Genomic DNA, 113,028 nt, shown 5'->3' on the forward strand with positions numbered 1-113,028 from the left:
CCACCCCCTCCGCTTCGACCTTGGGTCTCAGCACCTCCCCCGCCTTGGCGGTGGAGCCAGATGAAAGCTAACCCTAAAACAAGAGGTCAGGCGAAGGCGTTACGGAAAAAATTGACTGAAGCAGAATGGACATTATGGCATAAGCTAAAAGCCAAACAATTTTTCGGACTGCATTTTCGAAAGCAACATCCAATTGGACCATATATTACTGATTTCGCTTGCGTAAAAATAAAAGTGATAATCGAAGTGGATGGTGACAGTCATTATTTTGAAGTTGGCGTGAAAAAAGACGAAATTAGAACTGAATATTTAAATAATTTGGGATGGACGGTTTACCGTTATTCCAATGATGAAATTTACCATGAGGTCGATTCCGTGTTGGACGACCTTTATATAAAACTTGAGCCGCATCTTGCGGCCTCCACCGCCAAGGCGGGGGAGGTGAGCGCGTAGCGCTCGGAGGGGGTGGCGACATCCTCATGGAGACAATAAATATGACAAATTTAGTAACAACGAAAATTGAAAACGGCGTTGCCATAATCACGATGGATGACGGCAAAGCCAATGTGCTGTCGACTGCGATGATTGGCGAGCTTAACGATGCTTTGGACGCCGCTGAAGACGCAGGCGCGATTGTCGTTTTGACCGGACGCGACGGCATGATGAGCGGCGGCTTTAACCTCAAAGAAATGCAGGCCGGGCCGAAGCAGGCCATGACGCTGACCTCTTTAGGGTCAAAACTGGCCCGCCGGATTTTAGCCTTTCCCCGCCCCGTCATTTATGCGGCGAGCGGGCACAGTATTGCCATGGGCGCGTTTCTGGCGCTGGCCTGTGATTATCGTATGATCAAGGCCGGCAGCTTTAAAGTCGGTCTGAATGAGACCATGATCGGCATGACCATGCATAATTTTGGTATCGAGCTGGCCCGCTACCGCCTGCCGCTGCATTACTTTAACCGCTGCGTCATCAATGCCGAAATCTTTGATCCCAAAGGCGCCATTCATGCCGGCTTTTTTGACCGCGTTGTTCCCGAAGAGCAGTGGGCTATGGCCGGCCCGATGGCTGCGCAAATGTTTGCGCAGCTCAATAAAGACGCGTTTAGCAATACCAAAATCCGCTCGCGTAAAGCCGTTTTTGAAATTCTGGATCAAGCGATTGAAGACGATCTTGATCCGGCCAAAATCCACGCTGTTTAACTCGGGATTGCCTCATTCATAAATTTGTAAAAGCCAATAAAAAAGGCCGTGATTTTGCGGTCGGTGATATTCATGGCTGTTATAAGCTTTTGAAAAAAGAGCTGCGCAATGTTGGATTTAATCCGAAAAAAGACCGCCTGTTTTCTGTCGGGGATATTATTGACCGCGGGCCGGATAGTGTGAAGTGTTTGAAACTGCTGGACGAGACATGGTTTCATATGGTGCGCGGCAATCACGAACAAATGTTGATCGAGGCTTACCGCATGGGGCCGGAACATAGCTTTTGGAAAAGCTATGGGAAATGGACGAAAAAACTCTCTAAATCCGAGCTGGCCGATTGGGTCAAGCGACTCGAGGATTTGCCGATTGCCATAACACTCGCCGTGAAAAATGGCGCGGTCGGGATATGTCATGCCGAAACGCATGGCCGCAACTGGCGTAAATCGCGCGATAAGTTTGAAAGCATCAACGTCATGTTATGGGGACGGCGTATATTACGAAACAAGCCGGACTTTAGGGTTAAAGGCGTCGACTTTACGCTTCATGGACATACACCGCTGCGCCAGCCTCAATGGGTTAAAAATCGATATTTTATGGATACAGGCGCCTGCATATCAAACACTCTAACAATTGTGAAAATCAAAGATCTCCAAAAAGAGTATAAACAAAGGTGTAAAACGCCGTGATCCGTAAATCATACGCCCTATCTGACGGCGAAATATCAGCTTTGCATTTTGGCCCAGAAGGCCCGGCGCAGATGATCTTTTGTCACGCGAACGGATTTAACGCCCAGACTTACCGCGCTATATTAGATCCTCTGGGCGTGCCCGTTATTGCGCTGGACCTGCGCGGTCACGGACAGTCTATTTTGCCGCTGCCGGATTTTAAAGCTCTGTCGGGGTTTCATATTTTCGGTGATGATATTGCGCAGTTTATCCGTCTTTACGTGACGTCGCCAGTGGTTGTCGCGGGGCATAGTATGGGCGCCGTTTCGGCTATATTAGCCGCCCGGAAACAAGGCGGCATGTATGCCGGATATGCCGGTTTTGATCCTGTAACCCTTCCGGATGCGCCCCGTCTGTTATCGCGCTTTGAATGGTTTAGGCAATTGACCATGCGGCGCTTTGCTTTGGCGCGTAAAGCCGGGTCGCGAAGGCGGGAATTTGACAGTCACGCCGCCATATTTGACCGGTATCAAGGCCGGGGCGCTTTTAAGAGTTTTTCAGATCAGAGCCTGCATGACTATTTGAATGGGGGGCTGACGGCGCTTCCGGCCGGGCGCGTAGAGCTGTCGTGTGATCCGTTATGGGAGCAAGCCATATATGCGGCGCAAAGCCATAATATCTACAAGGCTGCTACGGCCTTACCTGCCAATAGCCGTCTGATTTACGCAGAGAAATTTGGGCCCTCAACGAAAAGCACGCGCGCCAAAATGCAGCGTAACCTTAGAGGAGGAACATGTGAATTTTATCATGGAAAAGGCCATTTCTTCCCGATTGAAGAGCCGGACTTTGCCATTGAAATTCTCAAAGACGTGCTGGCAAAAGCGAAGCTGTCTTAACCCGGCATAGTCTCGCGGACTTGCGCGCGCAGAAGATCAATCGGGGCCATGCCCTTATCCGTTTTGAAATGCCAGTAAGTCCAGCCGTTACAGGCCGTAGCCTGCTGTACATAGGCGCCGACCTGATGGATGGAGCCGCGTGTATCTGATGTAGCCAAACTGCCATCGGCGCGCACATTTGCAACGTGGCGACCATTCGGGGAGAAGAGTTTGTCGCCGGGTTGTAACAGGCCGCGCTCGATAATTGTGCCGAACGGGACGCGCGGCGCGCTGCGCTTTGAAGGGGTAACTTCAAGGCTCTCTGCATTTGAGGCCGTTATGCGGTCGATGCGGCGCTTGGCGTGAGCGATATAGCTGTCTTCACGCTCAATACCGATCCATTTGCGGCCCAGTTTTTTGGCGACGGCGCCGGTCGTGCCTGTGCCGAAAAACGGATCAAGAACGATATCGCCCGGATTTGTGGAGGATAGCAGCACGCGGTGCAGCAGGCTCTCCGGCTTTTGGGTCGGATGCGCTTTTGCGCCGTCCTCGCCTTTGAGGCGCTCGTGACCTGTACAAATTGGCAGCGTCCAGTCGGAGCGCATCTGCACGCCTTCATTGAGCATTTTCATCGCGTCATAATTAAATGTGCCGCGTGATTTCTCATTCTTAGTTGCCCAGATGAGAGTCTCATGGGCATTGGTAAACCGTGTGCCGCGAAAATTGGGCATAGGGTTCGTCTTGCGCCAGATAATATCATTTTGGATCCAGAAGCCCTGGTCCTGCAGGATACCGCCAACGCGGAATATATTGTGATAGCTACCCATGACCCAGATCGCGCCATTGGGTTTTAAGATGCGGCGCGCCTCGGTCATCCATTCATGGGTGAAGAGGTCATAAGCGTCCATCGTGTCGAAACGGTCCCAGGCATCGGTGACGCCCGCGACCTTACTGTTATCGGGCCGCGACAGGTCTCCGCCCAACTGGAGATTATAGGGCGGATCGGCAAAAACTAAATCTACGCACTCATCGGGCAGACGGCTCATTTCCTGGATGCAGTCGCCTTGAATAATTCTATTTGTGCTGATGACGCTCATGATTCGCTCTTTGCTGTGTAGAGGTCATGAGTGCAGCGATATGGTTATCAAGGTGTAAAGAATTGAAAGTCTTCGTCTTTTTAGAGCTTTGCGTTAAGGTTTTGTCAATTGTGGTTAATATCCACACCCCATTTTTTAAGACCTGTTAACGCGCGCAGCCGCGCAAGGCGCAAATGACAAGCGGTGTAAAGGCGAGGGGCCCAGATCTGCCACGGCTGCGCGGTGAGCGGCGGTCGGATAGCCTTTATGCTGGGATAAATTAAAACCGGCAAAACGTTTATCCGCCGACACCATCAAACGGTCGCGTGTAACTTTGGCGACGATGGAGGCCGCTGCGACGGACAGCGATAGCGAATCGCCTTTGACCAAGGTCTGAACGTGGCAAGGTAAATCCGGCGCGCGGTTGCCGTCGACCAGCGCGCTATCGGGCGTGACCGGCAGGGCGAGAAGGGCCCTCTGCATGGCCATCATGGTTGCGCCGAGGATGTTAATGCGGTCAATTTCTTCAGGTTCTGCAAATCCGACACCGATTAATGCTGTCTTTTGTAATGCGTTCAGCAAGTGTTCACGCGCAGTGCGCGATAAAGACTTGCTATCGTTGAGTCCGTCCGGCCAGCCTTGGCGCGGGAGGATGACAGCCGCAGCGACAACAGGCCCTGCAAGGGGCCCGCGTCCGGCTTCGTCAATTCCCGCGACAAGACCCGGTAGACGGCATTCATAAGTCAAGTCGGGCATAGACGTCCTTCAAGGCCTGTTCATCTTGATGATGGCATTAATTTATGGACTGATTCCTGCTAAAATGCAGAAATTAGCCTTTTTGACACATTAGGCTTCTGCTAAGGCAGGCCGCAAATTTAAAGTGTAGGAGAACACGATGATTAAATCACGTTTCGCAATTTTGGCCGCGGGCGCATTTATGACAGCTGCACTCGCAGCGTCTGCATCAGCAGTTGAAACCCCCGCAGAATGTACGGCGCAGGGTGGCGATCTGATCGAAGTTAATGACGGCAAAGTCTGCTTTGTTCCGCTTATTGCTGAAGAATTCCAGAATGACGAAGACTATGCCGAGCTTAAAGGCGTTTATGACTGTAAGGGCGGCACAGTCCGCAAGACCAGCATTGGCGATTTTTGCATGATTTATGTCGAGCGTACGCCGAAGCCGGACGCTGTCGAGACACTTGCATCTGAAATGGACGCAGATGGCGAAGCCGTCGACGACGCTATTCGCAATGAAGCTTCCGAAGAGGCCGGCGACCAAGGCTAGCCTCATCGCTGACGAAAAGTTTAAGCCTGCCTTGGATGCCAAGGCGGGTTTTTTCTTGCCCCTATCATTAACCGCGTTAGGCATAGATTATGATCTTTGCCGTCATTCCCTCGCTTGACCCGCCAAAACGCTTTGCCCCGCTTCTGGACAATCTGCGCGCCGCAAATATCGAAATTGTGGTGAGTGACGGGGGCTCTGACGTCGCAGCTTTGCGCATAGCAATTGATCACGGCGCGCGGATTGTCTGCGGGCATAAAGGGCGCGGCCATCAACTGGCGCGCGGCGCGGCCTATAGCGGCGCGGGGGCGCAGGATTGGCTGCTCTTTGTTCATGCGGACAGCGAGTTACCGGAGAATGTCTCGGCGCTGCTTGAGCGTCATATGGCCCGCCATCCTCAGCGCGCAGGCTATTTTCAATTCCGCCTTGATGACACGGGGCTATGGCCGCGCTTTACCGAGTTTTGGGTGGGGATGCGGTGTATGTGGCTTAACCTGCCCTATGGCGATCAGGGCCTGTTTATTCGCAAGGATTTATATGACTCTGTCGGCGGATATAACCGACAACCCCTGTTTGAGGATGTCGATATGATCCGACGGCTTGGCGGGTATCGCATAAAGACACTTGGCGGGCATCTTACGACCGATGCGGGAAAATATCGCCGCGACGGATATCGCAGGCGGACATTTTCTAATCTGGGCCTGATTATCGCCTATTTAAAAGGCGAGAGCGCGCAAGACATCGCGAAACGGTATTCATGACGCCGCGCCTTGTTGTCTTTACCAAAGCCCCGGTTCTGGGCGGCGCGAAAACGCGTCTGGCTGCGGGCATTGGGAAAGTCCACGCAAACCGGCTTTACCGCGCCATGATCCGCGCCGTCATTCGCCGGACGCGCGACCCCAGATGGGAGACACAGCTTTGGGTCGCGCCCGATGCGGCGGCCAGCGCAAAATTCGGCGGGGTGTGGCCTGATGATCTACGCCGTATACTGCAGGGCAGCGGCAGTCTGTCGCCGCGTCTGACCCGCGCCATGGCCGCCAAAGGCCCGGTGATTGTCATCGGAACAGACGCGCCTCAAATCCGCGCGCGCGATATAGCCCAAGCGCTGAGATTGCTGCGCCATAATGACCTGGTCTTCGGCCCCTGTGACGATGGCGGCTTTTGGCTCATTGCAGCGAACGGCCCTGTCGATAGCGCACTATTTGAAAATATTGCATGGTCAACGGACACCGCGCTCGCCGATGTGCAGCGCAATTGTGTCGGCCGCGTGGCTTACCTTCGCACGCTCATTGATGTCGATGATATAGAGGCGTTGAGACAGGTGCGGCAGAGCTAGCCCTCACTCCACTCGCACGCAGTCATGCCGGATCATGGATGACCATCCTGTTTTCGTTTGCGCGTCGGCGGCCCACATCATGCCGGTCTGGGTCGGCCAAAAGCCAAAACGGGCGAGGCCGGACGGCATGTGCGCGCTAAACCCCATCGCGCCGTCATGCATATCGGACACATCAGCCAGCGTCCCGATAGAGGTTCCGCCATCGCTGGTAAATGACCAAAACGTTGGAATCTTGTCGCGGTTTAGGCCGTAATGCGCGATTTCCTGATAGGTTTTTTTGCCCTCGCCAATGTCCCAATTGGCCTCCAGACGGATAAATTTCCCGTCCAAAATGGGGCTATAGTGCCGCTCGCATACAACTTTGCCCATCGGTGTATCGGAAACGGTGGCGACCCAAGTTCCGATAAGCGGAGCCATGAATCCCATTTTACCCCGTCCGGCTTTCCACGCTGGCATTGTTTCCTCCCTATTTAACTCCAAGCATATCTTTTAGAATTTTAGTCTGTTTGTCAAAAGCGACGCTGCCGGGGGCGATCAGCTCGACATGGCCTTCATCAGCAATGATGTGAATATAGGCTGCGTCGCCTGCCTCAGTTGCTTTCGCTGTAAATTGCTGTCCCAGCACAGGTGGGGCGATGGTGTCGCGCGCGCCATTAACGCTATGAATGATGACGCCCATCGGGAGCAGACGGTCGCTGGATGTTTCGGCCAGAACGTCGGCGCGTGTCCGGTTGGGTAATCCGGTCAGCGAGTCTTTTATCGACGTCAGACAGCCGGGTAAGGTGAGCGGTTCTGACGCATCTAAATCCGCCAGTCCGCCGGAATTGACCACCCCGATCAAATCAATCTGCGGCTTGGTATACAGCGCGCTGCCTTCGGGCAGGTTTTCACGCCCCGCCAGCCATGTGATTAAATGCCCGCCGGCGCTGTGACCCAACCCGGCAATGCGGTTTAGATCCAGATTATATTTCTGCGCATAGTCAGGAAGCAGATCCGCAGCGCGTGAGACATCTATGAAGGTTCCGGGATATCCGCCGCCTTCTTCGTCAACGCCGCGATATTCGATGTTCCACACGGCCATGCCGTTTTCCCGTAAATGTTCGGCAGCGTAATTCATCAATGTGCGATCGGCGATAGACTTTTGCCAGCATCCGCCATGCACCATGATGACAACAGGATGAGGGCCTTTGCTTTGCGGAATCCAGACATCCACGATATCCGTCTCTGCATCGCCAAATGTAACGCTGGTCGTGGGAGCAGGTTTGGTACGCGACGTCAGATCGCCCCAGCTCATCACGGGTTTGGCTATGGCGATAGGGACCTCGACCTTAACAGGAGTCGTGGCCGTGGGTTCTGGCGTTTTGGCCTGACAGGCGGACAGCAAAAGCACGGCGAGAGGCAGGGTTTTCAATAATGTCATATGGCGGTTCCTTTGCCCAGACTCTACTGGCAATTGACTAGGCTGTCATGCAAAACAATCGGATGAATATCACTACCCGAGAACAGGCCATTGCCGCCGATAAGACCGACCCGTTAGCCCCCGCGCGGGATAATTTTATCCTGCCGGACGGCGTCACCTATATGGTCGGGCACTCGCTTGGACCGCCGACCAAAGCCGCGCTCGAAGCTGTCGATAAATGCGCGCGCCAGTCTTGGGCAAACGGCCTTGTCGGATCATGGAACAGCGCAGGCTGGTTTGATCTGGCGGCCAATCTGGGTGACCGTCTGTCGGTTATGATTGGGGCCGCGCCCGGCGAAGTCATGGTGACCGATACGGTCTCGATTAATCTGTTTAAACTTGCCGCCAGCGCATTGCCCTTGACCCAAGGCGCGCGCCAAATTTGTGTTGATGCCGACGAGTTTCCAACCGATCAATATATCGCGCAAAGCTTTGCGGATATGGCCGCAATTCAGTGTAACCGTGTTGAAGACGGCGGGGATAAAGCCGCCATCGCAAAGGGCGGCGTCTATATCAAAAGCGCAGTCAATTACCGGTCCGGCGCGCGGGTTGATATGGCCGGCTATGAGGCGCTTGCGCGTAAATCCGGCGCGCTGATCATCTGGGATCTGAGCCACGCTACGGGCGTTATGGCGTTTAATATGCACGGCGTCGGGGCCAAGCTTGCGACGGGATGCACGTATAAATATCTGAATGGCGGGCCGGGCGCGCCGTCATTTATTTATGCGGCACAGGATTTAATTCCAAACTTAAATACGCCGCTTCCGGGCTGGATGGGTCATGCCAAGCCTTTTGATTTTAATCCGCATTATACTCCGCAAGACAGCGCCGCGCGATTTGCCTCCGGCACGCCGCCCATCCTATCGCTTTGCGCTTTGGACGGCGCATTGGAAAGTTTTGATGGCGTCGATATGGCGGCGCTTGACGCAAAATCCGGCGCGCTGGGCGGTCTGTGTATTGCCCGCGCCGACGCGCTGGGCCTGACGGTTAGCTCTCCACGCGAGGCTGCACAACGCGGCGGGCATGTCAGCCTTCAAATCGATAATGGATATCCCATCACCCGCGCGCTTCATGCCCGCGGTTATCACACGGATTTCCGCACCCCCGACACGATACGCTTTGGCTTCTCGCCACTTTATATTCGCTACGCCGATGTCTGGGACGTGATGGATGCGCTCGGTGATTTACTTGCAAGTGGAGAGTGGGACAGACCAGAGTTTCATGCCCGCAGTAAGGTGACTTAACTCTCCATCCGTGCCTTCAAACTGAGCATATCGCGCCACATATCAGCCTTTAACTCGGGACGGCGGAGCAGGAAGGCGGGATGGTAGACGGGCAGGGCGGGTATGGTTTGACCGTCGCCCAGATCAATATCCTGCCATTGACCGCGCAGTTTCATAATGCCTTTTTGGCCGGTCATGGCCTCCAGAGACACGCCGCCGACAAGCACGATAAATTTCGGCGCGGCCAGCTGCACATGGCGGGTAATGAAAGGGCGGAACAGGGCGATTTCTTCGCTACTCGGTTTACGGCTCCCGAGCGGGCGGTAATTAATCACATTGGTGATATAAATATCATTTTCGCCTAGCCCGATAGACGCGAAAATCTTGTCGAGCAATTGCCCTGATTGGCCGACAAAAGGTTTGCCCGCGCGGTCTTCCTCTGCGCCCGGCGCTTCGCCGATGACCATGATATCGGCTTTGGCATTGCCGCGGCAAAACACCGATTGCGTTGCATTGGCCGATAAATCACCGGCGCCAAAATTGGTGATCGCTTCGCGTAGCGCGTGCAGCGTCGGCGCGCTTTGCGCGATGGCCTGCGTGTCCATATTTGCGGGCGGGCTCGCTATAGATGTTTTGGAGGGCTTTTGCGCCGCGGGCAATTGCGCCGCTTCGCGCCGCAATTTAGGTTTGGCCGGCATCATGATGTCCGGCGTGTCGACTCCGGCGTCGTCCCACCATTTGAGCGCGCTCTCAAACGCAGCTGATATATCCGTGCGCGGCGTCAATTTTTTCCAATACGCATGATAGACGAGACGTTATTTTCGATATGCTCGATAATGGCGTCGCCGATATCTTTGCCCGTGGCTTTCTCTATGCCTTCGAGGCCCGGTGAGCTGTTGACCTCCAAAACTTTGGGGCCGGTATCAGAACGTAGAATATCGACGCCTGCGACATTTAATTTTAAAACCCGCGCGGCTTTTATCGCGGTGCGGCGCTCGTCTTTTGTGACGCGTATTTTCTTGGCCGAGCCCCCCTGATGCAGGTTGGAGCGAAATTCGCCGGGCTGCGCCGTGCGCTGTATCGCGCCGACAACTTTATTGCCGATGACGAAAAGCCGGATATCGGTGCCGCTGGCCTCTTTGACAAATTCCTGAACCAGAAAATGCGCGTTTAAACCACGAAAGGCGTCTATGAGGGATTCGGCTGCTTTTTTCGTCTCGGCCAGAACCACGCCCTTGCCCTGTGTGGATTCCAGAAGTTTGACAACAACGGGCGATCCGCCGACCAAATTGACGATGCCTTTGGTATCGCGTGATGTCATGGCAAATGCAGTGTTAGGCATGCCGATATTATGCATGGCAAGCACTTGGTGCGCGAGGAGTTTATCGCGGCTGCCGCCGATGGCGGCGGCGCCGTTCAGGCAATACACGCCCATGGTCTCAAACTGGCGTACAATGGCCATGCCGTAAAACGTCATGCGCGTGCCAATGCGCGGAATAATGGCGTCATAACGCGGCAGGGGTTTTCCCTCAAAATGTACTTCGGGTTTATGGGTATTAATCGCCATGTAACAGCGTGAGGTCTCGATACATTCAACCACATGGCCGCGCGCTTCTGCGGCCCGGATCATAGACTGATTGGAGTAATTATTCGGCTCTTGAGTTAAAATCCCAATGCGCAGCGGGCGACGCTTCATATTCAGGGTTTTGCGGCGGCCTTTGCGGTAAATATCAAAGTTTAAAACCGGATTGATGAAAGACTGCGACGGCACAACCATCATATCGGGCATAATAGCGGAGCGCCCGATGAGCATGCGGTAGCCCATTGTTTCGCGGTTCGTTAGCGTAAACTGCGTCTCAGCAATATGATTTCCGATCTTCAGATTAGTCGAGATCAGATAGCGTGACTCGGCCACCCCGTTAGAGCTCACCACTGTGCGGCGGCCCAGCACTTTGGCGCTGCAGATAATCTCAACGCTGGGATCGTCGGGATCAGGATGCACGACAAAGCGTACTTGCGGGTTTTTCTCTCCGCCAAAGGGCTCAATCGCAACCGCGTGCAGCGCCGAGGTCTGCGCCCCTGTATCGACTTTGGCCTTAATCGCAGGCAGGCCCAGATCGGGCAGAGCGGCCCATTCTTCCCAGCCCAAAGCGAATGTGGCGGCGGAGGTCTTTTGTATTTCGTCAGTCATATGCGTGCCTAGCGTAATCGGCTTATCGTGCCGAGTCTAAATCCTGCCTAAACTGTGGATGTATAAGAGGATGGGGGCTGGCAGTTTTATATCAATTTATAATCACTATCGAAGGTGAAGCGCCAAACCCTCATACCATCATCCCGTCGGAGGGCGGGACCCAGTCAGCGATTTAAGGGCTTGGATAAATTGAATTTTGGAGAACAGCACGTTCTTTAATCCAGACTCTATTCTCTCATAACGAAACTTTGTTATTCTAGGCCCCGCCCTCCGGCGGGGTGATGTGTGAGAAAGTATTTAGAAAAGAGTTTATAAAATTACTTCGGCACTAATACTGCTAGCCTTTATCGGCTCGGTAGAAGGTGGCGATTAACCTAAACTCCAAACTCCAAACTCCAAACCCTATTCCGGTTTGCGGGGTTTGCGTTTGAAACTGCCTGTATCACTGCCTTTGGGTTTAAACGACGCATTTGACGGCGGGCGTTTGGATTTTGATTTGGGCTTATCGCCGCCTTCATATTTAGGCTTGGGCTTTTTCGGCGTCGATGGACGCTGATCGTCTGCGGCGGGATCAAACTCGCGCTTGGCTTTTTTATCCTTGCGTTTGCCTTCATATTTGCCCTGATCAGCGAATTTATCTTTTTTATGCGGGCTGCGCGGTTTTTTATCTTTGGATTTTTTCGGATAGGCCGATTTATCACGCGGCTTAAATTCAGGACGGCTGTCCTCTGCGGAGAAATCAGGTTTGCCGTCAAGGCGGGTAGCCGTGATGGCTTTCTCAAGCTTACCTGTGTCGCCAATGGCGGCGGAGAAACGCTGCTCGCCGCTTTGCGCGATTTGAAAGAAGGTCACGCCTTGGCTGATTTTAATCGCGCCGATTTCGGTTTTCTTCAAATCACCTGATGTGCAGAGCATCGGCAATATCCAGCGCGGCTCTGCCTTTTGCTTGCGGCCGACATTGATCTGGTACCAAATGCCATTATCAAAATCACTACGCGAGCGCGGCTCGCGCTTTTCGCGGCTTTTGCCTTTGCCGCCATCGCGGCCGCGCGATTTATAATCGGGCGTATCGACATCCATCAGCTCTTCGGGTGCACTGCGGGCAGAGCGGTATTGGCGGGCAAATGCACTGGCGATTTGTTCAGGGCTGAATTTTTGCAACAGACGGCCCGCCGTCTCGGCGTCTTGTGCGTTAATCTCTTCGGACAGGATCGGATCGTTCATCAAACGCTCGTCATCCATTTTTGTAACGTCTTCGGCGGAGGGGGGATTGCCCCATTCCGCTTTCAGTTTAGCGCCTTCAAGCAGGCGGTTGGCGCTGCGGAATTTGTTTTTCGGCACGATCATGATGGATGTGCCTTTGCGGCCCGCGCGGCCCGTCCGGCCACTGCGGTGAAGCAGGATTTCAGAATTTTTGGGGAGAGCTGCGTGAATCACCAGCTCAAGATCAGGTAGATCAAGTCCGCGCGCGGCGACATCCGTCGCGATGCAGACCTTAGCGCGTCCGTCGCGCATGGCTTGAAGCGCGCTGCTGCGGTCTTTTTGGGACAGCTCACCCGACAAGGCGACAACTTTAAAACCACGATTGTTAAAGCGCGAGACCATGCGGTTCACCGCCACGCGTGTATCACCAAAGACGATCGCGTTTTTAGCGTCGTAATAGCGCAGAATATTGATGATGGCGTTTTCGGTATCGGACGGCGCGACGGTGAGCGCGCGGTAGGTAATGTCTAAATGCTGTTTGGACTCGGCGGCCGTGTTAAGGCGCACAGCGTCGCGTTGATATTTCTTGGCCATGCCCAGAATGGATTTGGGAACGGTCGCGGAGAACATCAGGGTGCGGCGCTCATCGGGCGCGGCGTTGAGGATCAAATCCAGCTCTTCGCGAAAGCCCATTTTCAGCATTTCGTCGGCTTCGTCCAAGACGATGGCCTGAATGCCGTCAAGATTAAGAGAGCCGCGCTTGATATGATCGCATAAACGGCCGGGCGTGCCGACAACAATGTGGGCGCCTCTAGAGAGGGCGCGCCGCTCATCACGCATATCCATACCGCCGACGCAGCTGGCCGTTTTTGCACCCGCCGGGGCGTAGAGCCAGTCGAGCTCACGTTTGACCTGCAAGGCCAGCTCGCGCGTCGGAGCGATAATCAGCGCGAGCGGAGAGTCTTCATGCGAAAACCTGTCCGCGTCACCCAGCAGAGTATCGGCCATAGCCAAACCAAAAGCGACAGTTTTGCCGGAGCCTGTCTGCGCGCTGACCAGCATATCGCGGCCCGTTAGCTCATCAGCGATGACCGCCGTTTGCACAGGCGTTAAGGTCTCATAGCCTTTGGTGTCGAGGGCGGTTTGAAGCGCGGGATGCACGGCAGAGGAAGCGGTCATTATAATCTTTCGCGGAGAACGGAGCGTTCCGGCAGGAGGCTGGCGCGACTTTTCGCGCAAATATATGTCGCGGACTGCGCCGCGCGCCTCTCCTATGGCGTATAGGGGGAGAAAACTAGCCCTGTTGACAGCATAGACCTTGCAAATGCGACGTTAAAACATTGGAATTTATAAGCGATTAGGGCAAAAGAGATAAAAAATTCGGAGACTCACATGAGCGAAGCCCAAACACATGTCCGCGAGAGCATGGAATATGATGTCGTCATTGTCGGCGCAGGTCCGGCCGGACTGTCCGCCGCAATACGGTTAAAACAGCTCGGCGGCGAGAATATCAATGTCGTTGTTTTAGAAAAAGGCTCCGAAGTCGGCGCGCATATCCTCTCCGGCGCCGTGCTGGATCCGTCCGGCCTGACCCGCCTTATGCCGGACTGGAAAGAAAAAGGCGCGCCGGTTAAGACGCAAGTGAAAACCGACAAGCTGCATATTCTCGGCCCCGCAGGCGCTATGCCGCTCCCGGGCTTTATCATGCCGCCGCTCATGCATAATCACGGCAATTACATTGTCTCTATGGCCAATGTCTGCCGCTGGATGGCGGAGCAGGCTGAACAATTGGGCGTTGAGGTCTTCCCCGGCATGTCCTGTTCGGGCCTTGTTTATAATGATAATGGCAGCGTCAAAGGCGTGATCGCCGGCGAATTTGGCATCTCCAAAGACGGCAGCAAGGGCGAGGGCTATGAGCCGGGCATGGAACTACACGGCAAATATGTGTTTTTGGCTGAAGGCGCGCGTGGTTCGCTGTCACAAATTGCGCGCAAGCAATTTGATCTGGAAGCAGAGTGTGGACCGGGCAAATTCGGCCTTGGCATGAAAGAAATTTGGGAGATCAAACCCGAAAACCACCGCGAAGGCGAAGTGCTGCACACGGTCGGTTGGCCGCTGGGCTTTAAACAGGGCGGCGGGTCATTCTTATATCATGCGGAAAACAATCAGGTCTTTCTCGGCTATATTGTCGATCTGGATTATAAAAACCCGCATTTGTATCCTTATGCAGAGTTTCAGCGCTGGAAGCAGCATCCGTCTATCAAGAGCCTTCTTGAGGGCGGCAAGCGTATTGCTTATGGCGGCCGCGTCGTGACCAAAGGCGGCATCCAGTCTTTGCCGAAAACTATATTTCCCGGCGGGGCGTTACTGGGCTGCAGCGCAGGAATGGTTAACCTGCCGCGCATTAAAGGCAATCATAACGCCATGCATAGCGGGATTGAGGCGGCTCAGGCTGCTTATAAGGCGATTACACAGGGCCGCGCATCGGATGAGTTGGCTGACTATGACGCCGCCATTCGTAATGGTGAAGTCGGTCAAGATCTGAAACCCGTTCGCAATGTTGCGCCGCTTAATTCGCGCTTCGGGCCGCTCCTTGGCGGTATGATGCTGGGCGGACCGGATATGTGGCTGGCCACAATATTTAAGGTCAACCTTATTGGCGCTCTTGTGAATTTATTTAAGGGCAAATTGTCGACAACGTTGGAGCACGAAAAAGACGACGCCGGATCGACGCAGCTCGCGTCGAAACACAAGGTTATCGATTATCCCAAACCTGACGGCATTTTGACATTTGACCGTCTGACCAATGTCAGCTTCACCAATACCAATCACAGCGAAGACCAACCCTGTCACTTGAAATTGATTGATCCCAGCATTCCGATTGATGTGAACCTGCCCAAATATGACGAACCGGCGCAGCGTTATTGTCCGGCCGGAGTCTATGAGGTTTTGCGTGATGATGACGGTTCCAATCCGCGCTTTAATATCAATGCGCAAAATTGCATTCACTGTAAAACCTGTGATTTGAAAGATCCGAGCCGCAATATTGTCTGGACTGTGCCTGAAGGTGGCGGCGGACCGAATTATCCCAATATGTAATCCTGCAGTATTTTAATATAAAAGGCTGTGTTACGGCCTTGGTCTATGGCGGCTGCGCCGTCACTATAAAGGGTATGACTTTGACATCTTCCATGATCCGCGCGGCCTGCATGGCCCTCTTCGGCGTTGCCGTTATATCCAGTGCCTGCGCGGCCTCTCCGCAGGAATTGCGCTTTACTGAAAGCCCGCCCGAAGCCAAGCTTTTCGGTGATTATCTGTCAGGCAAATATGCCGATAATATCGAAGATGCGCAGGCCCGCTCTAAATTCTTTTCTGCCGCCTTTGCCCGCGATCCTAAAAATGCACAGCTGGGGTCGGAGGCTATCCGCTCTGCGGTACTGGCCGGTGATATGACGCTGGCGCGCACATTGTCCATTGAGATGACATCTTTGGACGCGACAGAACCGATGGCGCGAATTGTTTTGTCCGCATATAATATGCGCCGCGGCAAATATGATACGGCTTCTGAGCGTCTGGCTCAGCAGCCCGAAGACCCCGCGCTCGGCGTGTTGATGGCGATGATGGAGGCGTGGGCGCAATATGGCCAGGGCAATTCAACCCGCGCGCTTGAAATCTTTAACGAGATTGAAGTGGGGGGATATTTTGATGTGATCGCGGCCCTGCAAAAAGCGATTATCTATGGCGAGACCGGCCAGACAGAGCAAGCGGAGCGCGCGTTTAAAACCGTATCCGGTACTGGGGTCAGCCCGATATTGCGTATTATGTCTGAGGCCAGATACAAATCACAAAACGGCGATATGCAGGGCGCAACCGCGGTGCTTGAAGATTTTTCCGGACGCCGCGGCGGCGTTGAATCCGGCCCGATCTATTCGGCTCTGACCCGCTTGAACTCCGGTAAGCCTTTGACTAAAAAATTCTCAGCAGCCGACCATGCGGGCCGCTCTTTAATTGATCCGGCAGGCGCTTATTTCAGCGAAGGCGGCGCGCATAATTTGGCCGAGTTTTACCTGCGCATCGCGCTGATCATGAGCCCGGATGAGGATTTCGGTAAAATCTGGCTGGGCAATGTCTTAGAACGTGAAGAGCGCGTGACCGAGGCCGAGGCCCTCTATCAGCAGATTAAAGACTCTTCAGATTTTTCTGTCACGGCACGTCTGGCGCGCGCGACCTTGTTGTTTCGTGACAAGCAGGATGACCGCGCCGTTGGCCTTCTGAAGAAACTGGTTGATGATCATCCGATCTTTCTAGTGCGCGAAGCCTTGGGACGGGGATATTTGATAAAAGAGGATTATGCCTCCGCTTTGACGCAATATACGGCGCTCGTGGCCGAAATGAATGAGGCCGAGTTGACGGCTAATCCCGAGCCGCTTTATTTCAAAGCGATTTGTCTGCAGGAACTGGGACGCTGGGATGAGGCTGTTGCGGATCTGCGCCGCATATTGGCGTTAAAACCTGATTATGCCGACGCCCTGAATTTTCTGGGATATAGCTGGGTTGAGCGCGGCGAAAACCTTGACGAAGCTTTTGGTATGATCCGCACCGCCGTTAAACTCGAGCCTGAAAGCGGCGCGATTATCGATAGTCTGGGATGGGCGCATTACAAGCTGGGTCAATATGATGAGGCGATGATCCATCTCGAGGACGCAACCGCAAAAGACCCGACCAGTGCGACAATCACTGATCATTTGGGTGACGTTTATTGGAAGCTGGGCCGCAAACGCGAAGCCGGATATCAATGGCGCCGCGCTCTGGATCTAGACCCAACGGAAAAAGAAATAGCCCGCATAAATGTCAAGCTTAAGAGCGGTCTGGATGCTGCGGCAGGCATGCCTTAGGCTGAGGGCCGCAGTGGAGGCAAGGGCATGAACGGGGCAGCCATGGCGGATCGCGCAATAGAACTGGCGCGGGCCAAAATTAACCTGACTTTACATGTCGGGGCAGCGCGCGCGGACGGCTACCATCCTCTGAGTTCAATTGTGATATTTGCCGATGCGGCCGATATTTTAACGGCCATGCCAGCAGATGAGTTTAGCCTGACAGTTTCCGGTCCGTTCTTTGAGGGTTTGTCATCCGGCGATGACAATCTCGTATTGCGCGCGGCCCGTCACGCGCATCGCCAGCTTGGCGGGCCAATGCTGGCGTTTCATCTTGAAAAAAAACTTCCGCTCTCGTCCGGCATAGGCGGGGGCAGCGCAGACGGCGCGGCGGCCATACGGCACGTCGCCCGCTTTGCCGAAAAGCCCGTATCCGACATAAAAGACGTGGTAAAACTCGGCGCGGATATTCCCGTCTGTCTGCGCTCGCGCACAGCGCTTATGCGCGGAATTGGTGAGTTGATAGAGCCAATGACGGGCCGGGGGCGCGTGTTTGGCGTTTTGGTGAACTGCGGTATTGCTGTTCCAACAGGCGCCATATTTGACGCTTTTGATGCTGGCCCTGCCGGAGATTTGGGTCAAGACGAACACAAAAATATAATTCAGACAGCGATGTCCGGTCGCAATGATTTACAGCCTGCAGCATGTAAGCTTACGCCTGAAATTAGCCATGTTTTAGCGGAGCTATCGACGCAAGAGGGCGTGCGCCATTCGCGCATGTCCGGCAGCGGCGCGACCTGTTACGCGATAACTGACGGCCTAAGCGCCGCCCGCACTATAGCCGTCCGGTTACGGGCCAAATACCCCCCATGGTGGATATGGTATGGCGGCTTCGGAGATCCGACATGAGCCAGATGTTTACCCATATTACCCTGATCGGTTTTTTTACTGCTCTGGCCGTGACCGGATTTATGATCGCGCTCAAGATCTCCGACCACCCTAATGCGCGCAGCTCGCACGCTGTGGTCACGCCAACCGGCGGCGGGATGGGCATTGTCATCGGCGCGGTTGCGGTAATGGCGGCCCTTACGCTATTCTATCCGCGCTTTGATATCGCGCCGGAGGTCAAAGCCCTGTTCGGGCTGGGCATATTTCTCGCAGGACTGGGTCTGCTCGACGATGTGTTCGGCGTACCGACACGTATTAAGTTCATCTTTATAGGCCTTCTTAGCATCGCTGTACCGCTGATAACAGGATTGCCCTTGGCGCTGCCGCTGGGGGACACTGTATGGCCATTTCCCGATGCCTTAGCTCATTTTGGCGCTGCGCTCTGGGTCTTTGTCGTCATCAATGTCGTCAACTTTATGGACGGCTCTAACGGCCTGATGGGCCTGACCGCTCTGGTCATTAGCGCGGCGCTTGTGATGATCGGATTGCTCGCGGGCGTCAGCACCGCCGCCATATTTGGATTGCTTTTGTTCGGGCCGCTTATGGGGTTTCTGGTTTATAATTTACGGCGTAAGGCCCGCATTTTTAGCGGGGATACAGGCTCGCTTTTCGTCGGCTATATGATTGCGGTCGCCAGTCTGTCTCTGCCCGCCCATCCGCATGGAGAGCGGCTTCTCTATGTCGGGCCGATTTTGCTGTTGCCGTTTCTGGCTGACAGCCTGCTGACGATGGCGGTTCGCGCAAGACGCGGGGAGCGTCTGATGGCGCCGCACCGCCGCCATATCTATCAGCGCGCTATCTTATCGGGCAGGGGGCACGTCGCCGTCGCGCTTATATATACAGGATTAGCCGTTATTTGCGCCTTCGGGGTGATATTTGGCGGGATCACCGAAATGCTTGGCTCGGGCGCTTATTTCCTAGGCTTTGTCAGTTTGGCGCTCACCATTTATGCGGTGGCGCATCAGCGTTTGAAAATTAGAGACTAGCTGACGCGCGCGACAACAAAACCGGCTATATCTTTCAGCGCGGTTTTCCATTCATTATCCGGGAAAATAGCCAACGATTTTTTCGCATTTTCAACGCGGCGGCGGGCTTCGTCCAGCGTGCTTTTTAGTGTTCCCGTTGTCCGCAGAAGCGAAACGGCGGTTTCCAGATCGACATCGGTCTGATCGTGATCGGCCATGACGCGCCGCCAGAAGGCGCGGTCATCTTCACTGCCGCAGGCATAGGCGCGGATAACAGGCAGGGTTAACTTACCTTCGCGGAAATCATCACCCACGGACTTGCCCAGAGCGCTTTCCATGCCGCCATAATCCAGAGCGTCATCAACCAGTTGGAAGGCCAGGCCCAGTTCCTGCCCATAGCGGCGTAAGGCCTGACGGTAGGCCAGCGGGCAATTGGCAATAACGGGGGAAACTTCTGCGGCGGCAGAAAACAGCGCTGCGGTTTTCGCGCCGATAACGTCCATATAAACGGATTCGGTCATCTCAATATTGCGAAGAGAGGCAAGCTGCTGCACCTCGCCTTCGGCTATGACGGAGGACGCATTTGATAAAATGCCCAAAGCCTCAAGGGATTGCGTCTCCACCATCAGATTAAACGCGCGGGCAAAGAGGAAATCGCCCACTAAAATGGTGGCAGAATTTCCCCAGACGCGGTTAGCGGTTTTGCGGCCGCGGCGCAGGGCGCTCTCATCTACGACATCATCATGGAGCAAGGTCGCGCTGTGGATGAACTCTACGGCGGCGGCCAATTTATGATGGGATTCGCCTTGGTAATCACATAAATGCGCACTCGCGATTGTAAGAAGCGGGCGCAAGCGCTTGCCGCCCGCGCCAACAAGATGGGTCGCTAGATCAGGGATCATCCCGACAGGACTTTGCATGCGCTCGACGATGATGGCGTCGACATGCTTCATATCTTCAGCGGCGAGGGCCAGCAGGCGGTCAATCGGACTGCTATGACTGTGGATCAATGTCGGTTTGGAATATGTGCTCAAAATAAAACCCTCAGTGCCTATCCATTTAGGCTAGACTGTAATTTAGGCATAAGGGCGGGCAGTGACAAGCGTCAGAAGCGCGCATCTGTGACTGCGTAATTCTCAGGGAAGGGGATAGGCGGAGAGCGGATCGCCTTTTGAGGCTAGGGGGCCGGAAGCCTGACCGGCCCGGTGCACAGTAATTGCGCTGCCATCGCGGGCATTGAGGACAAGACCGGCTTGGCGGGTGACTTCAAAATTCTCACCGGGCACGAGAATTTTGCGCGCCACGACTCCGCCGTCAGCGCTCAGGATTTCAATCCAGCTTGTGCGTGTGGCTTCAAGTGTAATTATCCCGGGGTCCAGCGTGATTTTAGCAGCCGGCTGCGGCGTTGCCATCAAGTTGGCAGTGTAATTCATATCCATCGCCGGGGACTGCGCGGTTGTGGATGTCCCATACCAGACGGCCAGAGTGGCAAATGTCGTGGTAATCAAAGCGGCGGCAAAGCTGCCGCGTGGAAGACGTATTTCGCGGCGCTGTACAAAATGCGGTGATGTACGCATTCCAAGATCGCGCGGAATTTCACTTTCGGTTTTATAACGGCTAACGGCCTCGACGCAGTCCAGCCCGAGATAGGTCGCGTAGCTGCGCACAAAACCAACCGCATACCCCGCGCCGGGAAGCACGTCTTTATCCAGCTGCTCAATCGCGGTGAGGTAGGCGAGCCCGATCCGTAAATCTTTGGAGGCCGACGCCAGCGAGACGCCCATAGCTTTGCGGCGGTCGCGAAGATCGCGCCCGATATGGCTGTCCCAGCCTAATGTCTCGCAAGTATCGGTCAAATATGTCCCCAGAAGGATAAAAATGTCCAGCCCCCGCTGATCTTATCCACAATCTCTTTTTACATAAGTTAATTGTATTTAAAAGCTAAACAACTGAATAAACTCATAACATGATGTATTAACATGAAGATTCGCGTGTCTGATGAAAATGTCACACGCAAAATTGTTTATATGATGTAAGATAGGGCATGATGTATAAACGCGTTTTCACATTACGAATATGGCCCATTATCGGCTTTTTAATCTCCGGCGCTATGTTAGCCGGGGCTTATGGCTTTCAATATATTGGCGGTCTGGAGCCCTGTATTATGTGCCATTGGCAACGCCATGCCCATAGAGCGGTACTGGGTGTTGCGGGCCTGACCGTGCTTATCAGCCTGTTTGTGGCGAGCCGGGTTTGGCTACGCGGACTGAACGCCCTTATTGGCGTGGCTTTTCTCATCTCCACCGCTTACGGCTTTGCCCATGTCGGGGTAGAATTTAGTTGGTGGGACGGTCCTGCGGCCTGTGCTGTGTCCGACAAAATGGATTTGGGCGGGAAAAGTTTGCTCGACGCGCTGGATGATCCACTGGAAATTGTGCAGTGCTCGGACGTCACATGGTCTATGCTTGGCCTGTCTATGGCAGGATGGAATGCCTTGATTAGCGCGGTCGCCGCCTTCATATCATTTAGTGTGGCGATCAAAGGAAAATATTATGAGCAAAGCCGCTAAACGGCCTCCGCGCCCCGGCGTGAGCGCCGCGCGCATAGGCGAAATGCTGCGCGTTGACCATGCCGGTGAATATGGCGCGGTTGCAATCTATAAAGGCCAGCAGGCCGTGTTCGGGCTCAGCAAGAAAACCCGCGCTATCGCCGCGCAGCTCTCCCACATGGAAGCCGAAGAGCAGGCGCATCTGGACGCCTTTGACGATCTGTTAGTGGCGCGCGGCGTGCGCCCTACCGCCATGACCCCGATCTGGAATGTGGCTGGCTACGGCCTTGGTGTCGTCACGGCCTTAATGGGCGAAAAAGCCGCCCATGCCTGCACGGAAGCGGTCGAAAATGTCATTGAGCAGCATTATGGCGCGCAGGTCGAGGAGCTCAAAGACAGCGAGCCCGAACTGTCGGCGACCTTTGCGCAGTTTCGCGAAGACGAGCTGGCCCACCGCGATCTGGCCGTTCAAGGCGGCGCGAAGGAGGCGGCGGGCTATCCGGTCTTATCAGCTGTAATCACGGCGGGGTGCAGAGCAGCGATTAAAATCACCGAAAAAATTTAACGGCCAAGCTCTAACCCGCCTTTAACCTCGCTATGTTAATTGCGCCGAATGTTAAGCGATAAAGCACCTCTACCGGCAACGGCGCAATATGGATTCATCCCCGGGCTGGACGGTCTGCGCGCGATATCCGTTCTCATCGTTATCATTGCCCATATGGGGTTTAAGCATATTGTGCCGGGGGGCTTTGGCGTTACGGTCTTCTTCTTTATTTCCGGCTTTCTCATTACGCGGCTTTTGATTGCAGAGCACGAGGCCAAGGCGCGTATAAAGCTCAAAGATTTTTATATCCGGCGATTTGTCCGGCTTTACCCTGCGCTGCTGTTTATGGTGTTTGCCACAACGGCGACTTATTTGCTGATCGGGTGGGGCGGGCCAAAGCTGCTCGAATTTCTCGCAGCTGTGTTTTACGGTACGAATATTTACCAGGTGAACGTGCGTATTGGCGGTGAACTGCCGTTTATGCCGTGGACGCATTTATGGTCGCTGGCGGTTGAGGAGCATTTTTACCTCATGTTTCCGCTGCTCTTAGTGCTGCTGCGCGGCAATTGGGTGCGCGTCTGGTGGGCGCTTATCTGCGTCATCGGCGGTGCGCTTCTGTGGCGCACAGTGCTCTATTATCTAACCGATTTTAATCCGGTGGATTATAGCTATATGATGACTGATACGCGGCTTGACAGCATTGCCTGGGGCTGTCTGCTTTCCGTATCATTACATTTACTCGGCAGTGCTGAGCGCTTGAGACGCCTCATTGGCGCCGTGCCAATTGTGCTGTCTCTGGGCGTCATCCTGTCCAGTTTTGTGATCCGCGATGACGCATTTCGTTATACATTGCGCTTCACTCTGCAGGGCGCCGCTTTGTTGGTGCTCTTCCTGAATCTATATTTTTACCGCCCCGTGCGCTTTGCTTTTCCGATTTTGGAATACCGCCCGCTCGCGTGGACGGGCATGGTCAGCTACGCGCTCTATCTGTGGCATGTGCCGCTGATTGACGCCGCGATACGTCTGGGCGGCGATAATTGGACCAGCCGTATTGTGGCGGTTGCGGCCAGTTTCGCTATGGCGGCAATATCATTTTATTATGTCGAAAAACCGTTTATGGTTCTGCGCAAACGATTTGGCGCGCATATTGTCAAACGCGGCGGAACCGCCACGCTTAATACCGACGCCCCCATTAAGGCCGCTCCGGAGCGGTAAGTCAGCTGTCTTCGCCGCTGCTATACCAATTGATATTGCGGGTCAGATACATCGTCCCGGCAATGGCCAAAAAGCTGGTCACCGCGCCGATCAATAGCGCCAGATCCTCAATTTGCATCAGTACGAAAAGCAGGCTGTAAATTCCGGCAAATATCGCGCCCGCACGCAGGGCGTATTTCCCCGCCCCGAACACCGCACCGGCATAAGCCGACGTCACGCCAACAACGGCCGCTGCGGCAATGAGGAAGGCGGCGGCAAACCCGACATGTTCAGCAAAGGCGAGCAGCAGCAGGTAGAATATACATTGCGCCAGTCCGATAAGCACATATTGCGCGGGATGAACCCGTTGCCCCAACAGGACTTCAAACAGGAAATAGCCCAAAAAGACCAAGCCGATAAACATAATCGCGTATTTCAGCGCGCGGTTGACCTTTTGATAAGGCGTGACCAGCTGCACAAGACTGACTTCCATCGTGCTTTGTGTCAGGCGCTCCAGTCCAATGGAATGGGCCGGCCCCGCGCCGGGAATGCCGCGCGCGAGCAGCGGCACGCTCCATTGCGCGCTAAATCCATCATCTGTGATTGTGCGGTCGACGGGCGGAAACTGCCCTTTGAAACTCGGATGCGGCCAATCGGCGGCAATTAGGCTTTTTGTCGATTGCGCAAAGGGCACGATGGCGATCCGGCCCGCGCCTTTGATCGGCAGCGTTGCGGCAACATTTAAAGTCTCACCGTCAAAATTCCGGCCAATAGGAACCTCCATAAATTGTAGGCCGGACACTTCCGATACGCCGCGAAACTTTTGAGTGTAAGCCGGCTCTATATCGGCGCGGGCCGCGCGCATATTTGACAGCGCCCCGCCCAGTGCCGGCGCAAATTTCAATTTCTCTGAGTCCGGCATTGTAAGAAAGACATCATCGCGCAGCCCTCTCACATCACTTATGCCCAACAGAATCCGGCTGTCTTCCCAATGCATGGTCACATTGCCCGGCAAGACTTCGGGCCGCGTAAATGTGGCCCTGAAATTGGCTTCTGCCTGAAAAGTTGTCACGCGATAGAGCGAGAGCTTTTTTTCCTCGGTCTTGAGCGCCGGAATGTCGACCTCTCCGCTATCCGCGAAGATAACATATTCTCCGGTAGACACGCGGCGTTTTCCGTCTTCATCCGGCGCGCCCGTTTCGCTATAGGGCACAACCCATATCGGCCCGAGCAGGGTCTGCTCCCCGCCATAATTTTGGCTGACTTCACGCGTGACCTCATTAGCACGGTCGCTGCGTTCAAACGCAATGAGTGAGATAAACAGGGCGGGGATGCCCATTAGTAAAACCAGCGCGCAGACGACCAGTAATTTTAGGCCGACAGAGCGGCCCCCGCTTGTTGTAATTTTTGACATAGCATTTTTCATAATATTGACCCCGGCATTGAATGATGCGTCTTGCCTAAACCTCAATTATGACAGCTTGCGGGCCCTATAAAGGCCATGCGGCGACCTTTTTAGGGCTATGGCGTGCAAGGCTGCGCCGCGACTCCTGCGGTTGATGATCGCGCGATAGAGCGAAATTTCGCAAAGAGCGGCGGTGTTGGCTCTTCGAATTGCTGCATGAATAATATGGCGTAGCTATTCGCGTCCGGATCAATCACGAAATGGGTGCGCGCGGCGCCGCCCCAGCTATATTGACCATCGGCAAAGCCTTTGGCGGCTTCCAATTGCGGCGTTGAGCCGGTGACAACCGTTCCGCCAAAGCCTTGGCGGATTGCCCCGTCCTCAAACCATGGCATTAAGAATTTCGTTCCTGGCGCGGTTTGATCGCTCATCATCATATCAACCGTTTGCGGTTTCAAAACTGTAACGCCGTCAAGGCTGCCGCCGTTTAAGAGCATTTCAGCAAATTTGGAATAATCATCCAGAGTAGAGACGAGTCCACCGCCGCCGCCTTCCCACGCCGCGCCGTCAATGAACGGGCTGGTCTGGCTGCCTTCATACAAAACAAGGCCGTTCTCAGTCACGGCATATGTACTGGCAAAACGCGCTTTATTAGCTTGGCCTACTGCAAATCCGGTATCGGTCATGCCCAGCGGCGTAAACAAACGGCTTTGCATGACTTCGCTCAGCGGTTTGTCGTCCACCATCTCTGCGACGCGGCCGGCCACGTCCAAATTGAGGCCATAATACCAAATTGTCCCGGGCTGTCCCATAAGCGGCAATTGCGGCAACATATCCATTTTTTCAGCATTGGTTTGATCAGGGTTTAGAATACCGGAATCGGCATATAATTTGTCCAGCGGACTGACTGCGCCGAAAAGGCCATACCCCAAACCCGATGTGTGGGTCAGCAAATGCGCGATCGTGATGTCTGTGTCCTGGGGTTTAAAAATAGGCGCGCCGTTTTCGTCCTGCCCTGAATAAACCTGCATCAGACCAATTTGCGGAATCCATTTTTTGACGGGGTCATCCAGACTGATTTTGCCTTCTTCGACCATTTGCATAATGATCGCGGCGGTTACAGGCTTGGTCATGGAATAAATACGCACGACGGTGTCGCCGGACATATCCGTATCGCGTTCAACATCACTTTTGCCGAACGCCTTTTTATACACGACCTGTCCGTCATCATAGACGAGCGCTGATAGGCCGTTTGCGCGGCCTGTGGCGATGGTTGAGGTCATCGCCTCATCCATTGCGGCGCAGTTAAACGGCTGTGTGTTGACCGCTTCGGCGATATCAATCGCGGCCGGTTCTGCCTGCGCCGTTTGCGTTGGCGCCTCACTGCATCCGGCTAAAATTGCAACGCAAACACCGGTCAGTAAAAGGGCTCTCACTATACATATCCTCCGAAGACGCGGCGCAGTATCTCGCTGGTGCGTTCTAACGGGTTAGCGCGGATTGCCGCTTCCTGCTTTCCGATATAATAAAACAGGCCGTCCAGGCCGCCCTCGACGCCTTTACGGGTCAGGTCGGATTTCGCGTCCGCAGCCAGTTGCGGCGCAAACGGCACTTGGGGAATTTGCGCGGTCAGATCATCGACCAGGCGGTAGGCTCCCGTTCCGGACAGCGCATTATCAATAATCGGGGTAAACAAATCTGTCAGGCGGGGCAGGGTTTTATCGGCAAGATATTGCGTGGCTGCATTATCCGCGCCGCGCACAATATTAATCGCGTCGGTAATCGACAGACCCATAATCACATCGACAAACATATCGCGGGCCAGCGGCGCGGCGGCTTCCGCGCCTCTGTTGAGCTGTGTCTCGATCTCGTCCAGCAGTCCGGACAGGCCGAATTGACCTAGGGTTTGCTGAATGTCCTGAAGGCTATTGGGCAGGGGGATACGGATCTGGCCATCATTGAGATAGCCGCCCGTGCGGCCGACGGTTTGAACTGCCGTGGTAATACCTTTTTCCAGCGCGGCGCGTATGCCGCCCGCCGCTTCGGCTTGCGATATACCCAATCCGCCGCCACCTGTGCCGCGAATTATGCCGTCTATCACCCCCGGATCAATGGTTTCGCAGGCGCTCAGCGGCAATGCGGCCAGGCTGGCGAGAAGAAGGCGGCGGTCAAAAGTTACGGTCATAACGGGCTCCTGTGTTAGGGGCCCACCTTAATCATTAATAAGGAGCATGCAAAGCGCCGTATTTACGATCTGTAAAACCGCAAACTGAGTCCCAAGCCTATTTGATTGTGACGCTGCCCAGCCAGCCTTTGCGCTTGTCGACCTTGGCGGGTTTTCCGTAAACGGTGACCTCGCCGACGCCGTTAACCCGGGCTTTGACCGACTCCGATGTATAAGCGCTCACGGAACCCGCGCCGTTCACTGATAAATCGCCCGTTTTGCACTCTAGATCCCGTAAATCCAGCTCTCCGACCCCGTTGACGGAGGCTGTAATGTCGTCACATGTGCCGGAGATTTCCACGCTCGCCACGCCGGCAATATCCATATCGACGTCGCCCAGTGTCAGGTTTTCGCCCTTAACCTCGGCTACGCCAATTACGTCGAGCGAAGTCAATTGCGGCATTGTGATTAGCGTTTCAATACCATGGTTTTCAGCATTTTTACGCGGCCATTTCTTGTCTTTACGGCCCAGAATAAGAGTATCGCCTTTAACGTTGACTTCCATTCTCTCCACTTCATCGGCTTCGCCGGATGTGGTCACGACAAACGTGTCGCCTTGGGTCAGCGTAATTTTATACACGCCTGTGACATCGATTTTTGAAAACCCGGACAAATCGTGGCTTTGGGTGATCTTCTCTTCGCTGTCATGGGCGGCGGCTGTAGATGCAAAGCCAAGGGCCAGAGCGATAGCGGCGGCGTTAAGATAATATTGTGTCATGATGACTCTTTCTCTCTCACAAAAATTATTGTTTATCGATAAAGACGATATCGAGAAAAGTCAATATAAATTATCGATAAACGATAATTTTCAGGTGGTTTATGGGATTCGGGTTTAAAACCAAACGCCGCTAACCGTCTTCGTCTTCAGCGTCATCGTTGGTTAGTCTGTCACTTTCAAAGACGATCCAATCATCAATACGGGTCTCTAAAATATTGAGCGGAACCGCCCCGTCAACCAGAACAGCGTCGTGGAAACGGCGGATATCAAAATCCGCGCCCAGAGCTGTTTCGGCGCGCTTGCGCAGCTCTAAAATTTTAAGTTCGCCCATTTTGTAGGCCAGCGCTTGTCCCGGCCATGCAATATAGCGGTCCGTCTCTGTCTTGATATTGTGCTCGGCCAGCGCGCTGTTTTCGCGCAGGCAGCTTTCCGCTTTGTCGCGGGTCCAGTCCATATAATGCATGCCTGTATCCATAACCAGGCGGCAGGCCCGCCACATTTCATAGGTCAGGCGGCCAAATTGCTCATAAGGCGTGCGGTAAATGCCCATCTCAACGCCCAGTTTTTCGGCGTAAAGGCCCCAGCCTTCACCGAAAGCATGGGGATACAGGTTCTGACGAAATTCAGGAACGTCTTCCTGCTCTGCGGCCAGAGAAATCTGGTGGTGATGGCCGGGCACGCCTTCGTGGAGGGTGAGGGCGGGCAGGTTATATAGAGGACGTTGGGGGAGGTCATAAGTGTTGACCACGTAATTACCCGCTTTGCCCTGCTTGGCATTACCGCCAAAATACCGGCCCGTTGTATAATTCTGTTCAAGCTCTGCGGGCACAGCAATCACGCCGTAGGACAGCCGCGGTAGCGTCCCGAAGAACTCCGGCATTTTGCCGTCAATGCGCTTGGCAATATAAGAGGCTTCCTTAAGCAGATCTTCGCGAGAGGTCGCGTAGAATTGGGGATCCGTGCGCAGGAACACCAAAAATTCGGCAAATGTCCCGTCAAATCCCGTCTCACTTATAATCGCATTCATCTCGCTGCGGATGCGTTTGACTTCGGCCTGGCCGATTTTATGAACCTGCTCAGGTTTCATATCCAAAGTCGTATAATATTTAACCAGACGCGCGTAATTGGCGCGTCCACCCGGCGTCGACGACAAGCCGATTTTTGGACGCGCGGCGGGGACATATTCGGTCTCCATAAAGGCCAGCAGTTTTTTATAACTCGGCAGAACGGAGCGGCGGATAACGGCCAGTCCGTCCGATTTTATCTTGGAGCGCTGCGATTCAGGCAAGCGCGAATTCACGGTCATAAACGGCGCGGCCAGCGGATGGTTTTCAGCTGTTATGTGTGTGATATTGTGCACGCCTTTAACGACGCCGGGCATAATGGCGGCGGGCGCGGTATAGCCGCCGGCCATGCCGCGGCGCATATTGCTGATATGCTGGTCAAAATAGCGCGGCACGTCGCGCAGACGCGCTATATAATCACGGTAGTCAGCCTCGGTATCAAACCGGGTATTACGTACAGAATAGGTCAGACCGTTATAAAAGCCGCTATCATTGTTAAACGGAATGCGTGAGCCATCAATTGGAGCCAACAGAGCTTTCTGGGAGAGCGTCCAACCGACCAGCGCGTAATTGAGTTTTTCGTCATCAGGCAAATCGCTCAAAGAAATTGATTCCCAACGCGCGCGAAAGGCTTCGTCCTGCTGCGATATTTTGCGCTTTGCCTCGGGGCTGACATCGGGCAGGCGGCGGCGCGCGGCCTTATCGCCCTCCAGACCTGCGGCGACCGGGTCGGCCGCCATGTCGGCGGCGTGCATGTCTTCGATCAAATTCTCCAACAGCGCGCTGGATTTATCCTCTTGCGCGGCGACCGGCAGGGTGAAGAGACAAAGCGAAAAGGCGAGGATAAAAAATCGAGACATGGAAACCCTATGAAAATGTGTTAACGTAATCCTAACGGCGTCTTTGCCCCGCGCCAAGGGTCAAGCGGGGCATTGCTGATAATTCCACAGCCCAAATAGGTCATTTATTTATGAAAACTTTTAGCCTCATCGCTTTCGCCGCAATTTTAGCAGCGTGTTCGGCAAAACCGGCGCCCCAAGACGCCTTTATGGACAAAATTCAAACCTATTGCGGAAAAGCCTATGCAGGTAAATTAGTGTCCACCGATACACAGGACGCCGATATGGCCGGCGCGAATATGGTCATGCATGTTCGCGAGTGCAGCGACACTGAGGTAAAGATCAGTTTTAACGTTGATGATAACCGCTCGCGGACATGGGTGATGACAGACACAGGCGAGGGCCTACGCCTGAAACACGATCACCGCCATGAAGACGGCAGCGAAGACGCGGTCACCCAATATGGCGGCGATACCGATCATCCGGGTACAGATCTTCGGCAGAATTTTCCGGTCGATCAATATTCTATCGACATGTTCAATGAAAACGGGCTTGAGGTATCGACAACGAATGTCTGGGCGTTTTATTTTGACGATGACCAAGAGACCCTGACCTATGAAATGACGCGCCCCTATAAGGTCGAGCCGAAGACGCGCCTGTTTCAGGTTCAGTTCGATATGTCCGAGGAGATCGCGACGCCCGATGCAAGCTGGGGACATGAGTAACCTTAATTGAAAGAAACCTCACCCCCTCCGCCTTCAGCCTAAAGGCTTCCTGCACCTCCCCCTCTAAAGAGGTGGCGGCCGATGTGCGACGATTTTTAGTATGAATGCCGTGTTTTACGGTCAAGGCGACCTCCACCGCCTCGGCGGGGGAGGTGGTTTTCGAACGCGAGTGAGAAAATCGGAGGGGGTGGGTCATTAAAAATACCCATAAAAAAAGCCCCGCCGGAGCGGAGCTTTCACAATAAATCTAAAAGACGTTTATTTTGGCGCGATGACCATGGTCATCATGCGGCCTTCGGTCTTGGGCTGAAATTCGACTTTCATAATCTCGTCAAAGTCTTCTTTGACGCGGTTTAGCAGATCGACACCTCTGTCCATATGGGCCATTTCGCGACCGCGGAAGCGGATGGTGACTTTGACCTTATCGCCGCGCTCCAAGAATTTGCGGATCGCGCGGCCTTTTACATCATAATCATGCGTATCGATATTCGGACGCATTTTGATTTCTTTGACCTCTTGGGTCTTTTGGCGCTTCTTAGAGGCCGCTTTTTTCTTCTGATTTTCAAAGCGGACTTTGCCGTAATCCAGAATTTTGACGACAGGAAGCTTGGGGTCAGGCGCCACTTCAACCAAATCAAGCCCGGCAGCGCGGGCTGCGTTAAGGGCATCGACAATTGAAACTTCGCCTTTTTTTTCTCCGTCCTCTGTAATCAGAAGGACGCGGGACGCCTCAATATCGGAATTGATCCGCGGTCCCTTGCGGGAGGGCGGGGCGGCAAGTGGTCTTCTAGCTATATGTAAATCTCCAAAGTGGCTTCTGACAAATGTGTTTGTATCATAGAGGGCTATATGACGCTAATCGCTTAAAATACAAGCCGCAAAGCCCGTAATGACGCGTTTTAACGCGGTTTTGACAGCAGAGTGTCGTAAAGCTGCAACACCGCGTCCTGCATTGCGGTATCTGAGAAGTTTTCCATAATATGCGCGCGTGAGGTTTTAGGCGAAAACGCCCTGGACGCCCCGTCAGTTAAAGCGGTCGCGAGCGCGGCCACATCGGACGGCGTCACCCGCGCGCCGGTCACGCCGTCAATCACGGTTTCGCGCGCCCCGCCATGGTCGCTGGCGATGACCCATTTTCCCATAGCCTGCGCTTCAGCCGCGACGCGGCCAAAGGCTTCCGGGTCGGTCGAGCAGGACAAAACGTAATCGGCGCAACTGTAAGCCACCGGCATGTCAGCGCTGTGCCCGGGAATGCGCAGGCGGTCTGTAACGCCCAGATCGTACGCTATATCCCACAGCTGCCCTACATAATCGTCGCGGCCTTGCGCGTCGCCAAGACAGACCAGAACGCTGGTTTTATCATCTGTTTGCGCCAAAGCCGCGATTGCGATTTTCTGTCCCTTCCAGCCTGTCAGCCGTCCGGGCAGGAGATAGAGAGGCGCAGAGGGCGGCACGTTCCATATCGCCCGCTGCGCGGCGATTTCTTGCGCCGAAATATGCGCCGGATCAAAGCGGGCCATATCCACGCCGCGCGCAATAACGGTGATCTTGGCCTTATCCGTGCCGTGCTCGGCGATAATGTGATCAGCGGTAAACTGAGAATTAGCGATGATGGCATCGCTGCGCGTCATAGAGGCATTATACCAGCGTTTCAGTGCTGATGTGGCATTGTAAATACCGTGATATGTCGTGACGTATTTCGCGTCTCTGGTCTTAACGGCCATCGCGCAGGACAGAGCCGGAGCGCGGCTGCGCACATGGACTATATCAATGTCAAGAGCGTCGATTAGCTGGCCGAGGCGGCTAGCATTTTGCCATATCGTGAACGGGTTTTTACTATCCACCGGCAAAAGGTGCAATATCCCGCCCGCTTCGGCCAGTTCGGCTTCCAGCCGACCGCCCGCGCTGGCGACATGGGCCTCATGCCCGGCCGCAGTGAGGGCCTGCGCAATCTCAATCGTCGTGCGCTCGACGCCGCCGGCAGACAATTGCGGAACAACTTGAAGGACTTTCATGGCTGCGCCATACAATGTGTATGTCCATTACGCTAGAAGGAGATTCTATGAGCGCTTTAAAATATTTGTACAGCGCAGATGGGTCAAAACTGGCTTATAAGCAGAGTATAGGCCGGAACACGCCGGGCTATATCTGGTGCGGGGGATTAAAGTCAGACATGGAAGGCGGCAAGGCGACAACGCTTCATGACTGGGCCGCGCGTACGGATAGACCTTATCTGCGTTTTGATTATTATGGTCACGGGGCGAGCGAAGGCCACTTCCGCGAAGGCACAATCAGCCGCTGGACGGACGACACGCTCTCTGTTTTGGATGAGTTAACCGACGGTCCGCAGATTATATTCGGCTCGTCTATGGGGGCGTGGACAGCCTTGAGGACGGCGCTTGCACGGCCAAAGCGCGTCAAAGCGCTTATTTTAATTTCACCTGCCCCGGACTTTACTGAAAAACTGATGTGGGCGCGGTTTAGCGAGACGATTCGAGCGCAAATTATGGAGGAGGGGATGTATCTCGAGCCCAGTGATTATGGTGAACCTTATGAAATTACCCGCGAGCTTATTGTTGATGGCCGGGCCAACCAGATGATGGATGCTCCCATTGATTTCTCCGGCCCCGTCCGAATTTTGCAGGGAAATGATGATATCCCGGTTCCGCCGGCCCATAGCCGCAAGCTCGTCGATCTCATCACCTCCGACGATATCACCTATACCGTTATTAAAGGCGGCGATCACAGCCTGTCCCGCCCCGATGATTTACGCCGTCTTATTGCAACGGCTGAAGAGGTCGAGGCGGTGGTTTCGGGGTAAGGCTTGAGCATGTCAGCTTTCGCTGGCCTAACAATCTCTGCAAAGCCTAAGTTCGACATGTAAGCCGAAATTCGGCAATGCAGAGACGTTGAATTGCCGGTTTTTTAGGAAGGGTTGCTAAAATTTACCAATTTAGTAAATTAAATTCAGGGGGAATTCCATGTTTAGATTTATGAAAATGATAGGAAGTGTGTTGATTATAGGCTTGCCCGTTTGTGCGCAGGCCCAAATATTACCCATGACTCCGCCAACCCTTAATGAAGCCAATGCGAAAAAAATTGGAGAAATTTCATTTGATTGTGCGGGGCTCAGCTATGGCATTTCTCAATATCTGGGGGCTAAAGCCGATGAAGATTCGAAAGCAAAGGCTAAGGATGTTCGGCGTATCGGGGCCGAGGCTGAAACTGTCACCGAATTCATGTGGGTGCTAAGAGGAGAGGATGCGCGGCATTTGAGCCAATATATAGACGGAAAAAGAATGTATTATTACAAAAAGCTGACCGAAGAAGGCGAGCAGGCGATAGCATCCGAATTAAAAAAATGTGGTGACTTTCGACAGATGCAAAGCGTTTTGGCTCAACTCGCGCCTGTTCTTGTCAAAAAAGGTGAGGTAGACTTCAGTAGTCCTTAGCGTGACATCGCCGCGGCCCGAAAATTGCATAGGCGTAAAATATCCTTAAGTCTTTTCGTCTATAACCCCCTTATTCTAACGGTGGATCGCTTCCAAAGAGGGGCGGCCACGGTCGTCTGTTTGGGCAGGGTAGTAGTTATGGCGATAAGCCAACGCTTAAAATTAAAACAGAGTCAGTCTCTGGTGATGACGCCGCAATTGCAGCAGGCTATCAAGCTGTTGCAGCTGTCCAATATTGAGCTGGCGGCTTTTGTCGAAGAACAGCTGGAAAGTAATCCGCTGCTTGAGCGCGGTACAGGCGATGAGAACCGACGCGGCGAAGAGGCGGCGCAAACATCACCTGATAGCGATTATTCCGAGATGGAATTATCCACCTCCGACGCCGCCGCCTCGGATGCGATAGACGCGCCTGATCATGCTATGGACAGCGAAGCCAGCTATGCTGAAACCAACCCGCCGGCCCCCGCCGCGGATGTGGGCGGCACGGTTGACTGGTCCAAATCCTCAAGCGCGGGCGGCAGCTTTAACAGCAGCGGCGATTATGACGCCGCGGCGAATACGGCGGCGGAGCTGACCCTACAAGACGCGCTGACCGAGCAGTTCGCTATGACGGCGCCGGATATGACCGAGCGGCTGATCGGCGCCAATCTGATCGATCACGTTGATGAAAATGGTTATTTACAAGCCAGCGTGCTTGATATTGCGATGCGCCTTGGCGTGGATATTGACCGTGTCGAGCAGGTGCTGTTGCTGATGCAAACCTTTGATCCCATTGGGGTTATGGCGCGCGATCTTCGCGAATGTCTGGCGCTGCAACTCAAAGAGCGCGGACAATTATGCCCATCCATGGAGGCGCTACTGGATAATTTGCGCCTGCTTGCGGGACATGATTTGGGCAAGCTCGCCAAATGCTGCAATGTTTCGCGCGACACGCTCAATGAGATGATCCAGAGCATTAAAAAGCTGTCGCCAAAACCGGGACTGCGTTACGGCAGTTCGGCCTCTGCCGTGGTGGAACCGGACATATTTGTGCGCGAAAAGCCCAATGGCGGCTGGGCGGTGGAACTGAATTCCGATACTTTGCCGCGCGTTTTGGTCAATTCACGCTATTATGCCGAGGTCTGCGCGCTGACCTCGGATGAGCAGACCCGCACCTTTATGAGCGAGTGTCAGGCCAATGCCAGCTGGCTGGTCAAATCCCTGGATCAACGCGCCCGCACGATACTCAAAGTCGCCAGCGAACTGGTTAAACAACAGGACGGCTTTTTCGCTTACGGTATTGACCATATGCGGCCACTTAATTTGAAACAGATTGCCGACGCCATTGAAATGCATGAATCCACCGTTAGCCGCGTGACGAGCAATAAATATATGGCGACGCCGCGCGGCACATTTGAGCTGAAATATTTCTTCACCGCCGCGATTCCCGCAATTGGCGGCGCGCCGATGCACAGCGCGGAGACCGTCCGCCATAAGATCAAAATCTTGATCAGTGAAGAGGTCGTTACCAATGTGCTGAGCGATGATAAGATTGTCGACCTACTGCGCGCACAAGGCATAGATATTGCGCGCCGCACAGTCGCCAAATACCGTGAATCAATGGGTGTACAGTCCAGCGTCGAGCGCCGCCGTCAGCTCAAGGCCGGGTCTTAGAGAACCTCGCTGGCCGGACGTTGGCGCTGCAGGATAATTGTTGTCACCATCAAGACAAGCGCGCCGATACCGGCTGTTGCCACGATCGGCAGGCTCGAGCTTTCGGGTTGCAGGCGCGCCACAACCAGCCAGCCCAGACCCCAAATTACCGGAACGGCATAGGCGGCATTGCCATGCATCAGGCGCAGGTTGAAAACGACCCAGCCCAAGGCGGCGGCGAGGCAGAGCAGGGCGATAATGAGCGCGGGCAGGCCGAGACCGACGGGACTATAGGTGCCCAGTGAAGCCCAGTTCAGCCAAATTGCCAATGAGCACCAGCCCGCAATGGCGCTGACCGGCATCCAGCATAAATAGCCCTCAATCTGCGAGAGTTCAGCCTTGCGGCGGGTGAAGATTACCGCGGCGCGGCACAAAAATAACACGGCAGGAACAAAGACAAACGCGGTCAGCCATTTGGAGACTTCCGGCTGAGGGATTGACGCGACGAGTCCCCATAGGGCGACAAATCCAAATCCACCGACGGTCAGCCAGCCTGTATCGCGGTAAATCTCTTTATCGCGATACTTAGGAAGCATTTGGATGATGCCATATGAAATGCAGCCGACAAAGATCGGAAACCAAATGGAAAACGCAATGCCCGACGGCACCAGCAAAGTATCCGTATAGTCCGACTGCTCTTGAATGGTGCGGCCAATCCCGATGAAGGACAGCGAAGAACATATCCACATAGCCGGGGCCAGAATCAGGTTCAATATACGTCGCACGAAAATCATAATACCTCTTTTTGGCAATCCCTAATTCTAGCCCAATATAGATTTCAAGGGAATTTTAAATTAAATTTTTGTCGGGCGACACGGCCTATCTGTCATGCTATTTAAAAGTTATAACAATAAGAAAGGTATATTTATGCAAGTCCAGATTGTCAGCAAAGGTATCGACGTTTCCCCCGCAATCAGTAACCGGATTAAGGACCGGCTCGAAGACATGATGGATAAATATATACACCGGGAAGGCGACGCGACCGTCGCTATATCCAAAGAGGGATCGGGCTTTAAGGTCGTCTGCGACTTAAACCTTCCCTCCGGCACGTCTATGCAGGGGCATGCTGTGTCACATGATGCATATAGCGCCGCTGATGAAGCGCTGGATCATCTTGAAAAACGTCTTCGCCGTTATAAGCGCAAGCTCAAAGATCATCACGCTGCCGCCAAGGCCGAAGCTATGGCCTATTACGTGCTGCGAGATCCGGTGGGGCGTGAAGAGGATGATGAAGACGACAATGGCGGCCTTCCGGATGAGCCGATTGTTGTCGCAGAAAATTCCACGAATATCAGAACCATGACGGTCAGTATGGCGGCTCTGGAACTGGGGCTGTCTGATATGGGCGCGGTGGTCTTTCGCAATGCGGGCCATGGCGGCGTGAATGTCGTCTTTAAACGCTCTGACGGCAATATCGGATGGATTGACCCGGACAGATAGGGCAAAATTTACCCTGTTTTTGATAATTGACGGCGCGCTTTTGGACGATTAAAGCGCGGCCAAAATCAACCTTCAAAGCCTGTTATGTCATTAGCTAAACTTTTTACGCGCGATACCGTCGTTCACAATCTTACTGTCAGCAGCAAGAAACAGCTCTTGCAGGAGCTTGTGAAAGTGGCGGCGCGGGACACCGCGCTGACCGGTTGCGGCAAAACCCGCGACCTGCTCGGCGCGGTTCTGGAGCGTGAACGCATCGGCACGACGGGAATCGGCTCCGGCGTTGCCATCCCCCATGCGCGGATCGAAAATCTGTGTAAATTATGCGCCGTTTTCGCTACGCTCGAAAAACCTATCAAATATGACGCCGTGGATGATCGCCCCGTTGATATTGCTGTGCTGCTCCTGGCTCCGGAAAATGCCGGCAGTGAGCATTTGCGCGCGCTCGCGCAGGTCAGCCGTGTTTTGCGGCGCGAAGAGTTTCGCAACCGCCTGCGCCGCGCCCCTACCGCCGAAGCCCTCTTTCTGATGCTTACCGAAGGCGTTCAAAGCTCCGCCGCTTAAGCCGCCGGCGCGCTGTAAAAGCCGCCCAAAGCCCCCTTGCACTTTACATTACCGACGCTATAACCCCCGTTCCCGTAACATACGGGCGCAGCATTGCGGGCTATAGGCATGCCCGTTTGCTCGAAAGGTAGCCCCTTTTATCGAGGGGCCAGATTTAGGAGACCGAAATGCCAAAAATGAAGACCAAGTCAGGCGCGAAAAAGCGCTTCAAACTGACGGCCAAAGGCAAAGTCAAAGCCGGTTTTGCCGGTAAACGCCATGGTATGATTAAACGTTCAAATGACCAGATTCGTAAAAAGCGCGGCACGAGAGTGCTGGCCGATTGCGATGCCAAAGTTATTCGTAAAAAATTCCTGCCAAATGGCTAACGCCAAACCCCCGATCAGTTTAGGAGTACACTATGTCACGTGTCACCCGCGGCGTTACCAAACACGCCCGCCACAAAAAAATTATCGACGCCGCCAAAGGTTATCGCGGCCGTCGTAAAAACACCTTCCGTATGGCCAATCAGGCTGTCGAAAAGGCCGGCCAATATGCTTATATCGGCCGCAAGCTGAAGAAGCGCCAGTTCCGCGCGCTTTGGATCCAGCGGATTAACGCTGCGGTTCGCGAGCACGGCCTGACCTATGGCCGCTTTATGGACGGCCTCAATAAAGCCGGTATTACAATTGACCGCAAAGTTCTGGCCGACCTGGCCATCACAGAGCCTGCTGCGTTTAAATCACTGGTCGAAACGGCCAAGAAAAATCACAGCAATCCGCATACTGTCGCTTAAACCGCGATCACAAAATACGTTAAAAGGCTCCCGGGTGGGGGCCTTTTTTCGTTATGTGAGTGATGATTTCTTTTCACGTCAACTGCAATCACCTATATATGCGTCATGAGCATCCGCAGCAAAAATTTGCTGTATAGCCTCTATCGAAGAGGCCTATATGGCGATATCTGTAGGCGCCGATGCTTTGGGGTTAGTGGCAAAGATGCCGTCCGGGCCGGGTCCCATATCCGATGACGTAATTCGAGAAATTTGCGAGCACGTTCCTCCATCCGTCTCAACTTTCATGCTTACATCCGAAATAATGGCGGATGCGATTGCTGCGCATGTCGAGAGAACCCGGCCAACAACGGTGCAGATTGTTTATCCCATAGACGCCGCGCAATCACGGCGCCTATATGCGTTAAAACTGCCTGTTAAAATTGTTCAGGTTGTTCACATTGAAAATATCAGCGCCCTCAATTCAATTGAACAATACAGTCCTTATATCGACGCGTTCCTGCTGGACTCAGGCAGGCCCGGATTGGCCACGCCGACGCTTGGCGGGACCGGGAACACACATGATTGGACGATTAGCGGCGCTTTTGTTGAAGCGAGTCCAAAGCCGGTTTTTCTGGCAGGCGGGTTAGCGGCTGATAATGTGCAAGCCGCGATAAAGGCTGTCCGGCCCTTTGGCGTGGATATATGTTCGCGCGTCAGAACCGATACTAAATTGGACAACATCAAATTAAAGGCGTTTATGAAAGCGGTGAAGTCTCTCTAATTCAGGGTGAATTGAAACAGTGCGTCGAATTATGCAGATCTAATATTTGTTTCTGAAGGATTTGTTTTCATTAGAATCAAAGGCGCCTATCAGATCTTTTTAAGTTGTTTTTTTAACCGTGCCCGAAATCACGCATAACCATTTTGGCGGGGCCGCCAATTTCTGGATGTTCGGCGGCATAGGCGCAGACGGCTTCGAAATAGCCGAGTTTTGTTCCACAATCAAAATCTTCGCCTTCATATTCGAAAGCGTGGAAAGGCTGGCTTTCCATCAGTGTCGCCATAGCGTCGGTCAACTGTATTTCCCCGCCCGCGCCTGCGGCCTGATGTTTTAAAACATCCATCACTTCAGGCTGCAAGATATAACGGCCTGTGATTTTCAGGTTGGACGGAGCATCGGCCTGAGCCGGCTTTTCGACCATGCCGGACATCTTGATCAACTTGCCGTCGCGCGCTTCTTTGCCGGACATAGGGGCTATTACGCCATAAGAGCTGACCCGCTCTACAGGCACTGCGTCAACTGCGATGATGTTACCGCCAACGGTGTTATAAGCCTCCATCATCTGGGTGAGGCAGCCCGTCTCGCTTTGGATCAGGACGTCGGGCAGCAGGATAGCAAACGCCTCGTCGCCGATAATATCGCGCGCGCACCATATGGCATGTCCAAGACCTTTGGCGGCTTGCTGGCGTACAAAGCTCATGGTTCCGGCTTCGCGAACCGTGGCTTTGACCTGCGCAAGAATAGCGTCTTTGCCTTTGGCGACCAGCGTATCTTCAAGCTCATATGCGATGTCGAAATAATCCTCTATCGCGCCTTTATTGCGCCCCGTCACAAAAACAATATGCTCAATGCCGGCGGCAAGCGCTTCATCCACCACATATTGTAGAGCCGGACGATCGACGACAGGAAGCATTTCCTTGGGTACGGTTTTCGTGGCCGGAAGAACTCGGGTGCCGAAGCCGGCAACGGGCAGAACGGCTTTGCGGACGGGACGGATAGCGCTCATCATATATTCCTCAGACTATTCAACAGTAACGGATTTCGCGAGGTTGCGGGGTTGATCGACATCTGTGCCGAGCAAAACGGCGGTGTGATACGCCAAAAGCTGTATGGCCACAGAAAGCACAATAGGGGCGGTTTGCATTGCGCAAGCGGGGCTGATGAGCACGCTATCAGCCATATGACCGGCGGCCAGAGCGCCCTCCGGATCCGTTATCAGGATAACGCGCGCGCCGCGGCTCGCCACTTCCTGCATATTGGAAATGGTTTTCTCGAAAAGCTCATCATGCGGCGCAAGGACGATAACAGGGGTGCCTTCTTCGATTAAGGCGATAGGGCCGTGTTTAAGCTCGCCCGCCGCATAACCTTCGGCATGGATATAGCTGATCTCTTTAAGCTTAAGCGCGCCTTCCAGCGCGAGCGGAAACAAAGCGCCGCGGCCCAGATAGAATGCGCTGGTCGCTTTGGATAAATCTTGCGCTAATACCTGAATATCCTCATCAAGGAGCAGAGCTTCAGACACTAAACGCGGCACTTGTGTCAGTTCGCTGCAAAGCTCAACTTCTCGGGCCTCATCAATCACGCCGCGCTGGCGCGCCGCGAGTATGGAGAGCGCCAATAATGACGTTAGTTGGGCTGTAAAAGCCTTGGTCGAGGCCACGCCGATTTCCGGTCCGGCGTTAATAGGCAAAGCCACATCGGCTTCGCGTGCCATGGTCGAGGTCATGACATTAACCAAAGCCCCTGTCTTTAGCCCCTTGGATTGACAATATCGCAGAGCCGCCAGCGTATCGGCGGTCTCTCCGGATTGCGATACGGCTAAGGCCATGCCTTTGGTGTCGAGGGCAGGGCGGCGATATCGGAACTCGGAAGCTATATCGATTTCGCAGGGCAATTCCGCGATTTGCTCGAACCAGTATTTAGCCACATGCCCGGCATAGCTGGCTGTCCCGCAGGCGATAATGGTGAGGCGGGAAACATCTTTGAAATCCAGGCCTTCGAGTGAAACCGCCTGATGATTAAACGCGTCGATATAGTGAGTGAGGGCGTGCCCTACAGTTTCGGGTTGCTCGTGGATTTCCTTTAGCATGTAATGACGATAATTTCCCTTTTTAGCTGCGGCGAGGCTTCCCGATGTATGGGTGACCGGCCGCACAACAGGGTTATCGTCTGCGTCAAAAATGTCGATTTTGTGTTGGGTAATAACCGCCCAGTCACCTTCTTCGAGATAGATAATATCGCGCGACAGGGAGGCCAAAGCAATCGCGTCCGAGCCGATATAATTCTCTCCGTCACCCAAGCCTATTGCCAGCGGACTGCCGCGGCGCGCCGCATAGATATGCCCGTCCAGCCCGTCGATAATGATCCCCAAAGCAAATGCGCCAGAGAGTTTTTTAAGGGTTTTGCGAAACGCCTCAATCGGCTCGGCGCCCAGCGTGATTTCGTGATCGATAAGATGTGCAACGACTTCGGTGTCGGTCTCCGTAACAAATTCACGCTGGCCTTTAAAGCTCTCCCGGAGCGCCGTGAAATTTTCGATAATGCCGTTATGAACGACGCCGACAGTACCGGCAAAATGAGGATGCGCGTTATTTTCTGTCGGCGCACCATGTGTGGCCCAGCGTGTATGGGCAATACCAATATTACCATCGATGGGATGGGATTGCAGGCGCGATTGCAGCGCTATAATTTTGCCTTTTGCACGGCTGCGCAACAATTTGCTATCTTTCAGAACGGCGATTCCTGAACTGTCATATCCGCGATACTCAAGGCGTTTAAGGCCTTCGATCAAGCGGTCTGCGACTGTGTCTTGGCCCACAATGCCGATAATTCCACACATATTATTATCCTAGTTAAACGACATAACAACGCAATTCCTATATAACCTCCCCTTATGCAAGTCTTATACAACATTGCCTGCACCATCGGTACTATTAGGGCATATTATTCCCAATCTGCATAAAATTGACCTATTTATATTCCAATAGATGGCTTATTAGGGTGTCAATCAAGAGTCTATGACACAATATGCGGGCAATTGGCACAAAGGATAATTTCACATATGGGCAAGAAATATTTCGGAACGGACGGTATTCGCGGCAAAGCCAATGAAGGCGTCATGCGCCCGCGCGAAATTATGACATTGGGTATGGCCGCCGGTAAGTATTTTCTTGGTGATGAGACCCGCCGCCATAGCGTGGTTATCGGTAAAGATACGCGCCTGTCCGGATATATGATCGAGCCGGCACTTGTCGCGGGGCTAACCTCAGTAGGCATGGATGTACGACTGTTCGGGCCCCTGCCGACGCCCGGCGTTGCTATGATGACGCGCTCGCTTCGGGCTGATATGGGCATTATGATTACGGCCTCCCACAATGCCTATCATGATAATGGCATCAAGTTTTTCGGCCCTGACGGGCGTAAATTATCGGATGCCGCTGAAGCGAAAATTGAAGAGCTCATGCATGAGGGCCTAAAAGAAGGTTTGGCAGGCAGTTACGAACTGGGCAAAGCTAAACGCTATGATAATGCACAGTCGCGATATATCGAAATTGTTAAAGCGACATTCCCGCGTCGTATGCGGCTCGATAATTTACGCATTGTCGTTGATTGCGCAAATGGCGCGGCTTACCGGACGGCGCCCGCAACATTATGGGAGCTCGGCGCGAAAGAGGTCATTACGCTTGGCGTAAACCCCAATGGTATTAATATCAATAATGGCTGTGGCTCGACCGATACAACACCGCTTTCCGAAGCTGTTATCAATAGCGGCGCGGATGTCGGCATCGCGTTGGACGGTGACGCAGACCGCCTTATTATGTGTGATGAGAAAGGCCGTATTATTGACGGCGATCAGCTTTTGGCGCTGATGGGCAAGGGCTGGAAAGAGACGGAACAACTCGCGCGCGACGGTATTGTCGCCACGGTTATGTCTAATCTGGGTCTGGAGCGTTTCTTAGCAAATGAGAAATTAGAACTTGTACGCACGCCGGTCGGTGACCGCTATGTGGCGGCGCGTATGCGCAAGGACGGCTATAATATTGGCGGTGAGCAGTCAGGGCACCTTTTAATGACGGATTTTGCGCCTACAGGCGACGGTACGATTGCCGCGCTGCAAGTGCTGGCCGAGATCGTACGGCAAAACCGCCCTGCATCGGAGGTTCTCAACCTATTCGACCCCGTGCCGCAGCGCCTCAAAAATGTGCGTTATTCCGGCGAAAGTCCGCTCATGAACGATGACGTCCAATCCGCAATTTCCGATGCGTCATCGACTATGGGCAAGTCCGGGCGCATTCTCGTGCGCGCTTCGGGCACAGAACCGCTAATACGTGTCATGGCCGAGGGCGATGATATGGGCCTCGTCGAGCGTTTGACTGACGAACTGTGTGATTACATCGCGCGGGCATGATGCGCTCAAATTTAATCTGTGTCGGGGCGTCCGATTGAGGTATAGTCAAACCCAATCGATTTCATCTCTGCCGGGCTGTAAATATTGCGCAAATCAACCAGTATCGGCGTTTTAAGACTGTCTTTCACGCGGCTAAAATCCAGAGCGCGGAACTGATCCCATTCCGTGATAATAGCCATCGCGTCAGCGCCGGCAATGCAGTCATAGGCGCTGACGCCGTATTCAACATTGTCCAGCATATGAGCCGCTTCCTTCATGGCTTCGGGATCATAGGCGCGAATTTTTGCGCCCGCTTTTTGCAGTGCAGGGATAATATCCAGACTGGGCGCGTCGCGCATATCGTCCGTATTGGGCTTGAACGCCAGGCCTAAAATAGCAATGGTTTTACCGGAGACGTCGCCGCCCATTGCCGCGATGATTTTGCCGGCCATCGCTTTTTTGCGGTCTTTATTAACCTGCTCAACCGCTTCAACAATTTTAAGCGGCGCGCCATAGTCCTGCGCGGTTTTGACAATCGCCAGCGTATCTTTGGGGAAGCATGAGCCGCCATAACCCGGCCCGGCATTGAGAAATTTACGCCCAATCCGTCCGTCCAGTCCGATGCCGCGCGAGACTTCCTGTACATTCGCGCCGACTTTTTCGCAAAGCTCCGCCACTTCATTAATGAAGGTAATCTTGGTCGCCAAAAAGGCATTGCCCGCATATTTAATCAGCTCGGATGTGCGCCGGTTGGTAAACAGCATCGGCGTTTCGTTCAGATAGAGCGGACGGTAGAGTTTTTTCATCAGCGCGACAGCGCGCTCATCATCTGTCCCGACAACGACGCGGTCAGGACGTTTAAAATCAGTGATCGCGGCGCCTTCGCGCAAAAATTCGGGATTGGACACAACGGCAAAATCAGCATCGGGCCGGGCTTTGCGGATAATGGCCTCAACTTCGTCGCCGGTACCGACGGGGACGGTAGATTTAGTGACGATCATCGTAAAGCCGTCGATCACTTTGGCGATATCTTCGGCGGCCGCGTAAACATAGGACAGATCGGCATGGCCGTCTCCGCGCCGTGACGGCGTGCCCACAGCGATAAAGACGGCATCGGCCTCGCGCACGGCCTCTTCAATCTCTGTTGTAAAGAACAGGCGCTTCTCACGCACGTTTTTCGCGACAAGGTTTTCCAGCCCCGGCTCATAAATCGGCACGCCGCCCTCATTTAGGATCTTAATTTTATCAGGATTTTTATCGACGCAGGTCACAGTGTGACCAAAATCTGCAAAACACACGCCGGAGACTAATCCGACATACCCTGTTCCAATCATCGCTACGCGCATAATTCACCTTAAAATAAATTCTCACTTCGACTAGCAAAGCTTGGCGCAATTGCAAAGCACTACGATATGACTGATATGTAAACTGGACCGAAATAGTTAGATACGCTGATGATTATTCCCCCGCAAGATAAAGGCTGGATGGCCGCAATCGGGTCGCAACTGCCCATTGTGCTCACGATAGCCTATCTCGTGCCGATTTGGGGCGGGCTGAGGCTTTTGCAACAGAGCGTTATCGGGGATGAGCGCGCCGTGCTGGCTGCAATCGTTCTTTTTGGCGGGGCGGCGCTGCTCTTATTTGTTGTCACATTTATCCATGAAATGGGCCACGCTATCGCCGCATGGGGCGTCGGGCACAAGGTCCATTTTATCTGTGTCGGCCCCTTTGGCGTCTCGCCTGCGCAGATGAAACTTACGCGTATAGGCGATGCGCCTGACCGTGAATATGCGGGCTTTGTCGCTTCCACCCCGAAATGGGGACAGTTTCGGCGTGGGGCTGCAATATGGGTCAGCGCGGGCGGGGCCATGGCCACGGCTGCGTGCGCCATCATTATTTATATGGCCGCGCAGAGCGTCCCCGATCTCATGCTCGGCCTGTCGCTGATCGCTCTGGCATTTCTGATCGACGCCATCGTTAACCTCATCCCGCTCATTTGGGACGGGCGCAGCGCCAGTGACGGGCTTCATATTTGGCAATATATGGCCGGATATAGACCCGGCCCGGAGAGCTGGGCGGCCACACGGCTTAACTATATTCCGCCCGGCCTAGCTTTAACCGATGATGAGGAATGGGCACGCATATCTGTCTCCAGCGGGCCTTTCATGCGCGCGCCTGCAATGGTTAAGCTCATTATGCGTGAAGCGCAGCGGCGAGCAGAAACGGCCGTCCTGTCCAAATTCTAGCCTGCGCGGACACCGCGCCAACCGCGCGCCGTGCTTTACTTCACGCCTGCGCTCCTATAGCGCCGCACATTACTGCGCATAAGGCGCAGCAGGCCGGACGCATAATGTGCAAAAGGCCCCGCGCAACATGCGCACAGCCCCCGCGCAACAGAAAGCGTCTATGTCCGAATCTACGATGAAATTCTCCGATTTTAACCTTGCCGAGCCCTTAGCGCTCGCCCTGAAAGAGCAGGGCTATACGACCCCGACGCCGATCCAGGCGCAGTCCATCCCGTTTGTTATGGCCGGGCACGATGTGCTCGGCGTCGCGCAGACCGGCACCGGCAAAACCGCCAGTTTCGCGCTGCCCGTCCTGCACCATATTTTCACGAACCCAAAGATAGCGCCCAAACGCGGCTGCCGCGTGCTTGTCCTTGCGCCGACGCGCGAACTGGCCTCGCAGATCGCCGTGTCGTTTGAAACTTACGGCTCGCATATGCCAATTGATATTCAGGCCATTTATGGCGGGGTGTCGATCCAGCGCCAGATTAAGAAAGTCGTCTCGGGCAATGACGTGATCGTCGCGACGCCCGGACGCCTGATTGATCTGATCGATCAAAAATTACTGACGCTAAAAGATGTCGAAGTGTTGATTCTCGACGAAGCCGACCAGATGATGGATATGGGCTTCATCCACGCGCTTCGTAAAATTGCCGCGCTTGTCCCGAAACAGCGCCAGACTTTGTTCTTCTCAGCCACCATGCCGGGCAAGATCAAAAAGCTCGGCGAGCAGTTCTTAACCGATCCCAAGCGCGTTTCTGTGTCGCCTGAGAGCACCACGGCTGAGCGCGTCATCCAAACAGTGATATTTGTCAATCAGGGTGAGAAGCTGGCCCTGCTCGCTAACACTTTAAACACCGATATTGTCGACCGCGCTCTGGTCTTTACCCGCACCAAACACGGCGCCGACCGCGTTGTTAAAAAACTGTGGCAGGCGGGCATAGACAGCGTCGCCATTCACGGCAATAAAAGCCAGGGACAGCGCAAACGCGCCCTGGATATGTTCCGCGACGGCACGGTTAAAGTCATGATTGCCACCGATGTTGCGGCGCGCGGCATTGATATTGAAGGCATTAGCCACGTCATTAATTACGAGCTGCCCAATGTGCCCGAGCAATATGTCCACCGTATTGGCCGCACCGCCCGCGCCGGACGCGAGGGCCGCGCTATTGCCTATTGCGCCAAGGATGAGCGCGCCTACCTCAAAGATATCGAAAAACAGATTAAACAGCGCATTGATGTTGAAGAGCTGCCGGAGAATTTCCTCATGGAAGTGGCGCGGATCAAATCCTTGCCTCCGCCCTCAAGCCGCCCGCCATCAGCAGCAGGCGTGCAGTCCGAAACGCCGTCAAAACGCTCAGGCCGCGGTAAAAGCCGCAATAAAAACCGTGATCGCAAGCCTGCGGATAAGGGCGCGCTGCGCGCTAAACCTGACGGCGATAACTCCGGCCGGTCTAAATCCGGCGGCGGTTATAAAGGCAAGTCATCTTCTTCTTCTCAGGGCGGACGCTCCAAAGGGCCGCGCAATGACGAGCAGGGTTTTCGCAAACGCAAACCTAAATCGGAACGCAGCGACGGCGACAGCAGCAGCGCAGACGCCCGTCCAGCGCGCGAACCTCGGCCTTATATAAAGGCGGGAGAGAGCTCAAAATCTGCCGATAAAAAACCGGACGGCTCTCAAAGTGAGGCCAAAAAGGGTGACTTTAAATTTAACCGCAAACCGCGCAGCTCAGGCGGTAAGCCTAAACCCGGTTCAAGTTCCGGCTCGGGGCGAAGCCCGGATAAGCGCGGGCCGGGAAGCCGTCCGCGTAATGCCGGCGGCGGGAAAAGCCGCGCCCCCAGACCGCCGAAAAGCTAAACTCGCGCTTTGCATTCGCGTCTAAAATGCTTAAACCGCCTTTAGCACAGAGGGCGGATTATGCAGCATTTACGTAAACGGATTTTGGTCACGGGCGGCGCAGGGTTTCTGGGCAGCCATCTCTGCGAAGCCCTGCTGGCGACCGGCGCGGACGTCATCTGTCTGGATAATCTGTTTTGCGGGCAAAAAGACAATATTGTCCACCTTATGGACAATCCGTTTTTCGAATTCATCCGCCATGACGTGACCTTTCCGATCTATCTGGAAGTTGACGAGATTTACAATCTGGCCTGTCCTGCCAGCCCTTTTCATTACCAGCACGACCCCGTCCAGACCCTTAAAACATCGGTTCACGGCGCGATTAATATGCTCGGCCTCGCAAAGCGCTTAAACGCCAAGATTTTTCAAGCCAGCACGTCGGAAGTCTATGGCGATCCCAATATTCATCCGCAGGTCGAAAGCTATTTCGGCAATGTCAATCCAATCGGCGTGCGCGCCTGTTATGACGAAGGTAAACGCGCTGCCGAGACGCTGTTTTTTGACTATCACCGACAGCATGATCTGGATATTCGCGTGGCGCGTATTTTCAACACTTACGGGCCGCGCATGCATCCTAATGACGGGCGCGTGGTCTCTAACTTTATCGTCCAGGCGCTAAAAGGCCAGCCCATTACCGTCTTTGGCGACGGCAGCCAGACGCGCAGCTTTTGCTATGTCTCCGATTTGATTGCAGGCTTTCAAGCCTTTATGGCGCAGGATAAAGAAATCGGCCCGATGAATATGGGCAACCCGAATGAGTTTACCATACGCGAACTGGCTGAGACCGTGGTGGAGCTTACAGGCGCAAAGTCCACGCTGACGTTCAAAGACCTTCCGTCGGATGACCCAAAACAACGCCAGCCCGACATCAGCAAAGCCAAAGCTGCTTTGAGCTGGGAGCCGAAAGTCCAGCTCCGCGAAGGCCTGGGAAAAACCATTGCCTATTTCGACGACCTCTTGTCGCGCACGGATTTGAACCGGATCGAGACGCCGGGCTAACGGTCATCTTTCGCGTTTCGAGTATAATCGACGTCGGGCGTTGTTAGCGCAATACGGCCTGCGAAGGCGATTAATTGAGTAGATTACCGCATATTTCAGCTAAACGCGATGCGTATGGCAAAATATATTTAAATCGTTCTTACGCTGTGCGAAGCGCGAGGTATGGCGCCTAATTATTAGTTGATTGTGATATTTTGATCTTTTCTATGTTGTTCTAGCCAGCCATTTTTGAATTCTGCGTGGCAGAGATGGAGGCCAAATTTGATTGTTAGTATATTTGATGTATTCTGGATCATGCATAGCGTATTTGCTTCGAAACAGTAATGAAGTATCTGGATATGGTTTAAAATCAGGTAATTTATAAAGTTTCATAGATCTTGCATACGGCAGCATTCTTTGCATAAGCCAAGTGGAAAGCTCAATCTGGTTGAACATTATGCTGTGAAAACTTTCGAGCGATGTTCCGAAGTTTGCATCAGCACAATTAACCTCGAAACTTTTTAGTCTTGAATTATATATTTGGAAAAAAGAAATGCATTCTGCTATGCTACTCGCAGTTTTTGGTTTTGAAACTGGAATTAAATTTGCCAAGGTATTTATGTGATTTTCTGAATAAGACTCATATAGTGAAGTTGTAACGGGCTCATAGTGTGTCTCTCTAGCCATATTCTTAAATTCAATATAATCGGTTTCTAATTTTTCAAAATTACGGCCTAGCGCTTTATGTAATTCAGAAATGGCATAATTTGCGGTTCCCTTTGCAAACCAAAGTTTACGTAACCTGTCATCTTTCCTGTGTAGCAAAATGATGAATATTGTTGCAAAGGCGGCTAATCCGGCCAGTAAGGTTTGAAAGTCATGTATCCAGTAACCCATGCCTCTTAAAATTCCGTCGCGCCAGTAATCCACTTTTAACTCCCTAAATGAAGTTTAATAACCTAGGTGAAAAATTGCAGTTATCTTTGAATTCAATTGAGTGATGCGTTGCTAGCGCAATAACAATTTATTTCAGGCACTTAAACTCATATACTTTTTCAACATAACGTCCATCTCTTCTTGCGTCATCAAGGACAGGGGTATCATTTGCATTCCCCGAAAATTCCCCCATATTCCCCCTATGACCAATTATCCTTTTGAACGCGGGCCTGTTTATCCGGCCGGGACATTGCTTGAATATAATTTCATGGGCGGGCTGCGCCATTTTGGGATTGCGACGGGATATGGCACGGTGATTCACAGCTCTCGCCGTCTGGGCGGGGTTCTGGAAAGTGACTTTAACGAGTTTTCCGACGGGCGTTCCGTGCGGGTTGTGCCGCTGGTTTATCCGGTGAGCGGGGCCGAGCTGGTTGCCCGCGCCCGCGCGAAAACCGGGCAGCGCTATAATGTACTGACCCGCAATTGCGAGCATTTCGTCACTTGGGTTCTGGAAGGCCGTCCAAGATCAAGACAGCTCGGCCCGCTGAGCCGCTAGACACGGCGTCATTTGGCATGGACAGCCGCGCAAATTACGCGCCGGCGCTGATCGCTAACCACCCGATATAAGCGCCATAAGCCGTTACCATTACCGCGCCTTCAATGCGCGTAATCGTCCACCGCGTTACCGCAAAGACGGTGAGAGCCAGGGCCGCGCCGAGCATCACCCAGATGTCGACCGCCATTATATCGGCCGGAATGTTGATGGGCTGAACGAGTGAAACCGCGCCCAGAATAAAGAAAATATTGAAAATATTGCTTCCGATAATATTGCCAAAGGCGAGGTCGGATTGTTTCTTCACCGCAGCGATGACGGAGGTGACAAGTTCGGGCAGGGATGTTCCCACGGCCACCACAGTCAGTCCGATTATGGTCTCTGATATGCCCATAATCGTGGCCAATTCGATAGCGCCTTTGACCAGAAATTTAGCCCCGAATATTGTCAGGCCAATCCCTATAATAACTAAGGCGATGTGACGCCAAAGCGGCGCGGATTGAGCGCGATCAACCGTCTTCGCAAGAGTGGCCGGAGCCGTAATGGGCGCTGCGCTCTCCTGCCGGTAAGCAAAGCGGATATAGCCCGCGAGCAGAGCGATAAATATAGCGCCAGTGAGCGCCGTAATCTGGCCCAGAAATGACGCTCCGATCAGCGCAAAGGTCGCCAGTAATAAAACAACGATGTCTCTGCGAAATGTACGGGGGTCTACAGCAAGCGGCGTTATAATGGCCGTAATGCCCAGAATGAGGAGAATATTCGCGATATTGCTGCCTACAACATTGCCGACTGCAATGCCCGGAGAGCCGTCAAGCGTGGCTTGGAGACTGGTTACAAGCTCAGGCGTAGACGTTCCGAACCCCACCAGTGTCAGGCCGATGAGCAAGGGGGATACCCGATATTGCCTGGCCACAGCCACCGCGCCGCGAACAAGCAGTTCGCCGCCGGCAACGAGTAGGATAAGTCCAAAAATCAGTAATAACCAAATCATGATGGCTCCCGCAACACGCCGTACCGGTCAGACAATTCTGATTGCCGCGATGACGGCGCGTTGCCAAATTAGCACATAGCCTTAGCCCTGACCTATAATATTACGCTTAATATGGGGCTGTGCGGGTGAATTTTTCGCGCTGTATATTAGGCCCTTTTCAAGGCTAAGTGCCCTAAGACCCCAACGCCCACGCCCGCGAGCATGATGGGCCAGTCGATAAATACGGCGAGGCCGAGCAGCACCGCGCCCGGAAGGTCAACTGTGCGGTTAAGGGTTTGGGGCTGCACCATTAATATCTCTATTTATTCGATGCATATTTACTTAAATGCTGAAGGGTGCCGCTTCGCGCAAGGTAAACCTTGCTCTGCGCGGCGCACCCCATAATCGATTCACTGGATCGATTATGACGCTGCGCCCATCTGCCCCTGATGGCGCAATTTCGCGTCGGCCAGGACGCAGGCCAGCATGGCTTCCATAACGGGCGCGGCGCGAATGCCGACGCAGGGATCGTGGCGGCCTTTGGTGATGATATCGATCTCTTCGCCGTCCTTGGTGACGCTGCGCACGGGGGTTAGGATCGAGCTGGTCGGCTTAATCGCCATGCGCGCCACAATCGTGTCGCCATTGGAAATACCGCCGAGAATACCGCCGGAATTATTGGATAAAAAGCGCGGCTGGCCCTTATCGCCCGCGCGCATTTCATCGGCATTGTCCACGCCGGTCATTGCGGCGCTGGCAAAGCCCGCGCCGATTTCGACGCCTTTGGCGGCGTTGATCGACATTAATCCGGCGGCGATTTCTGTGTCGAGCTTGCCGTAAACCGGCGCGCCCCATCCGGCGGGAACGCCCGTGGCTTCAACCTGCAAAACCGCGCCAACGCTATTGCCGGATTTACGCAGCCCGTCCAGATAATCCGCCCAGACAGAGGCCATTTTCGCGTCGGGACACCAGAACGGATTATTGTCGATCTCGTCCCAATCCCAGCGCTCGCCATCGACCATATGTTCGCCGATTTGGATGAGGCAGGCCCGGATTTTTATGCTGTCGCCCAGCACTTTGCGCGCGACGGCGCCCGCCGCGACGCGGCTTGCGGTTTCGCGCGCGCTTGACCGCCCGCCGCCGCGATAATCGCGAATTGCGTATTTGGCGTCATAGGTAAAATCAGCATGGCCGGGGCGGTAACGGTCACGAATCTCGCTATAATCTTTGCTGCGCTGATCGGTATTTTCAATCATCAGGCTAATGGGGTGACCTGTCGTGCGCGGCCCGTCCGTGCGCTCGTCTTCAAAGACGCCGGAGAGGATTTTGACCGTGTCCGGCTCTTTGCGCTGCGTCACATATCTGCTCGTCCCCGGACGGCGCGCGTCCATAAAAGGCTGAATATCTGCGGGCGATAAGGACAATCCGGGGGGACAGCCGTCAATCACCGCGCCAATGGCCGGGCCGTGGCTCTCGCCCCATGTGGTGACGCGAAATAAATGTCCGAATGTATTATGGCTCATAGTGGCGGGTATAGGCGGGAACGCGCGGAGGGGAAAGGGTGTTATAAACCAAAATATGCCGCTCACCCCGTTGAAAAACGGGGTCCATCACCGCAAGCTGTACTCTTGATAAAAAATTCGGGAGATGGATCCCAGCTTTCGCTGGGATGAGCGGGTTTGGAGTAGGGTCGCTACCCCGCGCGCCGACTGGTGGCCCGTACCCGCACGCGGCGTTTAAGGCTCTGCTCGGGGCGGGGGGTCAGCACGTCATAGGCCGCTTTGGCCTCGAGAAAGGCGGCGGCATTGCCGTAAGGGCTGTCGGGATGCAACAGCTTGGCCTTGGCGCGCCACGCCGCGCGGATTTGCGCCTCGCGGGCATGGGGCGTCAGCCCTAAAATCCTTAATGCACGCGCGGTCATCATCTATACACTCTCATCTATACACTCCGGCTTAAGCGTATAATGTGGGCTAAGAAAATTAACGCCACGCTAACCCTGTTGCGAAGTCAGTGAGACTCTATGCCAAAATCCGTAATACCGCCGTCGCCCTCTGCCAAAGACTACACGCAGGATGACACTTACCGTGCCGTGCAAGAGGCCAATGCACGCCCTATTTTCGACCGCGATGACCCGATCGCTTTGTTCGAAGAGTGGATGGGCGAAGCGCGCGTGGCAGAGCTTAATGACAGTAATGCGATGGCGCTCTCGACGGTAGACGCCTCGGGCCGGCCTGATGTGCGCATGGTCTTGCTAAAGGGCGTGGATGCGCGCGGATTTACGTTTTATACCAATTCAGGCAGCGCAAAGGGCGAGCAGCTTTCAGGCAACGGCGCGGCGGCATTGTGTTTTCACTGGAAAAGCCTGCGCCGCCAAGTGCGCGTGCGCGGGCCTGTCATGAAAGTCAGCGACGCTGAGTCGGATGAATATTTCGCCTCGCGGGCGCGGGGCAGCCGGATTGGCGCGTGGGCGTCTGATCAAAGCGAGCCGGTTAAGTCCCGCGAGGCGCTGGAGGCCGCGGTTAAAGCCGCGCAGGCACGCTTTGAGGGTGTTAAGGACATACCGCGCCCTGATAACTGGTTTGGCTGGCGCGTGGTCCCCATGCAGATCGAATTTTGGCGCGACCGGCCTTACCGCCTGCATGACCGCTTACTATTTTCCCGTGAAGAGCCCGGCTCGGGATGGGACAAAATGCGGCTCTATCCCTGACGAAGAGGCTCTGTTATCAAAACGAAGTTTTAAAGCCCAATAATCTAAAGGATGAAGCGTGGAAAAAGTTAAAGCGTTAATGCGAATTCTGGCCTGGGTTGTAGTCATCGGCTTGCCGCTTTATTTTATGATTGCAGCATGGGGCAGCCGCTTCGGCCTGTTTGAATGGAAATTCGGCTTTGGCAAAATGATTTTTGCCTGGGGCCTTCCGCTCATGGTGGCCTCTCTTATTATCGGCGTTATTGCGCTGGTTACGTCATTTTTGCCAGTGCGTCGCCGGGGCGCTATTCTTGTGGCCATCCTCGCCATTATTATCCCGGTCGGCGCCATGGCTTATGCCAATAATTTCAAAACGATTGCGGGATCACTTCCGTTTATTCATGACGTGACGACAGATAGACAAGACCCGCCTATGTTTAGCCAAACTATGCTGGATATGCGCGGCGCGGGCGCAAATTCTCCTGATTATATAGGTAAAAAAGACCCTCGCGGAACAGAGCTGGTCAGCGTGCTGCAAGCCAAAGGCTATCCGGATATCGCACCGCAAAACTTTGCCGCAGGACCGCAAAAGGTGTCCGCCGCTGCGGCCATGGTTATGCGCGATAATTACGGCGAGATAAATATGGTTCAAGGGGGCGGCGAAACGACCCTTGAGGGCACGCATGAATCGTTCTGGTTTGGATTTAAAGACGATGTCATCATCCGCGTTCGCGGCGATGGGAATGGCGGAAGCATTGTCGATATGCGCTCACTATCTCGCGTTGGCGGATCGGATGTCGGCGCCAATGCCGCGCGTATCCGCATGCTGCAAACCCAACTCGATAAAATTGTAGACTGAGGCTGGATCCTATCATGAAAAAGATTTTAATGAGCGCCGCTGCGGCGTTTGCATTTTCAGCTGCGCTGACAGATTGCGCTCCTGTTGATGAGACGCAGCGCAAAGTCACGCAAGAGCAGCGTGCAGCCGGCGCTTATAGCGAAAATAATCTGAACGAAATCGCCAGAGAATATGTTAATCTCGGTCTGATTTTCGGTAATTTTGATAAGCATTATGTCGATGCCTTTACCGGTGATCCGGCCATGCGCGAAGCGGCTAGAAACAGCGCCATGACCCTTGGCGAAATTCGCCAGAGCGCAGACGCTTTGCTGGATCGTGTTGATAAAATTGCTGATATCGGGCCGCAAGGCGTCGACCCGATGACGAAAGCACGGTTCGCTCTTTTGCGGGGCGATGTATTGGCCATGCATACACGGGCGCGTATTCTTCAAGGCGAGACACTCACCTTCGATGAGGAAACCCGTCTGATCTATGACGCTGTCGCTCCGCATTACAGTGAGGCTGACTTTGCCGCCGCCCGGGCGCAATATGACGCCGCGCAAACCAATAAAGACGATAGCGACACTGCGCCGACAAATGTTATTCCCGGCGATAAAGTCCGCGACGTCATGACGGCTGCGATTGCGCAATGCCGCGCGCGCACCGCCGCACATTATGACCTGCCGGACGGCGAAAACTTTGATCTGGCTTTTGTTAAAGACAAGCCGTGGAGCGCTTATAATTGGTATAAAGGTGACTACCGTAGCCTGATCGAAGTCAATCAGGATGTGCCGCTGACCATAGACCGCGCGCTGGATCTGGGCTGTCACGAAGGCTATCCGGGTCACCATGTGTTTAATATTCTAAGCGAAGATATCCGCATCAATAAGCTCGGTTGGCCCGAAGCGCAGATTATTGCGCTGTACAGTCCTTCTGCGCCGCTTATGGAAGGCTCCGCCAATTATGGATTAGAGCTTGCCTTTCCGGGGATTGAGAAGGCCCGGTATGACGCTGATGTCCTTTATCCGCTGGCCGGATTAGCGGCGCCGACAAATGTTGTCGAGCCGGACCCTGAGCTGGCCAGGGCGCGCAATGTGCTGTCCAATGTCAGCATTCATGTCGCCCGTGAATACCTGGACGGGCGCTTTACCCGCGAAGAAGCAATTGCGTTTTATATGACATATGGCGATCGCAACCGCGCCCGCGCCGAACAGGGCCTGTCCTTTATCGAGACCTATCGCGGCTATATCATCAACTATACGCTGGGACAGGATGTCGTGCGCGACTGGGTACAGATGCGCGTCGATGGCGGACAGGACCGCTGGGAGGCGTTCCGTCACATATTGGATATTCCCGTAACCGTCGGTCAATTACAGGCGGAACTCGCGGATAAATAAGCCCTAGCTTTTCGCTTTCTTTTTTGGCTTTGGCTTTGGCTTGTTTTTACCGTCTTTGAATAAATGCGGGTTTTTACTGACAAAACTGTCAAGCGTCGCGCCGAGAAAACTTCCGCCTGACGTGCGCAGGTATAACCAGCCGGCCAGCGCGCCGATAAAGGCGCCGCCTGCATCAACGATAAGGTCTTGCATGGTATCATCCAGGCCGTCTTTTTGCATATTCAGGCCAAACCATTGATCCATCGCATATTCGAAAATTTCCCACAGGCCGCCCATAGCCATGGCGAAACTGAAGGCCATAAGCGCGAGGAAAATAGGCGGGGCCGCAATGCGCTTGCCACGTAGTAAGAACAGCACAATCAACATGCCGATCAGCGCAAAGCCGATAGCTGATCCCGTATGCAGAACCGTATCCCACCACCAATATTTTTCGTAAAAATCGCCCACTTCACCGAGAAAAACCGTGGCCACGAAAAACGCGACAATCGCGCCCATAAATCCGGCCGGAATGTTAATCTCGGCCCAACTGGAAAATATAAAGGGCAGGAGCGTTAGGCCGAATACAACAGTGGATAGAAAAACAAGGTTCCAGCTTTGCGTCCATATACCGCTAATCAAGGCAAAGGCCAAAATTGCCCAACTCACATAGGTAATCCAGCTTTGCTTGGACTTGATAAGCTCTGTGGTCTCTTTGATATTGTCTTTGGTTTTTTCGTCCATGTGATCATCCTTTTCAGATGTATCACATTGTGTTGCGCGCAGGCGCAAGACTAATTTTTATACCGTGTCGATAAAAATGGTGCCGTTAAACAGGAAAGTAATTGCTGTGCAGGCCGGCTGCGTCGTCGCAGCGCGCGCGGCCTGTCTCGACCAAATGAATGAGATGGGCCAAAACGCTATGGGCGGCGGCCGGATAAAGCCGCTTGTCGATATAGGCATAGAGTTCAGGGACGATATCCATAATCTGGCTGCGACCGCGTGATAGCGAGTCCAATATTTGGGCCTCGCGTGTGTGGCGGTGGTCGATATAGGACTGAACGAATGTCTGTACGTCGCGAATAGCCGGCCCGTGAGTCGGCCAGATGATATCAAAATTGCGCTCAAGCACGCGCTCTAGACTGCGCAGATAATCCGCCATATCGCCGTCCGGCGGGCTGATGACCGTTGTCGACCATCCCATAATATGATCGCCGCTAAACAGCAGGTTTTCCTCATTCAGGGCGTAGCACATATGATTGGAGGTGTGGCCGGGTGTATGGAGGGCCTCAATCGTCCAATCCCGACCCTTGATGAGGTCGCCATCGGCCAGTTGAATATCAGGCTTGAACGACAGATCGTCTCCGGCTTCAAAACGCGTCTTGCCATCTTGGGGCGAGGGGCTCTGCAGGCCATACCCATAGACTTTACAGCCATGCTTTTTTGCGAGCGGGGCGGCGAGCGGGCTATGGTCGATATGGTGATGGGTTACCAGAACATGGCTGACTGTGCAGCCCTCGAGCGCAGCGTCAATCGCGGCCATATGGGCAGGGCTTGTCGGGCCCGGATCAATCACGCAGACCTCGTCCGTCCCGACAATATAAACGCCGGTACCGGTATAAGTGAACGGGCCGGGATTATCGGCCACAACCCGGCGCACGAGCGGGGAGAGTTGCGCGGGCTTTCCATACTCAAAGTCGAATGATTTTATAAAGTTTATGCCGCTCATTTTGCCTCTCCAGTTCTGCTCTTTTTCTCTATGAGCGTTTTTATGTGGCGCTTCAGCGCCTTTGCCAAGATGTCCGTGCTGCGCAGTTTTTCTTTCAGCGGTAAAATAGCGGGCGGGCCCATATCGGTTTTATTGACATCGACGACGTAGATGCGCCCGTCTGCACGGTCGCGCAGTACATCTATACCTCCAAAATCAAGCTTCATCTTAGCACAAAACTCTGACAGCTGTTCGCGTTCGGTTTGTGATAACCAGTCTTTTGGATCCGCAATTTGGCAAGACGCATTATCATTAGCGAATCGATTGCTGACAGGGCGTCGCTTTACAAAGATGAGCGCGATGTCCCCGCCGATTGTGGCGCACCGTAAGTCGACAACCTCTTGCCCTTGCATATTATCGATCAAACGCTGGTAAACCCGGCCGGGGGAAGATGCGACGGGGCCGGTGACGATGCCGCCGTCATGCGCGCCGTTTTTCTCGCTCTTACAGACCATAGGGCCGGTATGTAATGATGGCGTGACAGTCAGGCTGTACCCAAACACCGACTCGAATACAGCCGCGACTTTTGATTTGGAAATATCGGTGCAGTCTGCATTTATGCCCGGCAATATATCCTCGAATTCCGGCGCGGCGCTCTCGCGAGTTGCGTCCTCAAAATAAAAGACGCAATCGGCTTCGTCAGGACGGGCATAAATGTCGATATTGGCGCGGCGGGCGGCTGCCCAGAATACATACCAGGCCCGCGGCGGGGCAGGGCGGCAATAGATGTAAAATGCGGGGCGCTTGACCGTCTGGGGCAAGGCCCGCGCTTTTTCGCAGACATAAAATAGAAACCAGCGCAGCACGCTTCGGGTATTGCTCCTACTGATAGGAACATATGTGTCGGTTGCGCGCACATAGACGCAGCCGCGGTCGATTTGGAAATCTGTCCACCAGGGTCTCATGTCCGCTCTTAACGGCGCTTGGCCGCGACGCCAACCTTAACACGGTCACGTCGCCATCATAATTGAGTGAAGTCTATTCGACGCGGCGCACGCGAATGCCGGGCCCGGTACCGTTGACCTGTGCCAGAAAACTGCCAATTGCGGCTTTGCGAATATGAAGCTGATTATCGTTTCCCCGCGGCGCGCGGCGCAGGCTGCGGCCGTCAACCTGTTCCCAGACCTGACCGTTTTCCGTATAGAAGATATAATCGCCACGGGCTTTGGTTTTGGTGCGCGTGATCGCCACAATGGTCACATCGTCTTTGGCGTCATCATCCCCGCCAAACGACGGAAAGCCCAATTTGGGCAGGCTGGGAATATTAAATCCGAAACTGTCACGCTTAATACCCTCAGCGGCCTCACGGTCAATCGCGACCAGATCCCCGGTCTCCTGAGCCTGCTCCACTAGGCCTACGCCGGCATCATAACAGGCCAGTCGCGCGCCGTCATTCGTAAGCTCTTTACATTTATAAAGCTGCGTCAGCACTTCGGGTGTCGGGGCCGATATCTGCGCGACGGACGGCGCGGACAGACCGAGAAGGCTGGCGGAAAGAGCGATGACGGCAAAACGCATATAATCTCCAATGCGGCTAAATTCTGATGATGAGACAACACCACCATCCCCACCCGGGTCAATGTCTATCTACAGAGCAGATTTATACGAATTGCGCCCGAAAAGGGCATGAATTGTGCCGTACATAAGGCAAATCTTAAGACTTTGGTACATTTTTGCAACATGTGGCGGCTAATCGCATCATTTGTGACAATTTCGTTACATATATACTTGAATAGAATTGGCGCTGGGGATACTCCCCGCGCAATGGCTCGAAATCCAATCCGAGTCGATACTTTGAATCTATGAGAAACGCTCATAGGTGAAAACAAACCAATTTAAGGGGTTTATATAGTGACTACTCTCAACAAAAAGCGTCTATTTATGACGACACTGTTGTCCGGCGCGTTCATCGGCAGTTTTGCCGTTCCCGCCATGGCACAGGATGCAGGCAATGACGAAATCGTCGTAACAGGTTCACGGATTAAGAAGAAAGACTTCACATCCAACGCTCCTGTCGCCACCGTAGAAGCGGCTCAATTCGAGCGCACAGGCTCTGTGAACACAGAAAACCTGCTGAACACATTACCGCAAACTGTCCCGGGTCTTGACCGTACGTCAAACAACCCAGGTAACGGCTCTGCCACAGTCAACCTTCGCGGTCTGGGTTCCAACCGGACGCTGGTTCTTGTGAATGGACAGCGCGCTGTACCGTTCTCGTCGGCCGGCGTTGTTGACCTGAACACTATTCCGATTGCCCTCATCTCAAGTGTCGAAGTTCTCACAGGCGGCGCATCCTCTGTATATGGTGCTGACGCTGTTGCCGGTGTTGTCAACTTTATCTATAATGACAGCTTTGAAGGTCTTGAGGCCAATCTTGGTTATCAGATGACTGAACAGGGCGATGCTGGTCTGTTTAACGCATCCGTTACAATGGGTGCTAATCTTGATGGTGGCCGCGGTAACGTGGCTTTGAATGTAAGCTATGCTAATCGTGAGTCTCTGCTCCAAGGGGACCGTGAATTCTCACAGACGGCATTGTTCGACGACGGCAATGGCGGCCTTATCCCTGGCGGTTCATCCGGTGTTCCCGGTACGCGCAGCTTCAATGGGTATACTTTTCCCGATGGGACTGTTGCCACGGGCACGTTTAATCCCGACGGATCAATTCGTCCGTTTGTAACAGCCGGCGCGGTTAATGACTTCTACAACTATGCCCCTGTAAACTTCTTGCAACTGCCTCAAGAGCGCATCGCATCCACAGCTTTGGCCCGTTACGAAATTAACGAGCATGCTGAAGTTTATGGTCGTTTTAGCTTCTCAACAAATGAAGTTGACTCAGAATTGGCGCCAACGCCGATCTTCCAATCGTCAACCTTCTCTTTGGATGGCAACCCTTTCCTTCCAGCGGCAACCCAGCGAATTATCTCTGCCGGTGCTGGTGACGGCGTTGATACAGATGGTGATGGCATTGACGATACAGCGACAAGTTTCTTTGGTCGCCGTCTTGTCGAAGTCGGTAACCGTCAGTCCGTTGACACCAACCAGTCCCTTCAAGCTGTATTCGGTATCCGCGGCGAAACTTGGATCGACGGATGGGATTATGACGTTTCAATGTCCGAAGGCCGCACATTACGCTCTCAACAGCAAAATGGTAACGTAAACCGCTCTCGTTATGATGCCGGCCTACTTTTGGCTGACGCTGATGGTGATGGTAACGTTGATCTTGACGCTAACGGCAATGCTACGTGTGCTGCTGATCCGGGCGGATCAACTGTTGCTTGTACGCCGATGAACATTTTCGGTGCAGGCAATATTTCTGAGCAATCTGCGGCTTATCTGCGTACAGCGGCGAATGCGCGTGCGACATTTGACCAAACAGTCGTTCAGGCTAACTTCTCTGGTGATCTCGGTGGTTTTGAAGTCTTCAATGCCGGTTCAATCGGCGCAGCCTTCGGTTTCGAATATATCGAAAATCAATTTGACTTCTCTCCGTCTCAGGATATTGCAGCGTCAACAATCGCCGGCTTTAACGGTTCTCCGGCTGTAAATGGTAAATATGACGTTTACTCTGCCTATGGTGAGCTTTCCGTTCCTTTGGTTCGGGATATGCCCTTCGCACAGTCTATCACATTGGATCTGGCTGGTCGTTTGTCCGATTATTCCACGACCGGTAAGTCAAACACTTATAAAATCGGTGGTGATTGGGCAGTTAATGACCAAATCCGTTTCCGCGGTAACTACAACACAGCGGTTCGTGCACCAAACATTGGCGAGCTTTTCTCCCCTCAAGGCGAAAACTTCCCGGGCGGTAGCGATCCATGTGCGGCTGAAGGTAATCCTAATGCGGCGACGACCGCAATTTGTATCGCAACTGGTGTTCCCGCTTCTGTTGTTGGCTCTCCCAACATCAATGCTATCTCCGGACAGGTTCGTACCCTAACCGGTGGTAACCCCAATCTGCAAAATGAAGAAGCTGAGACCTTTACAGTTGGTGCCGTCTTTACGCCGACATTTGTTTCCGGCCTGACCCTCTCTGTCGATTACTATGACATCAAAATTCAAGATGCGATCGCTGAATTTGGCGGCGGTACTAACAATGTTCTGTCAACATGTTATACTGATCCGGCCGGCGGCGTTGGTTCGGCGTTCTGTAATGCGATTACGCGCCGTGGTAACGGTTCAATCGACAATGTCTCTCTTCTGAGCCAGAACGTTGCGGAAATCACGACCAAAGGTATTGACGTTGCCGCGAACTACTCCATGGAAACTGCTGATGTGTTCGGCAACGACTTTGGCGCGCTGCGCTTTACGTATCTCGGTACATTTGTTGAAGAAAACGACTTTGTTGCTTTTGACGGCGCTGACCCCATTGAGTGCGCGGGTAATTTCGGCGTTGATTGTGGAACACCGGATCCGAGTTATCGTCACCGTTTGACAACCATCTGGGATACAGATCGTTTCTCAACACAGCTCGCATGGCGTTTAGTCGGTGAAGTTGATGACGACGATCCTAGCGCAATCAACACTGTCGAATCTATTGACACAACACATTACTTTGATGGGTCAACAACCTTTGATGTGTCTGATAACCTCGCGTTCACGTTTGGTATCAACAACATCTTTGATGAGAGCCCGCCCGTTATTGGTGACAATGATCAGCAAGCCAACACATACCCTAACCAGTATGACGTCTTTGGACGGACTTACTTCCTGAACGCGAAAACGCGCTTCTAGTCGTAAGCTTGCTTATAAAGTTTAAAAGGCGGGCCTCTTGGCCCGCCTTTTTTATTTGTGGTTGCATGACCTGCCCCGGATTGGATATGGGACAATATGAGCAGTCTCGACACAATTTTGAAGCAAGCCCAATGGGCTGCCGCTCAAGGAGCTATCTCCGATGCCATTTCAATTTTAAATGCCGGACTGAAAACGCATGTAAATTCCGTCGTTTTGCTACAGTTTAAAGCAGGCTTGCAGTGGCAAAGCGGAGATTTGTTTGGCGCGCAAGACAGTTTGGCCGCGCTTATTCAAACCCGCGCACTGCCGACCCTGCAAACCGATCTTATGCAGGCTAAATTATCCTGTGATCTGCTTGATTATGATTTTGCGCTCCGCGCCATTCAGGCGCCTCTCGCCGCATCTCCCGCAAATCCGGATGTTGCGCTGACGGCCTATCGAATCTTTTTAACACAAGGCCGTTTAGACGCTGCCGCGCAGAGTCTAGATAATGCGCTTGCACAGACCCAAAACAACGCAGCGCTGATAGCCGCCCGGCTCAATTTGCCGCTCCCGCAAGGTGGCGGTTTTGTAAAAAAAGCTGAACATATTGCAGAAAGACTAAGCGACGAAGATCTGCAAAAGCCGCTCATATTGTTCTCACTTGCCCGTTATTTCGATAAACAGGCCGATTATGTCCGGGCGTGGGAGCTGCAAGGCCGCGCCAATAAACTTCTCGCTTTGCAGAGACATGTCGATATGAGCCTAGAGGCATCAGATGCGCGGATCAGCAGCCTAACACGGCGTGCAGAGCGCGCTAATTTGCTGGCCGACTCCTTGCCGGGTCTGCCGAAGTCTCCTCAAGAGCATATATATATGATGGGGGCGGCGCGCAGCGGAAGTTCACTTATTTTGTCAATTCTTGCGTCTCTTCCCAATGTGGATAGTGCAGGGGAGAGAGCCGCATTAACGCCGCACCTTAATGCGGTTTGCGATGCGCCGGATAAGGCTTTTACCCCGGAGCAACAGCGGGGTCTTGAAAAGTCTGATAGGGCCGGATTAGCCCGTATCGGAAAATCTGAGACCCGCCACATCATAGATAAGACGCCGCATAATTTTTTCATCGCGCCTCTTATCTCTAAAATTCATAGCCATTCGCGTTTCCTAAATGTGCGCAGAAGCTGTGGGAATGTGGCTATATCACAATTGTTTCACCCGTTAACTGCCGTGTTTCCTGAGACATATACACTTTCTGGCGCGCTCGGTGTTTTGGCGTTACGCAAGCGCCTTGTAGATCAGTTCAAAGCGGCCGGTCTGGATGTTGTGGATATAGACTTTGATGCCTTTACGCTCAATCCGGCAGCCAACGGCAAAGCTCTGGCCCAATCGCTCGGACTTGTCTGGGATGACCGCGCCGTTAATGATCCGTCGGCGCGGTCTCATGTGCCGACGTTCAGCGCCGCGCAAATTCGCAAACCTATCACTGCATCTGACACTGCGGCGTGGCAAAGGTTTCTCCCCGCAATGAGTGATAAAGAGCGCGACGGGATAACCGCATTGTCTGAACATACAAATTAGACAGATTAAGCTATCCACTTTTGGAGTGTGGATAAACATTATCCAAAACTCACCCCATCCGTCATCCGGTACGGGGTTTAGGCGCTCTGAAGCTGTGGATAAACAAAAAACAATCCCCGCCTCTCAAACCTGATCTATATTCAAACTGTCCTTATCTCACAGGGCAGGCAAGCGTACGTTGGCTGGCTGGAGATCGGGCGGCATGGGATGGCGTGTGATCTAACGTTTCACACAAAGCCCCGCCAGTGAGAGCTATGGTGATGAACACTCACCGATGGCCGCTGGCAGCAATGTCGCCGTGCGGTGGTTCACCGGGCCTTCGGGTCAATGAACCTCTTATGGGTCTTCGGGCGCATAAGGTGATTGAGAACGAAACCTCTAACCTTTCCGGTAATTTTCCGGTTCTGAATTGCCCGCACGGACGCCCTACCTACTTATTAAGGTTGTTTGAAATGAGATAAAATGCCCCGCAATTCACCACTACTGGGCTCAAAAGCCCGTCTCGCGCGCCTTCGAGACAAAATAATGACAGCGAGATTGGCACGGGAGCGTCTCCGCTTATCGTCAGATGAGCGGGCTTTCCGTCAAGACGCGAATGAGGCGCTGGATTATGATGATCCGGCGCTGGACGCGGCGCGCGCGCGGCTGGTGCAGTTTCGTATAGACGCTGAAATTGACCGCATTGACCGCGAAATCACCGGGTATATTCGAAATGGCGGGCAGCAGCCGACACCTGCGCAGAGGGAGACAGCGCAAGAGCGTGAAGATGAGCGGTGCACCTGGGAGATGATCGAGGCGGCTTTGCGCGCAAATTCCGCATAAGCGCTATGGCGCGGCCTGGGAATTTCCGTTTAATTAAATTTTTAAAAAAAAGCCCCGCCGGAGCGGGGCTTGATTACAAGGTTTATCGCTTAGTTCTATTTAATATCCGGCAGCGGCGCGAGCAGCATCATGTCTTGACGCAGCAAGAGATCGCGGCGCAGTTTCAAATATAGCTGCGCTTCCGGCGTGTCCATTTGCGATGCAATATCGGCCCAGCTGACAGAGCCCATTTTGGCGCTGGCCCCGAAGAGTTCGGCAAAGACTTCGCCCGGCGTAGGATCCGGCGGGAATTTGCGCAGACGCACTTTGGTGTCGGCGTCGATATTCGCGGCCTTTTTGGCCGCCGCGATAGCGGTCTTCATGCCGCCATATTCATCGATAAGGCCGATCTCCATCGCCTGTTCACCGGTCCATACCCGGCCCTTGGCGATTTCGCGCACCTGCGCAATGGGAATATTACGGCCATTGGCGACCCGGTTTGTGAAGTCGACATAGATGTCTTCCATCATATCGACATAGGCGGAGCGGGTTTTGACGTCCCACGGCTCATCGCTTGAATAGACGCCGGTATAATCGCCGCCGACAGACAGGCTTTCGACATTATAACCGACTTTTTCATAAGTGCCTTCCAGCGCGATTTTGCCGCCGACTACGCCAATGGATCCGGTGATCGTTGTGGGCAGGGCGATGATCCGGTCTGCGCCGGCTGCGATATAATATCCGCCTGACGCCGCATACTGGCCCATAGAGATGATGATCGGCTTCCCGGCGGCTTTAGCGCGGTTGACCGCGTCCCAAATCTGATCGGACGCAATAGCCGAACCGCCCGGACTGTCGACCCGAATGATAATGGCCTTGACGTTTTTGTCATCGGCGGCCTTGGTTAAGGCTTCGGACATGGTGTCGCTGGCAATCAGGGTTTCCTGGCTGAACGGATTAGCGGCGCCGCCGTCTCCGGTCACAATTGCGCCTTGCCCGCCGACGACGGCAATGACAGGCGCGCCGGACTTAAACGCAATGTCGTAATCCGCGATCGGCATAAATTTGCCTTTCTCGCCCGCCCGGGTTTTGGCCGCTTCGCGGGCGGCGTGATAATGACCGAGCTCGTCAACAAGGCCCAGCTCCAGCGCGCGTTCGGCGCTATAGGGCGCGCCTTCGAAGATTTGTTTGGCCTGCGCGGCTGTTGCGATTTTGGCGCGGTCTTCTGCGGTATAGGCCGCGACTGTATCATAGAGAGAGGTGATCAGAGACAAAGTCGACTCACGGTGCGGCTCTGTAAATGTCTCTTCAGTATAAATATTGCCCATGCTTTTATATTCGTAGAACTGGACGAAATCAGCCTTGGCATCGAATTTCTCAAACACGCCCCCGAGGAACCCCACTTCGGCGCGATAGCCCGCGGCAGAAAATGTTGTGGTATCCTGCAGGTAGATCGTATCGGCGGCGGACACCGCCATATAATTTGAAGGGGATGTACCTTCAAATCCTTGCGCGTGAACTATCACGAACTTACCGGCCGTTTGAAAATCCTTAATCGACAGGCGCAGTTCTTCAGCAACGGCGGGCGACATGCCGTAAGGATTGGCGCGGATGAACAGGCCTTTCACCCGGTCGTCCGTTTGCGCTGCGTCCAATTTACGAACGACTTCCACCAGGCTTGTCCCGGTCGGGCCGAACAACGTTATGACAGTTTGGTCCGGAAGCGGTTCAGTCAGGTCGATAAACAGAACAGCTTGATTGGGAACCGTGGCTACATTGTCTGTAGAAAAAGACGCCATCATAGCGGCGATCGTTCCAAAGATGACCACGAAGAACAAAATTGTGAATAGGATTAATCCGGTGATGGATCCAAACAGTCCGAGCAGGAAGGTACGCATAAATATCTCTCTCAAGCGAATGTATACATTATAGATAGCGTTCCGGGCGGCAGAGACAAGAGCGCCGGTGTACGAGATAGGGCTATCACTTTATAAATGCTGTAATTTTGGCCGTTTTCGTAATTTGAAGCGTTGCAATTGCGCGGTGGCACAGATAAACACCGCCCACTTTCGCATGACGCATTTGCGTGACGCAGTCATTTATATGACGAAAGCCTGATTGGGGCGTAGCCAAGCGGTAAGGCATCGGGTTTTGATCCCGTGATCGTTGGTTCGAATCCAGCCGCCCCAGCCAATTTTCAGTTTAATGTCAACTATTTGTCTGAGAAAATAAGCTAGAATTTAGCTATTTTTTTTGCGTTCTAACGATTGATTAACATAATTTCGCGGTGTAGCTTCCGTCTTCTTTGTGAAGTGCCTTATAAAAATTTCACATTCTTACCCCTTGTAAAAGCCATTTGGGTGTGATTGTGTAACATTAAGGTTTTTGCAACTTTTTAGCTGTGTCGAACGTATCGTACATAGCCAATAAGATTAAACGCACCCGATACGAGGTGCTAAACGGGAGTTTATTAGGTGAAGCTACACCCATCTGCTTTGCGCATTTGCGCCGTTTCGGTTGCGCTTTTAACGGCTGCGCCCCTCCTTTCCGGTTCTGCTTTGGCCCAAACAGCCTCATTATCTGCTGATTATGCGCAGACTTTGCAGAATATCGAGAATACCAAATTTAACATTGCCCGCACAGAAATGTATATTGCAGGGCAAGAGCGCAAAATTGCCGAACTGCAAGCGCTTATCGCCAATACCCCCAAGACCAATGCGGATATTGAAGCGATGCTGCCGCGCGCCGTCACGCAGGTCGGGCGCGTCATTAATAGCGACGTGCCTTTTCGAATTGAAGAGCGCCGCGCACGTCTTGATAAATTGCGCGAAACTGTTGAAAATGCCGAGATTGCACCGACCGAGAAATATCGCAGCCTTTTGAGTCTTCTCAAGATTGAAACTGAATATGGCCAAACCGTAGATTGGTACGAGGCTGACCGCCCGCTTAATGAGGGCGAGACGCCGGTCCTGGTTCCTGTTTTTGAAGATGACCCGGACGCGCCTGAAAATTCAGATGCGCCGCAAATTGCCGTTATGGATCCCCTAACCGGCGAACAGAAGCTATTACCTGAAACCGGATATTTTGTCCATTACGGCCGTTTGTCATTGGCCTATCTCAGCACGGACGCAACTTACGGGCGCCGCTGGAACACCGAGACTAAAATGTGGGACGATCTGTCGGCGTCAGAGCTTAATGATGTACGCTTTGCTGTGCGCATGGCGCGCGGCGAAACGGCTCCGTCTGTTCTTACGGCTGATGTCAGGCTTCCCGAAGGGGAATAAATTGTGTCCGCCGCTTGGCGGATTTTTAGGGTTTAGGGCCTTCGGGTCTTGAATGTATTGGCGGGTCACCGCTGAAATTTCGGGAACGGTATCGGATCGAACCCGCGCGAAATCGGAAGGAAGATATGTTGAAGATTTCATATTCCAAAAGCTTGCTTATCGCATGTGGTACGCTGGGGCTTACGCTCGCAGCCGCTGCTCCGGCGTCAGCACAGCTAGAGCAGGCCCTAAGTGTGGCCAAAAGCTCGACGGCTCAAAGTCAAGCGGCGCAAAAAACAATTGATAATGCCGATGACAGCACTGACTCGATGAAACGCGAATATCTTGCGGTTCTGCAGCAGAAGGACAATATCGAATTGTTCGTTAAAAAGCAGGATATCTATCTGGAGTCGCAGGCGGCTGAGCTTCGGTCTTTGCAGACACAGCTGGAAACCGTCGAGCAGACCAAACAGAACATGTCGCCGATGATGCTTCGTATGGTTGTCGGTCTTGAGGATGCGGTTGAGAACGATCTCCCGTTCCGTATGGCTGAGCGCCGCGCTCGCATTTCCCGTCTAAAAGGCTTTCTGTCCGATCCGACTGTGTCTCCGGCAGAGCAATATCGCCAGATTCTCAATGCGTATAAAATTGAAGTGACATATGGTCAGCAATTAGACGCATATGAGGGGGCCCATCCTTCCGATCCGAGTAGATTTGTAAACTTTGTCCGGTATGGCCGCGTCGCATTTCTCTATGTCACAAAAGACGAGAGCGAAATGGCGCGTTTTAATACGGCTTCCCAAAGTTGGGAGCCGATTACGGCGAGTGAAGCGGGCGGTGTGCGTCGGGCCATGCGTGTGGCGTTGAAAGAATCAGCTCCCGAAATGGTTGTCGCGCCTGTTATTGTCGGCGGAAATTAGTCAGAGCGAAGATTTTAGAAAGTGAGTAACTCCATGAATAAATTTGTAAAAACAGCTGCTCTGGCGATGGGCGGTGTGATGCTGATGTCCACCCCGGCCAGCGCGCAGATCACATCTATTGATGATCTGCTTGGAAAAGTCCGGCAAGATGCCCGTCAGGCTGAACAGGATAACCGTCAACGCGTGGCTGACTTTGAAGCCCGCAGAAGCGAGCAAGCCGCAATTTTGGGCCGTGCAAAGGCTGAGCTTAATCAGCTCGAAGCGCGTGCTAGGCAGGTTCAAAACACATTTGATGCCAATGATGGCCGTATCGCAACGTTAAAAGGCGAATTGAAAACGGCTCAAGGCGAATTTGGTGAGGTCTTTGGTCTCGCCCGTACAAAAGCCGGTGAATTTAAGGCGCTGCTGGACAGCTCAATTGTGACAGCGGAGTATCCCAACCGGACAGCTGTGCTGGGCACGATTGCTGATTCCGAGGCGCTTCCCAGCGCAGAGCAGCTTAATGAAATCTGGCAGCTTATGCTGCAAGAAGTTGAAGCGCAGCGCGAAGTCAAGACTTTCACGGCAGATGTCGCCAATATGGGCGAGAATGTTAACGTCATGCGCGTTGGGGCCTTTAATGCTTTCACAGAAGATGGCGCAAATTTCGTGCGTTATGTTCCGCCGAAAGATGATAAAGCGGGCTTTTTAACGACTTTACCGAAGCAGCCCAGCGGCGTTCCGGCTAAAGCGGCTGCTAAGGTTACGAATGCTAGTGCCGGTGACCTTGTCGCGGCTCCGATTGACCCGACACGCGGTAGCCTGCTGCAGTCCTTTGAGCGCGTTCCGAACAAGCTGGAGCGTATTCAGCAGGGTGGAATCATCGGTTGGATCATTGTTGTCCTCGCCGTGGTCGGCATACTTTTCGGACTTCTGCGTATTCTGATGCTTCTGGGCGTCTCCGCAGCCGTTCGCAAGCAAACCCGCTCGGCTCAGGCCTCGTCTAAGAACCCGCTTGGCCGCGTTATGCTCGCAGCTGATGAAGCCCGCGGCGGTGATGAAGAAACGCTCGAGCTCAAAATGGATGAAGCTATTTTGCGCGAAAGTCCAAAGCTGGAACGCGGTCTGAATATTCTGAAACTGGCTGCCGGTATTGCCCCTCTTTTGGGTCTGCTGGGTACGGTTACAGGTATGATCAAGACCTTCCAAGCGATGATGATTTACGGCACAGGCGATCCCCAGCTTATGGCCGGTGGTATCTCCGAAGCGCTTGTGACGACTATGCTGGGTTTGATTGCGGCTATCCCGCTGCTCATCCTGCACAGCTTCTGCTCATCACTTGCCCGCGGCGTACAAAATACGCTTGAAGAGCAATCTGCAGGCATCGTTGCTCGTCAGATCGAAAACCGCCGGATCTAATCCGAACAGTCGGGCCGGTAAATAACCGGCCCGATAGCACTGCCCGTCATTGACGGTGCAGGCCTCATTCCGACCCTTGTAAAAAGAGTTTTGTGACCACCGTTATCCGAGGATAAAAATGGAATATCTTAATCCCGTTACTGCCATTGAAGGCTTACAGAACTTCCTCAATCAGGGCGGTCCTGTCTTGCTCGCTATCGCGCTCGCTGCCTTTGCGATGTTCTCGTTCGTTATGGAGCGTCTGGCCTATTACAGCATGGCCCATAAATCTGTTGTCAGTGGACTGCGTGAAGCCTGGCGGAACCGCGCCGAGCATAAAAGCTGGCGCGCTCATGCTATCCGCGATGAATATATTAGTGAAGTGAAGGCTAAGACCGAGGCCAATGTCGGCATAATTAAAACGCTAGTTGCCATTGCGCCTTTGCTGGGGTTGCTCGGAACAGTATACGGCATGATCACGGTTTTTGACGTGATGGCGCTGTCGGGCAGTTCATCTGCGCGTTTGATGGCTGAGGGCGTATTTCGCGCCACCATTCCAACCATGGCGGGTATGGTCGTTGCCTTGTTCGGCTTGTTTTTAAGTAATTACATTGAGCGCCGCGGACGCCGCGAAACCGCGACCTTCGCTGACTCACTGGAAATCGGCTAGCGCGCTGCGCGGCCTTTTGGAAGGATAGACTATGAGACGCCGTAGAGGATCCGGAAACGACGAAGCCGAAGTTGATATGACGCCGATGCTCGACATCGTATTTATCATGCTTATTTTCTTTATCGTGACCGCAACATTTCTGGATGAAACCGGTAAAGATTTCACTCAGCCCCCACCGCCGCCGGATAAGGATATTCCGACGGAACCGAAGCCTGCTATCGTCGTGTTTGTAAATGGCGTAAATGGTTGTGCTGTGGACGGTATTCAAACCGATTGTTCCACTGTGCCGCTACAGGTCGAGAAAGCCCGCGCTGAAAAAGCCGGCGCTGCGGTTATTCTGCGTATGGATGAGCGCGCTAAGCATCGCATCATGGTCGACATCAAGGAAGATCTGGATTCGACCAATACTGACAGCAAAATCGAAATCATTCCCGCTACTGATATTTAGACAGTTAAGTATAGCAGCGGGTTTACTTTCGCCGCTCATTGTGATAAGGTAACATTATGGCTAGACGTAGACGCAATACAGAAGATGACGGCATGGAGCTAAACATGACGCCCATGCTGGACGTCGTTTTTATTCTACTTATCTTCTTCATCGTAACTTCGGTTTTTGTTAAAACGCCGGGAATTGATCCCAATATACCCGATTCGTCAGACTCTCTGGATTGGAAACCCGGTATTTTGATTGCCGTAAATTCTGAGGATGAAATTTGGATCGATAAGACGCCTTACACGCTTGAAGAGGCTGAACCGATTATCCGCGGCATGCGTGACGAAAACCCTAAAGCCCAAGGTATAATTCAAGGCGATGGCGACGCCAGTGTGGGGACGGTTATGCGGCTTCAGGATATGATGGTCGATCTGGGTATTGAAGTTTACATTAAGACCGAAGAGTAGATTTAGGTTCGAAGGAACAAAACTATGAATATTACACGCTGGATTATTGGCATTCCAATCGCTGCCGTTCTGACTTACCTGCTCTTCGTTCTGATGATGGTTCTCATCGACGGTGAATGGGAAGCTCAAGAGAAGTCCGATATTGCCAAGTTCGAAATTGATCCAAAAGTTGAAGATTTAAAAGTTATCAAACGCGAAACTGTGATTGACGAAGTGCGCCGCGTAACAACGCCGCCGCCGCCGCCGCAAATTGAGCGTCAACAGGCTGTACAGCCTAATGAGCCGATTGCCACACTTGAGGGTGCTATCCCTGAGTTTGATGCGCCGAAAATCGACCGTCAAAGTTTTAAAATTGCGGTGTCAGACCGGGATGCTCAGCCTTTGGTGCGTATTCCGCCGTCTATGCCGCCTCGCGCCGAAAAGTCCGGTCATTGCCGGATGCGTTTTGATGTCAGCCCGCAAGGATCACCCTATAATGTCGTCGCGACTTATTGCACGCAAAGCCTGTTTGAGCGCAATAGCGTCAAAGCTGTCGAGAAGTTTAAATATAACCCGAAAATGCAAGATGGTCAGGCTATTTCGCGCCGCGGCGTTGAAACAAAAATCACATTTCAACTTGCCGATGAACGCGGCAAAATCATTCCGGAATAAGCTGCCAAGCGCCTCTCAGATTTTCACGGCGTATCAGTCGTGAACCACATAAAGGTAACATCGTTATGAAAAACCGTTTTTTAACATTATCGCTGGCCTGCGTTATGGGCGGCAGTGTTGTCATGGCTCTGGCACCCTCTGCTGATGCGCAGCGCGCCCGCAGAGATGCGCCTGAAGAGGCTCCTGTTGCTGAAGGTCGCCAATTTGGCGCTGAAGCTGGTGAAAAAGTGAACGCGGCGCTTCAGGATATGAATGCCAATAATAACGGCGCTGCCGTTGCTAAGCTTAATGAAGCTTTAGCGCTTCCTGATCTCAATCCCTATGAAAAAGCCACAATCCATCAGATGATGGGGTCGGCTTATTATGAGCAAAATCAATATGCGCGCGCAATCCAGTCCTTTGAAAGCTCAATTTCATCCGGTGGTTTATTACCGGCAGAGGCGACCAGTCTTCGCTTGAATATTGCTCAACTCCTCATTGCCAATGGCCGCCACGTTGAAGGCGCGACCATGCTGGAGAACTATATTAATCAGGGTAATCCGGTGAAACCGGCTTATGTTGATATGCTTGTCGGCGCGTGGGTGCAGGCAGAAAATTACAACAAAGCCCTTCCCTGGGCCGAACGCTGGTTCCGTGAAGCCAGCCCAAAAGAGCGTAAGCATTTTGATCTTCTTAATTTCCTCTACAATAATTTGGGAATGAAGGGCAAACAGTCCGATATTGTTTTGCAAATGATCAATAGATATCCGGGTGACCGCACATTATGGGACACTTTGGCCTCTATGATGCAGGAGGGCGGACGCGAACAGGATGCCTTTGAAATTAACAAAATGCTCTATCTTGGCGGCGCAATGAAGAGTGAGCAGGACGTGATGAAAATCGTCCAATATTATTCTTTTTATGAAATGCCGTTCCAAGCGGCGAAGATTCTCGAACGGGAGATGAATGCTGGTGTAGTGCCGCGCACGACGGACCGCTTAGTGCTTCTGTCTGACCTTTTGCGCCAAGCGCGTGAATATAAGCGGGCCATACCCATTTTGGAATCTGCCGCCCAGCAGGCCGGGAGTTCGAAAGTCTACGCTCAGCTAGGCGAGGCGCTCAAAAATGAATCCCAATGCGGAAAAGCCGAGACGGCGTTCCGCAAAGCCATCGATTTGGGATATAACCGCGGTAAAGCGTGGAGCTATATTGCGACCTGCATTTACGAATCCAGTCAGGATGAAGAGCGCATTAGTTGCGATTGGTCGGAGCAGAGAAAGGCCAGTGCGCCGCGTAAGATTCTTCGTGATAAAGCTTATGCCGCCTTTGGTAATGTCCCAAGCGGCACGAGAGATGGATCCGATGCTGCAAAATGGCGTCAATTTATCAAGGCCGAGGAAAGACAAATCGCGGACCGGTGTGAATTCGAACTTAATGTTGAGAAAGAACAATGCTTCGGCGCGATCGAGAATGCGTATAATTCGAAATTCCTGAACGAAGGTAAGGTCGTTATTGACGAGAAATGCCAGCCTTTCAAAGCCGAGTTCGACAGATTATACCGGACAAGTGCTAAAAAAGAAGGTTAACTTTCTTTACAGTGCTTAATCAAACCCGGCGGTTTCGCCGGGTTTTTTTGTGGTTCAACCGCAATATTCAGAATCTCCTTTCAATCATGTATGTTATGTTATATAATAACTTATATTTATAGGAGGAGTTATGTCTAAACGTCATGTCATTGTTTTACCCTTTGCCGCGCTCGCAACGGGCGGTGTATTTATGTTAATGACCGCACTGATTGATGCGCAGTGGGTACCGCAAGACACAGCACAAGACCTTAAATATGAGATCAATCCTGTCGTTGAGGATATTAATCCTTTCATAAAAACGATTGATCTCAAGATAATAGATCATGTCGAAATCCCGCCGCCGCCGCCGCTCATTGACAGGCAGCCGCGTATACGCCCGTCGGAGCCTTTGCCGACATATACTGAACTTATTCCCATAATACCCAATCCGGATATTAGTGACCTAAGGCCGGTCATTTACACCCCGGATAGCGAAGAGAAACCGTTGGTGCGCGTGCCGCCGGTAATGCCATCGCGGGCGGAGCGCAGCGGTCACTGTATCGTGAGGTTCGAGGTTAACGCCGAGGGTGCGCCGTATAATATTTCAACGCCTTATTGTTCGCAGCCTATATTTACGCGCCCGACCATCAAAGCTGTCGGGGGCTGGCGATACCGTCCGGCCGTGAGCGGCGGCGCGGCAATATCCTCACGCTCCATCGAAACGCGGGTGAGTTTTAATTTGAATGATGAAAATGGCCGCCTTATTCCCGAATGATAACGGTGCGGGCTAAGCTTTAGGCGTCTCCGGCGCGCCAATAGCGGCAATGGCAAAGGCATATTCCAGAGCCACTTCTTTAAGGCGGGTATAGCGCCCGCTCTCACCCTGATGTCCCGCATCCATATTGATTTTCAGCACAATAGGGGCTTTGCCCGTCTGGTGTTCGCGCAATTTGGCCGCCCATTTGGCCGGCTCCCAATAGGTGACGCGCGGATCGGAGAGCCCGCCGGTAATGAGTACAGGCGGATAGGCGGCGTCGACAATATTATCATAAGGTGAATAGGATGCAATGCGGTCATATGCCTGCGAGTCTGAGACAGGATTTCCCCATTCAGGCCATTCCGGCGGCGTGAGGGGGAGGGTTTTATCGCTCATAGTGGTGAGGACATCAACGAATGGGACGGCGCCGATGACCGCGCCAAACAGGCCGGGCGCCTGATTGAGCGCCGCGCCCACAAGCAGCCCTCCCGCCGATCCGCCATGGGCCACAATGTGGCCTTTTGATGTATATCCGCGCGCCACGAGAGCCCGGCCACAATCAACATAGTCGTCAAATGTCGCCTGCTTAGTCTCTAACTTGCCTTTCAGGTACCAGTCATAGCCCTTGGCTTTACTGCCGCGAATATGGGCGATGGCATATATAAATCCGCGGTCGACAAGTGACAGAATAGAGGTTCTGAAACTGGCAGGAATTGTAATGCCGTATGAGCCGTAGCCATAGAGCAGGCAGGGCGCGCTGCCGTCCAGTTTCAGGCCACTGCGATAGAGAAGCGTGACCGGGATGCTCTCCCCGTCGCGCGCCTGAATGTGGATGCGCTCGCATGTATAATCGTCGGGATTATGCCCTGAGGGAACCTGGGTAATTTTGCGAACAATTCGCTCACGCGTTTCCATATTATAATCAATAACCTGCCCGGGCTGCACTGGAGAGCTATAGGTGAAACGCAGCCATGGCGTGTCAAATTCATATCCTCCCATGAAGCCGAGCGAATAGGCGGCGTCGTCAAATGTGATGACGTGCTCTTCACCGGTGTTAATATGATGGACAATAATTTGAGGAAGCGCATCTTTGCGCTCCAGCCGCACCATGAAGTTTTGGAAGACTTCAATGCCGAGTATTAATGTGCCGGGGCGGTGAGGGATAAACTCTTCCCACGCGGCGCGTTCCGGATGTCCTGCGGGGGCGCGCATAATTTTGAAATCAACCGCGCCGCCTTCATTTGTAATTATGTAAAATGCATCCGGGTGATCATGGACAGAGTATTCATGCCCCGCGCTGCGCGGTTCGACCATGCGTGGCGCGGCGTGTGGATCACGGGCATTAATGAGGAGGGTTTCGCCGCTCGTATGATCATGGGCGCTGATTTCAATAAATTGGCGTGCATCACTATTGCCTATACCCACAAACAATCCCGGATCGGTTTCTTCATAGACGAGTTCGGGCGCAGCATCTGTGTGAACATTGCGGCGGTATACTTTGCACGGCCTATGATTATCATCACGCTCTACCCAATACAGGGTTTCGTTATCCTCGGCCCAGATGAGGTTTCCCGTAGATTTGGTAATACCCAGAGCGGCCGGCTCTGCGCCGTCAATCTTGCGTAGATATACGGCGTAATCTTCCGATCCTGTTTTATCCAGACTATAGGCCAGCCAATCATGTTTCGGGCTGTGATTGACATCACCCAGATCGAAATAGGTGCACCCCTGCGCCAGCGCATCGGCGTCAAGCAATACGGTATCATCGACGCTATCTTTTGCGCGGCGGAAATATAGCCCGTATTGATCGCCGGGCCGGAACCGCGCGCCATAGAGGTAATCGTCATGAGGGGCGGGGACACTGCTGTCATCGTCTTTGATGCGGCCTTTCATCTCTTCGAAAACGGCGGTTTTCAAATCAGATAACGGCGCGGTTACGGTCTCCATATAGGCATTTTCGGCTTCTAAGTGATCACGGATTGGCGCGGGCAGGGCAGCCGCATCAGCCATCACCTCTTGCCAATTATCAGCCCGCATCCAGGCATAATCATCAATACGTGTTTTGCCGTGCAGGCAAATGGACAGAGGCTGTTTGCGTGCTCGCGGCGCTGTCGCAGTCAGCTCAAATAGTGAGAATGTGTCATGTGTCATGGCGCCTGTATGGCGACAAAGACGGGTGGGTTAAACCCCTTATTTTACCGAGGAAAGTGACGATTAGTTAACGCATATAGGCTAAAATTAACCAAACTTCGAAGGCCCCCTATGCCTAATCCTTTGCCAGCTTCGCTTCCGCAAGCCTCTATGGCTGCGCCGATCACGCCAGCGCATCCCGTATTGCAGCCGCTGCCTATAGAGCAAAAGCCAGCGCCGTCCGGCGGCGCCCTCAATCTGACTGATGAGGCTGAGCCTTCCGCCTTGCCGGATGTGCGCCGGGCTCTCGTTAAACGCCTGGCTGATGTCATATGCATTCCGGCCAGCCAGCTCACGCCGCAAGAACGTTATATGGCCGGAGATGTCTTAGTCGAACTTCTGCGTGATGCGGATGTGACAATGCGCGAATCCGTCGCCAAGCGTTTGGTTATGCTCAATGAAGCGCCGCGGACCATCCTTCTAATCTTGGCCAAGGACGAATATTGCGTCGCGCGCCACATCCTTGAGAAGAGCAAAAGCCTCACCGATAGCGACCTCATACATATTGCCCGTCAAGTCAGCATGAAGCATCGCAAGATGATGGCGCTGCGCCGTCATCTCTCAGATGCCGTGGTTGATGTGCTTGCCGAATATTTGGAAGAAGACGTCATTAATACGCTCCTCAAAAATAAGGGTGCAAATTTCAGTGAAAAGACAATTCAGCGGATAATGACCGTGTCGCGAAATAGGCCTGATTATGTCAATCTGCTCATTAAGCGCGACGAAACACGGCCCTTTCACGGCCTGACCATGTTCTGGTGGGCGGACCAGGCGGCGCGTAAGGTTATTTTGCACCGATTTGCCGTGACGCGCACGGTGTTACAGGAAAGCTGTTTTGACCTCTACCCCGTCGCCGCGGCGCAGGGGTGGAATGACGCGGCTGTCCGCAAAGCGCTTCAATTTATAGAGCGGCGTCAACGCAATCGCGCCGCCATTGCACGTAGCGACTTTGAGTCGTTGGAAAGCGCGGTTGAGCTTGCTGCCGAAAACGGCATGACACGGGAAATGGCCGAAGAAATTTCTCACATGTCCGGGATTAAGCCGGCGACGGGCGCCCAGATCATGTCCGATGAAACGGGTGAGGCGCTGGCCATATTATGCAAGGCGCCGGGGCTTAAGCGTAGATATCTCACATTGATGTGGCGCGCATTGCGCCGCGATACGGGAACGGAGGAGACTCCCAGCGCTGAACTGGCAGCCATTATCGCAACTTATGATTCCATATCAACAGATAAGGCGCAGACCGTATTGAGGTACTGGAACTGGTCATTGACCAGTGCTTTAAATGCGGAAGTCCTGCAATATATCAAGCGCGGCGTTGTCCCCAATGAGTCGGAACACGGCGCAGCTGCGGTCACAGCGGCGCTGGTTTTCGGACATAAACGCGGATAAAGTTATCCCCAGAATTTATGAGTCAATTCGCGCTCCTTTAGGGTTGGCGCAGCCTGCGCGCTCCGCTATCACCTAGGTCAACTTGCGCGGCCAGATGGAGGGATTAGCGTCAATGAAATATGCGCTTATTCTCGCTGTAACTTTGGCCGGATATTGGCTCACTCTGTCCGGATATCTGCATGAGCCTCTTATCTTATTCTTTGGCGCCGTGTCGGTCGCATTTGCTGTCGGCCTCGCGGCGCGAATGAAAATATTGGATAGTGAAACCGTCCCTTATTTAAATACAGCCAAGACCCTGACCTATTTTATTTGGCTGTTTCGCGAAGTGGTGAAAGCCAATATGGCCGTTATCAAAGCCGTGCTCTCGCCGGAGTTAAAAATCTCGCCGAGCATGATTATGGTTCCCACGCGGCAGGACACTGATATTGGCAGAACAATGTTTGCCAATTCGATTACTTTGACCCCCGGAACAGTCTCTGTCGACGTCACTGAAGACGGCATTCTGGTTCATGCGCTTCTGTCGGAAATGGCTAACCCTGACGATTTTATGGATATGGGTGAGCGGTCAGGCTGGTCTGTCGGCGAGTCGTCAAAATCGGATGAGGCCTCATAAATATGGCAAATCTGGTCATGATTTATATTTCTCTTATTGGCGCAATTGGCATGCTGATCGGTATGGGGCTTTTGCTCGGCCGCTCTATAGTCGGCCCGAGCTTTTATGACCGCGCTTTGGCTGTGAACAGTTTCGGCACGAAAGCCGTACTTTTCCTGTGTTTGTTCAGCCTGATCATTGGACGGTCTGACGGCGTTGATATTGCGATTTTATACGCGCTAATGAATTTTATCGCGACGATCGCCATCTTGAAATTCTTCCGTTACCGCGCGCTTGATGTGCCTCTGGCCCAACGTCCCGAAAAGAGTGGAGGCCGCCGTGGCTGAACCTGTAATTGATACCGCGGTCCCTGCGTCCGGCGCTTTGCCGTGGATCGAGATTTTGGAGTGGGGGCAAGCGCTCTTATCCGGAGGCTTAATCCTGACAGGTACATTTTTCGTGCTGGCGGGGGCCATTGGCGTTTTGCGCATGCCGGATTTTTTCACCCGCATCCATGCCGCTGGTATGACCGATACGATGGGCGCGGAATTTATTCTTTTGGGTCTGGTCGTTCAGGCCGGATTTACGCAGTTAAGCTTGAAATTGCTCTTAGTGGCCTTTTTCCTTTTTGTGACGTCTCCGACCGCCACACATGCGATTGCTCATGCGGCGCATTTGTCCGGTCTCAAGCCCAGACTTGGCCGGTATCAAGCCCCGGATCTTGAAGATATTGGTAAAGGTGACAGGTCATGATGTTCGCCGAAGCTGCACATATCGGCGCGCATGTTGTGCCCATGATTATTCTCGATATCGGCCTGATGGCGATGCTTGTCGTGGTCGGGTTTGCAATTGTGCGTATGCGCTCGCTCTTCGCGGTCGTCATGCTCCAAGGCGTTTACAGCTTGATTTGCGCGGCGTGGTTTGTCTCGCTGGACGCTGTTGATGTCGCCTTTACCGAGGCCGCCGTCGGCGCGGGCATATCGACGGTTTTAATGCTGGGGGCGATGCTCCTTACGGATAAAACGTCCAGCGAAGTGCCTGTGCAGCGCGCGGTTGGACCGCTTTTGATTGTGCTTTTTACCGGCGCGGCCATGCTCTATGCCGTTCCGGATATGCCCGCCTATGGAGACAAAGACAGCGCCGTCAATACTGGCGTTGGCATGCAATATATGACAGTGACGCCGGAGCAGATTGAAGTGCCTAATGTCGTCACCGCCGTACTTGCCAGCTATCGAAGCTATGATACAATGGGCGAAACGGTAGTAATTTTTATGGCCGGTCTGGGCGTGCTTTTGCTTCTGGGTCTGAACGGGAATGCGGGTCGCTGGACCGCCCAAGTGCAGGGCGTCAATCTTTCGTGTGACCGGGCACCTGCGGCGGAAGTGCTCCCCACACCGCGCGCCAAACCCAAAACCACCCCGGATGAGGTGCGGCCTGACGCAGCGCCGCCCAAGCCCAAGTCTAAGCCTAAGCCTAAGCCTAAGCCAAGAGGGGGAACGTCATGAACTCCCATATTATTCTTCGTGTGGTCGGGAAATTCCTCATTCCGCTGATCATTATATTTGGCCTTTATGTTCATTTTCACGGTGATTTCGGCCCGGGCGGCGGGTTTCAGGCGGGCGTCATTGTTGCTGCGGGCGTGATTCTTTATGCGCTTCTGTTTGGCTTGAAGGCGTGCAAGCAGGCCGTGCCGCCAAGCTGGATTCGTATCGGTATGACCGTGGGCGTTTTGTTTTATGTTGGAACGGGTCTCGTGACATGGATGCTGGGGGGAAAGTTTCTGGACTTCGACGTATTGCATCCTGCAACCGACCACCCGCTGGGGCAGCATATCGGTATTATTTTTGTTGAACTGGGCGTGCTGTTTACTGTGGCGACGGTCATGGTGGCTATATTCTATGCCTTCGGTTCACGGCAGCCGCAGATCATGGATGACGAGAAGGATTTTTAATGTTCTCTGAATTCATCACTCATTTTAATTATATTGTCGTTATTATTTTAATGATGACAGGACTCTATGTCGTGTTCTCGGCCAGTAATATGATCAAAAAGCTAGTGGGCTTGTCAGTCTTTCAAACCTCGGTTTTCCTTCTTTACATCACTATGGGTAAAGTTACCGGCGGGGTTCCGCCGATTATTGAAGGCCTGCATGGTGGCGATTACGGCCCTGAAAACGGCGCGGGACACGGCGCGGAGGCCGCCGGACAAGCGGCGGAGATATTATACTCCAATCCCCTGCCGCATGTGTTGATCCTGACGGCAATTGTCGTCGGGGTCGCTACGCTCGCGGTCGGACTGGCACTGGTTGTGCGCATTCGCGAAGTCTATGGCACAATTGAAGAAGTGGAAATTGATCGCCTGAATTATGCCTTTAATATGGACGGCGTTGATGAAGCGGCGTCCGGGGAGACGCCATGAGCACATTTTTAACGGGATGGCTCAGCGCTGAAGCTCCGGTTCTCATCGTTGTTCTGCCGTTGGTTATGGCCGCGTTTTGCGCTGTTATGCCGAAAGATAAAATTGCGTGGATTATCACGCTGATCACCACACTGATCTGCGCTGTGCTGGCTTTTGATATTGTCTTGCAGGTTCAAAGCGCCGGCGTGCTCAGCTATGCGCTCGGTGGATGGGATCCGCCTTTCGGGATCGAATACCGCATTGACGGTCTGAACGCCCCGGTCGTGCTTTTAATTAGCGCCATTGGCGTCATTTGTACGCTTTACGCGCTGCGCAGTACGGATGCTGAGATCGAGCCGAAAAAACGCGCGCCGTTTTATGCGGCGTTTCTCGTGGCCTTCGCCGGATTGCTGGGCATGGTCGTGACGGGCGATGCGTTCAACGTTTTTGTCTTCCTCGAAGTATCGTCCATTTCGACTTACGTTCTTGTCGCGATGGGGGCCAGCCGCGACCGCCGTGCGCTGAACAGCGCTTATAATTACCTTATTCTCGGCTCGATTGGCGCAACCTTTTTTGTTATCGGCGTCGGCTTTCTCTATATGGAAACCGGGACGCTCAATATGATGGATATGGCAGACCAACTGGCCGTTACTGCGGACGGATCGCGCGTCGCGCAACTGGCCTTTGCCTTTATCGTCGTCGGCTTAGGCCTTAAACTAGCGATGTTCCCGCTGCATCTCTGGCTGCCCGGCGCTTATGCTTATGCGCCAACAGCGATCACAGCCTTTCTGGCGGCAACTGCGACGAAAGCGGCGCTTTACCTGTTGCTGCGCTTTGTCTTTACGGTGTTTGATCCCAGCCTGGCCTTTATCGGCGCGACGTTGACCTGGCTTCTTGCCGTATTGGGCGTGGTCGGGATGTTTGTCGCTTCGTTTCAAGCCATATTTCAGACCGATGCGCGGCGCGTACTCGCATATAGCTCCGTCGCGCAAATAGGATACATACTGCTTGGCGTAGGGATGGGCACAACGCTGGGGGTTAGCGCAGGTTATGTCCATCTGATCAATCACGGCATCATCAAGGGCGCTTTATTTCTTGCGCTCGGCGCATTTTGGTACCGCTATGGCATTAAACGCGTTTCCGATTTTAACGGTTTGGGCAAACTCATGCCGTGGACAATGAGCGCTTTTACGATTGCCGCGCTAGCGCTGATCGGAATTCCGGGCACAGCCGGATTTGTGTCTAAATTCCAGCTCTTAACCGCAGCTGCTGATAATGGCTGGTGGTGGGCTGTCGGCGCTGTCGTGGTGACGTCTATTCTGGCCGTGATCTATATGGGGCGCATGTTGGAGGCCGCATGGTTACAGCCTGCGCCGCTTGTGAACGGAAAACCTGTTGCGAGCCGTGAAGCCCCTTGGCCGATGATGGTCGGCCTTTGGGTTCTGGCTATCGCCTCTCTAGTCTTCGGCATTATGCCGGCCTGGCCGTTAGAGCTGGCCAGCGGCGCGGCGCAAGTCATGTTGGGAGGCGGGCTATGAGTTACGGTCCTGAAATGGCGCTCTGGCTGCTGTTGATTATCCCGGCGCTGGCTGCGGCGCTCATCCCTATGGCGGGCAAAGCCCCAAATATTCGCGAAGCCATTACGCTTATCGCGGGCGCTGCGCTTCTCGCCAATGTGATCTATCTGGTCCGCCTTGTCGGGCTGGGCGAGCGTCCTGAAATCCTGCTTGTGCCTTTTGCGGGGCCACTGGATATCAAGCTGACACTTGAGCCGCTCGGCGCCATATTTGCGGCCATTGCCAGTTCGCTCTGGATCGTCAATTCGCTCTTCACCGTGGGCTATATGCGCGGCAATAATGAGAAAAATCAGACGCGGTTTTATACCTATGTAGCGATCGCGATTGCCGCTGCCATGGGTATTGCGGCTGCGGGCAATCTGATTACGCTTTTTGTCTTTTACGAAGCGCTCACCCTGTCGACCTACCCGCTTGTAACCCATAAAGGCGATGCCAAAGCCCGTCGCGGCGGCCGGATATATCTAGGCATATTAATGGCCACCTCGCTCGGCCTTTTGCTGCCCGCCATTATCGGGACTTATTATTTTGCGGGAACGACAGACTTTGCTGTCGGTGGATTGTTTAACGGCGCTATCGGGACAGGCGTGGCCAGCGTGCTGCTTTTACTGTTCGCCTTCGGGATTGGCAAAGCGGCGCTTATGCCCGTCCATATGTGGCTACCCAATGCTATGGTTGCTCCGACGCCGGTCTCTGCGCTGCTCCACGCTGTCGCCGTGGTTAAGGCGGGCGTGTTCACCATGCTCAAAGTTGTGCTCTATGTTTTCGGCCCTGACCTCGTGAGCCAAACCGGAGCAGGGACGTTTCTGGCGTGGCTGGCGGCTTTCTCCATCGTCGCAGCGTCAATTATTGCGCTTCGCAAAGACAATCTCAAAGCCCGGCTGGCCTATTCCACTGTGTCGCAACTGTCTTATATTACGCTAGGGGCGATGATTGCCGCGCCCGCAGCCCTGATGGGCGGCGGCCTTCAGATTGTGATGCATGCCTGGGGGAAAATTACATTATTCATGTGTGCTGGCGCGATTTACACCGCCGTAAAACGCACAGAGGTCAGTCAGCTTGACGGCCTTGGGCGCAAGATGCCGTGGGTTTTTGGCGCTTTTCTGGTGGGCAGTGCGTCCATTATTGGCTTGCCGCCTCTGGGGGGGTCATGGCCGAAATTCATGTTGATGGTCGGCGCGATCGATGCCGGCAAAGCCGTGCTTATCGCCGCGCTAATCCTGTCGAGCCTTCTCAACGTGGCCTATCTTATGCCGGTGGCTATTCGCGGATTTCTGAAGCCCGCCAATGATCCGGCTGCGGACGCCGCCATTGTGCAGCCAATATGGGTGGTTATTCCCCCCGTAATTACGGCGGCAGGCGCTTTTATCTTATTTTTCTTTGCGGGTGATATTATCGATTATCTTCGTCCCGTCCTTCCTGCAGGAGGGCTGTAGTTATGCATAAGCCTCACGATACACCTGAAAATCTTGATGATATCCATCCGGTTTCAAAAAAGTTTTTGTGGCTGGCCAATCCCAAGGTGAAACGCAATTTCATCTGGTTCACTGTGGCCTGCCTTATCCTGACCGTCATCATCGGTTATTTCTTCCCCGCCAAACATCCCGCGCCATGGGAGGGCGGGCTGCTTTACGCTATCAGCTTCGGCGTTATCGGATTTGTCGCTTATTCTATTGTTGTCTTTTCCGCATGGCCGCTCTTTCGCGCCTTGTCGCGCCCTGAAGATTATTACGGTGAAGATGATGATGATACGTTAAGCGGAGAAGATGATGTCTGATCTGCTGATGACGATAAATCCGGGTCTGTTCATTATTGCGGCAGGCATGTTGTGCGCGCTCGTACCGCTACACAGCGTACGCAAAACCGTCATGATCCTGGCGCCAATTGTCGCCGCCTATGCGCTGTTTAAAGGGTATAGTGCGGGCATAGGCCTAGCCGGTGAGATGACAATTGCGGGCATTGATCTGACAACATATCGTCTCGATCGATTATCGCTCATCTGGGGCTATGTGTTTTGTTTTGCCGGGCTTCTAAACGGCATATTTGCCTTTCACGAGAAAGCCCATATCAGCGATGCAAGCGCGCTGATCTATACTGGCGCGGGCCTCGGCGCGGTTATGGCGGGGGACCTGCTGACGCTGTTCCTGTTCTGGGAACTAACCGCCGTGTCCTCTGTCTTTCTGGTCTGGGCCGGCGGGCCGCGCGCTTATGCGGCGGGGCTGCGCTATCTGGGCATGCATGTCTTGTCGGGTGTATTATTACTTGCTGGCGCAATTATGTATCAGAACTATTCCGGTACATTCTTCTTTGACGGCAATGAGATTGGCCTGGGCGTTCCAGGCGGCTGGCTGATGATGATAGGGATCGGTATCAAAGCCGGGTTTCCGCTTTTGCATACATGGATCCAAGATGCCTATCCCAAGGCGAGCGTAACCGGCACGGTGGTGCTGGCAACTTTCTCGACCAAAATGGCGATCTACGCGCTTGCGCGAGGTTTTGCCGGTGAGGAAATCCTGATCTATATCGGCGCAGTCATGACGCTCTTCCCGGTTTTCTTTGCGGTGATTGAAAACGATCTGCGTAAGGTTCTGGCCTATAGCCTGAATAACCAGCTCGGCTTTATGGTCTGCGGTATCGGTGTCGGTACGGCCATGGCGATGAACGGTGTTGCCGGACAGGTCGTGCTGCACGTTATATTCAAAGCGCTCCTGTTTATGTCTATGGGCGCAGTTTTGCACCGCGTCGGGACAGCGAAGGCCAGCGAGCTAGGCGGTCTATTCCGCACTATGCCGTGGACGACCATGGCGTGTCTGATTGGCGCAGCCTCTATTGCGGCTTTCCCAATGTTTGCGGCTTTCGTGACCAAAGCGATGATTATCGCGGCCGTGTTCGAAGAGCATCACTACATCGTCTACCTCTGCCTGCTATTCGCCTCTGCCGGGGTGATGGAGCATAGTGGTATCAAGGTTCCGTATTTCGCATTTTTCTCTCATGATAGCGGTAAACGGCCCAAAGAGGCGCCGTGGAATATGCTGCTTGCTATGGGTCTGGCCAGCCTGTTCTGTATTGTTCTGGCGTGGCCATGGGGCGGTTATCAGATGCTCTATAATTTGATGCCTATGCCTGAAATCGCCGGTGAATATGTGCCCTACACAGTCAATCATGTGATCACGCAATTGCAGCTTTTATTTGCAGCTATGTTCGCCTTTGCTCTGCTCAAACGGCTGGGTGTTTATCCGCCGGAGCGGCGCGCGCAAATTCTGGACTTTGACTGGCTGTGGCGTCGCCCCGCCGTTGCAACGCTCAAATGGATCGACGTTATGGGCGCGCGGGTGGAAGCTTATGGCGGCCTCACCGTGAAGCGCGGATGGTCCGGTATACAGCGCCGCCTGTTTGCCATGTTCAGTCCGGCGGGCGCGATGTCACAGGACGCGCCGTCGGGTATTGCGTCGGTTCTAACGGCGGCGATGCTTGGTCTGGCTATCGCGCTTTTGTATTTTGTAGGGTGATATGAGCAAGCCGGAATCTATACTCGATTTAACAGCGCAGATCGTATCGGCTTATGTAGGCAATAATGCGTTATCGCCTGATGACGTTCCTGCATTTATTCAATCGACATATGAGGCCTTAATGGCGGCGCAGCACACGCCAAAACCTGAGCCGGAGAAAGCGCCGGTTCCGGCTGTGGCCATTGCTGACAGCCTGACCGAGGATTATCTGATCTGTCTGGAAGACGGCAAGCCGTTCAAATCGCTCAAGCGCCATTTGCGGACAAAATTTGATATGACACCCGAAGCTTACCGTGAAAAATGGGGCCTGCCGCACGACTATCCTATGGTTGCGCCCAATTATGCCAAGGAGCGCTCAAAGCTGGCTAAGAAAATGGGATTGGGGAAGTCGGAAAGTTAGACTTTTTCAGCTCCGAGGTTTCCGAATCGGCTCCGTAACGAAATAGCGCATTATTTAGCCCTTTTTTAAAAGATTGAGACGCTCAGCGCTTGTGCGATTCAATTGGTTAATGATTATTAACCTTATTAGTCCGGGGGGATTTCGGGCCAAGAGGGAAATAATCATGTTGTCATCCAATGCCGCGCGTCATCAAATCATACTGCCCGAGCAGCGGGAAATTTATGATTATTGGCGCAGCAAATGCAAAGATGGCTGCCTGCCGAGCCGCCGCGATATCAACCCGCTCGATATTGCGGCGCACCTTCCCACACTGAGTTTTGTTGAGCCTGTTGGCGCAGCCGATGCGCGGCGGTTTCAATTCCGTCTCGCCGGGACGCGGTTCTGGGACATGTATCACCGTGAAATCACCGGGGACTTTGTTGATAATCTGCCTGAGGGAAGCCGGCGTGAGTATTGGTCGCGCGTCCTTGGCCGTGTGGCCGACCGTGGACGCCCCAGCGCAGGTGTGCAGCGCATGGCGGTCTCCGGACGTACCCATATGGCGCAGTTCTGGGTGCGCCTGCCGCTCGCCGATGACGGGCAAAATGTAGATATGATCCTCGGTTTTGACAAATTTGTCCGCTTGACTAAGACGAACTTAATGCCTGTGGAAAACACTGCACTTTATGCATAAAAACAATGACTTACCTTGTGGATAAGCCTGTGAACCTCTACTCGCGCATAAGGCGACTGAAAATAAAAATAGGAAAATAATCCTCTTTTGATAAATCTGCGTTATAGTGCCTTGAACAACGAGGCACCTATGCAAAATCTAAAAACTCATCATAGCGATATTTTACGGGCAAGGCTCGCCATTACGGCGGTAGCCCTCGAATTTGGCATAATTGATATGCCGGTCAAGCGTCCGCGCGGCGGTAGCTCCAGGGTGAGCTTTGCACGTCAGATCGCCATGTATCTGACGCATACCGTGTATCAGATTAATCTGGCGCGTGTGGCGCGCGTCTATAGCCGCGACCGATCCACAGCCAGCCATGCCTGCCGCGTGGTCGAAGATTGTCGTGATGATCCATTTATGGACGCACGGATATCGCGGTTAGAGGCATTTCTCGAAAACGCGCCGCTCCCTGCCCCGGAGCTTGATGATGCATGAGCAAGTTCTTTTAAAACGCTTGATCGACGCTCAGGCCGTCATTATGCAAGACGGCTGCGACGGCGTGAAAAGCTATGCGGCGTATCCGCGGGGGGACCGCCGCACACGGCCCAGCTGTTTCATACCTGCGCAAATGCTAAAGCATTTCTTGGCAGACGGTGTTTGCGTCCCGACGTCGCGGGGCTTTGAGATTGTGCCTAGCGCCGCCCAAAGACATAGTGAAAAGGGCAGGGGCCTGCATAGCCATCAACACCGCGATATGGCGGTCGAAACCATAACCGACGCGTATGGCCGCTTTCGTCAGGCGCAGGTCAACCGTCATACCCGATCCCCGCTGCACCGCCTGGCCCGCCGGAAACGCCGCAGTGGCGAGCGTCTGTTCTCCGATGCTGAAATTGAAGCAGGTCACAGACTGGCGCGCGATTATGCGCGGTCCTCATTATCGGTCTCAGTGACCCAGAAATATGATGCTATTGGCGGAGGTTCGGGACATGGTGCGGAGGATATCAGCGCGGCGGCGATGGATGCGAAACGTCGTTACATGGACGCGCTGGACACACTTGGCCCCGGTCTTGACCGCATAGTGAGCGCTCTATGTTGCCATAATAAAGACATGACTGTGATTGAGCGCGACGAAGGTTATGCCCGAAACAGCGGACTGGCGGTTTTGAAACTGGGACTGCAGCGACTGACGCAGTTTTATGGTACGCAAGCGGGCTGCTCTTCCTGATGAGAGATTAGGCGACAAGCACCCATTTGTGCCTAAGACCGTCCAGAGCCTCGCGCAGACTTTCTATTAAATCGGATTTTAGCAGGTAACCGGCAATGTCGTGACGATGTGCGTCAATGATATCCTGGTCGCTATCCGAGGTTGTCATAACAAAAATATTGGCGACCGGAACATTTTTTGAGATGGAGTAAGCATCTAGAAACTCATGGCCGGACATGCGCGGCATGTTGAGATCCAGAAGGATAATCAGCTTGTCACCAAAGATCCCTTTATTCGCCGGATCGCGCAACAGTTCCAAAGCCTCAACGCCGTCAACGGCGCGTTTGATAGGATTGGCGATCCCGATTCTTTTGAAAGCGCGTTGCACGCTCATAAAATCGACGTCGTCATCTTCAATGACTAAAAATGTGAATGGAGACATATCAGATCCTAATTTGTGAGTTCGAATTCCGGATGGGCTTCAAAAAGTTTAGCCAATTTACGCTGAGATTCACGTAATGAGCGTGCCCGTCTTGACACAAGTTCCAAGGCCTGCGTGAGTTTGTCATGATCAAAGTACTGACCGTTCTCTTTTTCTATTTTCGATAATTGGGCTGTCGCATATCTAAAGATGGACAGAAAATAGCGCGATGCGGCTTCGCCCTTTTCCGTCAATTTCAATAATTTGCTTCGACCATCTTGGAAATTTTCAAACGATTCAACATAACCGTTACCGATTAACATGACGAGCGAGCGCGTCACCGTTGCCGGGTCCTGACGCAACTCTTCCGAAATTTCGGTCGCGCTAATATCATATTCTGATGCTGCGATAGCGTTAAGCACGCGCAGTTCACGGATTTTTAGATTAAATTTTCCGTTAAAGGCCGGTAGAATAGATTTTTTAACAAAGTCGGTATAATCCCCGGAAATCCATTCCGAATATGACAAATATTGTAAATCTGCCAAGCTTTTTGTGTCCATTTGAAATTACTCCGAAGACATACATTAATGTATGCGATAAATTATGAACCTGATATCACCCCATGGATAATCAGATCGCTAATACGACTTAATGTACTTACCCCATTCAGACCTTCCAAAAGGTTAAGTTGAAGGGCTACTTCACAAATAAAGAGTTGAAATTACAGACACTTTACATGTGTACGGGGGAGAGTCTTATTTGGATGCCCGCATAGCGGCATCTCGCTGTATGCGCTCAACCATAGCGCCCAGGCCGTTGGCGCGCTGCGCAGAAAGATGTCCGGATAAATCCAGAGAATCAAATATGGGGCGTGCCTTTGTAGCTGTGATTTCGCTAGCGCGTCGCCCGGAGTATATTTTTAAGGCCACAGCAATCAGGCCTTTGACGATAAAGGCGTCGCTATCGCCCCGGTATGTCATAATGGGATCATCGCCGTCTGCGGCTTCGCTGACCAGCCAAACCTGGCTGGCACAGCCCTTAACGCGCGTGGCCTCATTGCGCTCGCCCTCCATCAAGGGGGCAAGCGCTTTGCCCATCTCTATGACATGCATATAACGCTCCTCCCAATCCCCAAGAAAGGTAAAGTCGTCGACCATGTCTTGTATGTGATCCGGATGATCGGTCATATAATGTTAAATCCCCGAAATAAATTCAGGCCTTAATAACCGCCTTCGCTCAGACATTCTGACACGTCTTTTAGCTCATGCTCGGCAACGCAGAACGCATCTTCGAACTTGAAATGTCCAGCGGCCAAGCACTGCTCGGTATGCAGGCGCGCCCAGTTCAGACACCGGTTGAGGCCGACATCGACGGTATAGTTGGCGATCCATGTCGAGCTGTTTTTACCCGATGTACCCAGCACGTCCAGCGCACCCAGTGTCAGGGCTTTTGCGGCATTTACGCTGACGGTAGCCTCATTAGAGTAACTGGCCGGCTTGCCGGCTTTACCATAAGCCTGCCAAAATGCGGCACTGCGGGCCGCGCCATCATAGTCTGTTGACAGCACGGTTCCCGCAGCAGCAATTGAGCGCTGGGAGCTTTGAGGCAGCGTTACGGAATATTTCTGAGCGTCCTTGAATTTTGTGAGACGCGCCTTGCGGTTACCCGCGCGCATATTTTTCCATTTAGGATCTTTTTGCAGCTCATAAGATTGAGACTTTATTGCGGCGGCGGCACTGTCAAAGGTCGATATATCATCTTGCCATGCGGCCTGAATATCGCGTGCGGCGTCATAAGCCCCCGCGAAGGTCAAAGCGTAATTGGGGTCTGAGTATAATTTAGAAACCAGCGTATCGGCGCCTTCTGCGGTGGCGCGGTCAATAATGCTATCGACAAAGGCCGGGTTTTGCGCGGCAATCAATCCCCCATAGCTGAGAAGTCCTGCCCCGGTGCGCTGTGTAAACACACCTGCCAGACCGTCCAGATGACCGTTAAGATCCTCGCGCGTTTGTATGGGAGTATAAGCGGCTTGCGCTACGCGCTGCATGGTTGAACCATGGTAAGCAGCATCGCGAACGAGCACGTCTTTCATGCGGGTTTCGACTTTGCGTTTTGGCGGGCTATAACGCGTGACAACAATCTCCGGTTCAACATAGACCGGCTCGGGCTCAGGCTCAGGCTCTACGACAGGCGGTGGCGTTGCGCAGGCCGCTATTAAAAGCGCGAGTAGACTAATAGAGCAAATTGCGTTGCGTTTTTTCATGTTATCTCCTTGATCCACACCTTATAATGTGAGTCGTAAGCAAAGTTTGGGTGAAAGCAAGTTCAATACGCTCGCTCTACAGGTGAATAGGGTGGTCATTGTTAAGACTTTGACTTCATCTATTCAGACTTGTCGTTAACACACAGTAAACGGGACATTATGACCAGCCTCTCTATCCTAGATAAATCTGCCGGACAGCGCGTGAGATTGGCCAGCCTCGTATGGCTGACCATCATATTTGCTGCCGGAATGACGACATTTCTAGCGCTGGAATTCGACAGTATCTGGCCATATGCGGCCGGGGCGATGGTGCCGGGTCTTATCGGATTGATCCTGTCGCCATTTATGAACCGGGAATGGGCGCAGGTGGCGCTGTTGTTTTCCTGGATTGCATTGGCCGTCATCGCCGTATTGGCTATGGCTTTTCTGCCTATGGCGATATTGTTTTTATGTGTTCCTGCGGTCGCGTCATTGTTTCAGCGCGAGCGGGTTATAGAGGCATTGGTTCTGGCCGCGCTGGCGGCAGGGGCAAGCTTCTATGTTGTTAAATTCGGATTGGGGCCGGAGTTCGAGCTGGGCGAAACGGCCTCGCGCTGGGCTGAAATTACGGCGCCTGTCGGCACAATTGTGTTCATGATCGGCGCTTTATTTGCCGCATCCTACTCACGTAAGGACTTGCTGGTTACTCATGCAGAGGCCCTGCCAGCATCGGAAGCGGATATTCTGGATGTTTATCCCGGCGCGGCTTTTAGCACAGATGAGGATCACAGGGTCAGATATTCTACGCCCTTTGCGCGTGAGCTGTTTTCAAAAGATGGCGAAGCGTTTGACGGCGCAAAAATGGGTGAGATTTTGGGACTTAGCATTCGCGATGGCGCGGCTGTTAACGAGGCGCTGTCTGCGGCAATCAATAGTGGTCTTAATCAGCGCACCATCGTCCAGATTCCGGCTGAGGCATCCACTGCAGAGCGCGACAGCTCTGTGCAGCTCGATATTATTCCAAAGTCAAAAAACGGGGCTTATATCTATGCCCGCGATATTACAGGCGCGATGAATGAAGTCGAACGTCTGCGCGAGCAAAGCCGCGATGCCGACAGCCTCTCGCGCGATAAAGATTTATTTTTTGCCGGCGTCAGCCACGAATTGCGCACGCCGCTCAATGCGATCATCGGATTTTCCGATATGATGCGCTCGCGTCTGTTCGGGCCTTTGCCGGGCAAGTATAGCGAATATGCCGATTTGATACATGATAGCGGTCAACATATGCTCGATCTTCTCGGCGACGTGCTTGACATGTCTAAAATCGAAGCCGGTCAATATACGCTGACCTATGATAATTTTGATTTGGCGGATGTCGTGCGAAGCAGTGTAAAAATGGTAGGCCCGCAAGCCGATAATGCGGAAGTGCTGATTGAACCGGACATACAGGATAGGACGGGATTGTTAATAAGCGCCGACCGCCGCGCCGTGCGCCAAATTCTTCTCAATTTGCTGTCTAACGCCATCAAATTCTCCGAAAAAGGCGGCCGCATCGTCCTCAAAGTCAGCGCAAATGACGAAGCGGCAACCATCCGCGTCATTGATCAAGGCCGCGGTATGAGCGCCGAAGAACTGTCACATATTGGCAAGCCATATTCACAGGCCGGCTCAGCGCGTATGGTTGATAATCGCGGTACAGGGCTTGGATTATCACTCGTTAAATCATTGACAGAGATGCATGATGGCGAATTTGATATCGAAAGCTCTTCGGGCGACGGCACAACGGCCACCGTAATTATCCCGCGCGAGCGCAGCACATAAAGCAGCACATAAACTTGGCGACCCTGTAGAAAGCTAAACGCGTCTGGATTTTGGCGACGCTGTCACGAGAGTTAAAACGAGACTTATCCCGAGTAAAATAAGTAGCCACGTTTCTGACATGACGCGCTGGAATATGACATCGAAATTTAAAGCCGGCCCGATTTTGGCGCGGTTGAATCCCAGATCGCCGCTCCGGATAGCTCTCGCTTTTCCGCGTATATTTGCCGTGAAGTAATCCCAGCTAAAGCTCCGTTCAGACGCTATTTTTACAGGCGCTGAGCTAAAATATGTCCGGGCTTTTGCCGGATGTTTCAGCGCGGGAGGAAGGGCGTCTTGAACACTTATGTCGGTTATGTCTCTCCCCGGTCTCAGGGACGGGGCCTCGGTTTCGATTTGAACAGGCAAATCGACCGGTGAGGGCGCTTTCGCGTCGCTCTTACGGGGCGGCAGCCAGTCCGGACGCTTTAGCTCTGGCCAAGTCCATTGCCGCTTGGTCCATTGCGGCATGCTCAACTGGGGCCAGTTTACCTTTATCGCTTTGATTTTAGCAAATCCGCCACGCTTTGGCGTGGATCTTACGGGCACGTGAATTCCGCCGGCCTGTACGCCCATTACGCGGCGCGAGTTCCAGCGGGTTACAGATCCTGATAATTGCGCCCAGTGCTCTTTTCGGGCCAGAAGACTCACCGTGGCGTCAAACCGGACGCCTGGCGCGGAGCTGACGGCAATTACATTTTGCCCGCTGGACAGGGTATATATGGCCGCTAACCCGCCCATTTGGACGCGCTGTTGCGGGGACTTTGCGGCCAGCGCAAAGGCCGCGCGCTCATCCATACCTGCCACATCAACGGGCGAAATCCCCTCGGATAGGACAAGTGTTGAGCGCTTTAGACCTGCGCGGAATGATGACGGCGCGTCTTCGCGTAGGGCGACTGGAAAATCCATAGCGGGGAGAATAGCCACAATGTGTGCAGCAGGGCCGAAGGGCGCTTCGGGCAATGCATATTCAGCTTGGCTTAGCGCACGGCCTGATTGAGAGGCGCTCATCGCAAGTACGCGCAATGCCGCCTCACGGTTTGGCGCCTGTGACGGTAATAAAACCAGCGTTTTCACGCCGCCCTTCTCAGCAAAGACGCTACCGCCGGACGCAAATGCGCTTAGCGAATGCGCGTCCGGTGCACGGCCAAGACGTAATGTGCTGGACGACCCGATGCCGATGCCCGGCAACTCGACCCAATTGGCGCACCCCGTCGCGACAGAATCTAAAGTCGGGGCGATCCGGATTTGATTTGCGCCCGGACGAAGTTGACCTGCCGGAATATCAAATCCAACTGTTTTCGTGACATCATCCATTTGGGTGGAGCCCAGTAACTGGCCGTTCAGATCAATATCGACGCGGCTGGTTTTGGCGACAGAGCTATTGCGCGATAAGTGCAAGGTGATCTGTCCGGCGCCCTGTCGCGTGTCTTCAGTGTAAAATGTGAGTCGCGCCGGCTCCGGGCGGTACAGATTTTCAAACGCAGTATTGCCTAATGCGTTTAAGCCCCGGGTTTCGTCCGGGTGCAGGCGCGTGCGCGTCATGTGAGGCTGCAAGGTAAGCTGCGTAAGGCTGATTGTCTCCACTCCGAACGCGGGCAAGCTGTAACGGGCAAAGGCGCGGGCCAGAGCCATAACTTCCGCGTCCGTGTCTCCGGTTAAAATCAGGCCCATAGGCCGCGTTTGCGCCAGGCCCATAGCGGGCCCCGATCCGGACATTAATTTGGGGGCTTTGAGCTTTAACGGAGCCAGATCGGCGCGGGTCCCGATATAGATCGAAAATGAAGATTTACCGCGGGACAGTGAAATATCCGGAACATCGGTCATCCGCAGGCCGACGCCTTGCGCGGCCAAAGCTTGGTAGCTTAGGCGGGGCTCTCCGCGAGCAATTATCGAGATATGCTGCGGCGCGGTCAGCGGGCTTTTCAGGCGCGGCTCGACCTCGCCAATGTGATATGACCGGGCATTGCCGCGCGCGTTCAGGATGATGGCAGACCGGGCCATATCAATGGTCCACTGTCCATGACCGGGCAGCAGACAATCTGCGCCCGATGGCGTTTTATAATTAATCGTGACGCTGTTTTTTCCCGGACGCAGGCGGTCTTCCGGCAAGATAATTTCGGCCTCAAAAGGGTAACCGTCACTATGGACAGGTATGGGGTTTGATCCATTCAAACGGATCAGCAAAGGCGTGGATCTGCTGACACCGTCCTGAGGCGTTGCGGCAAGTCGTAAAACAAGGCTACGGGCATGATCGCCGCCGGGCATGTCAAATGTGATGCGGGCCTGCGGGCTGCGCCAATCCAGTATTTTCCCGGTGTCGCCCGTTAATTCATCCAGCCCCGCGCTTGCCGTATAGACATAGCGGGTCTTGTCCGGCCCCGGAACGACGGCGGCGTGGACGCTTATGGATAAAAAGACCCCCGCGCAGGCTAGAAAAAGCCAAATAAAGCTTGCGAAGATACGGAAATGGGACATTTTAGGCCGCCTTATGATGAACACGGCTTTCAATCAGCAATTTGGATGCCAGACCGGAGCGCAATCGTGGCCCCACGCCTTAAAACACATATTTTCGCAACGGCATTGGTTCGCCAAGCCCGCTCCGGCGGCGCCTTTGCCTATGTCATCAGTAAGGGTGACCCGGATTCGGGTAGTCTAGTTTTGCGGGTTAATAACTTAGCCGCAGAGAACCGGATTTACCGTCCTGTGACAGCGATGGATGGCGGGCGGCTATGGATGCAAAGTGCGGTGCTGAATGACGTCGAGGCACAAGCGCAGATCGGTAAATTACTCAGCTTTGACAGCGATATTTGGGTGGTTGAGATTGAAGATCGCGACGGACGGCATTTCTTGACGGAAGAGGTTCGAAGAGAAATTTAGACCAGCGCCTTCAGGCTTTCTTTCGGTCAAAATCACATCCCGCACCTTGCGCGTCTGCGGCGCTCTGTTATGACCGCGCCATGAGCCAGCACCCGTCACAAACCCGCCGCGTATTTGCGATTATTTCTCATCCCGATGCGGGTAAGACGACGTTGACGGAAACGATGCTCTTATCTGCGGGCGCGATTCACCAAGCGGGGCGGGTAGCGGCGCGCGGCGAGGCGCGGCGGACGCAATCGGACTGGATGAAAATTGAGCAGGAACGCGGCATTAGCGTTTCCTCATCCGTGATGACATTTGAGCATAAAGACCTGACCTTTAACCTGCTCGATACGCCGGGCCATGAGGATTTTAGTGAAGACACTTACCGCACGCTGACCGCCGCTGACAGCGCGATCATGGTGCTGGATGCCGCCAAGGGCATAGAGCCGCAAACGCTTAAACTGTTTGAAGTCTGCCGGATGCGCAATATTCCGATTGTCACCTTTATCAACAAACTTGACCGCGAGGCCCGCGATCCGTTTGAGACATTAGCCGAGATTGAAGACAAGCTTCAGCTCCATGTTGTGCCGATGCAGTGGCCCGCTGGATCGGGCCGCCGCTTTGGCGGCATGGCGGACCTGCGAAATGATAAATTCTATCCGTTCTCCGCAAATGCCGATCAGCAGCCCGCCGCGATTGAGTTTACGCCCGAGTGTTTGAGCACAGCCGGACTTGACGACGTGCTCATCGATGAGGTCATTGAGGAAGCTGAACTCGCCAAGGAATATCCCGATTTTAAGCTCCAGTCCTTTTTGGACGGAGATATGACGCCGGTGTATTTCGGCTCAGCGCTGCGTAAGTTCGGCATTACCCAGTTGATCGACGCGCTGGCCGAATTTGTTCCGGGGCCGCAAACCGAGACGGCCAAGAAGAACGGACAGCCCGTCGAGATTACGCCAAGCAGTAAAGAAGTCTCGGGTTTTGTCTTCAAAGTTCAGGCCAATATGGACCCGAACCACCGTGACCGGGTCGCCTTTGTCCGTCTGTCTTCGGGAGAATTTAAGCGCGGCATGAAGCTCAAAACGGCCGAGAATAAAACTATATCAGTTCACAATCCGATCCTGTTTTTCGCCCAAGACCGCGAGCTGGCCGATAATGCCTATGCGGGTGATGTCATCGGCGTGCCCAATCACGGCGCGCTACGCGTAGGCGACAGCCTGTCGGAGAGCGGCAAATTGCGCTTTGCGGGCATCCCGAATTTTGCGCCGGAAATTTTGCGCCGCGCCCGCCCGCTTGATCCGCTCAAAGCTAAGCATTTGCGCAAGGCGCTGGAAAGCCTCGCCGAAGAAGGCGTGACGCAGCTTTTCCGTCCGGCCATGGGCAGCGATATGATTGTTGGCGCAGTGGGCAGTCTCCAGATTGATGTGATGGCGGAGCGGATCAAAACGGAATATAATCTTGAAGTGGTCTTTGAGAGCGCAATTTACCAAATTGCGCGCTGGGTATCGGGTGAGCGCGAGGCGGTGGAGGCCTTTGCCGCGAAAAACCAGGGCGCTATGGCGACGGATCTGGACGGCGCGCCGGTCTTGCTGGCTAAATCGGCTTGGGATGTCGGCTACGCGCAGGATAAAAACCCGGAATTAAAATTCCTTAAGACGAAAGAGCGGAGTTAGCGGGCGGCAAAATATTAAAGGTGACACGCTTCAATATTATCTAAAACTCACTATATCCATTTTGCCTTTCTTGGTTTTGTGTAAAGCTAAATTATGTTTCGTGCTTCGATTTTGACACTAATAGCAATAGCGCTTGCAGGCAGTGGCTTGTTACTGTGGTATAAATCTCATTCGACTTTTCAAGACGGCACGCCGGATGACCGGGTGCTGGCCGCGATGCAATCCATTGTTTGGGACGCCGATGCAGCGCTTGTCGAGACAGGAGTATTGCCGAATATATTAGAAGATTTGTCAAAAGTACATAATTGGCCCGGTTCAATTGAACCGGATTACCCAATCTCCTATCGAGGTCTAAATGATTCCGGTATTGAGCTTTGCGCTGAATTTGAAAATCCATCTAAAGGACAGGACATTGCCCGACCTTTCTTTGATGTTATGGTTGGGCTTCATCTTGATTTGAGCACTTCTCGTGAAAAGAGTGGCCTATATTGTTATACTATCAATCTTGTAAAGCCGCCTGATAATGAAAGACATGATGGTCTACTCTATAGAGAGTTAAACGCCGCAGCGACTTCGCTTGAGTGTTCTTTCTCGGCTACCAGTAAATTGCCATCAGATGACGTCGATGTGCAGAGATTTATCGACCATAACCTTGCGAAAAACTCGTGCAATATAGGTAAATTTGTTGGCAAATTTATTGGGAAATCAGGTCAACAGATTAGATATTCTAATATCAGTGAAAACACCTTTCAGCTCTGCGCGGAGTTTAAGGAGGCTTACAGCTTTGCTGACAAGCCATTACCTGTTTTTGATCCCCAACAGGATTCAAGATTTGCTGAGTTCATCCAAGAGAGAGATGAGGCAGGTGAGTTTTGCTTTGAGATAAAAATGTTGCGTCCTGAAATCCCTGCCTCAGAACCGCTATATCAATGGGAAGATTATATTGACGTCCAAAGTTACCCTATCAAGCAGCGCGCCAGCATTAAAAAAGACAAGCGCGCAATTGGTGACGCGGTAAATGTTCTCAGGCTCGTAAGATGCGCATACACGATAGACGGCTCAGTGCCTGTTTCAATAGATCAGGCAATCCAAACGGTGGCGCAAAGTCCAAATGTTGCTGAAAGATATATTTGCGGTTGGATTCCGAGCTTTTATGAGGCGCCTTATAACTCCCCGGTTGCGAAATATGAGCCAATAGATGATCGCCAAATCCGCGTTTGTGCTCAATTTGAGAATGTGTGGGAGCAGCCTCTTAAAATCCATTTCAGCGGCGGCGCTGTGAAAAATTGGCCAACAAGTTTGCATGAATTACAAAAACCCATCGAAAACCCCGGCCGGCATTGTTACGCTGTCTCTCTTACTGCGATTAGAAGCGGTGAGTAATTAATTGAGTTTGAGCGCGTACTTTTTTTGAAGACGAAAGAGCGGAGTTAGGAATTCTCGTCTGAGGTGATTGAGAAAAAACTTCTTTTACGGTCTAGTTCGGTGCTGGCTGATTTATTGTTTCAACTCTATCATTTTCAAATGCATTCAGGATCTTCTTAAATTCACCCGCTCGCAGCGTGTTTGGAAATATTTCAATATATTTCTTAATCTGCTTAATCGCTTTGTTGCTATCGCCCTTGTAAATGTGAAGAAATACATATCCGGACTCAATATCAGCATCCTGATCGGGCGCAAAGTGAGCCCGTAATGTGTCGAGGCTTTTTTCAGCTTCATCGAGGTGGGTAGGTGCGATTGATAGGAAAAAATAAGTGGCAGAAAAATTACAAGGTACAGACATCGGATATATATCCAGACAGGTCGTTATGGTTTCCATAGCTATCTCGCCGCTTCCTGTTACGTCCATATTGTGGCCTTGACGATAAAGCTCTGATTTTAGTGCGAGAACATTTTCGTCGCGGAGGTCGGATTTTGCGTGTGCCTCGGCTTCTGAAACCAAGACAAGCCATGCGTTGTAAACTTTGTCGCGCTCAGCTTCACTTTGAAAGTTTGGCGGATAACTGCCGATAAAGGCATTCATCCCTCTGGAGATTTGAGCGAGTTTGGCGAGCGGCATTGTAGGCGTGCTTTTATCTACGACATTTAGTTCCAAACTTTTCTTGCTTATTCCGGTGCCGGGTATGGTCTGGGCCGACACGGTCAGTGTCATTGCGCAAAATAAACTAGCGAAAATCAACGTGTATATTTGTTTCATGATGCTAGCAGTTTATATTTTGAGGTGTTGAACTCAAGACTTTCTAGCATGAAATCTAACAACAAATATCAACCCTCAAACACAACTTGGCGCGGGTCTTGAAAGGGGGAGGGCAAATCGTCTCCGTTTTGAAAGACCGTCCCATGATCGAGCAATTATTTCATCCGCAAGTTCTGGCGCCCGGTATCATGTTTTTGATTACGATCGTTTTCGGGGCGATATTCTGGTGGCCGGCCATGCGGTTTCCCCGTAAAAATAAGCTTGTTAATTTCTACTGGGTTGGGTTCTGGGCTTTTCTGGCGGCTATTGCGGCCATGTCCGGCGCGCAGGCCACGCTGATGTTGGCGGGCGTAAATGTGGACAGCACGGCCAATGCACTGCTCAACGCCCTGACCCTCACTTTCGTGATATTTGTGGTGTTTGCGTGGTTTCGGCTTGCTTTGCTCGGCGCGGGCAAATTGGTTTCAAAAATTCAACATTAAAACCCTCTGGGCCTAATGCGGCATACCGCCCGCAAGCGGCATAGCCTGCATGTTGACCGCAATAGCGGGCAACGGCACAGTCGTTACAACGGGGCGGTCAGGATCCTCATTAGGACGCTCGCTATAGAGAGGCATACGCTGCTGTGGCGGTGCATTATCATCATATAAAGAACCATAGAGCCGGTCCATAGCGGGCGCGGGATTATACGGCGCGGCCATAATTTGCGGCACGGGGTTGGGCATATTTAGGGGTCGGACTATGGGGGCGGGCTGCGCCGGGGAAGGTCTTGCGACAGGCGCGGCTTGGACAGGCTGTGGAAGGGGCGTAATTTGCCTCTGTATTCCTGCATTTGGCTGCATCGGCATAGGGCGGTATATTGGCGTAACCGGCGCCGGACTCATGAGAGGAGCAGGGCGGGATATGCCCGCAAGTGGCGCGCGATAACGGGCGGGCGAGGTGACCGGAGGCTGGGATTGCCGCGGCGGTACCACAGGTAAAGCCCGGGGCGCGATGCGGACTTGGCGGCGAATAACCGGCGGCGCGGTAGGGACCGGGCGGCCAATCTGTGTGGTATGCGTTCCGGCTTGTATTAGGCGCCCGCGCGCAGCGGGCTGCGCGACCAAAGCGGCGCCGCTTTGCGCGTAGGGGTGGGACATGGCCAGGCCGGATGTCGCGTTAAGCTCGCACCGTCCAGCGTGATTAACGGCGCGGCTCGGCAGGAAATTCCAGCCCCGGCACTGGGCATCGCCCGCGCACTGCATCTCGCATATTTGCGCGCTCGGGGCGGGGGTGGCCGCGTAAATCTGGCCGCTGCGATAGGTGTTAAGATCGGACGCCGCTATAGGCAGAGTGAAAGTTACGGCAAAAATGATGAGGGCTGCACGCATAAAAATCTCCGTATAGAGATTAAATCTGTGCTGATTTGGTTTACGCGGCGTTAACCATAACGCGCAGCGCTTCGGTTTTTCTAACTTAGCGGTGCGCCCAGAACCATGGTCCAGAAGACTTTGTATTCTGTGTCTTTTTTATAGGTCATAGCGATGCCGATATCCGTCACATTTTCGGCCAGAAGGTTTTGATTGTGACCCGGACTGTCTTTCCACCCTTGAAACACGGCGTCCCATGACAGCTGTCCGCAGGCGACATTTTCCGCCGCCATGCGGAAATCATATCCTTGTGCTTCAACACGGGTGTCGAGCTGTGACCCATCAGAGCTACTATGCGAGGCGTCGTCCATTTCCGACTGGTCATCACTGTGGAGTTGTGCGGTGACATTCAATTGGGGGTGCAGGCGCACAGGCGCAAGGCCATGCTGGGCGCGGTAAATATTCAGATCAGTTTCAGCCAGCAGCAGGTCGAATGGCTCCGGAATGCGCGCCTCGAACGGGGAGTCTTCGCCTTCGCCATTATTAAGGTTGCAGACCGCGCTGACATGCTCGCCGCGAATGGTTTCAGTATAAATAGAGCCGACGCAGTTTATCTTGTCGCCGCGGCATAGCGCCGTGCAATCTGAGCGAGTTTGAACAGGCAAGGATTGATATGTGCCGTCAATTTTCACGGCCGCAGCCGCCGGGACGGAAAGTAATAAAAATCCTGCTAGTGCAGGCAGAGCTTGCTGCCTTACCGTCATCCTGACCTCTTTGGTATATGCGTGAGCGTGTTTTATGCCTGAAAACTCTACTTTAGGCACGTTAAATTTTGGTTGTGTTGATGACCTAAAGGTTAACGCTAAGGCGCGCCCGCGCTTCCTGACTTATTGCCATTGGCCAGATCGCGCTCGGCGACCAGAGCGTCGCCTAGGCTCTGATAGAATTTAATGCTGGCCAGACGCGCGGGATCATTAATATCAGGATCAGAGGTTTTTAGCTCTTTTTCCGGCAGACCTTTATGGACGACGGCCATATGGGCGGCCCAGACATCGACGGGAAGCAGCCCGCCTGTGACTTTTTTCATGGGCGAGTTGTCGTCATTACCCATCCAGACGCCTGTAATATATTGCGCGGTGAAGCCGACGAACCACGCATCGCGAAAGTCCTGTGAGGTTCCCGTCTTTCCGCCAATAGGGCGGCCACCGAGCCTTGCGCCGTAACCTGTTCCGGAGCGCACGACATCGCGCAACATAGACGTCATTTGATGCGCGTAGATATCAGAATAAACCCGCACCCCTTTGCGGGCTTTGCGCGCATAGAGCACATTTTCACGTGTATCCGTGACTTTCGTGACGAGATAAGGCGTATATTGCTGGCCTTCATTGGCAAACACCATATAGGCGCCTGTCATATCAACCAGTGTGACTTCAGAGGCGCCCAATGCGATGGAATAATGCGCCCCGAGTTTTGAGCGGATACCGAAACGGTTTGCCAGTTCGACGATACGCTGCGGGCCGATTTCTGCGCCGACCTGCGCCGCGACCGTATTGATTGAGAGTTTCAGCGATTCGCGAATCGTCATCGGGCCGAGATATTTTTCGGTGTAGTTTTCAGGCTTCCATCCGCCAATATTCACGGGCTGGTCCACACGCATTGTACCGGGCGTAAAGCCATTTTCCAAAGCGGCGGCATAGACAAAAGCCTTGAACGCGCTGCCGGGCTGGCGCTCCGCCTGCGCAGCGCGGTTATATTTGCTGGCGACATAATCACGACCGCCAATAATCGCCATCATGGCGGCGTCGTCGGTGGATAGAGTTACGAGAGCGCCCTCACTGACATTTCGGCTCTTTTTATGAGTCTCGATCACTTTATTGAGTTCCGTATGACCGGAGATCATCATATCGCGGTCCAGCGTGGTGTGAATGATCAGGTCTACAGCTTTTCCGCCAACCTTCCCGCGCGCCGATTCACTGGCCATATCAAAGGCAAATCCCAAAATATTTTCGGGAATGCTGCGGTCTTCACGGTCGATCAATATGGCGGGATTGGCTTCGGCCTCGCTCATCTGTTCAGTCGTGATCATACCCGCCTCGACCATGGCGCGCAGGACATCGCGCGCCCGGAGCTGCGCGGCAGGCAGGTTGAGACGCGGATCATATTTTGAAGGAGCCTGTGGCAGACCGGCCAGCATAGCGGCCTCAGCCAAGGTGACATCGCGCGCGCTTTTGCCATAAAATCGCTGCGCGGCCGCTTCGACGCCATAAGATGAGCCGCCCAAATACATGCGGTTCATATAGAGCTCGAGAATTTCCGCCTTAGTTAATTTGGTCTCAAGACGCTTGGACAGGATGGCTTCCTGAACTTTTCGCTTATATGTTTTTTCCGGAGTGAGAACCATGTTTTTGACAAGTTGCTGGGTCAGGGTCGACGCGCCTTGAACCTTATCCTGGGCTTTGAAATTGGCGAATATAGCGCGTAATATGGCTTTGTTATCGACGCCGGCATGTTCAAAAAACCGCTGGTCTTCAATAGCGAGGAAGGCATTGGGCAGATAGGGTGGCAATTCGGCAATTTTAACAGGCTTGCCATAATAAGGGCCGCGATGGCCGATAATATCACCATTTTTATCCAGTAAAGTGACGCTGGGCCGGATATTAAGTTGCCACATCGATTCTTGGGTTGGCAGCTCCGGCAAGCCATCCAGAAAAAAGCGCCGGCCTTCGAAAAACAGCAAGGCCGAGGCGATAATAAACGCTGCAAACAGGGTCAAACCCCATTTGATTCGTTTTTTCTTACGGTTATCATTCACCGCATGAACATCTGCACGGTAGGTGGCCATAATGGCTCTCTATCTTAAACGCTTATATATCGCTAGGACGCGTTCCACACAGATTAGGACAAAAATATGACGCAGGCGAGTATCCAGCCAAATTTTTGGGAAACGAAATCCCTGCGCGAGATGAGTAAGGCCGAATGGGAGTCCCTGTGCGATGGGTGCGGGAAATGCTGTTGCATAAGGCTGGAAGACGAAGATGACGGCGCTATTTATGTCACTAATTTATCGTGCAAATTACTGTGCACGCAAAAAGCCCAATGCAGTGATTACACGAACCGGAAATCCATTGTGCCGGATTGCGTGCAGATTACGCCTGAAAAAGCCGCGACCTTGAAGTGGATGCCGAAAACCTGCGCTTACCGCCTGATCGCCCATGGCGAGCCGCTGCCGGATTATCACCATTTAATTAGCGGGTCGCGCCAAACCATTCACGATGTCGGAATGAGCGTGGCCGGCGCGGTCACAAGCGAGGTCGAGGTTCCTGACGGGGAGCAGTATAAATATATAACCCAATGGCCGGGCGAGGATGAAATTTAATCCATCCCCCGTCATTTATTGCGGGTCATATTACCCCTATGACGACTTTGCCTCCTGCTTTTGACACAACTGCGATAAACCGCGCCATAGCCCGGCTGACCGACACGCTCGGACAGATGGCTGATGATCTCGAGACAGAGCCGCAACCCGAGCGCATGGACAAATTGGCCCGCGCGATCAGCGCCCAGCTCAAGGCACATGCCGACCTGACCGTTCACAATGACCGCGCGGCCAAGGCCTGCGAGCAGCAGAAATATACCGCCTATGAAGACCTCCCCCCGCCAAGTCCCGAAGACCGTAAACGGTTTATCGAGCGCCTCCTTATTATTGTCGATAAGATTGAGGCTGGGCAGCCGGTCCCGGATTCTACCACATAAGCTGGAGGGCAATGACCGCGCGCAGTTTCTGCACGATTGGCATGAACTTTGGGCCCGCGCCGACCAACAGGCCGATGACGGCAATGACGGGCAAGACTGGCTCATCTGGTTGCTATTAGGCGGTCGGGGCAGCGGCAAAACCCGTAGCGGCGCAGAATGGGTGCGAGAACAGGTGCATACCGACAAGGCCCGCCGGATCGCTCTTGTCGCGCCGAGCTATAATGATGCCCGCGAAGTCATGCTGGAAGGCGAATCGGGCCTGCTAAATATTGGCTATCCCTATGAGCGCCCGACCTATACCAGCTCGCGCCGGCGGCTTGAATGGCCCAATGGGGCGGTCGGGCAAATCTTTTCCGCCGAAGATCCTGACGGGCTGCGCGGGCCGCAATTTGACGCGGCATGGGCGGACGAGTTTTGCGCCTGGAGCTATCCCGCACAGGCCTTGTCCAATTTGCGCCTCGGGCTGCGGCTCGGCGCGCGCCCGCAACTGGTTATGACCACGACGCCCAAACCGACGCCGTCTCTGCGCGCGGTTTTAAATTTGGAGGACGTAAAACTATCCCGGGCGAGCACAGCGGATAATGCAGGCTTTCTCGCCCCGTCATTTATGAGCGCCGTGACGCAGAGTTATGGCGGGACGCGTTTGGGCCGGCAGGAGCTGGGCGGAGAACTGCTCGAAGATTTTGAAGGCAGTCTGTTTCCGCGCGCCCTGCTTGAGGTGGCATTGTGCAACACTGTGCCGGAGCTGGACAAAATTATCGTCGCCCTTGATCCCCCCATCACAACAGGGGACGGCGCGGATAGCTGCGGCATGATCGTGGCGGGCCGCGCAGGTGAAGGCCTTGCCGCGCGGGCCTATATCCTCGCCGATGTCACCGTGCAGGGCCTATCGCCGAAAGGGTGGGCGCGCCGCGCCGTCGCGCAGGCCGCCATATCCGGCGCGGACTACATCCTCGCTGAGGTCAATCAGGGCGGCGATATGGTGCGCACCATCATCAACGCCATTGATCCGTCCGTACCGGTGCGCGCCGCTTATGCACGGCGCAGCAAGACTGCGCGCGCGGAGCCTGTGGCGATGCTCTATGAGCAGGGACGGGTGAAGCATTGCACCGTGTTCCGGGAGCTTGAGGACGAACTGGCCCGCCTCGGCACAGCGGGGGCGGGGGCAAAAAGCCCTGACCGCGCCGATGCTCTGGTTTGGGCGGTTACAGAGCTATTGCTGGATTGCACTCAACCGAGAATGCGGGGGTTGTGAGCATTTAAAATTCTGTTCTTCCAGTCCTGCCGATAAAATCACATATAAGTTCACTCTATGTTCTATCTGTGCTAACCCGCATTTATGGAATGGATTATCATCATAATCGGCCTTGCCGCACTCCTCCTCTGGCTCGCCCGCCCCAAATGGACGCGGCCGCAAGTCAAGCCGCTACCCAACAATCAGGCCGGGGATTTTGCCCTTCAGCCTAGCCTATTTGTCAATAAGGCAGAGTTGGCGCTCTATCAGGTTTTACGGCGCGCCTGTCCGCCCGATTTTGCGGTTATGAGTAAGACCCGGATGGAGGATGTGATTGCGCCGCGCAGGGGGTTGGCGGCGCAGTACCGTTATGGTTTGCGCGGGCGTGTGAAATCGCGGCATTTCGATTTTCTGCTTATTGATTACCATGGCCGACCGCTGGCGGCGATAGAATTAGATGGATCCGCTCATATGCGGCCCGAATCGCAAATCAATGACGACGTGAAAACGGCGCTTTGCGCAGGCGCAGGCCTGCCGCTTTACCGCTTGAATGTCGGCGAGGATTTTACCCGTCAGAGCGCCGTGATATTTAACACTATCGCACAATTTGCACGTAAAAATTGACCGGAGCAGCGCGATGTCTTAACGCAGAATTAACCCTGTTTTGTGACATTGAGTCGGAATGATGGAGAGCCATATGGGACTGTTTAGAAAAGCGAAAACACCGACGCCGCGGCCCATAGATCCGGATCTGGCGCGCGCTGATGCGGCCCTGGCCGGACTGAACGCGGAAATGGCGGCGCGTCTTATTTCTTTGGCGTCTAAAACGGGCCAAATCGAGCCTTTGATTGAGGCCGTGGAGGCCATGTCAAAAGCCAATGCATTGTTCACCCATTCCTCCATCACCGAAGATCATGTGCGCATTCAAAAGGCGTTGGGGGATACCCTGCTTAAAATCGGACGTAAGGAAAATGACCGCCGCGCGCTGGAAGCCTCCATTCCCGCCTATCGCGGCGCCATCACTGTCGCCTCCATGTTAGGGTCGTCTCAATTGCGCAGCTCGTCGAAAAAGAACTTGGCTTTGGCACACAACCTCTTGGGGCACGATCCGGTCGCAGACATATCCTCACCCTTTGCAGCTTAAAGTCCAAAAACTTCAAACCCTTACAGCTTAAATTGATAGATTAATCCCCGCCGCCTGATTTCGCGGTAGCTTACAGCCATGGTCGGAAATGACCGTCACGGCCTGCAGCGCACTTTGATAGCGCAGCGGATAGCAATCGGATACTCTATGAAACACTGGCTTTGGCCATCCGCTGCGCATGGTGCGCCGCGACGCCCCTCTTCACATGATCAAAAATCAGCCTTGCCGCTTCAGTCGCTTTTTGCGCTGCACGGGGCAGGCCGCGCAAGTTGGACGCCGCGCAATTATGCGGCGCTGGCACGCGAAGGGTTTCAACGTAATGCTGTGGCTTATCGCTGCGTGCGTTTGGTCGCCGAGGCCGCCGCGTCTGTTGAAATCAGCTGTAGCCGCGACGTCAATATGCGTGAAGACGACCCCGCCGCGCAGCTTTTGCGTCGCCCGCACCCGCATTGCGGATACTCCGAGCTTATGGAGCAAATTTACGGCTATCTGCAATTATCCGGGCAGGCCGTTTTTCAAGCCGCGCTGGTCGATGAAATTCCGGCAGCCTTATTTGCGCTGCGCCCTGACCGCGTCACGCCTGTCACCCGCCGCGACGGACAAATCCTGCGTTATGAATATGACGCGGAAGGGCTGAAGCGCAGCTTTGCCCATGATCCTGTCTCTGGCAAAAACGTCATTCATACGATCTCACTTTTTCATCCGACCCATGACCTTGCGGGGTTCTCGCCGCTGGCCGCCGCCGCAAACGCCATAGACGTGCATAATGCCGGCGGGGTCTGGACCAAAGCTCTGCTGGATAATTCCGCGCGTCCCTCCGGCGCGCTGATCTATAAAGGCGCGGGCGGGGCTGATCATTTGACGGACAGCCAATTTGACCGTCTGAAATCTGAGCTGGAAGGCAGCCATAGCGGCCCGCGCGCGGCGGGGCGTCCGCTGCTGCTCGAAGGCGGGCTGGAATGGCGGCCCATGGGGCTGACCCCGGCGGATATGGATTTTACCGAAGCCCGCCGCGAAGCCGCGCGCGAAATTGCTCTGGCGCTGGGCGTGCCGCCCATGCTGCTCGGCATACCGGGGGATAATACTTACGCCAATTACCGCGAAGCCAATCAGGCGTTCTGGCAGCAAACCATCCTGCCGTTGGTGCGCAAAACGGCGCAGAGTCTGGAAGGCTGGCTGCGGCCTTGGTTTGGCAATGATCTGTGTCTGCGCGCTGATTTTGACAGTGTTCCGGCGCTGTCCGCGCAGCGTGAACAGCTCTGGTCCCGCCTTGCCGGGGCGGACTTTCTTACCGTTGACGAGAAGCGTGACATGGCCGGTCTTCCTAAGACGGGAGGCCCGTCATGAGCGCCGCGAACACCATTGAAACCGGCGGTAGAGGTTCCGTGCCTAGCCGCATTGACCGCACGCTAAACCTCTCAATTCTGTTCGCCATTTTCGTGCAAACGGCGGGCGTATTTATGTGGGCGGGCGCGGCGACGGCGCGGCTGGATAGTCTGGAAACCCAGGCCAGTGATGCCCGCGGCGTCAATGAACGCCTCGCCCGTATTGAAACGCAATTGGTCATGACCCGCCAGAGCTTGCAGCGTCTGGAGTCCCGTATTGACCGCGCGGCTAAAGAGGGAGGCACGCAATGAGTAGGCCTTCAGACGAGCTGCGCATAAGCGGCTATGCCAGCCTGTTTGGCGCGGTGGATCTGTCCGGAGATATTGTTCATCGCGGCGCCTTTTCCGCCAGCTTGCTGGCCCAAACCGGCCGCAAACTTCCCATGCTGCTCGGCCATGAGACCGAGCGTCCCATCGGCGTTTGGGACCGCGTGTTTGAAGACGCCTCCGGCTTATTTGTTTCGGGCCGGATTATCGGCGGCGAAGCGCGCACAGACCGTGCCCGCCGCCTTATTGAGACGGGCGCGCTGAGCGGGCTGTCCATCGGGTTTAAGACCCTTCGGTCTATCCCGAACGCCAAAGGCCGGGCGCTTATCGACCTTGATCTCTGGGAGGTGTCAATCGTGGCGTTTCCTATGTTGCGCGGCGCGCGCATCACCCAAATCGGCGCGCCGAGCTTAATAACCCAAACCTCACCCCAACAAGGAGTTTTAACGTGAGTAAAGTAATTGAAACAAAAATGAGCGGCGATGCATCTTTGCGTCACGCCCAAGCTGATTTCGCCAGCACATTTGCCGCCTTTAAGGCCGCTAATGATGAACGTCTGGCGCAGATTGAAGCCAAATCGGCGGCGGATCCGCTGCTGGCAGAGAAAGTCTCGCGCATAGACGCGGCGCTGCAGAGCCAGCAAGACCGCGTCACGCGCCTTACGATTAACGCGGCCACCCCCGGCGCGCAGCCTGAAACGCAAAACCGCAGCGAGGTTAAATCGGCTTGGTCGGGCTATATCCGCACCGGCGATACGAACGCACTTGCCGCGCTTGAAGGCAAGTCTTTAACGGTGGGGACAGACGCTGAAGGCGGCTATGTCGCGCCTGCGCAAACAGAAAGCCGGATTGACCGCGCCTTGACGGAAAGCTCGCCTTTTCGGCAAATTTGCACTGTGCGGCAGGTCGGCGCGAATAGCTATAAAAAGCCCGTTTCTGCAGACGGCACCAATGCCGGATGGGCCGGGGAAACCGATGCCCGACCAATGACGGACAGCCCCGTTTTGGAGCTGCTCGATATTCCAACAGGCGAGCTTTACGCCATGCCGGCGGCGACGCAAATGCTGCTCGATGACGGCGTGGCCGACGTTGATCAATGGCTGGCTGATGAAGTGCGCGACGTCTTTGCCGCGCAGGAAACGGCGGCTTTTGTCGGCGGCAATGGCGTCAATAAACCCAAAGGTATTTTGGGCTATAGCGCCGTCGCCAATAGCGCCGCGGGCTTTGGCACGATCGGCTATGTGCCGACCGGAACGGATGGTGGTTTTGATGCGGGCGCGCCCATCGACGCGCTGATTGAGCTCATCTATGCCCCCAAATCGCGTTACCGCGCGGGCGCGTCCTTTGTCATGAACCGCCGCACAGTCTCGGCTTTGCGCAAGTTTAAAGACGCCGACGGAAATTATATCTGGCAACCCGCGCAATCTGCAGGGCAGCCTTCGACCTTACTCGGCTATCCGCTAGTCGAGGCCGAAGACATGCCGGATATCGCAAGCGACACGACGCCGATTGCCTTTGGCGATTTTCGCCGCGGCTATCTGATTGTCGACCGCCAGGGCGTCCGCGTTCTGCGCGATCCTTATTCCGCCAAGCCTTACGTGCTGTTCTACACGACCAAACGTGTGGGCGGCGGGGTGCAGGATTTCGACGCCCTCAAGCTTTTGAAATTCTCTCTAAGCTAGCGACCCCCTAGCGGCCCGGTTACCCTCCCCGGAGCCGCGCGGCGCAGGTTTGATACCCGCCTGCGCCGCACTTTTTATCATTCCGTCACCGCATAATCGGGGGTCGAAATGATGCTGTTATTTATCTCCTTTTGGATATTTCCATTATGCTTACTTTAATGACTCCGCCAGCCTTGCTGCCGGTCGATTTGGTCTTAGCCAAAACCTTCCTGCGGGTCGATCACGTTGATGAAGACGTGTTGATCGAGAGCTTTATCGGCTCTGCCGTCACGCGCATTGAAACGGCGCTGAGCCGGGTGATGATGACCCGGACTTATCGCCTGACCGCGCCCGCTGATTTGGGCCCGCTCATTCCGATCAAACCTGTTCCGGTCGCGGGCATTTTAGACATGCGCGTGACAAACGGGCAAGGCGGCGAAGTCGTTATTCCGCCAGCGGATTATACGCTTGATCTGCGACGAGAGCCTGCGGAATTGCGCCTCAAATCCGGACAGTTTTCAGACTATTTGGCGGGCGCGTGCGACGTACAGGTCACGTTCACAGCGGGCTATGGCGCAGAGCCCGGCGATGTTCCGCTTCCCATTCGACAAGCCGTTTTGCTGCTGACCGCGCAAAGTTATGAGCACCGCGATCAGCCGGATCACCCGGCCTTGCCGATGATGGCTGAGGCGCTGCTTATGCCCTATCGAACCTATCGATTGTCAGGGGGGAGATTATGATCGGTGATCTGCGCAGTCGGCTGGGTCTGTATAGCGCCCGGCAAAGTTCCGATGACATTGGCGGCGCGGTTACATCATGGCAGCTCGACCGCATTGTCTGGGGCCATATTGCGCCGCAATCGATCTCAGAACGTGGCGCGCATGGACGCCTGTCAGTCACACAAAGCTATAAAATTACCATCCGCTATATGCCGGGCTTTCCGGAGCGCGCACGCCTAATTTGGGGCGCGCGCACCTTGCGGGTGATCACGGCCAGCGACCCCGATAACCGCGGCGAGCGGCTACATCTTATTTGTGAAGAGGAGCGTTTATGAGCGCCTATAATCCTGCGCTATCCGTGGCGCGCGCCCTGCATTCGGCCCTGTCCGGTGACGCGGCGCTACGGGGTCATCTTGGTGATCCGGCGCGGCTTTACGACCACGCGCCCGATGAACCGGTCTTTCCCTATCTGACCTACGGGCCGATGCGGACCGAAGATATAAGCGGGGATATGGCGCCGCTGACGGCGCATACGCTGACGCTGCATGTCTGGTCGCGCTATGGCGGGCGGACGCAAACGCTCAGAATTCTGGGTGATTTGCGCCGCGTGGTTGAGGAGAATTTATCCGCTAATGATGCGCTTATTATAGCCGCCTCTGTGCTCTTTTCCGACTGCCTGCGCGCGCCCGACGGACGCACGATTCACGGCATATTGCGCGTCTCAATCCGCACTCAACCTGTCGATAGTTCATTAGAGGAGGTGGCGTAATGAGCGCTCAAAAAGGACGGGATATCCTCGTCAAAATTCATGACGGCCTCGGCTTTGTGACTCTGGCCGGACTGCGGACAAAATCGCTCAATTTAAACGCCCGCCTTGTCGATATTACCGATAGCGACAGCGTCGATGCGTGGCGTGAACTTTTGCCTGGCGCGGGGGTGAAGTCCATCACCGTCTCCGGTGCGGGTATTTTTCGCGACGGCGCGTCCGACGCGCTGGCGCGCGAAAGTTTCTTTGCCCAGAGCGCGAAAGATTATCAGTTGATCATCCCTGATTTCGGAACGTTAACCGGCGCTTTTTTAATGAGCGAGCTCTCCTATGCCGGACGCTATGAGGGTGAAGCCACATATGACATTGCGCTGGCCAGTGCGGGCGCGATTACATTTACGGTGCTGTAATGAGCGCGCGTTTCGGCGACAGCTTTATGACTCTGGAGAGCGGAGAGACTGCTCATTTTCGCCTGACCTTCGGCGCATTGGCCGAGATTTGTGCAAA

The 113,028-nt window shown here is 53.6% G+C and carries 118 protein-coding genes and 1 tRNA gene (1 of these 119 only partly in view); 79 read left to right on the forward strand and 40 right to left on the reverse strand.

Annotated elements, in window-relative coordinates; translation table 11 throughout:
* Positions 1-60 precede the first annotated feature (60 nt).
* The 4 genes from H142_RS0100005 (at position 61) to H142_RS13635 (ending at position 2,757) form a co-directional block, all read left to right on the forward strand.
* A complete protein-coding gene (locus tag H142_RS0100005) occupies positions 61-453 on the forward strand; it encodes an endonuclease domain-containing protein (RefSeq protein WP_017930033.1) in 393 nt (130 codons plus the stop codon).
* A 41-nt stretch (positions 454-494) separates the two neighbouring features.
* On the forward strand, positions 495-1,196 hold the full coding sequence (locus H142_RS0100010; protein WP_026147654.1) for a crotonase/enoyl-CoA hydratase family protein: 702 nt from the start codon (positions 495-497) through the stop codon (positions 1,194-1,196).
* A 68-nt stretch (positions 1,197-1,264) separates the two neighbouring features.
* Positions 1,265-1,882 (forward strand): metallophosphoesterase, encoded by a 618-nt coding sequence (locus H142_RS0100015; protein WP_267878805.1) that lies wholly within the window; start codon positions 1,265-1,267, stop codon positions 1,880-1,882.
* Positions 1,879-2,757: an alpha/beta fold hydrolase gene (locus H142_RS13635; protein WP_017930036.1), complete on the forward strand. Its 879-nt coding sequence runs from the start codon at positions 1,879-1,881 to the stop codon at positions 2,755-2,757. Before H142_RS0100015 ends, H142_RS13635 begins: the two co-directional genes overlap by 4 nt.
* Here the strand turns inward: H142_RS13635 and H142_RS0100025 are convergent.
* Positions 2,754-3,833 (reverse strand): site-specific DNA-methyltransferase, encoded by a 1,080-nt coding sequence (locus tag H142_RS0100025; protein WP_017930037.1) that lies wholly within the window; start codon positions 3,831-3,833, stop codon positions 2,754-2,756. The genes H142_RS13635 and H142_RS0100025 overlap by 4 nt on opposite strands.
* Before the next feature lie 135 nt (positions 3,834-3,968).
* Positions 3,969-4,568 (reverse strand): ribonuclease HII, encoded by a 600-nt coding sequence (locus H142_RS0100030; protein WP_017930038.1) that lies wholly within the window; start codon positions 4,566-4,568, stop codon positions 3,969-3,971.
* A 139-nt stretch (positions 4,569-4,707) separates the two neighbouring features.
* On the opposite strand from H142_RS0100030, the gene H142_RS0100035 reads away from it, so the two are divergent.
* The 3 genes from H142_RS0100035 to H142_RS0100045 all read left to right on the forward strand — a co-directional run bounded on the left by H142_RS0100035 (position 4,708) and on the right by H142_RS0100045 (position 6,430).
* Entirely contained in the window at positions 4,708-5,097 is a 390-nt protein-coding gene (locus tag H142_RS0100035) for a hypothetical protein (RefSeq protein ID WP_017930039.1), read from the forward strand.
* Between the two features lie 89 nt (positions 5,098-5,186).
* On the forward strand, positions 5,187-5,855 hold the full coding sequence (locus tag H142_RS13640; protein WP_017930040.1) for a glycosyltransferase: 669 nt from the start codon (positions 5,187-5,189) through the stop codon (positions 5,853-5,855).
* Complete coding sequence (locus tag H142_RS0100045; RefSeq protein ID WP_017930041.1) at positions 5,852-6,430, forward strand: TIGR04282 family arsenosugar biosynthesis glycosyltransferase; 579 nt, start codon at positions 5,852-5,854, stop codon at positions 6,428-6,430. The genes H142_RS13640 and H142_RS0100045 overlap by 4 nt, the downstream gene beginning before the upstream one ends.
* 3 nt (positions 6,431-6,433) lie before the next feature.
* Here H142_RS0100045 and H142_RS0100050 read toward each other — a convergent pair whose 3' ends face one another.
* Together H142_RS0100050 and H142_RS13645 are read right to left on the reverse strand one after the other, a co-directional pair.
* Positions 6,434-6,886: a hypothetical protein gene (locus H142_RS0100050; RefSeq protein WP_156811834.1), complete on the reverse strand. Its 453-nt coding sequence runs from the start codon at positions 6,884-6,886 to the stop codon at positions 6,434-6,436.
* Positions 6,887-6,896: 10 nt separating this feature from the next.
* Positions 6,897-7,850 carry an alpha/beta hydrolase gene (locus H142_RS13645; protein ID WP_017930043.1) on the reverse strand — a complete coding sequence of 318 codons (954 nt, stop codon included), beginning with the start codon at positions 7,848-7,850 and terminating at the stop codon, positions 6,897-6,899.
* A 62-nt stretch (positions 7,851-7,912) separates the two neighbouring features.
* Between H142_RS13645 and H142_RS0100060 the strand changes: the two genes are divergently transcribed.
* Positions 7,913-9,133 carry a kynureninase gene (locus H142_RS0100060; protein ID WP_017930044.1) on the forward strand — a complete coding sequence of 407 codons (1,221 nt, stop codon included), beginning with the start codon at positions 7,913-7,915 and terminating at the stop codon, positions 9,131-9,133.
* Here the strand turns inward: H142_RS0100060 and H142_RS0100065 are convergent.
* The 3 genes from H142_RS0100065 to H142_RS13650 form a co-directional block, all read right to left on the reverse strand.
* A complete protein-coding gene (locus H142_RS0100065) occupies positions 9,130-9,897 on the reverse strand; it encodes a uracil-DNA glycosylase (protein WP_017930045.1) in 768 nt (255 codons plus the stop codon). The genes H142_RS0100060 and H142_RS0100065 overlap by 4 nt on opposite strands.
* A complete protein-coding gene (gene rimK, locus H142_RS0100070; protein WP_017930046.1) occupies positions 9,894-11,303 on the reverse strand; it encodes a 30S ribosomal protein S6--L-glutamate ligase in 1,410 nt (469 codons plus the stop codon). The genes H142_RS0100065 and rimK overlap by 4 nt, the downstream gene beginning before the upstream one ends.
* 402 nt (positions 11,304-11,705) lie before the next feature.
* Positions 11,706-13,685: a DEAD/DEAH box helicase gene (locus H142_RS13650; RefSeq protein WP_051048528.1), complete on the reverse strand. Its 1,980-nt coding sequence runs from the start codon at positions 13,683-13,685 to the stop codon at positions 11,706-11,708.
* A gap of 213 nt (positions 13,686-13,898) precedes the next feature.
* Between H142_RS13650 and H142_RS0100080 the strand changes: the two genes are divergently transcribed.
* The 4 genes from H142_RS0100080 to H142_RS0100095 all read left to right on the forward strand — a co-directional run bounded on the left by H142_RS0100080 (position 13,899) and on the right by H142_RS0100095 (position 19,314).
* Positions 13,899-15,605, forward strand: coding sequence for an electron transfer flavoprotein-ubiquinone oxidoreductase (locus H142_RS0100080; RefSeq protein ID WP_017930048.1), 1,707 nt, complete (start codon positions 13,899-13,901; stop codon positions 15,603-15,605).
* A gap of 80 nt (positions 15,606-15,685) precedes the next feature.
* A complete protein-coding gene (locus tag H142_RS0100085; RefSeq protein WP_169331778.1) occupies positions 15,686-17,401 on the forward strand; it encodes a tetratricopeptide repeat protein in 1,716 nt (571 codons plus the stop codon).
* Positions 17,402-17,428: 27 nt separating this feature from the next.
* Positions 17,429-18,289 (forward strand): 4-(cytidine 5'-diphospho)-2-C-methyl-D-erythritol kinase, encoded by an 861-nt coding sequence (locus H142_RS0100090; RefSeq protein WP_083898889.1) that lies wholly within the window; start codon positions 17,429-17,431, stop codon positions 18,287-18,289.
* A complete protein-coding gene (locus tag H142_RS0100095; protein ID WP_017930051.1) occupies positions 18,286-19,314 on the forward strand; it encodes a glycosyltransferase family 4 protein in 1,029 nt (342 codons plus the stop codon). The genes H142_RS0100090 and H142_RS0100095 overlap by 4 nt, the downstream gene beginning before the upstream one ends.
* Here the strand turns inward: H142_RS0100095 and H142_RS0100100 are convergent.
* Positions 19,311-20,327, reverse strand: a complete 1,017-nt coding sequence (locus H142_RS0100100) for a polyprenyl synthetase family protein (RefSeq protein WP_017930052.1) — start codon at positions 20,325-20,327, stop codon at positions 19,311-19,313. The two genes, H142_RS0100095 and H142_RS0100100, sit on opposite strands and share 4 nt — an antisense overlap.
* Positions 20,328-20,429: 102 nt before the next feature.
* On the reverse strand, positions 20,430-21,149 hold the full coding sequence (locus H142_RS15975; protein ID WP_017930053.1) for a helix-turn-helix domain-containing protein: 720 nt from the start codon (positions 21,147-21,149) through the stop codon (positions 20,430-20,432).
* A gap of 188 nt (positions 21,150-21,337) precedes the next feature.
* Between H142_RS15975 and H142_RS0100110 the strand changes: the two genes are divergently transcribed.
* From H142_RS0100110 to H142_RS13660, 3 genes are read left to right on the forward strand one after another with little or no spacing between them, the layout of a single operon-like run.
* Positions 21,338-21,862 (forward strand): disulfide bond formation protein B, encoded by a 525-nt coding sequence (locus H142_RS0100110; RefSeq protein WP_083898891.1) that lies wholly within the window; start codon positions 21,338-21,340, stop codon positions 21,860-21,862.
* Positions 21,846-22,406, forward strand: coding sequence for a demethoxyubiquinone hydroxylase family protein (locus H142_RS0100115; protein ID WP_017930055.1), 561 nt, complete (start codon positions 21,846-21,848; stop codon positions 22,404-22,406). Before H142_RS0100110 ends, H142_RS0100115 begins: the two co-directional genes overlap by 17 nt.
* Before the next feature lie 48 nt (positions 22,407-22,454).
* Positions 22,455-23,600, forward strand: a complete 1,146-nt coding sequence (locus H142_RS13660; protein ID WP_017930056.1) for an acyltransferase family protein — start codon at positions 22,455-22,457, stop codon at positions 23,598-23,600.
* Position 23,601: 1 nt separating this feature from the next.
* Here H142_RS13660 and creD read toward each other — a convergent pair whose 3' ends face one another.
* From creD to H142_RS0100150, 5 genes are all read right to left on the reverse strand, one after another.
* Positions 23,602-24,993, reverse strand: a complete 1,392-nt coding sequence (creD, locus tag H142_RS13665; protein WP_169331779.1) for a cell envelope integrity protein CreD — start codon at positions 24,991-24,993, stop codon at positions 23,602-23,604.
* A 107-nt stretch (positions 24,994-25,100) separates the two neighbouring features.
* Positions 25,101-26,420, reverse strand: coding sequence for a serine hydrolase domain-containing protein (locus H142_RS13670; RefSeq protein WP_017930058.1), 1,320 nt, complete (start codon positions 26,418-26,420; stop codon positions 25,101-25,103).
* Positions 26,420-27,169, reverse strand: a complete 750-nt coding sequence (locus H142_RS13675; protein WP_017930059.1) for a DUF4197 domain-containing protein — start codon at positions 27,167-27,169, stop codon at positions 26,420-26,422. The genes H142_RS13670 and H142_RS13675 overlap by 1 nt, the downstream gene beginning before the upstream one ends.
* A 97-nt stretch (positions 27,170-27,266) precedes the next feature.
* On the reverse strand, positions 27,267-27,926 hold the full coding sequence (locus H142_RS15980; RefSeq protein WP_017930060.1) for a head GIN domain-containing protein: 660 nt from the start codon (positions 27,924-27,926) through the stop codon (positions 27,267-27,269).
* Positions 27,927-28,056: 130 nt separating this feature from the next.
* Positions 28,057-29,850 (reverse strand): DUF885 domain-containing protein, encoded by a 1,794-nt coding sequence (locus H142_RS0100150; RefSeq protein WP_017930062.1) that lies wholly within the window; start codon positions 29,848-29,850, stop codon positions 28,057-28,059.
* 110 nt (positions 29,851-29,960) lie between these two features.
* Between H142_RS0100150 and H142_RS0100155 the strand changes: the two genes are divergently transcribed.
* Positions 29,961-30,554 (forward strand): hypothetical protein, encoded by a 594-nt coding sequence (locus H142_RS0100155; protein WP_017930063.1) that lies wholly within the window; start codon positions 29,961-29,963, stop codon positions 30,552-30,554.
* Positions 30,555-30,812: 258 nt separating this feature from the next.
* Here the strand turns inward: H142_RS0100155 and infC are convergent, their stop codons facing one another.
* Positions 30,813-31,349 (reverse strand): translation initiation factor IF-3, encoded by a 537-nt coding sequence (gene infC, locus H142_RS0100160; protein WP_026147659.1) that lies wholly within the window; start codon positions 31,347-31,349, stop codon positions 30,813-30,815.
* Positions 31,350-31,453: 104 nt separating this feature from the next.
* On the reverse strand, positions 31,454-32,569 hold the full coding sequence (locus tag H142_RS0100165; RefSeq protein WP_017930065.1) for a glycosyltransferase family 4 protein: 1,116 nt from the start codon (positions 32,567-32,569) through the stop codon (positions 31,454-31,456).
* Positions 32,570-32,616: 47 nt separating this feature from the next.
* Here H142_RS0100165 and H142_RS0100170 point away from each other — a divergent pair, with 47 nt between their 5' ends.
* The 3 genes from H142_RS0100170 to rpoN all read left to right on the forward strand — a co-directional run bounded on the left by H142_RS0100170 (position 32,617) and on the right by rpoN (position 35,659).
* Positions 32,617-33,375: an alpha/beta fold hydrolase gene (locus tag H142_RS0100170; protein WP_017930066.1), complete on the forward strand. Its 759-nt coding sequence runs from the start codon at positions 32,617-32,619 to the stop codon at positions 33,373-33,375.
* Positions 33,376-33,535: 160 nt separating this feature from the next.
* Positions 33,536-34,006 (forward strand): hypothetical protein, encoded by a 471-nt coding sequence (locus tag H142_RS0100175; protein ID WP_017930067.1) that lies wholly within the window; start codon positions 33,536-33,538, stop codon positions 34,004-34,006.
* Between the two features lie 138 nt (positions 34,007-34,144).
* On the forward strand, positions 34,145-35,659 hold the full coding sequence (rpoN, locus tag H142_RS0100180) for an RNA polymerase factor sigma-54 (protein WP_017930068.1): 1,515 nt from the start codon (positions 34,145-34,147) through the stop codon (positions 35,657-35,659).
* On the opposite strand, the gene H142_RS0100185 is transcribed toward rpoN, so the two are convergent.
* A complete protein-coding gene (locus H142_RS0100185) occupies positions 35,656-36,432 on the reverse strand; it encodes a hypothetical protein (RefSeq protein ID WP_017930069.1) in 777 nt (258 codons plus the stop codon). The two genes, rpoN and H142_RS0100185, sit on opposite strands and share 4 nt — an antisense overlap.
* A 133-nt stretch (positions 36,433-36,565) precedes the next feature.
* Here H142_RS0100185 and hpf point away from each other — a divergent pair, with 133 nt between their 5' ends.
* The 5 genes from hpf (at position 36,566) to H142_RS0100210 (ending at position 39,234) form a co-directional block, all read left to right on the forward strand.
* Positions 36,566-37,138, forward strand: a complete 573-nt coding sequence (hpf, locus tag H142_RS0100190; protein WP_026147660.1) for a ribosome hibernation-promoting factor, HPF/YfiA family — start codon at positions 36,566-36,568, stop codon at positions 37,136-37,138.
* Positions 37,139-37,222: 84 nt separating this feature from the next.
* Complete coding sequence (locus tag H142_RS0100195) at positions 37,223-37,699, forward strand: PTS sugar transporter subunit IIA (RefSeq protein WP_017930071.1); 477 nt, start codon at positions 37,223-37,225, stop codon at positions 37,697-37,699.
* 167 nt (positions 37,700-37,866) lie between these two features.
* On the forward strand, positions 37,867-38,067 hold the full coding sequence (gene rpmI / locus H142_RS0100200) for a 50S ribosomal protein L35 (RefSeq protein WP_017930072.1): 201 nt from the start codon (positions 37,867-37,869) through the stop codon (positions 38,065-38,067).
* 32 nt (positions 38,068-38,099) lie between these two features.
* Entirely contained in the window at positions 38,100-38,474 is a 375-nt protein-coding gene (gene rplT, locus H142_RS0100205; RefSeq protein WP_017930073.1) for a 50S ribosomal protein L20, read from the forward strand.
* A 124-nt stretch (positions 38,475-38,598) separates the two neighbouring features.
* A complete protein-coding gene (locus H142_RS0100210) occupies positions 38,599-39,234 on the forward strand; it encodes a phosphoribosylanthranilate isomerase (protein ID WP_026147661.1) in 636 nt (211 codons plus the stop codon).
* Between the two features lie 112 nt (positions 39,235-39,346).
* Here H142_RS0100210 and galU read toward each other — a convergent pair whose 3' ends face one another.
* Positions 39,347-40,243, reverse strand: coding sequence for a UTP--glucose-1-phosphate uridylyltransferase GalU (gene galU, locus H142_RS0100215; RefSeq protein WP_017930075.1), 897 nt, complete (start codon positions 40,241-40,243; stop codon positions 39,347-39,349).
* 12 nt (positions 40,244-40,255) lie between these two features.
* Positions 40,256-42,073, reverse strand: coding sequence for a glutamine--fructose-6-phosphate transaminase (isomerizing) (gene glmS / locus H142_RS0100220; RefSeq protein WP_017930076.1), 1,818 nt, complete (start codon positions 42,071-42,073; stop codon positions 40,256-40,258).
* A gap of 222 nt (positions 42,074-42,295) precedes the next feature.
* Here glmS and glmM point away from each other — a divergent pair, with 222 nt between their 5' ends.
* A complete protein-coding gene (glmM, locus tag H142_RS0100225) occupies positions 42,296-43,642 on the forward strand; it encodes a phosphoglucosamine mutase (RefSeq protein ID WP_017930077.1) in 1,347 nt (448 codons plus the stop codon).
* Positions 43,643-43,653: 11 nt separating this feature from the next.
* Here glmM and H142_RS0100230 read toward each other — a convergent pair whose 3' ends face one another.
* Positions 43,654-44,967: a UDP-glucose dehydrogenase family protein gene (locus H142_RS0100230; protein WP_026147662.1), complete on the reverse strand. Its 1,314-nt coding sequence runs from the start codon at positions 44,965-44,967 to the stop codon at positions 43,654-43,656.
* A 108-nt stretch (positions 44,968-45,075) separates the two neighbouring features.
* Here H142_RS0100230 and H142_RS0100235 point away from each other — a divergent pair, with 108 nt between their 5' ends.
* The 3 genes from H142_RS0100235 to H142_RS0100245 all read left to right on the forward strand — a co-directional run bounded on the left by H142_RS0100235 (position 45,076) and on the right by H142_RS0100245 (position 48,802).
* Entirely contained in the window at positions 45,076-45,867 is a 792-nt protein-coding gene (locus tag H142_RS0100235) for a zinc metalloprotease (protein ID WP_017930079.1), read from the forward strand.
* Positions 45,868-46,027: 160 nt separating this feature from the next.
* Entirely contained in the window at positions 46,028-47,764 is a 1,737-nt protein-coding gene (locus H142_RS13685) for a DEAD/DEAH box helicase (protein ID WP_083898954.1), read from the forward strand.
* Positions 47,765-47,824: 60 nt separating this feature from the next.
* On the forward strand, positions 47,825-48,802 hold the full coding sequence (locus H142_RS0100245) for a UDP-glucuronic acid decarboxylase family protein (protein WP_017930081.1): 978 nt from the start codon (positions 47,825-47,827) through the stop codon (positions 48,800-48,802).
* A 204-nt stretch (positions 48,803-49,006) separates the two neighbouring features.
* Here H142_RS0100245 and H142_RS0100250 read toward each other — a convergent pair whose 3' ends face one another.
* Positions 49,007-49,711, reverse strand: coding sequence for a hypothetical protein (locus H142_RS0100250; protein WP_156811835.1), 705 nt, complete (start codon positions 49,709-49,711; stop codon positions 49,007-49,009).
* A gap of 208 nt (positions 49,712-49,919) precedes the next feature.
* Here H142_RS0100250 and H142_RS13690 point away from each other — a divergent pair, with 208 nt between their 5' ends.
* The gene (locus H142_RS13690; RefSeq protein ID WP_017930083.1) at positions 49,920-50,273 is read left to right on the forward strand and encodes a lecithin retinol acyltransferase family protein; all 354 of its coding nucleotides are present in this window, start codon (positions 49,920-49,922) and stop codon (positions 50,271-50,273) included.
* A gap of 34 nt (positions 50,274-50,307) precedes the next feature.
* Here the strand turns inward: H142_RS13690 and H142_RS0100260 are convergent, their stop codons facing one another.
* From H142_RS0100260 to H142_RS0100275, 4 genes are all read right to left on the reverse strand, one after another.
* Positions 50,308-51,261 (reverse strand): calcium/sodium antiporter, encoded by a 954-nt coding sequence (locus H142_RS0100260; protein ID WP_017930084.1) that lies wholly within the window; start codon positions 51,259-51,261, stop codon positions 50,308-50,310.
* Positions 51,262-51,407: 146 nt separating this feature from the next.
* Complete coding sequence (locus H142_RS16730) at positions 51,408-51,551, reverse strand: hypothetical protein (protein WP_017930085.1); 144 nt, start codon at positions 51,549-51,551, stop codon at positions 51,408-51,410.
* A gap of 111 nt (positions 51,552-51,662) precedes the next feature.
* Positions 51,663-52,763 (reverse strand): chorismate synthase, encoded by a 1,101-nt coding sequence (aroC, locus tag H142_RS0100270; RefSeq protein WP_017930086.1) that lies wholly within the window; start codon positions 52,761-52,763, stop codon positions 51,663-51,665.
* A 170-nt stretch (positions 52,764-52,933) separates the two neighbouring features.
* Positions 52,934-53,164 (reverse strand): DnaJ domain-containing protein, encoded by a 231-nt coding sequence (locus H142_RS0100275; RefSeq protein WP_017930087.1) that lies wholly within the window; start codon positions 53,162-53,164, stop codon positions 52,934-52,936.
* A 96-nt stretch (positions 53,165-53,260) separates the two neighbouring features.
* On the opposite strand from H142_RS0100275, the gene pdxH reads away from it, so the two are divergent.
* From pdxH to H142_RS13695, 3 genes are read left to right on the forward strand one after another with little or no spacing between them, the layout of a single operon-like run.
* The gene (pdxH, locus tag H142_RS0100280) at positions 53,261-53,947 is read left to right on the forward strand and encodes a pyridoxamine 5'-phosphate oxidase (protein ID WP_017930088.1); all 687 of its coding nucleotides are present in this window, start codon (positions 53,261-53,263) and stop codon (positions 53,945-53,947) included.
* Positions 53,948-54,005: 58 nt separating this feature from the next.
* Complete coding sequence (locus H142_RS0100285; RefSeq protein ID WP_017930089.1) at positions 54,006-54,785, forward strand: DUF1499 domain-containing protein; 780 nt, start codon at positions 54,006-54,008, stop codon at positions 54,783-54,785.
* Between the two features lie 14 nt (positions 54,786-54,799).
* Positions 54,800-56,161, forward strand: coding sequence for a hypothetical protein (locus H142_RS13695; RefSeq protein ID WP_017930090.1), 1,362 nt, complete (start codon positions 54,800-54,802; stop codon positions 56,159-56,161).
* 3 nt (positions 56,162-56,164) lie between these two features.
* Here the strand turns inward: H142_RS13695 and H142_RS0100295 are convergent, their stop codons facing one another.
* The 4 genes from H142_RS0100295 to H142_RS0100310 all read right to left on the reverse strand — a co-directional run bounded on the left by H142_RS0100295 (position 56,165) and on the right by H142_RS0100310 (position 59,423).
* On the reverse strand, positions 56,165-56,881 hold the full coding sequence (locus H142_RS0100295; RefSeq protein ID WP_017930091.1) for a hypothetical protein: 717 nt from the start codon (positions 56,879-56,881) through the stop codon (positions 56,165-56,167).
* A gap of 85 nt (positions 56,882-56,966) precedes the next feature.
* On the reverse strand, positions 56,967-57,866 hold the full coding sequence (locus H142_RS0100300) for an MBL fold metallo-hydrolase (protein WP_017930092.1): 900 nt from the start codon (positions 57,864-57,866) through the stop codon (positions 56,967-56,969).
* Positions 57,863-58,810, reverse strand: coding sequence for an ATP-grasp domain-containing protein (locus H142_RS13700; RefSeq protein WP_017930093.1), 948 nt, complete (start codon positions 58,808-58,810; stop codon positions 57,863-57,865). The genes H142_RS0100300 and H142_RS13700 overlap by 4 nt, the downstream gene beginning before the upstream one ends.
* Before the next feature lie 73 nt (positions 58,811-58,883).
* Positions 58,884-59,423, reverse strand: coding sequence for a hypothetical protein (locus H142_RS0100310; protein WP_017930094.1), 540 nt, complete (start codon positions 59,421-59,423; stop codon positions 58,884-58,886).
* Between the two features lie 363 nt (positions 59,424-59,786).
* Between H142_RS0100310 and H142_RS0100315 the strand changes: the two genes are divergently transcribed.
* The 3 genes from H142_RS0100315 (at position 59,787) to H142_RS0100325 (ending at position 65,018) form a co-directional block, all read left to right on the forward strand.
* Positions 59,787-62,639: a TonB-dependent receptor domain-containing protein gene (locus H142_RS0100315; RefSeq protein ID WP_017930095.1), complete on the forward strand. Its 2,853-nt coding sequence runs from the start codon at positions 59,787-59,789 to the stop codon at positions 62,637-62,639.
* A 96-nt stretch (positions 62,640-62,735) separates the two neighbouring features.
* A complete protein-coding gene (locus H142_RS0100320; protein WP_017930096.1) occupies positions 62,736-64,196 on the forward strand; it encodes a tetratricopeptide repeat-containing sulfotransferase family protein in 1,461 nt (486 codons plus the stop codon).
* Positions 64,197-64,721: 525 nt separating this feature from the next.
* On the forward strand, positions 64,722-65,018 hold the full coding sequence (locus H142_RS0100325) for a hypothetical protein (protein WP_017930097.1): 297 nt from the start codon (positions 64,722-64,724) through the stop codon (positions 65,016-65,018).
* A 95-nt stretch (positions 65,019-65,113) separates the two neighbouring features.
* On the opposite strand, the gene sppA is transcribed toward H142_RS0100325, so the two are convergent.
* A complete protein-coding gene (sppA, locus tag H142_RS0100330) occupies positions 65,114-66,895 on the reverse strand; it encodes a signal peptide peptidase SppA (protein WP_017930098.1) in 1,782 nt (593 codons plus the stop codon).
* 221 nt (positions 66,896-67,116) lie between these two features.
* Here sppA and H142_RS0100340 point away from each other — a divergent pair.
* The 10 genes from H142_RS0100340 (at position 67,117) to H142_RS0100385 (ending at position 75,097) form a co-directional block, all read left to right on the forward strand.
* Positions 67,117-67,190, forward strand: a tRNA-Gln gene (locus H142_RS0100340).
* Positions 67,191-67,471: 281 nt separating this feature from the next.
* Positions 67,472-68,281 (forward strand): DUF3450 family protein, encoded by an 810-nt coding sequence (locus tag H142_RS0100345; protein WP_083898892.1) that lies wholly within the window; start codon positions 67,472-67,474, stop codon positions 68,279-68,281.
* A 125-nt stretch (positions 68,282-68,406) separates the two neighbouring features.
* Complete coding sequence (locus H142_RS0100350; RefSeq protein WP_017930101.1) at positions 68,407-69,180, forward strand: DUF3450 domain-containing protein; 774 nt, start codon at positions 68,407-68,409, stop codon at positions 69,178-69,180.
* A 33-nt stretch (positions 69,181-69,213) separates the two neighbouring features.
* Complete coding sequence (locus H142_RS0100355) at positions 69,214-70,578, forward strand: MotA/TolQ/ExbB proton channel family protein (protein WP_017930102.1); 1,365 nt, start codon at positions 69,214-69,216, stop codon at positions 70,576-70,578.
* 118 nt (positions 70,579-70,696) lie between these two features.
* Complete coding sequence (locus tag H142_RS0100360) at positions 70,697-71,227, forward strand: MotA/TolQ/ExbB proton channel family protein (protein WP_017930103.1); 531 nt, start codon at positions 70,697-70,699, stop codon at positions 71,225-71,227.
* Positions 71,228-71,258: 31 nt separating this feature from the next.
* The gene (locus H142_RS13705; protein WP_017930104.1) at positions 71,259-71,675 is read left to right on the forward strand and encodes an ExbD/TolR family protein; all 417 of its coding nucleotides are present in this window, start codon (positions 71,259-71,261) and stop codon (positions 71,673-71,675) included.
* Positions 71,676-71,731: 56 nt separating this feature from the next.
* Positions 71,732-72,127, forward strand: a complete 396-nt coding sequence (locus H142_RS0100370) for an ExbD/TolR family protein (protein WP_017930105.1) — start codon at positions 71,732-71,734, stop codon at positions 72,125-72,127.
* 24 nt (positions 72,128-72,151) lie between these two features.
* A complete protein-coding gene (locus tag H142_RS0100375) occupies positions 72,152-72,778 on the forward strand; it encodes an energy transducer TonB (RefSeq protein ID WP_017930106.1) in 627 nt (208 codons plus the stop codon).
* A gap of 65 nt (positions 72,779-72,843) precedes the next feature.
* Positions 72,844-74,343: a tetratricopeptide repeat protein gene (locus tag H142_RS0100380; RefSeq protein ID WP_017930107.1), complete on the forward strand. Its 1,500-nt coding sequence runs from the start codon at positions 72,844-72,846 to the stop codon at positions 74,341-74,343.
* A gap of 130 nt (positions 74,344-74,473) precedes the next feature.
* Positions 74,474-75,097, forward strand: a complete 624-nt coding sequence (locus tag H142_RS0100385) for an energy transducer TonB (protein WP_017930108.1) — start codon at positions 74,474-74,476, stop codon at positions 75,095-75,097.
* 12 nt (positions 75,098-75,109) lie between these two features.
* Here the strand turns inward: H142_RS0100385 and H142_RS0100390 are convergent, their stop codons facing one another.
* Positions 75,110-77,230: a S9 family peptidase gene (locus tag H142_RS0100390; protein ID WP_017930109.1), complete on the reverse strand. Its 2,121-nt coding sequence runs from the start codon at positions 77,228-77,230 to the stop codon at positions 75,110-75,112.
* Positions 77,231-77,341: 111 nt separating this feature from the next.
* Here H142_RS0100390 and H142_RS13710 point away from each other — a divergent pair, with 111 nt between their 5' ends.
* The 15 genes from H142_RS13710 to H142_RS0100465 all read left to right on the forward strand — a co-directional run bounded on the left by H142_RS13710 (position 77,342) and on the right by H142_RS0100465 (position 89,013).
* The gene (locus H142_RS13710; protein ID WP_017930110.1) at positions 77,342-78,661 is read left to right on the forward strand and encodes a DUF2336 domain-containing protein; all 1,320 of its coding nucleotides are present in this window, start codon (positions 77,342-77,344) and stop codon (positions 78,659-78,661) included.
* A 112-nt stretch (positions 78,662-78,773) separates the two neighbouring features.
* Positions 78,774-79,274, forward strand: coding sequence for a Na+/H+ antiporter subunit E (locus H142_RS0100400; protein ID WP_026147665.1), 501 nt, complete (start codon positions 78,774-78,776; stop codon positions 79,272-79,274).
* Between the two features lie 2 nt (positions 79,275-79,276).
* Positions 79,277-79,600: a monovalent cation/H+ antiporter complex subunit F gene (locus H142_RS0100405; protein WP_017930112.1), complete on the forward strand. Its 324-nt coding sequence runs from the start codon at positions 79,277-79,279 to the stop codon at positions 79,598-79,600.
* The gene (gene mnhG / locus H142_RS0100410) at positions 79,593-80,006 is read left to right on the forward strand and encodes a monovalent cation/H(+) antiporter subunit G (RefSeq protein ID WP_233341522.1); all 414 of its coding nucleotides are present in this window, start codon (positions 79,593-79,595) and stop codon (positions 80,004-80,006) included. The genes H142_RS0100405 and mnhG overlap by 8 nt, the downstream gene beginning before the upstream one ends.
* Entirely contained in the window at positions 80,003-80,758 is a 756-nt protein-coding gene (locus H142_RS13715) for a DUF4040 domain-containing protein (protein ID WP_017930114.1), read from the forward strand. Before mnhG ends, H142_RS13715 begins: the two co-directional genes overlap by 4 nt.
* Entirely contained in the window at positions 80,755-81,204 is a 450-nt protein-coding gene (locus tag H142_RS0100420) for a Na(+)/H(+) antiporter subunit B (RefSeq protein WP_017930115.1), read from the forward strand. Before H142_RS13715 ends, H142_RS0100420 begins: the two co-directional genes overlap by 4 nt.
* The gene (locus H142_RS13720) at positions 81,204-81,671 is read left to right on the forward strand and encodes a sodium:proton antiporter (protein WP_017930116.1); all 468 of its coding nucleotides are present in this window, start codon (positions 81,204-81,206) and stop codon (positions 81,669-81,671) included. Before H142_RS0100420 ends, H142_RS13720 begins: the two co-directional genes overlap by 1 nt.
* Positions 81,668-83,188 (forward strand): monovalent cation/H+ antiporter subunit D family protein, encoded by a 1,521-nt coding sequence (locus H142_RS0100430; RefSeq protein ID WP_017930117.1) that lies wholly within the window; start codon positions 81,668-81,670, stop codon positions 83,186-83,188. The genes H142_RS13720 and H142_RS0100430 overlap by 4 nt, the downstream gene beginning before the upstream one ends.
* A complete protein-coding gene (locus H142_RS0100435; protein WP_017930118.1) occupies positions 83,185-84,660 on the forward strand; it encodes a proton-conducting transporter transmembrane domain-containing protein in 1,476 nt (491 codons plus the stop codon). Before H142_RS0100430 ends, H142_RS0100435 begins: the two co-directional genes overlap by 4 nt.
* A 2-nt stretch (positions 84,661-84,662) precedes the next feature.
* Positions 84,663-85,001 carry a hypothetical protein gene (locus H142_RS0100440; protein ID WP_017930119.1) on the forward strand — a complete coding sequence of 113 codons (339 nt, stop codon included), beginning with the start codon at positions 84,663-84,665 and terminating at the stop codon, positions 84,999-85,001.
* On the forward strand, positions 84,991-86,733 hold the full coding sequence (locus H142_RS0100445) for a Na(+)/H(+) antiporter subunit D (RefSeq protein WP_017930120.1): 1,743 nt from the start codon (positions 84,991-84,993) through the stop codon (positions 86,731-86,733). Before H142_RS0100440 ends, H142_RS0100445 begins: the two co-directional genes overlap by 11 nt.
* 1 nt (position 86,734) lies before the next feature.
* Entirely contained in the window at positions 86,735-87,133 is a 399-nt protein-coding gene (locus H142_RS0100450) for a MucR family transcriptional regulator (protein ID WP_017930121.1), read from the forward strand.
* Between the two features lie 163 nt (positions 87,134-87,296).
* Positions 87,297-87,806, forward strand: a complete 510-nt coding sequence (locus H142_RS13725) for a PAS domain-containing protein (protein ID WP_017930122.1) — start codon at positions 87,297-87,299, stop codon at positions 87,804-87,806.
* Positions 87,807-87,935: 129 nt separating this feature from the next.
* Positions 87,936-88,283, forward strand: coding sequence for a helix-turn-helix domain-containing protein (locus H142_RS0100460; protein ID WP_017930123.1), 348 nt, complete (start codon positions 87,936-87,938; stop codon positions 88,281-88,283).
* The gene (locus H142_RS0100465; RefSeq protein WP_017930124.1) at positions 88,273-89,013 is read left to right on the forward strand and encodes a DUF6456 domain-containing protein; all 741 of its coding nucleotides are present in this window, start codon (positions 88,273-88,275) and stop codon (positions 89,011-89,013) included. The genes H142_RS0100460 and H142_RS0100465 overlap by 11 nt, the downstream gene beginning before the upstream one ends.
* A gap of 7 nt (positions 89,014-89,020) precedes the next feature.
* On the opposite strand, the gene H142_RS0100470 is transcribed toward H142_RS0100465, so the two are convergent.
* The 4 genes from H142_RS0100470 to H142_RS0100485 all read right to left on the reverse strand — a co-directional run bounded on the left by H142_RS0100470 (position 89,021) and on the right by H142_RS0100485 (position 91,676).
* On the reverse strand, positions 89,021-89,434 hold the full coding sequence (locus tag H142_RS0100470; RefSeq protein ID WP_017930125.1) for a response regulator: 414 nt from the start codon (positions 89,432-89,434) through the stop codon (positions 89,021-89,023).
* 8 nt (positions 89,435-89,442) lie between these two features.
* Positions 89,443-89,973: a MarR family winged helix-turn-helix transcriptional regulator gene (locus H142_RS0100475; protein ID WP_017930126.1), complete on the reverse strand. Its 531-nt coding sequence runs from the start codon at positions 89,971-89,973 to the stop codon at positions 89,443-89,445.
* A 195-nt stretch (positions 89,974-90,168) separates the two neighbouring features.
* Complete coding sequence (locus H142_RS0100480; RefSeq protein WP_017930127.1) at positions 90,169-90,600, reverse strand: SufE family protein; 432 nt, start codon at positions 90,598-90,600, stop codon at positions 90,169-90,171.
* A 32-nt stretch (positions 90,601-90,632) separates the two neighbouring features.
* The gene (locus H142_RS0100485; protein ID WP_017930128.1) at positions 90,633-91,676 is read right to left on the reverse strand and encodes a hypothetical protein; all 1,044 of its coding nucleotides are present in this window, start codon (positions 91,674-91,676) and stop codon (positions 90,633-90,635) included.
* A 159-nt stretch (positions 91,677-91,835) separates the two neighbouring features.
* On the opposite strand from H142_RS0100485, the gene H142_RS15985 reads away from it, so the two are divergent.
* Positions 91,836-93,476 carry a sensor histidine kinase gene (locus H142_RS15985; protein WP_017930129.1) on the forward strand — a complete coding sequence of 547 codons (1,641 nt, stop codon included), beginning with the start codon at positions 91,836-91,838 and terminating at the stop codon, positions 93,474-93,476.
* A gap of 33 nt (positions 93,477-93,509) precedes the next feature.
* Here H142_RS15985 and H142_RS0100495 read toward each other — a convergent pair whose 3' ends face one another.
* A complete protein-coding gene (locus tag H142_RS0100495) occupies positions 93,510-95,990 on the reverse strand; it encodes a cellulose biosynthesis cyclic di-GMP-binding regulatory protein BcsB (RefSeq protein ID WP_017930130.1) in 2,481 nt (826 codons plus the stop codon).
* A gap of 66 nt (positions 95,991-96,056) precedes the next feature.
* Between H142_RS0100495 and H142_RS0100500 the strand changes: the two genes are divergently transcribed.
* From H142_RS0100500 to H142_RS0100510, 3 genes are all read left to right on the forward strand, one after another.
* Positions 96,057-96,392, forward strand: a complete 336-nt coding sequence (locus tag H142_RS0100500) for a DUF1491 family protein (protein ID WP_233341524.1) — start codon at positions 96,057-96,059, stop codon at positions 96,390-96,392.
* A gap of 80 nt (positions 96,393-96,472) precedes the next feature.
* Positions 96,473-98,047 (forward strand): peptide chain release factor 3, encoded by a 1,575-nt coding sequence (locus H142_RS0100505; protein WP_017930132.1) that lies wholly within the window; start codon positions 96,473-96,475, stop codon positions 98,045-98,047.
* 93 nt (positions 98,048-98,140) lie between these two features.
* Entirely contained in the window at positions 98,141-99,430 is a 1,290-nt protein-coding gene (locus tag H142_RS0100510; RefSeq protein WP_033314781.1) for a ubiquitin family protein, read from the forward strand.
* A gap of 94 nt (positions 99,431-99,524) precedes the next feature.
* On the opposite strand, the gene H142_RS0100515 is transcribed toward H142_RS0100510, so the two are convergent.
* Positions 99,525-100,244, reverse strand: coding sequence for a hypothetical protein (locus H142_RS0100515; protein ID WP_017930134.1), 720 nt, complete (start codon positions 100,242-100,244; stop codon positions 99,525-99,527).
* 143 nt (positions 100,245-100,387) lie between these two features.
* Between H142_RS0100515 and H142_RS0100520 the strand changes: the two genes are divergently transcribed.
* Positions 100,388-100,726: a hypothetical protein gene (locus tag H142_RS0100520; protein WP_026147668.1), complete on the forward strand. Its 339-nt coding sequence runs from the start codon at positions 100,388-100,390 to the stop codon at positions 100,724-100,726.
* A gap of 12 nt (positions 100,727-100,738) precedes the next feature.
* Here H142_RS0100520 and H142_RS0100525 read toward each other — a convergent pair whose 3' ends face one another.
* The 3 genes from H142_RS0100525 to H142_RS13740 form a co-directional block, all read right to left on the reverse strand.
* Positions 100,739-101,614 carry a PAN/Apple domain-containing protein gene (locus tag H142_RS0100525; RefSeq protein ID WP_017930136.1) on the reverse strand — a complete coding sequence of 292 codons (876 nt, stop codon included), beginning with the start codon at positions 101,612-101,614 and terminating at the stop codon, positions 100,739-100,741.
* A gap of 80 nt (positions 101,615-101,694) precedes the next feature.
* Positions 101,695-102,357, reverse strand: a complete 663-nt coding sequence (locus H142_RS15990) for a CAP domain-containing protein (RefSeq protein WP_017930137.1) — start codon at positions 102,355-102,357, stop codon at positions 101,695-101,697.
* A gap of 98 nt (positions 102,358-102,455) precedes the next feature.
* Positions 102,456-104,435 (reverse strand): transglycosylase domain-containing protein, encoded by a 1,980-nt coding sequence (locus H142_RS13740; RefSeq protein ID WP_017930138.1) that lies wholly within the window; start codon positions 104,433-104,435, stop codon positions 102,456-102,458.
* A gap of 66 nt (positions 104,436-104,501) precedes the next feature.
* Here H142_RS13740 and H142_RS0100540 point away from each other — a divergent pair, with 66 nt between their 5' ends.
* From H142_RS0100540 to H142_RS0100605, 14 genes are all read left to right on the forward strand, one after another.
* Positions 104,502-104,969, forward strand: a complete 468-nt coding sequence (locus H142_RS0100540) for a YcgN family cysteine cluster protein (RefSeq protein ID WP_017930139.1) — start codon at positions 104,502-104,504, stop codon at positions 104,967-104,969.
* Positions 104,970-105,007: 38 nt separating this feature from the next.
* Entirely contained in the window at positions 105,008-105,346 is a 339-nt protein-coding gene (locus H142_RS0100545; protein ID WP_017930140.1) for a hypothetical protein, read from the forward strand.
* Complete coding sequence (locus tag H142_RS0100550; protein WP_233341526.1) at positions 105,297-106,601, forward strand: DNA-packaging protein; 1,305 nt, start codon at positions 105,297-105,299, stop codon at positions 106,599-106,601. Before H142_RS0100545 ends, H142_RS0100550 begins: the two co-directional genes overlap by 50 nt.
* Before the next feature lie 84 nt (positions 106,602-106,685).
* Positions 106,686-107,204, forward strand: a complete 519-nt coding sequence (locus tag H142_RS15995) for a DUF2726 domain-containing protein (RefSeq protein WP_017930142.1) — start codon at positions 106,686-106,688, stop codon at positions 107,202-107,204.
* 73 nt (positions 107,205-107,277) lie between these two features.
* The gene (locus tag H142_RS0100560) at positions 107,278-107,724 is read left to right on the forward strand and encodes a hypothetical protein (RefSeq protein ID WP_156811838.1); all 447 of its coding nucleotides are present in this window, start codon (positions 107,278-107,280) and stop codon (positions 107,722-107,724) included.
* 147 nt (positions 107,725-107,871) lie between these two features.
* The gene (locus H142_RS0100565) at positions 107,872-109,071 is read left to right on the forward strand and encodes a phage portal protein (RefSeq protein ID WP_156811839.1); all 1,200 of its coding nucleotides are present in this window, start codon (positions 107,872-107,874) and stop codon (positions 109,069-109,071) included.
* Positions 109,068-109,361, forward strand: a complete 294-nt coding sequence (locus tag H142_RS0100570) for a hypothetical protein (protein ID WP_017930145.1) — start codon at positions 109,068-109,070, stop codon at positions 109,359-109,361. The genes H142_RS0100565 and H142_RS0100570 overlap by 4 nt, the downstream gene beginning before the upstream one ends.
* The gene (locus H142_RS13750) at positions 109,358-109,828 is read left to right on the forward strand and encodes an HK97 family phage prohead protease (protein WP_017930146.1); all 471 of its coding nucleotides are present in this window, start codon (positions 109,358-109,360) and stop codon (positions 109,826-109,828) included. Before H142_RS0100570 ends, H142_RS13750 begins: the two co-directional genes overlap by 4 nt.
* Positions 109,825-111,057 (forward strand): phage major capsid protein, encoded by a 1,233-nt coding sequence (locus H142_RS0100580; RefSeq protein WP_017930147.1) that lies wholly within the window; start codon positions 109,825-109,827, stop codon positions 111,055-111,057. Before H142_RS13750 ends, H142_RS0100580 begins: the two co-directional genes overlap by 4 nt.
* Before the next feature lie 146 nt (positions 111,058-111,203).
* Positions 111,204-111,776, forward strand: a complete 573-nt coding sequence (locus H142_RS0100585) for a head-tail connector protein (protein ID WP_156811840.1) — start codon at positions 111,204-111,206, stop codon at positions 111,774-111,776.
* Positions 111,773-112,090, forward strand: coding sequence for a phage head closure protein (locus tag H142_RS0100590; protein ID WP_017930149.1), 318 nt, complete (start codon positions 111,773-111,775; stop codon positions 112,088-112,090). Before H142_RS0100585 ends, H142_RS0100590 begins: the two co-directional genes overlap by 4 nt.
* Complete coding sequence (locus H142_RS16000; protein WP_017930150.1) at positions 112,087-112,524, forward strand: DUF3168 domain-containing protein; 438 nt, start codon at positions 112,087-112,089, stop codon at positions 112,522-112,524. The genes H142_RS0100590 and H142_RS16000 overlap by 4 nt, the downstream gene beginning before the upstream one ends.
* Positions 112,524-112,931, forward strand: a complete 408-nt coding sequence (locus H142_RS0100600) for a phage major tail protein, TP901-1 family (protein ID WP_017930151.1) — start codon at positions 112,524-112,526, stop codon at positions 112,929-112,931. Before H142_RS16000 ends, H142_RS0100600 begins: the two co-directional genes overlap by 1 nt.
* Positions 112,931-113,028, forward strand: partial view of a hypothetical protein gene (locus H142_RS0100605; protein WP_017930152.1) — the start only. The gene runs 202 nt beyond the window's last position; only the first 98 of its 300 coding nucleotides appear in the window; it begins with the start codon at positions 112,931-112,933; its stop codon lies off the right edge, out of view. Before H142_RS0100600 ends, H142_RS0100605 begins: the two co-directional genes overlap by 1 nt.

This window comes from Robiginitomaculum antarcticum DSM 21748 (assembly GCF_000365025.1).
Taxonomy (GTDB): domain Bacteria; phylum Pseudomonadota; class Alphaproteobacteria; order Caulobacterales; family Maricaulaceae; genus Robiginitomaculum; species Robiginitomaculum antarcticum.

What these genes read in the sequence shown, in the direction of transcription:
- H142_RS0100005 (WP_017930033.1), top strand. Translation starts at nt 61, where the DNA reads ATGAAAGCTAACCCTAAAACAAGAGGTCAGGCGAAGGCGTTACGGAAA.
- H142_RS0100010 (WP_026147654.1), top strand. Translation starts at nt 495, where the DNA reads ATGACAAATTTAGTAACAACGAAAATTGAAAACGGCGTTGCCATAATC.
- H142_RS0100025 (WP_017930037.1), bottom strand. Translation starts at nt 3,833, where the DNA reads ATGAGCGTCATCAGCACAAATAGAATTATTCAAGGCGACTGCATCCAG.
- H142_RS0100030 (WP_017930038.1), bottom strand. Translation starts at nt 4,568, where the DNA reads ATGCCCGACTTGACTTATGAATGCCGTCTACCGGGTCTTGTCGCGGGA.
- H142_RS0100035 (WP_017930039.1), top strand. Translation starts at nt 4,708, where the DNA reads ATGATTAAATCACGTTTCGCAATTTTGGCCGCGGGCGCATTTATGACA.
- H142_RS13640 (WP_017930040.1), top strand. Translation starts at nt 5,187, where the DNA reads ATGATCTTTGCCGTCATTCCCTCGCTTGACCCGCCAAAACGCTTTGCC.
- H142_RS0100045 (WP_017930041.1), top strand. Translation starts at nt 5,852, where the DNA reads ATGACGCCGCGCCTTGTTGTCTTTACCAAAGCCCCGGTTCTGGGCGGC.
- H142_RS0100050 (WP_156811834.1), bottom strand. Translation starts at nt 6,886, where the DNA reads ATGCCAGCGTGGAAAGCCGGACGGGGTAAAATGGGATTCATGGCTCCG.
- H142_RS13645 (WP_017930043.1), bottom strand. Translation starts at nt 7,850, where the DNA reads ATGACATTATTGAAAACCCTGCCTCTCGCCGTGCTTTTGCTGTCCGCC.
- H142_RS0100060 (WP_017930044.1), top strand. Translation starts at nt 7,913, where the DNA reads ATGAATATCACTACCCGAGAACAGGCCATTGCCGCCGATAAGACCGAC.
- rimK (WP_017930046.1), bottom strand. Translation starts at nt 11,303, where the DNA reads ATGACTGACGAAATACAAAAGACCTCCGCCGCCACATTCGCTTTGGGC.
- H142_RS13650 (WP_051048528.1), bottom strand. Translation starts at nt 13,685, where the DNA reads ATGACCGCTTCCTCTGCCGTGCATCCCGCGCTTCAAACCGCCCTCGAC.
- H142_RS0100080 (WP_017930048.1), top strand. Translation starts at nt 13,899, where the DNA reads ATGAGCGAAGCCCAAACACATGTCCGCGAGAGCATGGAATATGATGTC.
- H142_RS0100090 (WP_083898889.1), top strand. Translation starts at nt 17,429, where the DNA reads ATGAACGGGGCAGCCATGGCGGATCGCGCAATAGAACTGGCGCGGGCC.
- H142_RS0100095 (WP_017930051.1), top strand. Translation starts at nt 18,286, where the DNA reads ATGAGCCAGATGTTTACCCATATTACCCTGATCGGTTTTTTTACTGCT.
- H142_RS0100110 (WP_083898891.1), top strand. Translation starts at nt 21,338, where the DNA reads ATGATGTATAAACGCGTTTTCACATTACGAATATGGCCCATTATCGGC.
- H142_RS0100115 (WP_017930055.1), top strand. Translation starts at nt 21,846, where the DNA reads ATGAGCAAAGCCGCTAAACGGCCTCCGCGCCCCGGCGTGAGCGCCGCG.
- H142_RS13660 (WP_017930056.1), top strand. Translation starts at nt 22,455, where the DNA reads ATGTTAAGCGATAAAGCACCTCTACCGGCAACGGCGCAATATGGATTC.
- creD (WP_169331779.1), bottom strand. Translation starts at nt 24,993, where the DNA reads ATGTCAAAAATTACAACAAGCGGGGGCCGCTCTGTCGGCCTAAAATTA.
- H142_RS13675 (WP_017930059.1), bottom strand. Translation starts at nt 27,169, where the DNA reads ATGACCGTAACTTTTGACCGCCGCCTTCTTCTCGCCAGCCTGGCCGCA.
- H142_RS15980 (WP_017930060.1), bottom strand. Translation starts at nt 27,926, where the DNA reads ATGACACAATATTATCTTAACGCCGCCGCTATCGCTCTGGCCCTTGGC.
- H142_RS0100150 (WP_017930062.1), bottom strand. Translation starts at nt 29,850, where the DNA reads ATGTCTCGATTTTTTATCCTCGCCTTTTCGCTTTGTCTCTTCACCCTG.
- H142_RS0100155 (WP_017930063.1), top strand. Translation starts at nt 29,961, where the DNA reads ATGAAAACTTTTAGCCTCATCGCTTTCGCCGCAATTTTAGCAGCGTGT.
- H142_RS0100165 (WP_017930065.1), bottom strand. Translation starts at nt 32,569, where the DNA reads ATGAAAGTCCTTCAAGTTGTTCCGCAATTGTCTGCCGGCGGCGTCGAG.
- H142_RS0100170 (WP_017930066.1), top strand. Translation starts at nt 32,617, where the DNA reads ATGAGCGCTTTAAAATATTTGTACAGCGCAGATGGGTCAAAACTGGCT.
- H142_RS0100175 (WP_017930067.1), top strand. Translation starts at nt 33,536, where the DNA reads ATGTTTAGATTTATGAAAATGATAGGAAGTGTGTTGATTATAGGCTTG.
- rpoN (WP_017930068.1), top strand. Translation starts at nt 34,145, where the DNA reads ATGGCGATAAGCCAACGCTTAAAATTAAAACAGAGTCAGTCTCTGGTG.
- H142_RS0100185 (WP_017930069.1), bottom strand. Translation starts at nt 36,432, where the DNA reads ATGATTTTCGTGCGACGTATATTGAACCTGATTCTGGCCCCGGCTATG.
- hpf (WP_026147660.1), top strand. Translation starts at nt 36,566, where the DNA reads ATGCAAGTCCAGATTGTCAGCAAAGGTATCGACGTTTCCCCCGCAATC.
- H142_RS0100195 (WP_017930071.1), top strand. Translation starts at nt 37,223, where the DNA reads ATGTCATTAGCTAAACTTTTTACGCGCGATACCGTCGTTCACAATCTT.
- rpmI (WP_017930072.1), top strand. Translation starts at nt 37,867, where the DNA reads ATGCCAAAAATGAAGACCAAGTCAGGCGCGAAAAAGCGCTTCAAACTG.
- rplT (WP_017930073.1), top strand. Translation starts at nt 38,100, where the DNA reads ATGTCACGTGTCACCCGCGGCGTTACCAAACACGCCCGCCACAAAAAA.
- galU (WP_017930075.1), bottom strand. Translation starts at nt 40,243, where the DNA reads ATGATGAGCGCTATCCGTCCCGTCCGCAAAGCCGTTCTGCCCGTTGCC.
- glmS (WP_017930076.1), bottom strand. Translation starts at nt 42,073, where the DNA reads ATGTGTGGAATTATCGGCATTGTGGGCCAAGACACAGTCGCAGACCGC.
- glmM (WP_017930077.1), top strand. Translation starts at nt 42,296, where the DNA reads ATGGGCAAGAAATATTTCGGAACGGACGGTATTCGCGGCAAAGCCAAT.
- H142_RS0100230 (WP_026147662.1), bottom strand. Translation starts at nt 44,967, where the DNA reads ATGCGCGTAGCGATGATTGGAACAGGGTATGTCGGATTAGTCTCCGGC.
- H142_RS0100235 (WP_017930079.1), top strand. Translation starts at nt 45,076, where the DNA reads ATGATTATTCCCCCGCAAGATAAAGGCTGGATGGCCGCAATCGGGTCG.
- H142_RS13685 (WP_083898954.1), top strand. Translation starts at nt 46,028, where the DNA reads ATGTCCGAATCTACGATGAAATTCTCCGATTTTAACCTTGCCGAGCCC.
- H142_RS0100245 (WP_017930081.1), top strand. Translation starts at nt 47,825, where the DNA reads ATGCAGCATTTACGTAAACGGATTTTGGTCACGGGCGGCGCAGGGTTT.
- H142_RS13690 (WP_017930083.1), top strand. Translation starts at nt 49,920, where the DNA reads ATGACCAATTATCCTTTTGAACGCGGGCCTGTTTATCCGGCCGGGACA.
- H142_RS0100260 (WP_017930084.1), bottom strand. Translation starts at nt 51,261, where the DNA reads ATGATTTGGTTATTACTGATTTTTGGACTTATCCTACTCGTTGCCGGC.
- H142_RS16730 (WP_017930085.1), bottom strand. Translation starts at nt 51,551, where the DNA reads ATGGTGCAGCCCCAAACCCTTAACCGCACAGTTGACCTTCCGGGCGCG.
- aroC (WP_017930086.1), bottom strand. Translation starts at nt 52,763, where the DNA reads ATGAGCCATAATACATTCGGACATTTATTTCGCGTCACCACATGGGGC.
- H142_RS0100275 (WP_017930087.1), bottom strand. Translation starts at nt 53,164, where the DNA reads ATGATGACCGCGCGTGCATTAAGGATTTTAGGGCTGACGCCCCATGCC.
- pdxH (WP_017930088.1), top strand. Translation starts at nt 53,261, where the DNA reads ATGCCAAAATCCGTAATACCGCCGTCGCCCTCTGCCAAAGACTACACG.
- H142_RS13695 (WP_017930090.1), top strand. Translation starts at nt 54,800, where the DNA reads ATGAAAAAGATTTTAATGAGCGCCGCTGCGGCGTTTGCATTTTCAGCT.
- H142_RS0100295 (WP_017930091.1), bottom strand. Translation starts at nt 56,881, where the DNA reads ATGGACGAAAAAACCAAAGACAATATCAAAGAGACCACAGAGCTTATC.
- H142_RS0100300 (WP_017930092.1), bottom strand. Translation starts at nt 57,866, where the DNA reads ATGAGCGGCATAAACTTTATAAAATCATTCGACTTTGAGTATGGAAAG.
- H142_RS13700 (WP_017930093.1), bottom strand. Translation starts at nt 58,810, where the DNA reads ATGAGACCCTGGTGGACAGATTTCCAAATCGACCGCGGCTGCGTCTAT.
- H142_RS0100310 (WP_017930094.1), bottom strand. Translation starts at nt 59,423, where the DNA reads ATGCGTTTTGCCGTCATCGCTCTTTCCGCCAGCCTTCTCGGTCTGTCC.
- H142_RS0100315 (WP_017930095.1), top strand. Translation starts at nt 59,787, where the DNA reads ATGACGACACTGTTGTCCGGCGCGTTCATCGGCAGTTTTGCCGTTCCC.
- H142_RS0100320 (WP_017930096.1), top strand. Translation starts at nt 62,736, where the DNA reads ATGAGCAGTCTCGACACAATTTTGAAGCAAGCCCAATGGGCTGCCGCT.
- H142_RS0100325 (WP_017930097.1), top strand. Translation starts at nt 64,722, where the DNA reads ATGACAGCGAGATTGGCACGGGAGCGTCTCCGCTTATCGTCAGATGAG.
- sppA (WP_017930098.1), bottom strand. Translation starts at nt 66,895, where the DNA reads ATGCGTACCTTCCTGCTCGGACTGTTTGGATCCATCACCGGATTAATC.
- H142_RS0100350 (WP_017930101.1), top strand. Translation starts at nt 68,407, where the DNA reads ATGTTGAAGATTTCATATTCCAAAAGCTTGCTTATCGCATGTGGTACG.
- H142_RS0100355 (WP_017930102.1), top strand. Translation starts at nt 69,214, where the DNA reads ATGAATAAATTTGTAAAAACAGCTGCTCTGGCGATGGGCGGTGTGATG.
- H142_RS0100360 (WP_017930103.1), top strand. Translation starts at nt 70,697, where the DNA reads ATGGAATATCTTAATCCCGTTACTGCCATTGAAGGCTTACAGAACTTC.
- H142_RS13705 (WP_017930104.1), top strand. Translation starts at nt 71,259, where the DNA reads ATGAGACGCCGTAGAGGATCCGGAAACGACGAAGCCGAAGTTGATATG.
- H142_RS0100370 (WP_017930105.1), top strand. Translation starts at nt 71,732, where the DNA reads ATGGCTAGACGTAGACGCAATACAGAAGATGACGGCATGGAGCTAAAC.
- H142_RS0100375 (WP_017930106.1), top strand. Translation starts at nt 72,152, where the DNA reads ATGAATATTACACGCTGGATTATTGGCATTCCAATCGCTGCCGTTCTG.
- H142_RS0100380 (WP_017930107.1), top strand. Translation starts at nt 72,844, where the DNA reads ATGAAAAACCGTTTTTTAACATTATCGCTGGCCTGCGTTATGGGCGGC.
- H142_RS0100385 (WP_017930108.1), top strand. Translation starts at nt 74,474, where the DNA reads ATGTCTAAACGTCATGTCATTGTTTTACCCTTTGCCGCGCTCGCAACG.
- H142_RS0100390 (WP_017930109.1), bottom strand. Translation starts at nt 77,230, where the DNA reads ATGACACATGACACATTCTCACTATTTGAGCTGACTGCGACAGCGCCG.
- H142_RS13710 (WP_017930110.1), top strand. Translation starts at nt 77,342, where the DNA reads ATGCCTAATCCTTTGCCAGCTTCGCTTCCGCAAGCCTCTATGGCTGCG.
- H142_RS0100400 (WP_026147665.1), top strand. Translation starts at nt 78,774, where the DNA reads ATGAAATATGCGCTTATTCTCGCTGTAACTTTGGCCGGATATTGGCTC.
- H142_RS0100405 (WP_017930112.1), top strand. Translation starts at nt 79,277, where the DNA reads ATGGCAAATCTGGTCATGATTTATATTTCTCTTATTGGCGCAATTGGC.
- H142_RS13715 (WP_017930114.1), top strand. Translation starts at nt 80,003, where the DNA reads ATGATGTTCGCCGAAGCTGCACATATCGGCGCGCATGTTGTGCCCATG.
- H142_RS0100420 (WP_017930115.1), top strand. Translation starts at nt 80,755, where the DNA reads ATGAACTCCCATATTATTCTTCGTGTGGTCGGGAAATTCCTCATTCCG.
- H142_RS13720 (WP_017930116.1), top strand. Translation starts at nt 81,204, where the DNA reads ATGTTCTCTGAATTCATCACTCATTTTAATTATATTGTCGTTATTATT.
- H142_RS0100430 (WP_017930117.1), top strand. Translation starts at nt 81,668, where the DNA reads ATGAGCACATTTTTAACGGGATGGCTCAGCGCTGAAGCTCCGGTTCTC.
- H142_RS0100435 (WP_017930118.1), top strand. Translation starts at nt 83,185, where the DNA reads ATGAGTTACGGTCCTGAAATGGCGCTCTGGCTGCTGTTGATTATCCCG.
- H142_RS0100440 (WP_017930119.1), top strand. Translation starts at nt 84,663, where the DNA reads ATGCATAAGCCTCACGATACACCTGAAAATCTTGATGATATCCATCCG.
- H142_RS0100445 (WP_017930120.1), top strand. Translation starts at nt 84,991, where the DNA reads ATGATGTCTGATCTGCTGATGACGATAAATCCGGGTCTGTTCATTATT.
- H142_RS0100450 (WP_017930121.1), top strand. Translation starts at nt 86,735, where the DNA reads ATGAGCAAGCCGGAATCTATACTCGATTTAACAGCGCAGATCGTATCG.
- H142_RS13725 (WP_017930122.1), top strand. Translation starts at nt 87,297, where the DNA reads ATGTTGTCATCCAATGCCGCGCGTCATCAAATCATACTGCCCGAGCAG.
- H142_RS0100460 (WP_017930123.1), top strand. Translation starts at nt 87,936, where the DNA reads ATGCAAAATCTAAAAACTCATCATAGCGATATTTTACGGGCAAGGCTC.
- H142_RS0100465 (WP_017930124.1), top strand. Translation starts at nt 88,273, where the DNA reads ATGATGCATGAGCAAGTTCTTTTAAAACGCTTGATCGACGCTCAGGCC.
- H142_RS0100470 (WP_017930125.1), bottom strand. Translation starts at nt 89,434, where the DNA reads ATGTCTCCATTCACATTTTTAGTCATTGAAGATGACGACGTCGATTTT.
- H142_RS0100475 (WP_017930126.1), bottom strand. Translation starts at nt 89,973, where the DNA reads ATGGACACAAAAAGCTTGGCAGATTTACAATATTTGTCATATTCGGAA.
- H142_RS0100480 (WP_017930127.1), bottom strand. Translation starts at nt 90,600, where the DNA reads ATGACCGATCATCCGGATCACATACAAGACATGGTCGACGACTTTACC.
- H142_RS0100485 (WP_017930128.1), bottom strand. Translation starts at nt 91,676, where the DNA reads ATGAAAAAACGCAACGCAATTTGCTCTATTAGTCTACTCGCGCTTTTA.
- H142_RS15985 (WP_017930129.1), top strand. Translation starts at nt 91,836, where the DNA reads ATGACCAGCCTCTCTATCCTAGATAAATCTGCCGGACAGCGCGTGAGA.
- H142_RS0100495 (WP_017930130.1), bottom strand. Translation starts at nt 95,990, where the DNA reads ATGTCCCATTTCCGTATCTTCGCAAGCTTTATTTGGCTTTTTCTAGCC.
- H142_RS0100505 (WP_017930132.1), top strand. Translation starts at nt 96,473, where the DNA reads ATGAGCCAGCACCCGTCACAAACCCGCCGCGTATTTGCGATTATTTCT.
- H142_RS0100510 (WP_033314781.1), top strand. Translation starts at nt 98,141, where the DNA reads ATGTTTCGTGCTTCGATTTTGACACTAATAGCAATAGCGCTTGCAGGC.
- H142_RS0100515 (WP_017930134.1), bottom strand. Translation starts at nt 100,244, where the DNA reads ATGAAACAAATATACACGTTGATTTTCGCTAGTTTATTTTGCGCAATG.
- H142_RS0100520 (WP_026147668.1), top strand. Translation starts at nt 100,388, where the DNA reads ATGATCGAGCAATTATTTCATCCGCAAGTTCTGGCGCCCGGTATCATG.
- H142_RS0100525 (WP_017930136.1), bottom strand. Translation starts at nt 101,614, where the DNA reads ATGCGTGCAGCCCTCATCATTTTTGCCGTAACTTTCACTCTGCCTATA.
- H142_RS15990 (WP_017930137.1), bottom strand. Translation starts at nt 102,357, where the DNA reads ATGACGGTAAGGCAGCAAGCTCTGCCTGCACTAGCAGGATTTTTATTA.
- H142_RS13740 (WP_017930138.1), bottom strand. Translation starts at nt 104,435, where the DNA reads ATGGCCACCTACCGTGCAGATGTTCATGCGGTGAATGATAACCGTAAG.
- H142_RS0100540 (WP_017930139.1), top strand. Translation starts at nt 104,502, where the DNA reads ATGACGCAGGCGAGTATCCAGCCAAATTTTTGGGAAACGAAATCCCTG.
- H142_RS0100545 (WP_017930140.1), top strand. Translation starts at nt 105,008, where the DNA reads ATGACGACTTTGCCTCCTGCTTTTGACACAACTGCGATAAACCGCGCC.
- H142_RS15995 (WP_017930142.1), top strand. Translation starts at nt 106,686, where the DNA reads ATGGAATGGATTATCATCATAATCGGCCTTGCCGCACTCCTCCTCTGG.
- H142_RS0100560 (WP_156811838.1), top strand. Translation starts at nt 107,278, where the DNA reads ATGGGACTGTTTAGAAAAGCGAAAACACCGACGCCGCGGCCCATAGAT.
- H142_RS0100565 (WP_156811839.1), top strand. Translation starts at nt 107,872, where the DNA reads ATGAAACACTGGCTTTGGCCATCCGCTGCGCATGGTGCGCCGCGACGC.
- H142_RS0100570 (WP_017930145.1), top strand. Translation starts at nt 109,068, where the DNA reads ATGAGCGCCGCGAACACCATTGAAACCGGCGGTAGAGGTTCCGTGCCT.
- H142_RS13750 (WP_017930146.1), top strand. Translation starts at nt 109,358, where the DNA reads ATGAGTAGGCCTTCAGACGAGCTGCGCATAAGCGGCTATGCCAGCCTG.
- H142_RS0100585 (WP_156811840.1), top strand. Translation starts at nt 111,204, where the DNA reads ATGCTTACTTTAATGACTCCGCCAGCCTTGCTGCCGGTCGATTTGGTC.
- H142_RS0100590 (WP_017930149.1), top strand. Translation starts at nt 111,773, where the DNA reads ATGATCGGTGATCTGCGCAGTCGGCTGGGTCTGTATAGCGCCCGGCAA.
- H142_RS16000 (WP_017930150.1), top strand. Translation starts at nt 112,087, where the DNA reads ATGAGCGCCTATAATCCTGCGCTATCCGTGGCGCGCGCCCTGCATTCG.
- H142_RS0100600 (WP_017930151.1), top strand. Translation starts at nt 112,524, where the DNA reads ATGAGCGCTCAAAAAGGACGGGATATCCTCGTCAAAATTCATGACGGC.